Source organism: Lentzea albidocapillata (assembly GCF_000719115.1).
Classification (GTDB): domain Bacteria; phylum Actinomycetota; class Actinomycetes; order Mycobacteriales; family Pseudonocardiaceae; genus Lentzea; species Lentzea albidocapillata.
In genome coordinates, this window is the sequence record NZ_JOEA01000017.1 from 227435 (window position 1) to 342537 (window position 115103).

General features: G+C 68.4%; 108 protein-coding genes, 2 tRNA genes, 2 pseudogenes and 1 riboswitch (2 of these 113 running past the window's edge). Of the genes and pseudogenes, 37 read left to right on the top strand and 75 right to left on the bottom strand.

What is annotated here, in order from left to right:
- From IG04_RS0127745 to IG04_RS0127765, 5 genes are all read right to left on the bottom strand, one after another.
- Positions 1–101 carry the 5' end (the start) of an HAD family hydrolase gene (locus tag IG04_RS0127745; protein WP_051770802.1) on the bottom strand. It extends 514 nt beyond the left edge of the window, so the window shows 101 of its 615 coding nt (coding positions 1–101); its start codon is at positions 99–101; its stop codon lies off the left edge, out of view.
- Positions 98–658, bottom strand: a complete 561-nt coding sequence (locus IG04_RS0127750; protein WP_030479673.1) for an AAA family ATPase — start codon at positions 656–658, stop codon at positions 98–100. Before IG04_RS0127750 ends, IG04_RS0127745 begins: the two co-directional genes overlap by 4 nt.
- Positions 659–910: 252 nt before the next feature.
- On the bottom strand, positions 911–3235 hold the full coding sequence (locus IG04_RS0127755; protein WP_051770804.1) for a [protein-PII] uridylyltransferase: 2325 nt from the start codon (positions 3233–3235) through the stop codon (positions 911–913).
- An 18-nt stretch (positions 3236–3253) separates the two neighbouring features.
- On the bottom strand, positions 3254–3592 hold the full coding sequence (locus IG04_RS0127760; protein ID WP_030479675.1) for a P-II family nitrogen regulator: 339 nt from the start codon (positions 3590–3592) through the stop codon (positions 3254–3256).
- On the bottom strand, positions 3589–4932 hold the full coding sequence (locus IG04_RS0127765; RefSeq protein ID WP_030479676.1) for an ammonium transporter: 1344 nt from the start codon (positions 4930–4932) through the stop codon (positions 3589–3591). The genes IG04_RS0127760 and IG04_RS0127765 overlap by 4 nt, the downstream gene beginning before the upstream one ends.
- Positions 4933–5170: 238 nt before the next feature.
- Between IG04_RS0127765 and IG04_RS0127770 the strand changes: the two genes are divergently transcribed.
- Positions 5171–5878 carry a hypothetical protein gene (locus IG04_RS0127770; protein ID WP_030479677.1) on the top strand — a complete coding sequence of 236 codons (708 nt, stop codon included), beginning with the start codon at positions 5171–5173 and terminating at the stop codon, positions 5876–5878.
- 57 nt (positions 5879–5935) lie between these two features.
- Here IG04_RS0127770 and IG04_RS0127775 read toward each other — a convergent pair whose 3' ends face one another.
- The 7 genes from IG04_RS0127775 to IG04_RS0127805 form a co-directional block, all read right to left on the bottom strand.
- On the bottom strand, positions 5936–7453 hold the full coding sequence (locus IG04_RS0127775) for an alpha/beta fold hydrolase (RefSeq protein WP_030479678.1): 1518 nt from the start codon (positions 7451–7453) through the stop codon (positions 5936–5938).
- 113 nt (positions 7454–7566) lie between these two features.
- Positions 7567–8559, bottom strand: coding sequence for an allantoicase (gene alc, locus IG04_RS0127780; protein WP_030479679.1), 993 nt, complete (start codon positions 8557–8559; stop codon positions 7567–7569).
- On the bottom strand, positions 8556–9845 hold the full coding sequence (gene allB, locus IG04_RS0127785; protein ID WP_030479680.1) for an allantoinase AllB: 1290 nt from the start codon (positions 9843–9845) through the stop codon (positions 8556–8558). Before allB ends, alc begins: the two co-directional genes overlap by 4 nt.
- 5 nt (positions 9846–9850) lie before the next feature.
- Positions 9851–10855 carry a glycerate kinase family protein gene (locus IG04_RS0127790; RefSeq protein ID WP_211257827.1) on the bottom strand — a complete coding sequence of 335 codons (1005 nt, stop codon included), beginning with the start codon at positions 10853–10855 and terminating at the stop codon, positions 9851–9853.
- Entirely contained in the window at positions 10852–12552 is a 1701-nt protein-coding gene (gene gcl / locus IG04_RS0127795) for a glyoxylate carboligase (RefSeq protein ID WP_084401374.1), read from the bottom strand. The genes IG04_RS0127790 and gcl overlap by 4 nt, the downstream gene beginning before the upstream one ends.
- Before the next feature lie 3 nt (positions 12553–12555).
- Positions 12556–13413, bottom strand: coding sequence for an NAD(P)-dependent oxidoreductase (locus IG04_RS0127800; protein WP_030479683.1), 858 nt, complete (start codon positions 13411–13413; stop codon positions 12556–12558).
- Complete coding sequence (locus tag IG04_RS0127805; RefSeq protein ID WP_051770806.1) at positions 13410–14156, bottom strand: hydroxypyruvate isomerase family protein; 747 nt, start codon at positions 14154–14156, stop codon at positions 13410–13412. The genes IG04_RS0127800 and IG04_RS0127805 overlap by 4 nt, the downstream gene beginning before the upstream one ends.
- Positions 14157–14255: 99 nt before the next feature.
- Between IG04_RS0127805 and uraD the strand changes: the two genes are divergently transcribed.
- Both uraD and pucL read left to right on the top strand, forming a co-directional pair.
- Positions 14256–14777 carry a 2-oxo-4-hydroxy-4-carboxy-5-ureidoimidazoline decarboxylase gene (gene uraD, locus IG04_RS0127810; RefSeq protein WP_276326710.1) on the top strand — a complete coding sequence of 174 codons (522 nt, stop codon included), beginning with the start codon at positions 14256–14258 and terminating at the stop codon, positions 14775–14777.
- Positions 14778–14779: 2 nt separating this feature from the next.
- Positions 14780–15658, top strand: coding sequence for a factor-independent urate hydroxylase (gene pucL / locus IG04_RS0127815; protein WP_030479686.1), 879 nt, complete (start codon positions 14780–14782; stop codon positions 15656–15658).
- Here the strand turns inward: pucL and IG04_RS0127820 are convergent.
- From IG04_RS0127820 to aceB, 4 genes are all read right to left on the bottom strand, one after another.
- Positions 15585–16868 (bottom strand): NAD(P)/FAD-dependent oxidoreductase, encoded by a 1284-nt coding sequence (locus IG04_RS0127820; RefSeq protein WP_051770808.1) that lies wholly within the window; start codon positions 16866–16868, stop codon positions 15585–15587. The two genes, pucL and IG04_RS0127820, sit on opposite strands and share 74 nt — an antisense overlap.
- A 30-nt stretch (positions 16869–16898) precedes the next feature.
- Complete coding sequence (locus IG04_RS0127825) at positions 16899–17366, bottom strand: Imm1 family immunity protein (RefSeq protein ID WP_030479688.1); 468 nt, start codon at positions 17364–17366, stop codon at positions 16899–16901.
- 75 nt (positions 17367–17441) lie between these two features.
- Positions 17442–18611 carry a DUF6986 family protein gene (locus IG04_RS0127830; RefSeq protein WP_030479689.1) on the bottom strand — a complete coding sequence of 390 codons (1170 nt, stop codon included), beginning with the start codon at positions 18609–18611 and terminating at the stop codon, positions 17442–17444.
- Positions 18611–20095, bottom strand: coding sequence for a malate synthase A (gene aceB, locus IG04_RS0127835; RefSeq protein ID WP_245816247.1), 1485 nt, complete (start codon positions 20093–20095; stop codon positions 18611–18613). The genes IG04_RS0127830 and aceB overlap by 1 nt, the downstream gene beginning before the upstream one ends.
- A 77-nt stretch (positions 20096–20172) precedes the next feature.
- On the opposite strand from aceB, the gene IG04_RS0127840 reads away from it, so the two are divergent.
- Positions 20173–20919 (top strand): IclR family transcriptional regulator, encoded by a 747-nt coding sequence (locus IG04_RS0127840; RefSeq protein ID WP_036016023.1) that lies wholly within the window; start codon positions 20173–20175, stop codon positions 20917–20919.
- A gap of 49 nt (positions 20920–20968) precedes the next feature.
- Here IG04_RS0127840 and ftsY read toward each other — a convergent pair whose 3' ends face one another.
- Entirely contained in the window at positions 20969–22240 is a 1272-nt protein-coding gene (gene ftsY / locus IG04_RS0127845) for a signal recognition particle-docking protein FtsY (protein WP_030479692.1), read from the bottom strand.
- Positions 22241–22360: 120 nt separating this feature from the next.
- Here ftsY and IG04_RS0127850 point away from each other — a divergent pair, with 120 nt between their 5' ends.
- Positions 22361–23485, top strand: a complete 1125-nt coding sequence (locus IG04_RS0127850) for an anhydro-N-acetylmuramic acid kinase (RefSeq protein ID WP_030479693.1) — start codon at positions 22361–22363, stop codon at positions 23483–23485.
- Positions 23473–25032, top strand: coding sequence for a sodium:solute symporter (locus tag IG04_RS0127855; protein ID WP_030479694.1), 1560 nt, complete (start codon positions 23473–23475; stop codon positions 25030–25032). Before IG04_RS0127850 ends, IG04_RS0127855 begins: the two co-directional genes overlap by 13 nt.
- Here the strand turns inward: IG04_RS0127855 and IG04_RS47270 are convergent.
- Entirely contained in the window at positions 24970–25905 is a 936-nt protein-coding gene (locus IG04_RS47270; protein ID WP_030479695.1) for a GNAT family N-acetyltransferase, read from the bottom strand. The two genes, IG04_RS0127855 and IG04_RS47270, sit on opposite strands and share 63 nt — an antisense overlap.
- Positions 25906–25995: 90 nt before the next feature.
- On the opposite strand from IG04_RS47270, the gene IG04_RS47275 reads away from it, so the two are divergent.
- From IG04_RS47275 to IG04_RS0127875, 3 genes are all read left to right on the top strand, one after another.
- Positions 25996–26445 carry a tetratricopeptide repeat protein gene (locus IG04_RS47275; protein WP_030479696.1) on the top strand — a complete coding sequence of 150 codons (450 nt, stop codon included), beginning with the start codon at positions 25996–25998 and terminating at the stop codon, positions 26443–26445.
- Positions 26446–26573: 128 nt separating this feature from the next.
- Positions 26574–26912, top strand: a complete 339-nt coding sequence (locus IG04_RS0127870; RefSeq protein ID WP_030479697.1) for a hypothetical protein — start codon at positions 26574–26576, stop codon at positions 26910–26912.
- Between the two features lie 24 nt (positions 26913–26936).
- Positions 26937–27650, top strand: coding sequence for a lysophospholipid acyltransferase family protein (locus IG04_RS0127875; protein ID WP_030479698.1), 714 nt, complete (start codon positions 26937–26939; stop codon positions 27648–27650).
- A 156-nt stretch (positions 27651–27806) separates the two neighbouring features.
- Here the strand turns inward: IG04_RS0127875 and smc are convergent, their stop codons facing one another.
- From smc to IG04_RS45580, 4 genes are read right to left on the bottom strand one after another with little or no spacing between them, the layout of a single operon-like run.
- Complete coding sequence (gene smc, locus IG04_RS0127880; protein ID WP_030479699.1) at positions 27807–31451, bottom strand: chromosome segregation protein SMC; 3645 nt, start codon at positions 31449–31451, stop codon at positions 27807–27809.
- Positions 31452–31511: 60 nt separating this feature from the next.
- Positions 31512–32102, bottom strand: a complete 591-nt coding sequence (locus IG04_RS0127885) for an anti-sigma factor family protein (RefSeq protein ID WP_030479700.1) — start codon at positions 32100–32102, stop codon at positions 31512–31514.
- Entirely contained in the window at positions 32099–32605 is a 507-nt protein-coding gene (locus tag IG04_RS0127890; protein WP_084401370.1) for a sigma-70 family RNA polymerase sigma factor, read from the bottom strand. Before IG04_RS0127890 ends, IG04_RS0127885 begins: the two co-directional genes overlap by 4 nt.
- Before the next feature lie 33 nt (positions 32606–32638).
- A complete protein-coding gene (locus IG04_RS45580; protein ID WP_084401368.1) occupies positions 32639–32911 on the bottom strand; it encodes an acylphosphatase in 273 nt (90 codons plus the stop codon).
- A gap of 81 nt (positions 32912–32992) precedes the next feature.
- On the opposite strand from IG04_RS45580, the gene IG04_RS0127895 reads away from it, so the two are divergent.
- From IG04_RS0127895 to IG04_RS0127905, 3 genes are all read left to right on the top strand, one after another.
- Positions 32993–33721 (top strand): CAP domain-containing protein, encoded by a 729-nt coding sequence (locus tag IG04_RS0127895; RefSeq protein WP_051770811.1) that lies wholly within the window; start codon positions 32993–32995, stop codon positions 33719–33721.
- 104 nt (positions 33722–33825) lie between these two features.
- Entirely contained in the window at positions 33826–34215 is a 390-nt protein-coding gene (locus tag IG04_RS47745) for a hypothetical protein (RefSeq protein ID WP_030479703.1), read from the top strand.
- A gap of 128 nt (positions 34216–34343) precedes the next feature.
- Positions 34344–34826, top strand: coding sequence for a hypothetical protein (locus IG04_RS0127905; protein ID WP_144065387.1), 483 nt, complete (start codon positions 34344–34346; stop codon positions 34824–34826).
- Positions 34827–34830: 4 nt separating this feature from the next.
- On the opposite strand, the gene IG04_RS0127910 is transcribed toward IG04_RS0127905, so the two are convergent.
- Positions 34831–35511 carry a response regulator gene (locus IG04_RS0127910; RefSeq protein ID WP_030479705.1) on the bottom strand — a complete coding sequence of 227 codons (681 nt, stop codon included), beginning with the start codon at positions 35509–35511 and terminating at the stop codon, positions 34831–34833.
- On the bottom strand, positions 35508–37997 hold the full coding sequence (locus IG04_RS0127915; RefSeq protein ID WP_051770813.1) for a DUF4118 domain-containing protein: 2490 nt from the start codon (positions 37995–37997) through the stop codon (positions 35508–35510). The genes IG04_RS0127910 and IG04_RS0127915 overlap by 4 nt, the downstream gene beginning before the upstream one ends.
- Positions 37998–38327: 330 nt before the next feature.
- Here IG04_RS0127915 and IG04_RS0127920 point away from each other — a divergent pair, with 330 nt between their 5' ends.
- Positions 38328–38768: a MarR family winged helix-turn-helix transcriptional regulator gene (locus IG04_RS0127920; protein WP_030479707.1), complete on the top strand. Its 441-nt coding sequence runs from the start codon at positions 38328–38330 to the stop codon at positions 38766–38768.
- Positions 38769–38801: 33 nt separating this feature from the next.
- On the opposite strand, the gene IG04_RS0127925 is transcribed toward IG04_RS0127920, so the two are convergent.
- The 8 genes from IG04_RS0127925 to IG04_RS0127960 form a co-directional block, all read right to left on the bottom strand.
- A complete protein-coding gene (locus tag IG04_RS0127925; protein ID WP_030479708.1) occupies positions 38802–39914 on the bottom strand; it encodes a DUF1700 domain-containing protein in 1113 nt (370 codons plus the stop codon).
- On the bottom strand, positions 39911–40237 hold the full coding sequence (locus IG04_RS0127930; protein ID WP_030479709.1) for a PadR family transcriptional regulator: 327 nt from the start codon (positions 40235–40237) through the stop codon (positions 39911–39913). The genes IG04_RS0127925 and IG04_RS0127930 overlap by 4 nt, the downstream gene beginning before the upstream one ends.
- A gap of 170 nt (positions 40238–40407) precedes the next feature.
- Complete coding sequence (mutM, locus tag IG04_RS0127935; protein WP_030479710.1) at positions 40408–41265, bottom strand: bifunctional DNA-formamidopyrimidine glycosylase/DNA-(apurinic or apyrimidinic site) lyase; 858 nt, start codon at positions 41263–41265, stop codon at positions 40408–40410.
- A gap of 1 nt (position 41266) precedes the next feature.
- Entirely contained in the window at positions 41267–41467 is a 201-nt protein-coding gene (locus tag IG04_RS0127940; protein WP_030479711.1) for a hypothetical protein, read from the bottom strand.
- Positions 41468–41475: 8 nt separating this feature from the next.
- On the bottom strand, positions 41476–42279 hold the full coding sequence (gene rnc, locus IG04_RS0127945) for a ribonuclease III (RefSeq protein ID WP_030479712.1): 804 nt from the start codon (positions 42277–42279) through the stop codon (positions 41476–41478).
- Positions 42280–42295: 16 nt separating this feature from the next.
- The gene (gene rpmF / locus IG04_RS0127950) at positions 42296–42478 is read right to left on the bottom strand and encodes a 50S ribosomal protein L32 (RefSeq protein ID WP_030479713.1); all 183 of its coding nucleotides are present in this window, start codon (positions 42476–42478) and stop codon (positions 42296–42298) included.
- A 2-nt stretch (positions 42479–42480) separates the two neighbouring features.
- Complete coding sequence (locus tag IG04_RS0127955; protein WP_030479714.1) at positions 42481–43062, bottom strand: YceD family protein; 582 nt, start codon at positions 43060–43062, stop codon at positions 42481–42483.
- A 149-nt stretch (positions 43063–43211) separates the two neighbouring features.
- A complete protein-coding gene (locus tag IG04_RS0127960; RefSeq protein WP_030479715.1) occupies positions 43212–43928 on the bottom strand; it encodes a DivIVA domain-containing protein in 717 nt (238 codons plus the stop codon).
- Positions 43929–44049: 121 nt separating this feature from the next.
- Here IG04_RS0127960 and IG04_RS0127965 point away from each other — a divergent pair, with 121 nt between their 5' ends.
- Complete coding sequence (locus IG04_RS0127965) at positions 44050–44490, top strand: GNAT family N-acetyltransferase (RefSeq protein ID WP_030479716.1); 441 nt, start codon at positions 44050–44052, stop codon at positions 44488–44490.
- A 98-nt stretch (positions 44491–44588) separates the two neighbouring features.
- Here the strand turns inward: IG04_RS0127965 and coaD are convergent, their stop codons facing one another.
- From coaD to IG04_RS0127985, 4 genes are all read right to left on the bottom strand, one after another.
- Positions 44589–45071 (bottom strand): pantetheine-phosphate adenylyltransferase, encoded by a 483-nt coding sequence (gene coaD, locus IG04_RS0127970; RefSeq protein WP_030479717.1) that lies wholly within the window; start codon positions 45069–45071, stop codon positions 44589–44591.
- 53 nt (positions 45072–45124) lie between these two features.
- Entirely contained in the window at positions 45125–45679 is a 555-nt protein-coding gene (rsmD, locus tag IG04_RS0127975; RefSeq protein ID WP_030479718.1) for a 16S rRNA (guanine(966)-N(2))-methyltransferase RsmD, read from the bottom strand.
- A 30-nt stretch (positions 45680–45709) separates the two neighbouring features.
- A complete protein-coding gene (locus tag IG04_RS0127980; protein ID WP_030479719.1) occupies positions 45710–46783 on the bottom strand; it encodes an MBL fold metallo-hydrolase in 1074 nt (357 codons plus the stop codon).
- A gap of 127 nt (positions 46784–46910) precedes the next feature.
- Positions 46911–50288 (bottom strand): pyruvate carboxylase, encoded by a 3378-nt coding sequence (locus IG04_RS0127985; RefSeq protein ID WP_030479720.1) that lies wholly within the window; start codon positions 50286–50288, stop codon positions 46911–46913.
- A 319-nt stretch (positions 50289–50607) separates the two neighbouring features.
- Here IG04_RS0127985 and IG04_RS0127990 point away from each other — a divergent pair, with 319 nt between their 5' ends.
- Both IG04_RS0127990 and IG04_RS0127995 read left to right on the top strand, forming a co-directional pair.
- On the top strand, positions 50608–51852 hold the full coding sequence (locus tag IG04_RS0127990) for a coiled-coil domain-containing protein (RefSeq protein WP_144065386.1): 1245 nt from the start codon (positions 50608–50610) through the stop codon (positions 51850–51852).
- Between the two features lie 322 nt (positions 51853–52174).
- Complete coding sequence (locus tag IG04_RS0127995; protein ID WP_245816245.1) at positions 52175–53701, top strand: alpha/beta hydrolase; 1527 nt, start codon at positions 52175–52177, stop codon at positions 53699–53701.
- Positions 53702–53787: 86 nt separating this feature from the next.
- Here IG04_RS0127995 and IG04_RS47750 read toward each other — a convergent pair.
- The 3 genes and pseudogenes from IG04_RS47750 to IG04_RS0128005 all read right to left on the bottom strand — a co-directional run.
- Positions 53788–55452 (bottom strand): annotated as a pseudogene (locus IG04_RS47750) (helicase-related protein); the annotation flags it as partial.
- Between the two features lie 1020 nt (positions 55453–56472).
- A pseudogene (locus tag IG04_RS48285) lies at positions 56473–56970 on the bottom strand (OB-fold nucleic acid binding domain-containing protein); the annotation flags it as partial.
- Between the two features lie 14 nt (positions 56971–56984).
- On the bottom strand, positions 56985–58595 hold the full coding sequence (locus tag IG04_RS0128005; RefSeq protein WP_030479724.1) for a DAK2 domain-containing protein: 1611 nt from the start codon (positions 58593–58595) through the stop codon (positions 56985–56987).
- Between the two features lie 148 nt (positions 58596–58743).
- On the opposite strand from IG04_RS0128005, the gene rpmB reads away from it, so the two are divergent.
- Positions 58744–58935, top strand: coding sequence for a 50S ribosomal protein L28 (rpmB, locus tag IG04_RS0128010; RefSeq protein WP_030467945.1), 192 nt, complete (start codon positions 58744–58746; stop codon positions 58933–58935).
- Positions 58936–58954: 19 nt separating this feature from the next.
- On the opposite strand, the gene IG04_RS0128015 is transcribed toward rpmB, so the two are convergent.
- From IG04_RS0128015 to IG04_RS0128030, 4 genes are read right to left on the bottom strand one after another with little or no spacing between them, the layout of a single operon-like run.
- Positions 58955–60172 carry an MFS transporter gene (locus IG04_RS0128015; RefSeq protein WP_338043592.1) on the bottom strand — a complete coding sequence of 406 codons (1218 nt, stop codon included), beginning with the start codon at positions 60170–60172 and terminating at the stop codon, positions 58955–58957.
- Positions 60157–60831, bottom strand: a complete 675-nt coding sequence (locus tag IG04_RS0128020; RefSeq protein ID WP_030479726.1) for a uracil-DNA glycosylase — start codon at positions 60829–60831, stop codon at positions 60157–60159. Before IG04_RS0128020 ends, IG04_RS0128015 begins: the two co-directional genes overlap by 16 nt.
- A 20-nt stretch (positions 60832–60851) precedes the next feature.
- On the bottom strand, positions 60852–61373 hold the full coding sequence (locus IG04_RS0128025) for a gamma carbonic anhydrase family protein (protein ID WP_030479727.1): 522 nt from the start codon (positions 61371–61373) through the stop codon (positions 60852–60854).
- Between the two features lie 10 nt (positions 61374–61383).
- On the bottom strand, positions 61384–61794 hold the full coding sequence (locus IG04_RS0128030) for a GNAT family N-acetyltransferase (protein WP_051770815.1): 411 nt from the start codon (positions 61792–61794) through the stop codon (positions 61384–61386).
- 153 nt (positions 61795–61947) lie between these two features.
- Between IG04_RS0128030 and IG04_RS45585 the strand changes: the two genes are divergently transcribed.
- Positions 61948–63360 (top strand): RNA-guided endonuclease InsQ/TnpB family protein, encoded by a 1413-nt coding sequence (locus tag IG04_RS45585; RefSeq protein ID WP_211257828.1) that lies wholly within the window; start codon positions 61948–61950, stop codon positions 63358–63360.
- Here IG04_RS45585 and IG04_RS0128040 read toward each other — a convergent pair.
- Entirely contained in the window at positions 63302–64270 is a 969-nt protein-coding gene (locus IG04_RS0128040) for a thiamine-phosphate kinase (protein WP_030479730.1), read from the bottom strand. The genes IG04_RS45585 and IG04_RS0128040 overlap by 59 nt on opposite strands.
- Before the next feature lie 97 nt (positions 64271–64367).
- Between IG04_RS0128040 and IG04_RS0128045 the strand changes: the two genes are divergently transcribed.
- On the top strand, positions 64368–64601 hold the full coding sequence (locus tag IG04_RS0128045) for an Lrp/AsnC ligand binding domain-containing protein (protein WP_030467939.1): 234 nt from the start codon (positions 64368–64370) through the stop codon (positions 64599–64601).
- 19 nt (positions 64602–64620) lie between these two features.
- Complete coding sequence (locus IG04_RS0128050) at positions 64621–65184, top strand: DUF3515 domain-containing protein (protein WP_030479731.1); 564 nt, start codon at positions 64621–64623, stop codon at positions 65182–65184.
- Here the strand turns inward: IG04_RS0128050 and IG04_RS0128055 are convergent.
- Positions 65181–66230, bottom strand: a complete 1050-nt coding sequence (locus tag IG04_RS0128055) for a D-alanine--D-alanine ligase family protein (protein WP_030479732.1) — start codon at positions 66228–66230, stop codon at positions 65181–65183. The two genes, IG04_RS0128050 and IG04_RS0128055, sit on opposite strands and share 4 nt — an antisense overlap.
- A gap of 56 nt (positions 66231–66286) precedes the next feature.
- Here IG04_RS0128055 and IG04_RS45590 point away from each other — a divergent pair, with 56 nt between their 5' ends.
- On the top strand, positions 66287–67363 hold the full coding sequence (locus IG04_RS45590) for a GNAT family N-acetyltransferase (protein WP_030479733.1): 1077 nt from the start codon (positions 66287–66289) through the stop codon (positions 67361–67363).
- Here IG04_RS45590 and pdxR read toward each other — a convergent pair.
- The gene (gene pdxR, locus IG04_RS0128065) at positions 67249–68619 is read right to left on the bottom strand and encodes a MocR-like pyridoxine biosynthesis transcription factor PdxR (protein ID WP_030479734.1); all 1371 of its coding nucleotides are present in this window, start codon (positions 68617–68619) and stop codon (positions 67249–67251) included. The genes IG04_RS45590 and pdxR overlap by 115 nt on opposite strands.
- Positions 68620–68687: 68 nt before the next feature.
- Here pdxR and IG04_RS0128070 point away from each other — a divergent pair, with 68 nt between their 5' ends.
- On the top strand, positions 68688–69332 hold the full coding sequence (locus IG04_RS0128070) for a pyridoxamine 5'-phosphate oxidase family protein (protein WP_030479735.1): 645 nt from the start codon (positions 68688–68690) through the stop codon (positions 69330–69332).
- Here IG04_RS0128070 and IG04_RS0128075 read toward each other — a convergent pair.
- From IG04_RS0128075 to IG04_RS0128090, 4 genes are all read right to left on the bottom strand, one after another.
- The gene (locus tag IG04_RS0128075) at positions 69313–69771 is read right to left on the bottom strand and encodes a cysteine dioxygenase (RefSeq protein ID WP_030479736.1); all 459 of its coding nucleotides are present in this window, start codon (positions 69769–69771) and stop codon (positions 69313–69315) included. The two genes, IG04_RS0128070 and IG04_RS0128075, sit on opposite strands and share 20 nt — an antisense overlap.
- A gap of 119 nt (positions 69772–69890) precedes the next feature.
- On the bottom strand, positions 69891–70958 hold the full coding sequence (locus tag IG04_RS0128080) for a cystathionine gamma-lyase (protein WP_030479737.1): 1068 nt from the start codon (positions 70956–70958) through the stop codon (positions 69891–69893).
- On the bottom strand, positions 70955–71965 hold the full coding sequence (locus tag IG04_RS0128085; RefSeq protein WP_030479738.1) for an NAD(P)H-dependent glycerol-3-phosphate dehydrogenase: 1011 nt from the start codon (positions 71963–71965) through the stop codon (positions 70955–70957). Before IG04_RS0128085 ends, IG04_RS0128080 begins: the two co-directional genes overlap by 4 nt.
- Positions 71966–71970: 5 nt before the next feature.
- Positions 71971–72678, bottom strand: a complete 708-nt coding sequence (locus IG04_RS0128090; RefSeq protein WP_030479739.1) for a lysophospholipid acyltransferase family protein — start codon at positions 72676–72678, stop codon at positions 71971–71973.
- A gap of 236 nt (positions 72679–72914) precedes the next feature.
- On the opposite strand from IG04_RS0128090, the gene cofC reads away from it, so the two are divergent.
- From cofC to IG04_RS0128105, 3 genes are all read left to right on the top strand, one after another.
- Positions 72915–73538 carry a 2-phospho-L-lactate guanylyltransferase gene (cofC, locus tag IG04_RS0128095; protein ID WP_030479740.1) on the top strand — a complete coding sequence of 208 codons (624 nt, stop codon included), beginning with the start codon at positions 72915–72917 and terminating at the stop codon, positions 73536–73538.
- Positions 73539–73591: 53 nt separating this feature from the next.
- Positions 73592–74566: a hypothetical protein gene (locus tag IG04_RS0128100; RefSeq protein ID WP_030479741.1), complete on the top strand. Its 975-nt coding sequence runs from the start codon at positions 73592–73594 to the stop codon at positions 74564–74566.
- 157 nt (positions 74567–74723) lie between these two features.
- Positions 74724–75893, top strand: coding sequence for an acyltransferase family protein (locus IG04_RS0128105; RefSeq protein ID WP_063758327.1), 1170 nt, complete (start codon positions 74724–74726; stop codon positions 75891–75893).
- Here the strand turns inward: IG04_RS0128105 and IG04_RS0128110 are convergent.
- On the bottom strand, positions 75812–77347 hold the full coding sequence (locus IG04_RS0128110) for an LVIVD repeat-containing protein (protein WP_051770819.1): 1536 nt from the start codon (positions 77345–77347) through the stop codon (positions 75812–75814). The two genes, IG04_RS0128105 and IG04_RS0128110, sit on opposite strands and share 82 nt — an antisense overlap.
- A gap of 419 nt (positions 77348–77766) precedes the next feature.
- On the opposite strand from IG04_RS0128110, the gene IG04_RS0128120 reads away from it, so the two are divergent.
- Together IG04_RS0128120 and IG04_RS0128125 are read left to right on the top strand one after the other, a co-directional pair.
- Positions 77767–80046, top strand: coding sequence for an RNA degradosome polyphosphate kinase (locus IG04_RS0128120; RefSeq protein ID WP_030479745.1), 2280 nt, complete (start codon positions 77767–77769; stop codon positions 80044–80046).
- Positions 80046–80963 carry an NUDIX hydrolase gene (locus tag IG04_RS0128125; RefSeq protein WP_030479746.1) on the top strand — a complete coding sequence of 306 codons (918 nt, stop codon included), beginning with the start codon at positions 80046–80048 and terminating at the stop codon, positions 80961–80963. The genes IG04_RS0128120 and IG04_RS0128125 overlap by 1 nt, the downstream gene beginning before the upstream one ends.
- Positions 80964–81239: 276 nt before the next feature.
- On the opposite strand, the gene IG04_RS0128130 is transcribed toward IG04_RS0128125, so the two are convergent.
- The 3 genes from IG04_RS0128130 to leuC all read right to left on the bottom strand — a co-directional run bounded on the left by IG04_RS0128130 (position 81240) and on the right by leuC (position 84103).
- A complete protein-coding gene (locus IG04_RS0128130) occupies positions 81240–81905 on the bottom strand; it encodes an HU family DNA-binding protein (protein ID WP_030479747.1) in 666 nt (221 codons plus the stop codon).
- Between the two features lie 186 nt (positions 81906–82091).
- The gene (gene leuD / locus IG04_RS0128135; RefSeq protein ID WP_030479748.1) at positions 82092–82694 is read right to left on the bottom strand and encodes a 3-isopropylmalate dehydratase small subunit; all 603 of its coding nucleotides are present in this window, start codon (positions 82692–82694) and stop codon (positions 82092–82094) included.
- A 2-nt stretch (positions 82695–82696) separates the two neighbouring features.
- Positions 82697–84103 (bottom strand): 3-isopropylmalate dehydratase large subunit, encoded by a 1407-nt coding sequence (gene leuC, locus IG04_RS0128140; RefSeq protein WP_030479749.1) that lies wholly within the window; start codon positions 84101–84103, stop codon positions 82697–82699.
- Between the two features lie 73 nt (positions 84104–84176).
- On the opposite strand from leuC, the gene IG04_RS45595 reads away from it, so the two are divergent.
- Positions 84177–84878: an IclR family transcriptional regulator gene (locus tag IG04_RS45595; protein ID WP_084401353.1), complete on the top strand. Its 702-nt coding sequence runs from the start codon at positions 84177–84179 to the stop codon at positions 84876–84878.
- Between the two features lie 388 nt (positions 84879–85266).
- On the opposite strand, the gene IG04_RS0128145 is transcribed toward IG04_RS45595, so the two are convergent.
- The 3 genes from IG04_RS0128145 to IG04_RS0128155 form a co-directional block, all read right to left on the bottom strand.
- A tRNA-Glu gene (locus IG04_RS0128145) sits at positions 85267–85339 on the bottom strand.
- A gap of 137 nt (positions 85340–85476) precedes the next feature.
- Positions 85477–85548 (bottom strand) — tRNA-Gln (locus IG04_RS0128150).
- Between the two features lie 150 nt (positions 85549–85698).
- Positions 85699–86436 (bottom strand): HAD family hydrolase, encoded by a 738-nt coding sequence (locus IG04_RS0128155; RefSeq protein WP_245816243.1) that lies wholly within the window; start codon positions 86434–86436, stop codon positions 85699–85701.
- 378 nt (positions 86437–86814) lie between these two features.
- On the opposite strand from IG04_RS0128155, the gene IG04_RS0128160 reads away from it, so the two are divergent.
- Complete coding sequence (locus IG04_RS0128160; RefSeq protein ID WP_030479751.1) at positions 86815–88071, top strand: FAD-dependent oxidoreductase; 1257 nt, start codon at positions 86815–86817, stop codon at positions 88069–88071.
- On the opposite strand, the gene IG04_RS0128165 is transcribed toward IG04_RS0128160, so the two are convergent.
- The 6 genes from IG04_RS0128165 to IG04_RS0128190 all read right to left on the bottom strand — a co-directional run bounded on the left by IG04_RS0128165 (position 88061) and on the right by IG04_RS0128190 (position 94433).
- On the bottom strand, positions 88061–88720 hold the full coding sequence (locus IG04_RS0128165) for a response regulator transcription factor (RefSeq protein ID WP_051770822.1): 660 nt from the start codon (positions 88718–88720) through the stop codon (positions 88061–88063). The genes IG04_RS0128160 and IG04_RS0128165 overlap by 11 nt on opposite strands.
- Before the next feature lie 67 nt (positions 88721–88787).
- A complete protein-coding gene (locus tag IG04_RS0128170; protein WP_030479753.1) occupies positions 88788–89546 on the bottom strand; it encodes a fumarylacetoacetate hydrolase family protein in 759 nt (252 codons plus the stop codon).
- A gap of 99 nt (positions 89547–89645) precedes the next feature.
- A complete protein-coding gene (cimA, locus tag IG04_RS0128175) occupies positions 89646–91256 on the bottom strand; it encodes a citramalate synthase (protein WP_245816241.1) in 1611 nt (536 codons plus the stop codon).
- 440 nt (positions 91257–91696) lie between these two features.
- Positions 91697–92674, bottom strand: a complete 978-nt coding sequence (locus tag IG04_RS0128180; protein ID WP_030479755.1) for an ABC transporter substrate-binding protein — start codon at positions 92672–92674, stop codon at positions 91697–91699.
- Complete coding sequence (locus IG04_RS0128185; protein ID WP_030479756.1) at positions 92671–93411, bottom strand: ABC transporter ATP-binding protein; 741 nt, start codon at positions 93409–93411, stop codon at positions 92671–92673. Before IG04_RS0128185 ends, IG04_RS0128180 begins: the two co-directional genes overlap by 4 nt.
- A complete protein-coding gene (locus tag IG04_RS0128190) occupies positions 93411–94433 on the bottom strand; it encodes a FecCD family ABC transporter permease (protein WP_245816239.1) in 1023 nt (340 codons plus the stop codon). The genes IG04_RS0128185 and IG04_RS0128190 overlap by 1 nt, the downstream gene beginning before the upstream one ends.
- Positions 94434–94468: 35 nt before the next feature.
- Positions 94469–94597, bottom strand: a riboswitch (cobalamin riboswitch).
- 93 nt (positions 94598–94690) lie between these two features.
- Between IG04_RS0128190 and IG04_RS0128195 the strand changes: the two genes are divergently transcribed.
- The gene (locus IG04_RS0128195) at positions 94691–95110 is read left to right on the top strand and encodes a YciI family protein (protein WP_030479758.1); all 420 of its coding nucleotides are present in this window, start codon (positions 94691–94693) and stop codon (positions 95108–95110) included.
- Positions 95111–95182: 72 nt separating this feature from the next.
- Here the strand turns inward: IG04_RS0128195 and IG04_RS0128200 are convergent, their stop codons facing one another.
- From IG04_RS0128200 to IG04_RS0128215, 4 genes are all read right to left on the bottom strand, one after another.
- A complete protein-coding gene (locus IG04_RS0128200) occupies positions 95183–96220 on the bottom strand; it encodes a 3-isopropylmalate dehydrogenase (protein WP_030479759.1) in 1038 nt (345 codons plus the stop codon).
- Positions 96221–96511: 291 nt separating this feature from the next.
- Positions 96512–99784 (bottom strand): S8 family serine peptidase, encoded by a 3273-nt coding sequence (locus IG04_RS0128205; protein WP_084401436.1) that lies wholly within the window; start codon positions 99782–99784, stop codon positions 96512–96514.
- Between the two features lie 241 nt (positions 99785–100025).
- On the bottom strand, positions 100026–101615 hold the full coding sequence (serA, locus tag IG04_RS0128210) for a phosphoglycerate dehydrogenase (RefSeq protein WP_030479761.1): 1590 nt from the start codon (positions 101613–101615) through the stop codon (positions 100026–100028).
- Between the two features lie 235 nt (positions 101616–101850).
- Entirely contained in the window at positions 101851–102456 is a 606-nt protein-coding gene (locus IG04_RS0128215; protein ID WP_030479762.1) for a TetR/AcrR family transcriptional regulator, read from the bottom strand.
- A gap of 64 nt (positions 102457–102520) precedes the next feature.
- On the opposite strand from IG04_RS0128215, the gene IG04_RS0128220 reads away from it, so the two are divergent.
- Positions 102521–103222, top strand: a complete 702-nt coding sequence (locus IG04_RS0128220) for a molybdopterin-dependent oxidoreductase (RefSeq protein ID WP_030479763.1) — start codon at positions 102521–102523, stop codon at positions 103220–103222.
- Positions 103219–103827, top strand: coding sequence for a DUF2867 domain-containing protein (locus tag IG04_RS0128225; protein WP_030479764.1), 609 nt, complete (start codon positions 103219–103221; stop codon positions 103825–103827). The genes IG04_RS0128220 and IG04_RS0128225 overlap by 4 nt, the downstream gene beginning before the upstream one ends.
- A gap of 8 nt (positions 103828–103835) precedes the next feature.
- Here the strand turns inward: IG04_RS0128225 and IG04_RS0128230 are convergent, their stop codons facing one another.
- The 4 genes from IG04_RS0128230 to IG04_RS0128245 form a co-directional block, all read right to left on the bottom strand.
- Entirely contained in the window at positions 103836–104099 is a 264-nt protein-coding gene (locus tag IG04_RS0128230; RefSeq protein ID WP_030479765.1) for a DUF397 domain-containing protein, read from the bottom strand.
- 69 nt (positions 104100–104168) lie between these two features.
- Complete coding sequence (ilvC, locus tag IG04_RS0128235; protein WP_030479766.1) at positions 104169–105182, bottom strand: ketol-acid reductoisomerase; 1014 nt, start codon at positions 105180–105182, stop codon at positions 104169–104171.
- A gap of 23 nt (positions 105183–105205) precedes the next feature.
- Positions 105206–105712, bottom strand: coding sequence for an acetolactate synthase small subunit (gene ilvN / locus IG04_RS0128240; protein ID WP_030479767.1), 507 nt, complete (start codon positions 105710–105712; stop codon positions 105206–105208).
- 55 nt (positions 105713–105767) lie between these two features.
- Positions 105768–107597 (bottom strand): acetolactate synthase large subunit, encoded by a 1830-nt coding sequence (locus IG04_RS0128245; protein ID WP_030479768.1) that lies wholly within the window; start codon positions 107595–107597, stop codon positions 105768–105770.
- 232 nt (positions 107598–107829) lie between these two features.
- Between IG04_RS0128245 and IG04_RS42955 the strand changes: the two genes are divergently transcribed.
- The 3 genes from IG04_RS42955 to ilvD all read left to right on the top strand — a co-directional run bounded on the left by IG04_RS42955 (position 107830) and on the right by ilvD (position 110611).
- Positions 107830–108267 carry a PH domain-containing protein gene (locus IG04_RS42955; RefSeq protein WP_051770825.1) on the top strand — a complete coding sequence of 146 codons (438 nt, stop codon included), beginning with the start codon at positions 107830–107832 and terminating at the stop codon, positions 108265–108267.
- Positions 108264–108689, top strand: coding sequence for a vitamin K epoxide reductase family protein (locus IG04_RS0128255; RefSeq protein WP_030479770.1), 426 nt, complete (start codon positions 108264–108266; stop codon positions 108687–108689). Before IG04_RS42955 ends, IG04_RS0128255 begins: the two co-directional genes overlap by 4 nt.
- A gap of 77 nt (positions 108690–108766) precedes the next feature.
- On the top strand, positions 108767–110611 hold the full coding sequence (gene ilvD, locus IG04_RS0128260) for a dihydroxy-acid dehydratase (RefSeq protein WP_030479771.1): 1845 nt from the start codon (positions 108767–108769) through the stop codon (positions 110609–110611).
- Here the strand turns inward: ilvD and IG04_RS0128265 are convergent.
- The 3 genes from IG04_RS0128265 to IG04_RS0128275 all read right to left on the bottom strand — a co-directional run bounded on the left by IG04_RS0128265 (position 110608) and on the right by IG04_RS0128275 (position 112573).
- Positions 110608–110850, bottom strand: coding sequence for a hypothetical protein (locus IG04_RS0128265; protein ID WP_030479772.1), 243 nt, complete (start codon positions 110848–110850; stop codon positions 110608–110610). The two genes, ilvD and IG04_RS0128265, sit on opposite strands and share 4 nt — an antisense overlap.
- Positions 110851–110860: 10 nt before the next feature.
- On the bottom strand, positions 110861–111589 hold the full coding sequence (locus tag IG04_RS0128270) for a DoxX family protein (RefSeq protein ID WP_051770826.1): 729 nt from the start codon (positions 111587–111589) through the stop codon (positions 110861–110863).
- A gap of 69 nt (positions 111590–111658) precedes the next feature.
- Positions 111659–112573 (bottom strand): 2-hydroxyacid dehydrogenase, encoded by a 915-nt coding sequence (locus IG04_RS0128275; RefSeq protein WP_030479774.1) that lies wholly within the window; start codon positions 112571–112573, stop codon positions 111659–111661.
- 191 nt (positions 112574–112764) lie between these two features.
- Between IG04_RS0128275 and IG04_RS0128285 the strand changes: the two genes are divergently transcribed.
- Positions 112765–113667 carry an alpha/beta fold hydrolase gene (locus IG04_RS0128285; RefSeq protein ID WP_030479775.1) on the top strand — a complete coding sequence of 301 codons (903 nt, stop codon included), beginning with the start codon at positions 112765–112767 and terminating at the stop codon, positions 113665–113667.
- A gap of 10 nt (positions 113668–113677) precedes the next feature.
- A complete protein-coding gene (locus IG04_RS0128290; RefSeq protein WP_245816237.1) occupies positions 113678–114838 on the top strand; it encodes a PQQ-dependent sugar dehydrogenase in 1161 nt (386 codons plus the stop codon).
- A gap of 4 nt (positions 114839–114842) precedes the next feature.
- Here IG04_RS0128290 and IG04_RS0128295 read toward each other — a convergent pair whose 3' ends face one another.
- Positions 114843–115103, bottom strand: the 3' end of a protein-coding gene (locus tag IG04_RS0128295; protein WP_051770828.1) for a LysR family transcriptional regulator. 687 nt of this gene lie beyond the right edge of the window; 261 of the gene's 948 nt are visible here — the last part of the coding sequence; the start codon falls outside the window, past its right edge; its stop codon occupies positions 114843–114845.

Below are 115103 nucleotides of genomic sequence, written 5' to 3' on the forward strand. Positions count from 1 at the left end.
GCCGGCGCCCGCAGCACCGAGAGGTGCCGCGGCGAGAGCCATTGGTAGGTCGGGCGCCCGAAGAGGGTGCCCGCGAAGTCGAAGAGGACAGCCTTGATCACGACACCATGATGCGCAGACCACCCGAGGTCTTCGCACGGGTGAGGAGCGTCACGCTACGGAAACCGAACGGCACCCAGCCGGCCTCGAACTGCGAGCGCATCGACGAGCCGCGGCGCACGTGGCGTTCGAACGCGTGGGTGCGGACGAGGCGCTTGCGGGCGATCTGGCCGTCGAGGGCCTGAGCGGCCGAGGCGTCCAGCCAGAGGAAGTGACGGGATCGTCCCGACAGCAGGCCGGCGAGCACCAGCATGAACCGCGTGCCGGGCCTGGTGGACGGCTCGTGCACCACCAGCAGGCCCGCGCAGAACAGTGCCGCCCAGAAGACGCGCATCCGGTGTGTGAGGTGCACGAACACGCGCCAGTACTTGTACGGCAGCGGTACCCGCGGCTCCAGCCACGAGCGCACCTGGTCGGAGTCGAGCACGGTGACCGGCTCGTCCGCGTCGAGGCGGGTGAGCAGGGTCGTCTTGCCCGCGCCGGGAATTCCGGCGAGGACTACGAGCGAGCGCGGCTGCACTCGGACGACTGCGGTCTGCGTGTTCAACACGGCGGTCATGTCCTAGAAGACGTTCCGGCCATCCCTCTCGTTCAGTTTGGTCCGATTTCCGGCCAAATGCACGGGGAATCGGCGGCGGTGCGAGTGCTCGGTACCTCCCCCGGCTCCGTCACTGCGCACCACCGCCTCTGCCTGTCCGGGAAGCGGTCCACCCCTCGAGGATGCTTTCCGGACACCGCGAAGACTGCCGTGTTTAGGAACCGCGCAGGAGCGTGAGCACCCGGAGAGGTTGTGCGTAGAGCTACTCAACCGCTACCTGGCCGCATCGAGCACCGCCCGTTCGATCCGGCGCCGGTCGAGATCCGCGCCCGCGATGCTGAACGAGTCGACGACCGTCGCTCCCAACGTGGACACGCGCGCCCACTGCACGTCCACGCCGCACTGCTCCAGCGCACCCGCCACGCGGTGCAGCAGCCCGATCCGGTCGGCGGCGCGCAGTTCCAGCACCACCGCGCCGGTCGCCTCGTCGTCGAACCACAGCACCTTCGCGGGCGGCGGGTCGAGCGGCGGGCCGCCGTAGTCGCGTTCCTTCGCGGTGAGCTTGTCGGCCAGCGGCAACGAACCCTCGATCGCCCGGGAGAGCTGTTCGCGCAGCAGGGTGGCGTCGGGCAGCGAGCCGAACCGCGGCGACACCGTGAACGCGTCCACCGTCGCACCGCCGTGCGCGCGCAACGTCGCCGCGTGGACCTCCAGCGAGTTCAACGCGAGCACACCCGCGGCCTTGGACAGCAGGCCTGGGCGGTCCGGCGCGATCACCGTCACGACCGCCGCGTGGTCCTGCTTCTCCAGCAGCACGTCCGGTTTCCCCGAGGCGGCAACGCGTTCCGCCATCGCCACGTGCACGGGGTCGAGCGGTTCCGGCTTGGGCAGCGCCTCCCCGGCCATCGCCTTGCGGCAGCGGGAGACCAGGTCGGCCATCAGCGCGGCCTTCCAGTCCGTCCACACGCCCGGCCCGGTCGCGATGGAGTCCGACTCCGCCAGCGCGTGCAGCAGTTCCAGCAGAATCGCGTCGCCACCGAGCGTTTCCACCACCCGGTGCACGGTCGCCTCGTCCTCGACGTCACGCCGGGTCGCGGTGTGCGGCAGCAACAGGTGGTGCCGGACCATCGCGGACAACGTCTCGACGTCCTGCGGCCACAGCCCGATGCGCTCCCCGATCTGGGTCGCCAGCGCGGCGCCGACCTCGGAGTGGTCCTGCTGCCGGCCCTTGCCGATGTCGTGGATCAGCGCGCCCAGCAGCAACAGGTCGGGCCGCGCCACCGTGGTCGCCAGCCGGGCCGCGTGCGCGACGGTCTGCACGAGATGCCGGTCGACCGTCCACATGTGCGCGGCGTCGCGCGGCGGCAGGTCCCGCACCGCACCCCACTCGGGGAACAGCCGGCCCCACAGATCCGTGCGGTCCAACGCTTCCACGACGTCCACGAGTCCGCTTCCGCTGCCCAGCAACGCCAGCAGCTCCTCGCGGGCCTCGCGTGGCCACGGCTGGCGCAACTCCGGCGCCGAGTCCGCGAGCCGGGACAACGTGCCTGTCGCGATCGGGTGCTTGCTGCGAGCCGCTGCCGTCGCGACGCGCAACAACAACGCCGGATCACGGCTGGGAATCGCGTCACGGGCGAGCGAGACCTCAGAACCGTGCAGCACAACGCCTTCGTCCAACGGCCTGCGCGGCGGTTGCCCGCGGAGGAACGCCCCGAGCCCGCGTTTCGGCGCGGCGGCACGAGCGGCCCGCATGGCCACGTCGAACGCGTAGACGACCGTGCGTGCGGCGGAAGAAAGGGAACGGGCCAAAGCGAACCGGTCCGCCAGCCCCAGTGCCGAGGCCACCTCGTCGCCGTCCTGCGCCCGCAGCACGTCACGAGGTTTCCGCGCCACGCGGCGAAGTTCGGTGCGCACGTCCAGCAGCAGCCGGCGCGCCTCGTCGACTTCGGCGGACGGCCGGTCGACCAGCTGCGCGAGCGACAGCGCGTCCAGGAGCGTGAGGTCCCGCAGTCCCCCGCGGCCGTGCTTCAGGTCGGGTTCGACGCGGTGCGCGATCTCGCCGCCGCGCGCCCAGCGCTTCTGCGACGACTCGGCCATCTCGTCCAGCCGGTTGCGGACGTTGCCGCGCCACGCCTGCTTCGCGCCCTCAGCGAGCTTCTGGGTGACCTCGGGATCACCCGCGATGTGCCGGATGTCCAGCAGTCCCAACGCTGTTCGCAGGTCACCGGCGGCGACCCTCAGTGCTTCCCCCACGGTGCGCACCGAGTGGTCGAGCCCGATGCCGGAGTTCCACAGTGGATACCAGAGCTTCTCGGCGATCTCGTCGACGTTCTTGACGCCGTTGTGCACCAGGACCAGATCCAGGTCGGAGTAGGGCACGAGCTCACGCCGCCCCAGCCCGCCGACCGCCACGAGCGCGATACCCGGTCCGGATACCCCCGCTCCCCCCGCATGTTTGGTCAGCCAGAACTCGTGCAGGTCCACGAGCGCCTCGCGCAGCGGTTCGGCGGCCAAGCGACGACGACCTGGCACGAGCAGCCTTTCGCGTGCTCGAACCAGGTCGTCAGCCGTGACGACGGCCGTTTCGTTGTTCTCCACGGGCCGTCTCCTATGTTGTTAGAGCGCGTCCGATCCACGTTCGCCCGTGCGCACACGAACGACGGTTTCGACCGGAGTCACCCACACCTTGCCGTCGCCGATCTTGCCGGTGCGGGCGGCCTCGACCACCGCTTCCAGCACCTTCTCGACGGCCGTGTCGTCGATGACGACCTCAATCTTGATCTTGGGCACGAAGTCCACCGAGTACTCCGCACCGCGGTAGACCTCGGTGTGGCCCTTCTGACGCCCGTAGCCCTGCACTTCACTGACCGTCATGCCCAGCACCCCGAGCTGTTCCAGGGCGCCCTTCACGTCGTCCAGCGTGAACGGCTTGATGATCGCGGTGACCAGCTTCATTTCTTGTTGCTCCCCTCGAGGACCGCGGTCGCGCCGGCGGCCACGCTCGGCTTGCCGGTACCACGCGCACTGGTGAGGCTGCCGTACTCGTAGGCGCGCTCAGCGTGCTCAGCCTCGTCGATGCTGGCGACCTCGGCCTCCTCCGACGCACGGAACCCGACGGTGAACTTCACCAGGTAGCCGAGCGCGAGGCTCAGCACGAACGAGTAGCCGAGCACCGCGAACGCACCGACGGCCTGGCGCCAGAGCTGGTCGACGCCGCCGCCGTAGAACAGACCGTTGATCTTGGCCGGGGCCGCTTCGCTGGCGAACAGGCCGATCAGGATCGTGCCGGACAGACCACCGACGAGGTGCACGCCGACGACGTCGAGCGAGTCGTCGAGCCGGAAGCGGTACTTGAGCGACACGGCCAGGGCGCAGAGGACACCGGTGATCGCGCCGATCGCGATGGCGCCGACCGGGGTGACCGCGGAACAGGCCGGGGTGATGGCGACCAGACCGGCGATGACGCCCGACGCGGCACCGAGCGTGGTGGCCTTGCCGTCACGGATGCGCTCGGTCAGCAGCCAGCCGAGCATCGCGGCGCAGGTGGCGACGAGGGTGTTGATGAAGGTGACACCGGCGGTGCCGTTCGCGCCCAGGGCGGAACCGGCGTTGAACCCGAACCAGCCGAACCAGAGCAGACCGGCGCCGAGCACGACCAGCGGCAGGCTGTGCGGCTTCATGGGCTCCTTGGGCCAGCCGACGCGCTTGCCGAGCACGATCGCGAGCGCGAGACCCGCCGCACCGGCGTTGATGTGCACCGCCGTACCACCGGCGAAGTCGATCGCGAGGAGCTTGTTGGCGATCCAGCCACCGGGGTCGATGACGTTGCCGGCCTCGTCCTTGCCGTCGAAGTCGAACACCCAGTGCGCGACCGGGAAGTAGACGATCGTCGCCCACAGGCCGGCGAACAGCAGCCACGGGCCGAAGCGGGCGCGGTCGGCGATCGCACCGGAGATCAGCGCGACCGTGATGATCGCGAACATCGCCTGGAACGCGACGAACACGGTGCTCGGGATCTTGCCGAACAGCGAGTCGGCGGCCAGCAGCCCGTCGAGGCCGAAGAACTCGAACGGCTTGCCCAGCAGGCCTCCGCCGACGTCCGCGCCGAATGCCATCGAGTACCCGAACAGCACCCAGAGGACACCGACCACGGCCATGGCGCCCAGGCTCATCATCATCATGTTGAGCACGCTCTTCGAACGGACCATGCCTCCGTAGAAGAAGGCAAGGCCCGGCGTCATCAGCAGCACCAATGCGGCGCTGGTGAGCACCCAGGCGGTGTCCCCTGTATCCACTTCGACCTCCACTGCACGTCGGTTGCAGGGAGCATCGAGATGTCCTGTTTCACGCACTTACGTGGAACGTTTCGCGGAGGTGAACTGTGGGGCCCACGTTGTTACGTCCGCGTTTCACGCCGTTCACGGCCTCGATTCGGCCACCTCACGGCGGCGAAGTGGTCACGAGAAGTAGCGTGGAGCTCTCCTTCCGGGGCATTCGGCCACATCGGAAGCGGTCGCTGGATACCGTCGGCTGATGCGCGTTTTCGCGATCACGGTGCTGGTCGTCGCACTTGGAGCCTTCGGCGCGGTCGTGTGGGTCGCGTCGAGCTTCCGGCTCTCCCCGGACTCTCGGGCAGAGCCGGTCATGCCCACACCGTCGGGTCCCCAACTCCGACGTCTGACCGTCGCGGTCGCGAGCACGCACGGATGGGACGTCATCTCGAACGGCGAGCAGGTGGTGGGCGACGTCCGCAACGAGACGGGAACCTGCGCCGATCCCTTCCACTCCCTGAAGGTGCCGCTCCCGCACTCCGGCCGCACCAGGGTGACTTTGGACGTCCAGCCCGAGCCGCAGCAACAACTCGTCATCACCGCGATCCGACTGGAGGTCAACGCACTCTCTCCCCCGTACAGGAAGGCGAAGTACCTCTACCACTGCGCGGGGCCCGCCGCCCCTCCCGCGACCAGGGTGCGGGTCGACACGAGCAGGTCAGCGGTCTACCCGGTCGAGGGGTCGTTCCCGTTGCAGGTGCCGGCGGACGGCCATCGGCAGGACATCGAGGTCGAGGTGCACGGCGAGAAGGCGGCCGGCTGGCAGATCGAGGTCGACTACATACTCGACGGAGTCGCCCGGACCCAGCGCGCGCCGACGCCGCGGCCACTGGTCACCGAGCCGCTGTCCGGTGCCGCGGGGCACACGGTGTGGTGCGACCGGCGGTGGCGTCCGGGCGAACGCTGCTAGGGCTTCGCAGGACAACGCCCCCGGTGCACGCACCGGGGGCATCGCGACCGATCGACGTCAGCGAACCGAGAACGGGCCCGCCGGGATCCGCGGCTTCGCGGACATGATCGACGCCTCGGCCGGCTCGACAGCGGCACACGACGTGCCGTTGCGCGGCAGCTTCAGCGATACGAGGTACTCGTTGTTGATCTTCAGCGTGCACTCGCTGCGGTCGTAGACGCCGTGGCCCCAGCCTTCGTAGGTGACGAAGACGGTGGTGTCACGGGACTGCTTGTGCGCGTTGACCGCCCACTCGTAGACCGTCGCCGTGTCGTACCTGGCGTTGGTCAGCAGGATCTTCGGCGCGTTCTTGATCTTCAGCGGGTGCTGCGGGTTCGTGGCCTTCGGGAACCCGACGCAGCCCATCATGGCGCCGTGGCCGATGGACGAGCCGCGGGTGTTCGGCGCGACCCGCTTCTCCATGGCGTTGAGCGCCTGGTACTCGCCCCACGAGCTGACGCGCAGGTTGTAGTCGTTGCAGAAGATGCCCGCGAACGGGTTCTCGAACGTCTCACCCTCCGCGAACGCCTTGCGGTCCGCCGGTGCCCCCTGGACGAGCGAGGCGATGTAGTCGGCGAACTGCTTGAAGGCAGGGCCGTAACCCATGCCCACGACGTTGGCACCCAGGTTCTCCGCCGTGATCACGCGGCCCGTCTGGTCCTTCAGCTCACCGCGGTCGGCCTTGGCGAGCAGGTCCTTCCAGATCGCCCGCAGGTCCTTGCCGTGGAACGGCGACGAAGGCGTCCGGTCGCTCCACTTGACCCACTCGTTGAACATGTCGTTCGCGCCACGCGCCTCGGTCTCGAGGAACTTCCACGTGCCGAGACTGTGGTCCATGTTCGAGTCGATGATCATGGCGCGGATGTTGCGGCCGTACTGCTCCGCGTAGTGCTGACCCATGATCGTGCCGTACGAGATGCCGTAATAGTTGATCTTCTTCTCGCCCAGCGCCCGGCGGATGGAGTCGATGTCGTGCGCGACGTCCTTCGTCGAGGCGTGGTCGAAGATCGGCCCGGACACCTCGCGGCAGTCCGCGCGCAGCTCCTTGTTGAACGCGACCAGGTTGTCGAACTCGGCCTTGGTCTTCGGGTACTCGGACGGCTGCCTCTGCAGCACCTCCGCCGAGCACTTGATCGGCTGGCTGCGCGCGACGCCACGCGGGTCGAACCCGATGACGTCGAACTTGTCGATGATCTCCTTGCTGAAGTACCCGTCGGCGCCGAACGTGAAGCTCACGCCCGACCCGCCCGGTCCGCCGGGGTTGATCACCATCGCGCCGATGCGCTTGGACGGGTCGGCCGCCTTGAGGCGCGACACGGCCAGCTTGAACTTCTCGCCGTTCGGCTTGCTGTAGTCGATCGGCAGTTCGAGGAAGCCGCAGTCGACCGTCGGCTTCTCCTCACAAGGCTTCCAGTCGATCGCGCCGACCTTGTACTCCGGCTGCCCTTCCGGAGCCGCGATCGCGACCTGACTCGCACCTAGAACCAATGCAGAACTGGCGATCGCGGCGCCAAAGGCGCGCACCATCGGTTGCATGGATGTCCTCCCTAGATCCCCGATCTTGCGGGAGGAACGCTTCCACCAATCGTGTGACGCAGACAACCAACCTAGGTAGGGATCAGAATCAGCCCGTGGTCGTACAACCACCGTCAGTTAGTCGTTTTGGCCCAGTTCGCCTGAAGGTGTGATACGCCGTCGCCCGTAAGCGCGCCGAGGATTCGGAGGCGTGCCATTCCGCCGTCCGGATAGATGTCGAGGCGGACGGCCGTCGCCTCGGTCGCGGCCACGACGAACCGGTGCCGCGTGTCGGGCTGCAGCCGGGTGCGCGGGAGCAGGTCGAACCACGCGTCAGGGTCGTTGCGCTCGTCGCAACCGCGGACGGACGCCCAGCCCGGCGCGTTGCCCTTGAAGTGGGTGGTGTCGAGCTCGACGAGTTGCACGACGCCGGGGGCGGCGAGCCGGAGCGACACCCAGTCGTTGCCGTCGTCACGGCGGCGCGCGGTCTCCCAGCCCTCGCCCATGACCGTGGCCTGACCAGGGGCGATGAGGTTGTTGGGCGAGCCGAAGAACATGTTGCTGCAGCCGGTGACGACAGCGCCGTTCTCCAGCGCGGCGAGGTCGATGCCGCCCACGAGCAGACGCGGGTCGGCGAGCGGTTCGCCGTGCACGCGCAACCGAGCGACACCGCCGTCCGGATCGATGGTCAGCCGTACGTGCGTGACCCGGCGTCCTTCGGTGACGTCGAAGAAGTGCTTCTCGTCGCCCTTCAGCGCGGTGCGTTCGACGAGCGGGAACCACTCGGTGATCTCGTCGACGGACGGGTAGCCGTCGACCTGCGCACCCTCGACCCAGCAGAACGGCGCGTAGTTGCCCTTGAAGAACGCCGTGTCGACGACGATCCCGCGCACGACGCCGGGCATGCCGAGCCTGACCACCGCCTGGTCGACGCCCGCCTCACGACGGCGGCGCGTCTCCCAGCCGTCGTACACCTGGCCTTTGTGGCCGAAGGTGTAGGTCTGGTAGACCGGCTCGGCGGGCTTGATCAGGTTCTCGCGCTCGGCGAACAGCTCGTCGTTCGCCCACACCACACCACCACCGACCGCGCGCGAGGCGAGATCGGGCAGCCGGGTCCACTCGGTCATGCTTCTCCTCGTCTGAGCAACTTGCCGTGCGTTGTGCTGATCTCCTTGCCACGCAACCACGTCTGCCGCACGACACCGTTCAGCGTGCGACCGTGGTACGGCGTGACGGGGTTGCGGTGGTGGAGCTTGTCCTTGTCCACCACGAAGGTCTCGTCCGGCGCGAAGACCACGAGGTCCGCGTCCTTGCCTGCCTCGATGGCGCCCTTGGTTTCCAGCCCGACCTGTCGTGCCGGATGCGTCGACATCCAGCGGACGACGTCGGTGAGGTGGAAGCCGCGCTCCCGTGCGCCCGTCCACACCGCCGGCAGACCGAGCTGCAGCGACGCGATGCCACCCCACGCCGTCGCGAAGTCGCCTTGCTTCAGCTCCACCGTGCTCGGCGAGTGGTCACTGACGACCAGGTCGATCACGCCGTCGCGCAGGCCCTGCCACAAGGCCTCGCGGTTCTCCGCCTCCCGGATCGGCGGGCAGCACTTGAACTCCGTCTGCCCGTCGTGGATCTCCTCGGCGGCGAACGTCAGGTAGTGCGGGCACGTTTCGGCGGTGATCCGCAGGCTCTCGCGTTTGGCCGCTCCCAGGATCGAGAGCGCGTCCGACGACGAGAGGTGCAGGATGTGCGTGCGAGCGCCGGTCCTGCGGGTCAGCGCCACGACGTCGCTGATCGCCTTGTTCTCGGCCTCGCGCGGCCGTGAGGCCAGGAAGCCCGCATAGTCCGGCTCCGAGTCGCGAACCGTGTGCGCGTCTTCGGCGTGCACGATCGTCAACGCGTCGAGCGTGGCCAGCTGCCTGAGTGCCACTTCGAGTTCGTCGGTCGTGACGGCCGGAAACTCGTCCACGCCCGAGTGCAGCAGGAAGCACTTGAAGCCGAAGACACCGGCCTCGTGCAACGGCTTCAGGTCGGCGAGGTTGCCGGGGATGATGCCGCCCCAGAACCCGACGTCCACCGAGATGTTCGCCGCGGCCTTGCGCTTGATCTCCAGCGCCGCCACCTCGACCGTCGGCGGGATGCTGTTGAGCGGCATGTCGATGATCGTCGTGACGCCACCGGCGGCGGCGGCTCTCGTGGCGGTCTCGAAGCCCTCCCACTCGCTGCGCCCGGGGTCGTTGACGTGCACGTGGGTGTCGACCAGGCCAGGCAACAGCACCTCGTCGTCCGCGAGGTGCACGACGTTGGGCGAGTCGATCCGGGGCTCGACCGCGGCGATCCGGCCGTCGACGACACCGACGTCGCACGCGATCTCGCCCTGCGGGGTCACGACCCTGCGGGCTCGGAAGACCAGGTCCATGGCACTCACTCTGACACCCAGTCGCGGGCGATGCGACCGCCGAGAACTTCCAGCAGTGAATCGGCCTGGGCCATGCACCGCGTGACGTCCGGTTCGACGTCCAGCAGCGCGTAGGCGGCCTTCAGCCCCAGGTCGCCCGGCTCGACCGAGCACTGGCCGGCCACCGCGACCACCGGCACGTCGCCCGAGGCCCTGACCACCCCGTACGGCACCTTGCCGTGCCTGGTCTGCTCGTCCAGGGAACCCTCGCCCGTGATCACCAGCGACGCACCGGCGACGGCTTCGGCGAACCCGGCCAGTTCCAGCACGACCTCGATGCCCGGCCGGAACCGCGCACCCAGCACCGCGAGAGCGGCGAACCCGATGCCGCCGGCCGCACCCGCGCCGGGCAGTGAGGCGTACTCCGGTCCGACGCGCTGGGCGAACTCGGCGAGGCGCGCTTCGAGGACCTTCACCTGCTCGGGTGAAGCTCCCTTCTGCGGCCCGTAGACCGCCGCCGCGCCGGAAGGCCCGAGCAGCGGGTTGTCCACGTCCGAGGCCAGCACCAGGTCGACGCCGCCGAACGACGCCTTGCCCAACGCCTCCAGCATCCCCGCGCCGCCGTCCGTGCACGCGCTGCCGCCCAGCCCGAGCACGATCGTGGTGCAGCCGACGTCGAGCGCGGCCTTCAGCAGCTCACCGACGCCGTAGCTGGTGGCGTCGAGCGGCGCGGGCTGCTCCAGCAACGTCAGCCCGGCCGCCGAGGCCACCTCGACCACGGCGGTCGTGCCCTTGACCGCGAACGACGCGGGCACCGGCTTGCCGACCGGCCCGGTGACCCAGCGTCCGACCTTCAAGAACCCGGCGGCGACGGCGGCGTCGACGGTGCCGTCGCCGCCGTCGGCCACCGGGAGGAGGCGCACGTCCACGTCCGGGACCGCCTCCCGCAGGCCGCGCGCGACGGCGGCAGCGACCTGCGGGGCGGTGAGCGATCCCTTGAACTTGTCCGGCGCGACGATCACTCGTGTCACGGCAGCGGCTCGAATTCCTTCATCGCGGCGATCGACGTGCCGTTCGCGGTGTTGCCCTCGCGCTCGATCATGATCTCCACGAGCACCGGCCGCGACGTCCTGTCGGCCTCCTTGCGCGCCCACTCCAGGGAGGTGCGGATCTCCGAAGGATCGGCGACCCGGATGCCGGAGCAGCCGTAGGCCTCCATGATCTTCACGTTGTCCGAGCCGCTCGTGTCGTAGTGGATGTCGACCTCGTACTTCATGTCGTAGCCACCGTGGTCCTCGGCCATCCGGATCAGGCCGAGGTACTCGTTGTTCAGCATGATCAGCACGAACGGCACGTCGTACTGGGCGCCGACCGCGAGCTCCTCGACCAGGAACTGGAACGAGTAGTCGCCGACGATGCCGACGACCTCGGCGTCGGGCCTGGCCTTCTTCACACCGATCGCCGCCGGGATCTCCCAGCCGAGCGGGCCTGCCTGACCGCAGACCTGGTAGTGCCGCGGCTTGTGCGCCTTCTGGTGCTGGCCGGACCAGATCTGGTAGAGCCCGATGGCCGTGACGAAGTAGGTGTCCGGGCCGTAGAACTCGTTGATCTCCTTGAAGACCCGCGGCGCCTTGACCGGCACGGTGTCGAAGTCCTCGCGGCGCAACAGGGTCCGCTTGAGTTCCTGGCACCGCTCCACCCAGGCGCCGGCTTCGCGAGCACCGCGCGCACGTGCTTTTTCGAGGAGTGCCTGCAGGAACAGCTTGGTGTCCGCCACGATGCCGAGGTCCGGCCCGAACACCTTGCCGATCTGCGTCGGCTCGACGTCGACGTGGATGAACTTCCGGTCGCCGCGGTACGTCGCGAGGTCACCGGTGTGCCGGTCGCCGAACCGCGCGCCCAGCGCCAGCACCAGGTCCGACTCCAGGAACGACGCGTTGCCGTAGCGCTGCGAGGTCTGGATGCCGGTCATGCCCGCGTAGAGCGGGTGGTCCTCGTCGATCGCGCCCTTGCCCATCAGCGTGGCCTGGATCGGGATCTGCAGGAACTCAGCCAGGTCCAGCAACTCGGCGGACGCCTCGCCGAGGATGACACCGCCACCGGCGAGCAGCAGTGGGCGTTCGGCGGCCAGCAGCATCTCCAGCGCGCGGTCGACCCGTGCGTCGGACGGCACGCTTTTCGGCACCGGCAACGGTTCGTCGATCGTGGAGTCCCACTCGATCTCCTGCTTCTGCACGTCGATCGGCAGGTCGATCAGGACCGGGCCGGGACGGCCGGAGCGGGCGATCCGGAACGCCTCGCGGAAGATCCACGGCATCTGCGCGGCTTCCTTGACCTGCACCGCCCACTTCGTGACGGGAGCGGCGATCGAGACGATGTCGACGGCCTGGAACGCCTCCTGGTGCAGTTTGGAGACCGCGGCCTGGCCGGTGATGCACAGGATCGGCACGGAGTCGGCCTGCGCGGTGTAGAGACCGGTGATCATGTTCGTGCCGGCCGGGCCCGAGGTGCCGATCGCGACACCGACGTTGCCGGTCGTGCGCGACCAGCCGTCGGCCATGTGCGTGGCGCCCTCCTCGTGCCGCACGATGAGGTGCTCGATCGAGCCGTCCTGCTCCATCGCCTTGTACAGCGGGAGGATCGCGGCGCCGGGGCAGCCGAACACGGTGTCGATGCCCTCGGACTTCAGGACCTCGACGACCGCCTGCATGACTGGGATCTTCGGCATGTTCTACGACCTTCCCGCGAAGTTCTCGATGACCTTGAGCAGCGCGGAGTGGTCGAGCGACCCGTAACCCTGCGCGCGTGCCGCCGCGACGAGAGCGGCGATCTGGTTGGTGACCGGCAGCGCGACGTCGGCGGCACGTGCCGCGTCCAGTGCGATGCCCATGTCCTTGTGGTGCAGATCGATCCGGAAGCCGGGCTGGAACTCGCGCGCGATCATGGACTCGCGCTTGAGGTCGAGGATCCGGTTCGCGGCGAGACCACCGGCGAGCACGTCCAGGCCCGCCTTCGGGTCGACGCCGGACGCCTCCAGCAGCACGATCGACTCCGCCACGAGGGCGTAGATGCCGCCGACCATCAACTGGTTCGCGGCCTTCACGACCTGGCCCGCGCCGTGCGGTCCGACGTGGACGATCGTCTTGCCGACGACCTCCAGGAACGGGCGCGCTGCCGCGAAGTCGGCCTCGTCGCCACCCACCATGATGCTGAGTGACGCCTGGACCGCACCGGTCTGGCCGCCGCTGACCGGCGCGTCGAGCACGCGGACGTTCGACAGCTTCTTCGCGATCCCGATCGACGTGGACGGGCGGATCGTGCTCATGTCGATCAGCAGCGTGCCGTCGTCGAACGTGACCTCGTCGATCACGGCCTCGACCTGCGGGTGGTTCGGCAGCATCGTGATGACGACCTCGGCGCCGCTCACTGCTTCCTGCGCGGATGCCGCCGCCTTGCCACCGTCGGCAACCAACTTTTCGAGCGACGCAGAGCTGAGGTCGAAGCCCGTCACGTCGTGTCCGGCGGCTACGAGGTGGGCCGCCATCGGGCTGCCCATGATGCCGAGTCCGATGAATCCGATGCGGGTCATGCGTTGTCCCTCCAAGCGAAGGAGTGGGTGACGGGCTTGTACTCGGCGCCGACGAAGCCCGTGTAGCCGTTGGCGCGGAGCTTCGCGAGATGCCCGAAGAGGTCGAGCTCGCCGGTGCCTGGCTCACCGCGTCCGGGAGCGTCGGCGATCTGCACGTGACCGATGCGGTCGACGTGGTCGGCGAGGAGGTCGAGGTCGTCGCCGTTCGTGGCGAGGTGGTAGAGGTCCGCGAGCAGCTTCACGTTGCCGCGGTCGATCTCGTCGATGAGCTCGAACGCCTGGTGGGCGGTCTTGATCGGGTACTTCGGCGCGCCGCTGAGCGGTTCGATCACGAGCTGGGCGCCTGCCTGCGCCGCGACGTCGGCGGCGAAGCGGTAGTTGGAGACGGTCTGCGCGGTGGTCTCGAAGTTGCCGTGCAGCGCGTTGAGCGTGCGGCAACCGAGGCGGGCCGCGATGGCCGCGGTGATCTCGACGTTCGTCCGGAACTCCGTCTCGCGGCCGGGCCAGCTCGCGAGGCCGCGGTCTCCCGCCGGCATGTCGCCCGCGTAGAGGTTGAGACCCACGAGGCGCACCTGCGCGTCGACGATGGCGCCTTCGAACGCCTCGATCTCCCGCGTCTCGGGTACGGCGTCCGCGAACGGCCACCAGATCTCGACCGCGTCGAACCCGGCGGCCCGTGCGGCTTGAGGACGCTCCAGTAGCGGTAGCTCGGTGAAGAGCATCGAGAGGTTGGCATCGAACATCGGTTCAGGTCCTTCCCACCCGCAGGAAATTCCACATTGCGGAAGTTGGATTTCGCTCTATGGAGACACTAGACATCTCGCTCGGCTCGGGTCAAGAATGTGGAAGTTAGATTCCGCGATACAGAAACTTGGAGAGCCGTGGACAGCTTCAACAGCGCCCCGGAGGCCGAACTGCGACCTCTGCTCACCGAGTGCCTCGCGGTACCCCGCTGGATCGACGCGATGGTGGCGGGCAGGCCCTACGCGTCGATGGATGCACTCCTCGCGGCTTCTTCGGTTGCCGCACAAGGACTTTCCGACGAGGAGGTGCTCGGCGCCATCGCCGGGCACCCGCGCATCGGCGAACGACAGAAGACAGGCGGGGTGTCGGCGAGGTGGTCGCGGTCCGAACAGTCCGGTGTGGACGCCTCCCAGGCTGATCGCCTGGCGGCCGCCAACGCCGCGTACGAGGATCGGTTCGGGCACATCTACCTGGTGTGCGCGACCGGCCTGAGCGGTGCGGAGATGCTCGGCAACCTGTCCTCGCGGATGGACAACCCGCCGGATGTCGAGCTCCGCGTCGTCAACGACGAACTCGCGAAGATCGCCGCCTTGCGGCTGCAGAAGCTGATCGGGAGCTGAACATGGCCATCGTCCTGGGCCCCAACCAGTACGGAAAGGCGGAGAACCGCCTCGTCACGGTGTCGCGCAACGGTTCCGTGCACACCATCAAAGACCTCACCGTCAGCACCTCGCTGCGCGGAGACCTCGCCGACACGCACCTGACCGGCGACAACGCCAAGGTGCTCGCGACCGACACGCAGAAGAACACCGTCTACGCCTTCGCCAAGGAGTCGCCGGTCGGTGAGATCGAGGACTTCGCGCTGCGCCTGGGCCGCCACTTCGTCGGCTCGCAGGAGCCGATCACGGGCGCCCGCATCCTGATCGACGAGCACGCCTGGGACCGCATCGACGGCCACGACCACTCGTTCGTCCAGGGGTCGAACGAGAAGCGCACCACCGCCGTGACGATCGACGGCTCGCAGGCGTGGGTCGTGTCGGGCGTACGCGACATGGTGGTGCTGAAGTCGACCGGTTCGGAGTTCCACGGCTACCCGAAGGACCCGTACACGACCCTGAAGGAGACCAACGACCGCATCCTGGCGACGTCCGTGACGGCCCGCTGGCGTTACATCGGCACCGAGGTCGACTGGGCGAAGTCGTTCGCGGAGATCCGGTCCGTGATGCTGAAGACGTTCGCGGACAAGCATTCCCTGTCGTTGCAGCAGACGCTGTACGCGATGGGCGAGGCAGTGCTGAACGCACGTCCGGAGGTCGCCGAGGTGCGGCTCTCCATGCCGAACAAGCACCACTTCCTGGTGGACCTCAGCGCGTTCGGCCTGGAGAACGACAACGAGGTCTTCTACGCCGCGGACCGCCCGTACGGGCTCATCGAGGGCTCGATCCTGCGGGACGACGCTCCGGACGCGGGCCAGGCCTGGAGTACTTTGCCAGCCTTCTGAACACCACCGGGTTGAGCAGGCTCGCAGGCGTCGCGACCATGTGCACGACCCGGACGAAGCGCCGGAACAGGTCGGGGTCGTGCACGATCCCGGCCTGCCACTTCTTGAGGTACCAGCCGAGCAGGCCGCCACGCCGGGTCTCCACCCAGCTGCGGTCGGCGTTGCTCGACATCGCCCACGTCCCCTGCGCGGCCTTCGCGACCTTGCGCTGGAACGCCCGGCAGCCCTTGGCGCTGAAGTCCTCGTGCTGCCGGAACAACAACGCCTCCATCGCCGCGACCGTGATCCCCTGCCCGTACACGGGGTTGAACGCGCACACCGCGTCGCCCACCGCTACCAGCCCGCCGGGCCAGTTCGAGGTGTCCTCGAAAGCGTTGCGGCGACTGGCCGTGCGGGCGAAGAGGTAGACGGGTGTGAGCGGTTCGGCGTCGGCGAGCATCTCCGAGATCGGTACCCGCAACGAGTCCAGGAACTCCTGGTAGCCGTCGAGGTCGCGCGGCGGGTGATCACCGGCGGCGCCCTGTGCGGTGACCATGAGCCGGTCGCCCTCGACGCGCATCGCCGCGACGCCGCGCGGGAGGTCCGGTGCGGACAGGCTTTCCGCGTACGCCACGGGAAAGCCCTGCGGCGCGGTGTAGATCCGGGTCGCGTACCCGGTGCCGGAGTCGACCACCTCCGGTTCCGGCGTCGTGATCCCCGCGGTGGCGAGCCAGACCGGCAGCTTCGACGACCTGCCGGTCGCGTCGACGACCAGGTCCGCGTCGACCCTGCCGTCACGCGTGAGCACGCCGTCCACGGCGCCGTCGCGGAACGACAGCCCGGTGATGTGCACGCCGTCCACGATCTCGGCCGTGACCCGCCGCCGGATGCAGGTCTCCAGCAGCGGGCGGCTCAACGACAGCAGCGGCATGCCCGTGTGCGCCGTGGCGAGCCAGCCGAGCGGGTTGAGGATCCGCATGTCCCCCGCGTCGGCGAGTGCCGCCCCCTGCGTCACGAGTTCCTCGCGCAGGCCGGGGAACAGCCCCTCCAGCAGCTCACCACCGCGCACCAGCAACCCGTGCACGTGCCGGCCCTGCGGCACGCCCGCCCGGTACTCGGGCTCCTCCGGCAGTTCGTCCCGCTCCAGGACCACCACCTCGTCGCACGTCTCGGTCAGCACCCGAGCAGCCAGCAAGCCGGCGATTCCCCCACCCATCACCACGGCCTTCATACAGCCATTCAACCAGCGATCAGCCGAGCGTCAGCGGTTCTCGCTCGTGCGCAACGACATCTGCTGATCACGCCACGAGTGGAACAGGTCCGCCTCGCCGTACCAGTCGACGCCGGTCGGCCGTTCGCCGGAGATCATGAACTCGATCAGCAGCTGCCGGAACAGGTCGAGCGGAACGCCGACGCCGGGCGGGAAGTCCGTGTACTTCTCGTTGACGTACGGCGCTTCCGCGGACCCCTTCGGCCAGCCCATGAAGGTGTTATCGACGTAGAACATGTAGCCCCACGCACCGCGCACGGCGAGCACGACGTTGTGGTCCGCGTCGCCCTCGGCGGTGAGGTCGCGGCCGAAGTGGTCGAGCGACCCGTCGTTGCACTCGGGCCGGTCGAGCAGCCTGATCAGCGTGTCCACATCCGCCTCGCACGCGACGACCTGGTACTTGTGCTCGGCCGCCTCGAGGTCGGGTAGGCCGGTCCAGAGGCCCGCACGCATGCTCATGCGAGCCACCCTGCACCCAATACCCGCACTATTCGACACCCATTGACGGAACCACACGAACGGGTGATGACCCGATCAGCTCGAACGGGTGGCGAGCCCTCGCAGTGCTGACTCGTCCAGACCTGTCGCGACCTGCACCTCCACCGGATCGAGCGCACCGCAGTCCACCGCTCGGAGGAAGAACGACGACAGCGCCTGAGCGGTCGCCGGCTCGTCCAGGACGCCTCCCGAAACGTTCTCCACGTAGGCCTTCAGCCGTGCCGCGTCCGCCTCCAGACCCTCCCGGTAGAAGGCGTAGACGGCCGCGTACCGCGTCACCAGCTGGGCCGGGTGCAGGTCCCAGCCCTGGTGGAAACCGTGCTCCAGCGAACGTCGCGTGAGCCGGTAGTGGGTGTCCCAGCCGTGCTTCTTCTGATCACCGACGGGAAGCACGTTGGTGGAGCCGTCCGACAGCCGAACACCCGTGCCGGCGGCGGAAACCTGCATCACGTGCCGGGCGAAGTCGCACGCGCCGTGCGCCAGGTGCTGCTGCGCCGCGGACAGCCCGCAGCCCGCCGTGTAGTCGTAGGTGCCGAAGTGCAGACCTGTCACGCGGCCCCGCCCGGCCTCGATGAACCGCGGGATCGCGAGCCGTCCCTCACCGTCCACGATGGACTGGGTGGTCTCCACCTGGATCTCGAACCTCAGATCCCCGCCGAAGAGGTCGAGCACCTCACCGAAGACCTCGACCTGGTCGACCGACGTCACCTTGGGAAAGGTGATCACGAAACCCGGCGGGATCTCTCCCAGTGCCGTCAGGAAGATGTCCAGCGTGCGCAGGCCGCGCTCGCGCAGTTCGGCCGTGTCGAACGACTTGATCCGCAGCCCGGACGACGGCGGCGCGGTGCCGTCGGCGACCCAGCGCGCCAGGAGGATCGCCGTGCTCTCGGCGTCCATGTCCTCGACGTCGTCCTCGGGCGCGCCGTAGCCGTCCTCGAAGTCGATCCGCAGGTCCTCGATCGGCTCGCGGCGGAGCTTGGCCTCGACGCGTTCCAGCGCGCCCTCGGGCAGTTCCGGAAGCAGTTCCGGTTCGATCGACTCCAGCGCCTCACGGCCCCAGTCGGCGACCGTGGTCCCGATGATGCGACCGGCGGGCACGTAGCAGGTGTGGACGGGCTGACGCCCCACCGGCCAGCTGCGTTCCACAGTGGACAGCCGGGCGGTCACCCGCGCGACGTCCTCGGGAGACAGCGATGTCTCGTACATCAGATGCGCTCGTACGCCGGCAGCGTCAGGAAGTCCACGAAGTCCTCGGACAACGCGACCTGCTCGAACAGCTCGACGGCCGCCGCGACGTGCGGCCCTTCCAGCTCATTGCCCACCCGCGTCAGCACCTGCCGCACGGCGTCGGCGGTGACCTGCGTGCCGTCGTCGAGCACGACCTTGTTGTTGATCCACTGCCAGATCTGCGACCTGCTGATCTCCGCGGTGGCCGCGTCCTCCATCAGGTTGTGGATCGCCGCCGCGCCGTTGCCGCCCAGCCAGGACGCGATGTACCGCACGCCGACGTCGACGGCGGCCTCGAGTCCCGCACGCGTCGCCGCACCACCCGCCGACTTGAAGTCGAGCAACTGCTCCGCGGTGACGCTGACCTCCGGACGCTGCTTGTCGATCTGGTTCGGCCGATCATCCAGCACCCCGTCGAAGATCTCGCGGCAGATCGGCACGAGGTCAGGATGCGCCACCCACGACCCGTCGAAACCGTCGTTCGCCTCGCGCGTCTTGTCCTCACGAACCTTGCGCAGCGCGTTCTCGGTGACCTCGGGGTCACGCCGGTTCGGGATGAACGCGGCCATGCCACCCATGGCGAACGCCCCGCGCTTGTGGCACGTCTTCACCAGAAGCTCGGTGTACGCGCGCATGAACGGCGCCGTCATCGTGACGCTGTTGCGGTCCGGCAACACGTAGTCCGCACCCGCGTCACGGAAGTACTTGATGACGCTGAAGAGGTAGTCCCACCGACCGGCGTTGAGGCCCGACGCGTGGTCGCGCAGTTCGTAGAGGATCTCCTCCATCTGGAACGCGGCGGGAATCGTCTCGATGAGCACCGTCGCCCTGATGGTGCCGTGCGGCACGCCCTTGAGCTTTTGCGCCGTCGTGAAAACGTCGTTCCACAGCCGTGCTTCGAGGTGCGATTCCATCTTCGGCAGGTAGTAGTACGGCTTGCCAAGCTCGGCGTTGTGGAAGAAGTGCAGCCCGAAGTCCACGAGCGCACCAACGGCGTTCTTCCCACCGAACTGCAGGTTCCGCTCGTCGAGGTGCCACCCGCGCGGCCGCACGACGATCGTCGGGTACGGCCCGCCCTTGAGCGTGTACTCCTTGCCCTCCGGCGAGGTGAACGCGATCGTCTCCCGCGCCGCCTCGTACAGGTTCACCTGCCCCTGCACGACGTTGTCCCAATGCGGCGTGTTCGCGTCCTCCAGGTCCGCGAGCCACACCCTGGCACCGGAGTTGAGCGCGTTGATCGTCATCTTGCGCTCGGTGGGCCCGGTGATCTCGACGCGCCGGTCGCGCAGCGGTTCGGGCGCTTCGGCAACCCGCCACTCACCGTCCCGCACGTCCTGCGTCTCGGGGAGGAACCCGAGGGGCCGGCGCTCCTTGCGAAGGGCGAGCAACTCGTCCCTGCGGGCGGCGTGCGCCTCATGCAGCTTCGCGACGAACTCAAGAGCCTCTTCGGTCAGGACCTGCACCTGGATCCACCTCTCTCGGTTTTGCTGTGTGGACTATAGTTTTTGCATTGCGGAACTGCAACGAGAGGAGCCGCACCGTGTCCACAGGTGGCGTGCAGTCCCTGCAAAGAGCCTTCGACCTGCTAGAACGCCTAGCAGACGCAGGCGGTGAAGCGTCACTCTCAGAGCTGGCGGCAACGTCGGGCCTGCCACTCCCCACGATCCACCGCCTCATCCGCACCCTTGTCACGCTGGGCTATGTAAGGCAGAACAGCAACCGGCGCTACACCCTCGGCTCCCGCCTGATCCGCCTCGGCGAAACAGCTTCCCGCCAGTACGGCACGTGGGCCAGGCCGCTGCTGTCCCAGCTGGTCGACTCGGTGGAGGAAACGGCGAACCTGGCCGTCCTGGACGGCGACGAGGTCGTCTACGTGGCGCAGGTGCCGTCGAAGCACTCGATGCGCATGTTCACGGAGGTGGGCCGGCGGTTGCTGCCGCACGGCACAGGCGTCGGCAAGGCGATGCTCTCGCAGCTCCCCCGCGCGGACGTTCGCGCACTACTGGAACGCACCGGCCTGCCCGCGTACACGTCGAACACGATCACCGACGCCACCGAACTGCTCGACTCGCTCGACGAGATCGCAGAACGCGGCTTCGCGCTGGACGAGTCCGAACAGGAACTCGGCGTGCGGTGCATCGCGGTGCCGGTGGTGGGCGGCCCGACGCTGGCCGCCGTATCGGTGTCAGGCCCGGAGGGCAGGCTCACCAAGGACGCTGTGAACCGCATCCTGCCCGAGGTTCTGGCGGTCGCGAAGCGACTGGCGGACCAAGCCGCAACTGCCTGATCGCACGCGAAGCCGAAGGCAAGCCGTCCTTACCAAACGGACCAGGCAATCAGCCCAGCAATGCATCCACAAACGCCCCAGGCTCAAACGGAGCCAGGTGGTCAGCCCCTTCACCCAGCCCAACCAGCTTCACCGGCACCCCAAGCTCACGCTGCACCTGAAAAACAATCCCACCCTTGGCGGTACCGTCCAGCTTGGTCAGCACGATCCCGGTGATGGCAACCTGCTCAGCGAACACCCGAGCCTGCGTGAGCCCGTTCTGCCCGGTCGTGGCATCCAGAACCAGCAGAACCTCGTCCACCACGGCCTGCTTCTCGATGACGCGCTTCACCTTGCCGAGCTCGTCCATCAAGCCCTTCTTGGTGTGCAACCGCCCGGCAGTGTCGATCAGCACCGTGTCGACCCCGGTGTCCATGCCCCGCTTCACCGACTCGAAAGCCACGGACGCCGGGTCGCCGCCCTCAGGCCCGCGCACGGTCTCCGCACCGACCCGCTTGCCCCAGGTCTCCAACTGGTCGGCAGCTGCAGCACGGAACGTGTCAGCGGCACCGAGCAACACCGTCCGCCCGTCAGCGACCAGAACGCGTGCCAACTTGCCGGTGGTGGTCGTCTTGCCGACCCCGTTGACCCCGACCACCAGCAACACAGCGGGCTTGCCGGCGTGCGGCAGAGCCTTCAAAGAGCGATCCATCGTCGGCCCGAGAGCGTCGACGAGCACGGACCGCACCAACGCCTGAGCTTCAGCCTCGGTCCGCACCCCGGAACCGGCGATCTTCGAGCGGAGCGTCGACACGATCTCGGTCGTCGTGGCCGCGCCCAGATCGGCGATCAGCAGCGTGTCCTCGACGTCCTGCCACGAGTCCTCGTCCAGGTCGCCCGCGCCGAGCAGACCCAGCAGCGAGGTGCCGAACGCGTTGCGCGACTTCGAGAGCTTGCCGCGCAGACGTTCCAGGCGACCGGCCGTCGGCTCGATCTCCTCGACCTCGGACGCCTCTTCCGGCAGGTCGACCTCGACGAAGCCGCGCTTCGCCGAGTCGCGTGGCACGGAGGCGTCGTCGCCGACTCCCGGCTGGCCGTCGACCTCGGTCCGCTCGGCCACCGGGTGCTCGACGGGCACCGGGGCCTCGGCGGTGGTGGCTTCGGGGGCGGCCGGGGTCAGCGAGATCCCGGACGACGCCTGGTATCCGCCAGGCCTCGGCGTCTCCTCCTTCTGGGTCAGGCTGATGCGACGGCGACGCGTCAGCACCACACCGGTCACCAGCGCGGCGATCAGGACGACCGCCACGACGACGAGGATCAGGACAAGGGAGGACGTCGACACGGGCTCATGGTTTCACAGACCCTCATGTGACCTGCCAACCATCTATTGCTCATTTAGGCGAAGATTTCACCAAAGCCCTTGCGTCCCGCCACACTGTGGAATAGACCACACGTCGTGAGGGTGATCGGACTGATTTCCGGCACGTCGATGGACGGTATCGACGTCGCCGTCGCCGACCTGTCGATCCACGGCGACGTCGTCGAGCTCGTGCCGGTGCAGTGCGCCGAGCACCCGTTCCCGAAGGACCTTCTCGAGAAACCACGGGACCTCGCTGAAGTGTGCGCCTTCGACACGTCGCTCGGACAGGCTTTCGGCGAAGTCGCCGCCGGGTACCTGCCGGCGGACCTGATCTCCTCGCTCGGGCAGACCGTGCACCACGAGGTGCAGGACGGCGACTGCCTCGGCACGTTGCAGCTCGGCCAGCCCGCCTGGATCGCCGAACGCACCGGTGTCCCCGTCGTCGCTGACCTCAGGGTCCGCGACGTGGCCGCGGGAGGCCATGGAGCGCCTCTCGCGAGCACCCTCGACGCGCTGTGGCTCGCCGGCATGGCGGAGAACGCGATCGCGCTGAACATCGGGGGCATCGCGAACATCACCGTCGTGAGACCCGGAAGCCAGCCCATCGCGTACGACACAGGGCCCGGCAACGCGCTGATGGACGCCGTCATGGAGGTGCTGTCCAACGGCGAACGGCGCCAGGACACCAACGGCGAGTTCGCGAGCAGGGGCAACGTCCGCGAGGACGTCCTCAAGAAGCTCCTCGCCGACCCGTACTACGCCAAGCCGTGGCCGAAGTCGACCGGCAAGGAGCACTTCAACGCCGAGTACCTCCAGGGCCTCCCGACGGTCCAGGCCGAGGACATGCTCCGCACGCTCGCCGAACTCACCGCCCGCACCATCGCCGACGCCTGCCGCGCGCACGACGCGAGCACCGTCGTCGCGTCCGGCGGCGGGATGCGCAACCCGGTGCTGGTCGAGGCGCTGACCAAGGCGCTCGACCCCATCCCGTTGAAGATCAGCGACTCGCTGGGCCTGCCGCGCGACGGCAAGGAGGCCTACCTCGCCGCGCTGCTCGGATTCCTGACGTGGCACGGGGTCGCGGGCAACACGCCGTCCGCGACCGGCGCGTCCGGGCCGCGGCTGCTCGGCAGCATCACGCCCGGCGACGGGCCGCTGCGACTGCCAGAACCCGTCACCGGTCCAGTGACCAAGCTGAATGTGGGGGACCCGAAGTGCGTGCACTAGACCTCGCGATCATCGTCCTGTTCCTCGTCGGAATGCCGTTGCTCGGCATGTGGATCGGCGGCAGGCAGAAGTCGTCCACCGACTACTTCGTCAGCGAGAAACGCATCTCGTGGTGGGTCGTCTGTCTCTCGGTCGTGTCCGCGGAGACGTCGACGCTCACGGTGCTGAGCGTGCCGGTGATCGCGTACATGGCGACGCCCGCGCAAGGCGGCATGACGTACCTGACGCTCGCGCTGGGCTACATCGTCGGCCGCATCATCGTCAGCTTCGTGCTGCTGCCGCGCTACATCGCCGGTGACCTCGTGACGGCGTACGCGTTCCTGGGCAAGCGCTACGGCAACGGCATGCGCGCCACGGCGTCCGTGACGTTCCTCTTCACCCGCCTGCTCGCGGACGGCATCCGGCTCTTCGCGACGGCCATCCCGATCAAGCTGGTGCTCGCCCAGTACGGCATCGACGCGAACTACTGGACGATCATCCTGGCGCTCGGCATCGCGATGGTGTTCTACAGCTTCTTCGGCGGCGTGCGCGCGGTCGTGTGGGTCGACGCGATCCAGATGCTCTGGTACGTCCTCGGCGGCGCCGTGGTGATCTGGTGGCTGTCGGGCCAACTGTCGGACGGCTGGTTCTCCAAGGCCCTCGACGTCAACAAGTTCCAGATGTTCGACTTCACCTCGTCACCGCTGACGGGCGCGTACCCGTTCATCGCGGCGTTCTTCGGCGGTGCGCTGCTGTCGATGGCCTCGCACGGCGCGGACCAGCTGATCGTGCAGCGGCTCATGTCCACCAAGGACGTGAAGTCCGCGCAGAAGGCGTTGATCGCCTCCGGTTTCGTGGTGTTCCTGCAGTTCGCGTTCTTCTTGTTCATCGGCGTGATGCTGTGGGCGTTCTACAACGGCGTGGACCCGGTGAAGGACCTGAAGCTCGGCAACAAGGACGAGCTCTTCGGGTACTTCATCGTCAACTCGCTGCCGTCGGGCCTGTCCGGCTTCGTGATCGCCGGCATCCTCGCCGCCGCGCTGTCGTCGTCGCTGGGCGCCCTGGCCTCCAGCACGGTCACCGACGTCTACGAACGCATCCGCAAAACCCCGATGACCGACCAGGAACGCCTGCGCCACGGCCGGCTCTGGACCCTCGCGTGGGCGGGTCTGCTGATCGTCTGCGCGGGCCTGTTCGCTTCCTCGAACAAGACCACGGCGGATCCGATCGTGGTGCAGGCGCTCGGCATCGCCGGCTACACCTACGGCGCGCTGCTCGGGGCCTTCCTTCTCGGCCTGATCTTCAAGCGCGTCACGCAGGTGGACGCGATCATCGCGTTCGTGTCGACGGTGCTGGTCGTCGGTTTCGTGATTCTCGGCGTCAAGTTCGCCGGCAGCACGCCGACGATCAACTTCGGGAAGGCGACGGCCGACCTGAAGTCCTTGACCGGCTGGTGGAACACGCCCCTGGGGGTGGCGGTCACCTTGCTCGTGGGTGGGTTGCTGTCATTGCGGCACGCACGCGGTGTGCCGGTACGAGACGAGCTCGATGTGAAGGCGGAATCCTAGGCGGGCGAACATGTTCTGCGACGACTCGTTGCCCGCGTAGATGGACGCGGCGGCCTGCGGTCGAGCACCGTGGTCCGCCGCGAGCTTCCACAGCAGTTCGGTGACGAGGGCAGCGCCGACGCCCTGACCGCGGACGTCGGGCTCGACGGCCACGAAGTCGACGTAGTACTCCTCGGGCTGGGCTTTGCCCGCGGCGTAGCCGAGCACGCGTTCGCCGTCCATGGCGACGACGACCGTACGTTTGGCCGGATCGGATTCGACGAGTTGTTTGCCGGACAGGTACGTGTGCGGGAAACATCGTTCGTGCAGGACCGCGACGGCCTCGTGCACGAACCGGTCGGTCGGGAGGACGCGCATCTCACGGTCGCTGGGACATTTGGCGTCCCTGAGCAGCAACGTGCGCAGGTCCCCGTTGTCGAGTAGGTGGATGGCGCTCGCCTTGCCGGCGCTGAAGGCGTGCCGTTCGGCGAACGCCGCCAGTCGCCGGTGGGCTGTGTGCCCGTAGAGCTCGTGGTCGGTGATGCCGGCGAGGAGCTCGGTGACGCGCCGGAACATGGCGTCGGCGGTCTGGTCCCAGATGCGGCTGCCCGCGGGGTGGTTGACCGGTACGTCGACGAACGGTCCGTGCAGCCACGCACGGCCGAGCTCGGCATCGATCTCCACGCTGAGCATGCCGGTGATGTTGTCGTCGGCGTCGACGGCCACCACCGTGCAGTCCGCCCAGGAGGGCTCGAACTCGCCGAGCTCCGCGCGGAGCTCTTCGACTGTCTCACCGAGGTACCCGATGTGGTGCGCCTTGTCGGCCTGGAGCCGGACCAGCAGCGCCATCGTGGCGCCGAGGTCGCCAGGTTCGGCGAAACGGATGTCGTACATAAGAGGAATGGTCACTCGCACGGCCGTTCGAAGCGAGGGAGTTTTCGCCTGTCCCAGGTCACGAACGCGTTGCTCTGTAAAATCGCGCGGATGTCGTCCGTCGGAGAACTCGAAGAGCTGACCGCCAGGAACGCTCAGGCGCAGGCCAGGGCCCACGCGGGCGACTTCAGGGGCGCGGCCGCCGAGTTCAGGGCGCTCGCGAGGGATTTCACGCGAGTGGCGGGTGCGGACGACCCCGCGACCCTCGCCGTCCGCCTGAACCTGGCGCGGGTGCTGGGCACGGCGAAGCAGTTCGGCAAGGCCGTCGAGGTCTGCGAGCCGCTGCTGCGCGACCAGGTCCGGGTGCTGGGGCCCGAGCACGACGACGTCCTGGAGACCAGGCAACTGCTGGCCGGCCTGCGCTATTCGGCCGGTGACACGGCAGGAGCGGCCGCGGACCTGGAGCAGCTGCTGACGGCGCTGTCGCGGCTGCTCATGCCCACGCACGACCGGATCACGAAGGTGAAGCGCGACATCGCGTTCTTGAAGCGCACTACATGACGCACGAGACATCACTCACACCGGTGGGCTCCGCGGCGCTGGTATGCCGTGTCACGAACACCCACGTCGCAGGCGCAACCCCCAGATTCGGGCTTGCAGGGCAGGTGAGGGTGGGGGACGCTTCTACAGTGAGTGAGGAAACGATCCAACTCGATCTCAACGAATCCGGGGTGGCCGTCGACCTGCCCTTGCCACCGAACAACCGGGACGGTGTCCAGGGTGTTCCGTATCGGCCGGTCGAATTCCGAGACGATGATCTTCCGTCAGCTCTGGAACGCGCTGCCGCCTGGTTGCGGCAGACCCAGGACTGGCTGGGCGAGCCCGTGGACGTGATCGCAGTCCATCTCGACTACGACGACACCCACGGCAACCCGTACTACGACCTCAAGCTGCTGTGCAACGACGAGGATCTGGCGGGCGTGCCAAAGATCATGCGAGAACACGAAGGGGCCGCTACCGGTCAGTAGTCCTTACGGCTACCGTTCGGAAGCATGTCGGATCGCGTATATCCCCCGGTGATCGCCGCAGCCAAGCTCATGTTCAAGGTGCTCGACCTGCGGATCACCGTCGAGGGGGCGCACCACGTTCCCCGCACGGGTGGGGCGGTACTGGCGTCGAACCACGTCAGCTACCTCGACTTCATCTTCGCGGGCTTCGGCGCGGATTCCTCGGGGCGCCTCACGCGGTTCATGGCGAAGCACGAGATCTTCGCCAACAAGATCGCAGGCCCGCTCATGCGCGGCATGCACCACATCCCCGTCGACCGGAGCGCGGGTCAGGGCTCCTACCAGCAGGCCCTGTCCGCGCTCCGCACCGGCGAGGTCGTCGGGATCTTCCCCGAGGCCACGATCAGCCGTTCATTCACGGTCAAGGACATCAAGTCCGGCGCGAACCGCCTGGCGCACGAGGCCGGCGTGCCGATCATCCCCGTCGCGCTGTGGGGAACCCAGCGCCTGTGGACCAAGGGCCGTCCCAAGAACCTGACCCAGCGGCACGTGCCGGTCACCATCCTCATCGGCGAGCCGTTCGAGCCCTCCCCCGGCGACTCCGGCGACGGCGTGCTGCGCAAGCGGATGCAGGACCTGCTGGACACCGCGCAGGCCTCCTACCCGACCGAACCCGGTGCCTGGTGGGCGCCGGCGCACCTCGGCGGCACCGCGCCCACCCCGGAACAAGCGGCACGGCTGGACGGCCGCGGCGCCTGACCTGGCGATACAAGGTTTTCACAAGGTCCGTCGGGCAGACTTGCGGTGCGCACCTGGAGTGGTGAGGTGGAACCGGGGGATCTCACCCCTTCAGGCGCGTAGAGGCCGCGGTCGGGGCTGGTTGAAGCCCCCCAGGCGCCCGCTCCGACCGCCCTCTCAGACCTCTGCGTCCGCCGGTTCAGGCGAAGACTCCACGGGCGCCGCTACCGCAGCGGGTTTCGCACGCGCGGGCTCGTCACCCGTCGTGCGCAGCCGCTGCGAGATCACCTGCGAGATGCCGTCACCGCGCATCGAGACGCCGTACAGCGCGTCCGCGATCTCCATGGTCGGCTTCTGGTGCGTGATGATCAGCAGCTGCGACCGTTCCCGCAACTGCTCGAACAGGCCGATCAGCCGGTGCAGGTTCGTGTCGTCCAGCGCCGCCTCGACCTCGTCCATCACGTAGAACGGTGAGGGACGGGCGCGGAAGATCGCGACCAGCATCGCGACCGCTGCCAGCGACTTCTCGCCACCGGAGAGCAGCGACAGGCGCTTGACCTTCTTGCCGGGCGGGCGGGCCTCCAGTTCGATGCCGGTGGTCAGCATGTCGCCGGGCTCGGTCAGCACCAGGCGGCCGTCACCGCCGGGGAACAGGACCTTGAAGACGATCTCGAACTCGCGCGCCACGTCCTCGTAGGCCAGCGTGAAGACCTCGAGGATCTTGTCGTCGACCTCCTTCACGACCGTGAGCAGGTCGCGGCGGGTGTCCTTGATGTCCTCGAGCTGCGTGGAGAGGAACTTGTAGCGCTCCTCCAGCGCGGCGAACTCCTCCAGCGCGAGCGGGTTCACCTTGCCCAGCAACGACATGTCGCGCTCGGCGCGCTTGGCGCGGCGGAGCTGGGTGTCACGGTCGTACGGCATCGGCTGCGGCTCGGAGACCTGCTCGCCGCGTTCCTTGGCGGCCTGGTACTCGGCCATCTCGGCGGCCGACGCGGGCACCATGACGTCGGGGCCGTATTCGTTGGCGAGGTCTTCCAGGCCGATGCCGAAGTCCTCGGCGATCTTGGTTTCCAGCTGCTCGATGCGCATGCGCTGCTCAGCGCGCAGGACCTCGTCGCGGTGCACGGCGTCGACGAGCTTCTCCAGCTCGCCGGACATCTCCCGCACCAGCCCACGCACCTGGGTCAGCAGGAGTTCGTGCTGCGAACGGCGTTCCTGGGCCTGGTCGCGCTCGCGGGCGGCACGGGACAGCGAGATCTCGATGCGTTCCAGCGCCTGCTCGCCGCCGCGGACGACGGCCTTCGCGACCACGGCACCACGGGCGCGGTGCTGGGTGGCGCGGGCGTGGCGTTCGCGGGCCTCACGCTCGGCGCGGGCGGCACGGCGCAGGCCCTCTGCCTTGCCCTGCAACGCCCGTGCGCGCTCTTCCGCGGTGCGCTGCACCAGACGTGCGTCCATCTCGGCCTGGCGGGCCTGAGCGAGCTCCGCGGCCAGCGCGTCACGCTGGTCGGTGTCCGGCTCGTCGTCGAGGGTCTGCTCCTCCTCGGCCATCAGCAGCCGCTCTTCGAGCTCGCCCAGCTTCATCAGGGCTTCCTCGCGCGACCGCTCGACCCTGGCACGCTGCTCGGAGATGCGGTTGACCTCGGCCTGCGCGGACCGCACGGCCGTGGCCATCCGGTTCAGCCGCTCGCCGGAGCGGGCCTGGCGGACCTTGGCCTCCTGCATGGCCTCCTTGACCGCGTCGAGCACCTTGCGGCGGGCCTGCTGCTCGGCACGAGCGCCTTCGAGCGCGGCCGAAGCGTGCTCCAGCGCCCGTTCCGCGGTCGCGAGCTGCTCCTGCGCCTCGTCGACCGCGGCCTGCACCTCGATGACGCTCTGCCCCTGGGCACCCGAGCCACCGACGGCCCAGTCCGTGCCGAAGAGGTCGCCCTCCCGGGTCACCGCGCGACCGTTGAACCCAGCCGCGGTGTCCAGATCTCCCACCACAGCAAGGCGATCGAGCGCGCGAGCCAACGCCGGACGCAACGCCTCGGGCGCGTGCACGACGTCGATCGCCCACCTCGCGCCGTGCGGCAGGTAGCCCCACTGCGAGGTGTCCACAGTGGATCCGGGTGAGCCGATCAGCACACCGGCGCGGCCGCCGTCCTTCTCCTTCAACAGCTTCAGTGCCGCGAGCGCGCCGTCACCGGACGACACCGCGACGGCGTCGGCGATCGGGCCGAGCGCGGCGGCCAGCGCGACCTCGTAGCCGGGTTCGACGGTCAGCAGCGCGGCGACGGAACCCAGCAGGCCCGGCACGTCCGACGCGAGCAGCGCGCCCGCGCCGTCCTTGCGCGTGAGGCCCAGCGAGAGAGCGTCGACGCGAGCGCGCCACGACGCGATGTCCCGTTCCGCAGTGCGTTCGGCCTTCACCAGTTCCTCGACGCGCTGCCGTGCCGCGTCGTTGGACTGCACGGCCTGGTGGTGGCGTTCGTCGAGGCCGTGGTCGTCCTCGTCCTCGGTGCCGGTGATCTCGCGGGCCTCGGCCAGCTCCATCGACGCGTACTCGGCGCGTTCGGACGCCTCGGACAGCGTGACGGAGAGGCGTTCGATCTCCTCGGCGGTCGCGTTCGTCTTGCTGCGCAACGCTTCCACCTGACCGGACAGGCGCGCGAGGCCCTCCCGGCGGTCGGCGATCGCGCGGACGGCGGCGATGTGCGCCTTCTCCGCCTGCGAGACCATGCGCTCCAGTTCGGCGCGCGTCTCGACGGCCTCGGCCAGCGCGATGCGGGCCTCGGTCACGCCTTCCTGGAGCTCCAGCTCCATCTCGGCGGTCTCCTCGGCCTCGCGGTCGAGGTCGTCGGGATCGCGGCCTCTGCTGGGCGCGTCGACGTCCGCAGACAGGTGGCGGGCTCGTTCGGCGGCAAGGCGCACGGTGCCGCGGAGGCGTTCCTCCAAAGCGGACAGCCGGTACCAGGTGTCCTGTGCGGCCTGCAGCTTCGGCGAGTCGGCGGCGACCCGCTCCTCCAGCTCGTTCTGCTGGTACTGCGCCGCCTGCAACGACTTCTCGACCTCGGCGCGGCGCGCGCGGGCCTTCGCCTCGTCGTGCTCCTCCTGCGCGATGGCCTCGCGCTGCGTCACCAGGTCGTCGGCGAGCAGGCGGAGTTTGCTGTCGCGCAGCTCGGACTGGACGACCTGCGCGCGGCGGGCGATCTCGGCCTGCTTGCCCAGTGGCTTGAGCTGGCGGCGCAGTTCCGCGGTGAGGTCGGTGAGGCGCGTCAGGTTCGCCTGCATCGCCTCCAGCTTGCGCAGCGCCTTTTCCTTGCGCTTGCGGTGCTTCAGGACGCCGGCGGCCTCTTCGATGAACGCGCGCCGTTCCTCCGGTTTGGACTCGAGGATCGCGGCGAGCTGGCCCTGACCGACGATCACGTGCATCTCACGGCCGATGCCGGAGTCCGACAGCAGTTCCTGGATGTCCATGAGGCGGCACGAGTTGCCGTTGATCTCGTATTCGGTGCCGCCCTCGCGGAACATCCGGCGGGTGATCGACACCTCGGTGTACTCGATCGGGAGGATGCCGTCGGCGTTGTCGATCGTCAGCGTCACCTCGGCGCGGCCCAGCGGCGCGCGGCCGGACGTGCCGGCGAAGATGACGTCCTCCATCTTGCCGCCGCGCAGGTCCTTGGCACCCTGCGTGCCCATCACCCAGCGCAGCGCGTCGAGCACGTTGGACTTGCCGGACCCGTTGGGGCCGACCACACAGGTGATGCCGGGCTCGAAGCGCAGCGTGGTAGCCGAGGCGAAGGACTTGAAGCCCTTCAGCGTCAGGCTCTTGAGATGCACGCGGGGCAGAGTACCCAAACGCTTGCGGGTGATGCGGGACGCGGGCCTTGACCTGCGCGCCTAGGGACGGAGAGTAACCAGGAGCCCGCTTTCGTCCGACACCTCCAACCGGTCGATCTGGTCGACCCGGAACGACGTGGAACCGGGAATCCGCTCGTCAGGCGCGTGATCGGAACCCCACCAGCCCCCGACCTCGCGCTGCCCCTGCCGGTCGAACACGATGACCTTGCAGCGCGCGCCCGGCTTGACCTCCTCGAGCTTGAACCACATCTCGGTGCCCCAGGACTTCTGGATCATCGAGACCTCGCCGTTCACCCCGGTGCCGGGGTTCTCGGCGGCCCAGGTCGGTGGCGGTGGGGCCTGGAGGAACAGGATCCCGCCGGCCAGCGCGAGCGTCACGAGGACGGCCGCGCAGACCAGGACCACCCGGCGGCGGTGGTCCGGCCTGGGTGGGCACGAGGGGATCTCGTCGAGGTTCTCGACGTCCTCCAGCGTCAGGCGGCCGAGCAGCCCCGGCAGCGGGGCCAGCCGCAGCATCTCGGCCTGACAGCAGTCGCAGCCGCCGAGATGACGTTCGAACGCGGCACGTTCGGAGAGGTCGAGCGAGCCGAAGAGGTAGGCGCCGACGTCGACGGTGTGCTGGCAGCTCACGCCTCGGTCACCCCTCTTTCCTCCAGTGCGTCGCGCAGCGCCCGCAGTGCGTAGAAGCAGCGCGACTTGACGGTGCCCGGCGGGATGCCGAGCGTCCTGGCGGCCTCCGCGACGGTGCGGCGGCGGTAGTACAGCTCGATGACGACCGTCCGGTGCTCGGGCGTGAGCGCGCGCAGCGCCGACGCGATCTGCCACGTCTGCAGCACGTGTTCGACCTGGTCGCTGACCGGCGGAAGGTCCACCGGTTCGAGCGGAACCTCGGTCGCGCGTGCGTTGCGGCGGCGGTAACCGGAGATCACCAGGTTCTTGGCGACCGTGTAGAGCCACGGTGCCGCGTCGTCCGGCTTCAGATCCTCGTGGTTGCGCCACGCGCGGAGCAGCGTCTCCTGCACGACGTCCTCTGCCTGCTGGTAGTCGCCGTCGACCAGCCGCAGCACGTAGTGCAGCAGCGGGCCCCTCCAGCGGTCGTACAGCTGGATGAGGACGTCTTCTGAGGAGTCCACGATTCCCTACTACGCCGGCTCTCGGAAAACGGTTCAGCGCTCGACGAACCCGGTCAGGTCACCCCTGGCATCAGACCACTGCTCACCGACAGAGTCGACGCGTCCGGGGGTTTCACCCGAACGGAGAGCTTTCAGTAGTTGTTCACACTTCTCCCGCGGACCCTCGGCAACGACCTCGACCCGGCCGTCCGGCCTGTTCGAAGCGCTCCCGACCAGGCCCAGTTCTAGCGCCCTGGCTCGCGTCCACCAGCGAAAACCAACGCCCTGAACCCGTCCTCGCACCCACGCGTTTAGTCGCACGTCCACCTCCGAATGGTTGCGTAGTCACACCAGGTGACTGAAGACGCACTCTGGGGTTGTCACCCATTAGTGGTACGGTCCCGACCCGTGAGTGCCCGCAGCCTCTTACTCGGCCTGCTGATCGGTGCAACCGGTATCGGCGGTCTCGCCATCACCGGTACCTCCCCTCTCGGCATCGGTTTCACCAATGCCGCGCAGCAGGAGAGCACCGACCCAGCGAACCAGTTCGGAACGGGCAACGCCGCCGCACCCAACGGCGGCAGACAGCCGTCCGGCGGCGAGACCAATGCCGGCACGTCCGCGCCTCAGACGTCCTCCTCGGTGCCCGCCACCTCGACGACGACCGAGACGCCTCCTTCCACGCCTTCGACGCCGGCGGCCCCGTCCACCACGACGCCACCCCCCGAGGCGCCGAAGCCGCCCGCCCAGACGCAGCCGCCCACTGGCCAGACGCCGGAGCAGGCCGTGCTCGCGCTCGTGAACGACGCCCGTGCCGCAGCAGGTTGCAAGGCCCTCGTGATCGACGACCGCGTCACGACCGCCGCCCAGGCCCACAGCACGGACATGGCGACCAAGAAGTACTTCTCGCACACCTCGCAGGACGGCAGGACGTTCGACGTCCGCATGCGCGAGGCCGGTTACCCGAAGCCGGGCGGCGAGAACATCGCGATGGGCTACCCCACCGCCGCCGCCGTCGTGGACGGCTGGATGAAGTCCACCGGCCACCGCGAGAACATCGAGAACTGCAGCTTCATCACGATGGGCGTGGGTCTGGACACCCGCGGTAACTACTGGACCCAGAACTTCGGCCGCTGACCGTTCGAGCAGGGGAAACTTTCGTGTACGAGAGCCCGGAACCGGACTCGCGCTCGCGCTTCTTCCGAGGTGCACCGCAAATCGTCCTAGCCGCCTCAGGCGTCGTGCTGGCGACCGTCTTCGCCGCCGTCGCCTCCCTCGCCGCGGGTTCGAACACCGCGAACGAGTCCCCGGCGACCCAGCCGCCGCGCAAGGAGGCCGTGCGCGACGCCCTGAGCATCGTGCCGACGACCGCGCCGTCCTCGACCGTCGAGCAGACGTCGTCGGCCGCGGAGACCACCACCACCTCGGCGACCACGACGACGAAGAAGCAGACGCGCGTCACGACCATCACGCGCGCTGACGGCACGACGACCACGGTCACGACCGACGACCCGCCGCCGGTCACCACCACGACGCCTCCCGTGGTGACGACAACTACGACGACGGTCCCACCCGCGACGACGACCACCACGGCGCCGACGAGCACGACCACAACGACGCCACCGGCCTAGAGTTACGCCAGTCACCGCCCAGTGACGCAGTGCTACACGAAGGTGTGGCGTAACTGAGGCGTTGGTTCGTTTCCGCCGATAACTCGAACACAAGTCCATCCGACCGGGTTTCCCCCGAGGAGCGAGTGGTGTTCGAGGAAGATCATCCGCAGTCACCGGCCGAGGCCCCGAAGAAGCGCGTGGGCACGGCCGTGTTGCTGGCCGCGGGCGGCGTGGTCGTAGCGACCCTGTTCGCCACGGTGGCGTCCATGCTCGCGGCGTCCGGCCGCGAGGCGAGCCCTGAGCGCACGGCGGCCGACGTCGTGCAGACCGTCACGAGCGTGGCACCGGACGGCAGCACCAGCACCGTCCTGGTCACGGTGTCCTCCGACGCGCCGTCGTCGGCCAAGCCCGACCGCAGGCAGGCCGCGCGGCCGCAGGAGCAGCCGAAGCCGGGCACGCCGGAGCAGCCGCAACTGACGACGGACCCTGCGCAGCCGACGCAGCCGCAGAGCAACCCGCCCACTTCGGTCACCGAGCCGCCGACGTCGACTCCCTCGTCGGGCTCGTCGACCACCGCGCCGCCGTCGTCGGGGTCTTCGAGCTCAGCCGCGCCCGACCCGAAGCCCTAGAGGTCTACAGCTCGAACCGGTAGCCCATGCCCGGCTCGGTCAGCAGGTGCCGCGGCCGGGCGGGCTCCGGTTCCAGCTTCCGCCGCAGCTGAGCCAGGTAGACCCGCAGGTAGTGCGTCTCCTTCTCGTACGCGGGCCCCCACACGTCCCGCAGCAGTTGCTTCTGCGCGACGAGCTTGCCCGCGTTGCGCGCCAGCACCTCCAGCAAGCCCCACTCGGTGGGCGTGAGGTGCACCTCGGCGCCGTCCTTGAGCACTCGCTTCGCCGCCAGGTCGACGGTGAACGAGGCGGTCTGCACGATCGGCTCGTCCTCGGGGCCGGTCGCGGCCGAGCGGCGGACGGCGGCGCGCAGCCGTGCGAGGAGTTCGTCCATGCCGAACGGTTTCGTCACGTAGTCGTCGGCGCCGGCGTCCAGGGCGTCGACCTTGTCGGCCGAGTCGGTGCGGGCGGACAGGACGATGATCGGCAGGCTGGTCCAGCCGCGCAGGCCCGCGATGACGTCGGTGCCGTCCATGTCGGGCAGGCCGAGGTCCAGCACGACGACGTCCGGTTTGCCCTCCGCCGCCACCCGGAGGGCAGTGGCGCCGTCGGGGGCCGTGAGGACCTCGTAGCCCCGGGCCGAGAGGTTGATCCGCAGGGCGCGCACGATCTGCGGCTCGTCGTCGACCACCAGTACTTTTGTCACGCGATCCTCTCCTCGGCGGGGAGTGAGATCACCACGGTGAGGCCGCCACCAGGTGTGTCCTCCATGGTGATCGTGCCTCCCATGGCCTCGGTGAAGCCCTTCGCCACGCTCAGACCGAGACCAACGCCACCCGGCGTGCGGTCGCCGAGGCGCTGGAACGGGGCGAAGACCTGGTCCGCGGTGCCGCTGGGCAGGCCGCGTCCGTGGTCGACGACGCGCAGTTCCACCTCCGAGCCGTGGGCGGAGGCGCGCAACGCCACGGCTCCGGCGTAACGCACGGCGTTGCCGACGACGTTCGCGATCACTCGTTCGAGCAGGCCCACGTCGGCGCGTACGGGGGGCAGTGACTCCGGGACGTCGACCTCGACGTCGCCGGCCTGGCCGACCAGTGCTCGTGCGACGGCCTCGTAGTAGTCGACGGCGCGGAACTGCGGCTCCACGGCGCCGGCGGCGAGGCGGGAGGAGTCGAGCAGGTTGTCGACGAGGCCGGTGAGGCGGTCCGCCGACTCCTCGACCGCCTCCAGCAGCTCGGCGGTGTCGGTGTCCGACAGCGTCAGCTCCGGGTCGCGCAACGAGCCGACGGACGCCTTGATCGAGGTCAGCGGCGTGCGGAGGTCGTGGCCGACGGCCGAGAGCAGCGCGGTGCGCAGTTCGGTGCGGGAGGCTTGGCGCTGGGCTTCGAGGGTCTGCTCGGCCATGCGCTGCTGCCTGAGCGCGAGCAACGCCTGGCCCGCGGCTGCTTCCAGGACCCGGCGGTCGGACGCGGGCAGCGAACGGCCGCGCAGCGCGAGATGCACGTCCGGCGTCACGGCGATGTCGACGTCCGCCTCGTCGGGCTCGTCGCACGGGCCGATGCCGGCGCACGCGACGCGCTCCCATGAGCCGTCGACACGTTCCAACAGCGCGACGGACGTGAGGCCGAAGTTCTCCTTCACCTTCTCCAACAGCCGTGCGAGCGGCTGCGGGTTCGTCAGCACGGTGCGCGCGTACGACGCGAGGAGCGTGGCCTCGGTGCGAGCGCGCGCCGCTTGGGTCGCACGGCGCGCGGCGTGGTCCACCACCAACGCCGTAGAGACGCCCACGATGATCATCGCGAAGAAGGTGAGCACGTTCTGCTGCGCGTCGATGGTGAACGTGTAGAAGGGCTCGGTGAAGAAGAAGTTCAGCAGCAACGCGTTGATCAGCGCGGCTGCGATCGCGGGGCCGAGCCCGCCGACGATCGCCACGACGAGCGTGACCAGCAGATAGCCGATGACGTTCGTGGAGAAGTTCAGGCCGCCGCGCAACGACGCCCCGGCCGCCGTGACCAGCGCGGGACCGGCCACCGCGAGGAACCAGCCCAATGCGAGCCGGCTCGGCTTCAACGGACTTCCGGCGAACCGGGCGCGCCAGCCGGTGGGCGTCGCCGGATGCGTGACCATGTGGACGTCGATCGGACCGGACTCCTGCACGACAGTGGAGCCGATGCCAGCCGAGAACACGCGCGCGAACCGCGAACGGCGCGAGGTGCCGACCACGAGCTGTGTGGCGTTGACGCCGCGTGAGAACTCCAGCAACGCCGTCGGCACGTCGTCGCCGACAACGGTGTGGAACGTGGCACCGACATCCTCGGCGAGCTTGCGGTACTTCTGCAGTGAGTGCGGATCAGCGCCTGCGAGGCCATCGCCGCGAAGCACGTGCACGACGAGAAGGTCGCCACCCGCGCGCGTGGCGATGCGACGCGCGCGACGGATGAGCGTCTCGCTTTCCGTGCCACCGGTGATGGCGACGACGACACGTTCGCGCGTCTCCCACGTGTCGGTGATCTGCTGTTCGGTCCGGTAGCGCAGCAACGCGACGTCGACCTGATCGGCGACCCAGAGCAACGCGAGTTCGCGCAACGCGGTGAGGTTTCCGACGCGGAAGTAGTTGCCGAGCGCGGCGTCGATCTTGTTCGCCGCGTAGACGTCGCCGTGGGCGAGCCTGCGGCGCAGAGCTTCCGGCGTGAGGTCGACGAGCTGGATCTGGTTCGCTTTGCGCACGACCTCGTCCGGCACGGTTTCCGTCTGCGGTACGCCCGTTATGCGGTGCACGACGTCGTTCAGGGATTCCAGGTGCTGAATGTTGACCGTGGACAGCACATCAATCCCGGCTTCGAGGAGTTCCTCGACGTCCTGCCACCGTTTTGCATTACGGGACCCAGGTGCGTTCGTATGCGCCAGTTCGTCGACGACAGCGACCTGTGGAGCACGGGCCAGCACGGCGTCGACGTCCATCTCGGTGAGTTCGACGCCACGGTGCCCGGAGCGCCTGCGCGTAACGTTTTCCAGGCCTTCGGCCAGTTCAGCGGTCTTCGCACGGCCGTAGGTCTCGACGAATCCGACGACCACATCCGTGCCGCGTTCCCGCCGGCGGTGCGCCTCACCGAGCATGGCGAACGTCTTGCCGACACCGGGAGCGGCGCCGAGATGGATGCGGAGCTCGCCACGTCTGGGTTTCGGACTCACCGGACCAGTCTGCCCCGGACCGGAGGTGGACCGTTCGGGGGTACGCGCTGCGCCACACGGGTAAACGAGTGCGCCTTCCCACAGTTCTGACAGCAGATCTGTCTCGTTGAATCATGCTTCAACCCGGCGCCCGTTCGAGTGAGCTTCGCTGCGCTTTTTACGCCGTTTACCAGCACATTTAAGTGTGCCGGACGCGCGCCGTGACACCTCGCGTCACCACAACGGCCGAATGGGTTATCGGCAGTTGGCGGATAGCGCGCGGAGCGTGAATGAGGGAAAGTGCCAGGGTTCGTGTCCGAATTCGGACAATCACATGCGCGCGGAGAAACGATGCCCACCACCGTCACCAACCACGAGGCACTTCAACTCGTGGTGGCCGTGCACCGGCTGGTGCGAAGTCTTCGACAGGCCGCTCCGGCCCGTCGTTTGCAACCCACCCAGTTATTGGTGCTGTCAGAACTGAGCGCCCACGGCCCGATGCGGATCGGCGAGATCGCCGTGCGCGCGCTGTGTTCTCAGCCGACCGCTACAACCGTCGTGACCAGCTTGGAGTCCACCGGCCTCGTCCGAAGAGAGCCTGACGCCGCCGACGGCAGAGCGACGATAGTCGTGCTCACCGAAGTCGGCCGCGAGACGATCCTGTCGCTCGCTCACGGCGAAGCCGAACTATTGAGTGAAAGAATGTCCGAACTTTCGCCAGAAGACAGAGAACACCTGCGCTCGGCCATGCCGATTTTGCGCCACCTGGCTGATCCGCAGCAGAACAAGTAGGAGCGGGACCCCCGACGGGTCCCGCTCCTACGATTAGTTGCTGGGTGACACAGAAGTAGGTGGCACCGAGCTCGGAGTCGCGCTTCCAGAACTCGGCGGTGCCGTACTCGACGTTGATGACGGAGCGGTCACGGTCGGTTCCACTGTGTAACAGCGGCCGTTTTGGTAGTCGACCTGCGGCCGCGGATAGCGGTTAGCGGGAATGACCGGTTCAGGGCCGTTGTCGGGCGTGTGGCAGGTACTGTACCGAGCGTCCCTCGGCGCGTTGATGGGCCTGCCGTCCTGGTCGTACAGCAGCACGTTCGTGAGCAACTTGCCGTTCTCGTCGTACGCGTAGATGTTCTCGTACGTCTCGAGGACGGGCCCTTGGTACGACGACCGCGACGACGTGTTGTATGCGAGCTGATCAGCCGTCGTGTCGATCACCTGCAGGAGCAGTCCGACCGCCAGCGCGGAGGCCGGCAGGCTGAACCACAGCCAGCGCCGGTCGACCTTGGCGCGTGGCCCGGCGAACACCGACACCACGGCGACGGCGGCGATCGCGAGGAACCCGAGGATGTCGCGACCGGCCAGCAGCACGGCACCGAGACCGAGCAACCCGGCCCGCGCCAACCACCAGGCGGGCTGCAACGACCTGAGATAGGTGATCGCCCGCTCGGCCGGCGTACCCGGCTCCGGCGTCAGCCACTTCTTGAGCCTGATCGTCTCCGGCAGGTTCATGATCTCCTGCTGCGCGGGCCCCCGGTCGTTCACCAGAGCCAGGCTCAGTACAAGGATCACCGCGGGCAGCAGCAGAATCGCCGGCTCCCGCAACGCCGCCGCCCCCGCGAGCAGCGTGATGCCGGTGGCCGCCGCCAACCCCCAGGCCGCGACCCGGGGCCGGGTCAGCAGCTGCTTCTTGGTCGTGACCGGCAGCCGTTCGGTCCGCGCCGGGTACCCGGCGGCCTGCCGGAGCTCCTGCGCGTACTGCTCGGGCGGCCCGAGCCGCTGCTCCAGGGTCTCGTTCTCACCGAGCTCGGACGACAGTTCGGCGATGTGCGCCTCGACGTCCTCCATGATCTCGGCGACCTCGTTGGGCGGCAGGTCGTCGAGGGCGGCACGCATCCCGGTCAGGTAGTACTCGACACCGAGCGCTTGCGTGTTCATGCTGCGACCTCCTCGAGCAGGCCGTCCAGCGTGCTGGCGAACGACCTCCACGTCTCCCTCGACTCAGCCAGGCGCGCCCGCCCGGTCTCGTTGATGCTGTAGTACTTGCGGTGCGGTCCCTCTTCGGAGGGCACCACGTACGAGGTCAGCATCCCCGCGCTGTAGAGCCGCCGCAGCGTGCCGTACACCGACGCGTCGCCCACTTCGTCCAATCCCCCGGCGCGCAGTCTGCGCAGCACGTCGTACCCGTACCCGTCGTCCTTGCGCAGAACCGCAAGGACGGCCAGGTCCAGCACCCCTTTGAGCAGTTGACTGGTGTCCATGGCCCCCTCCGACGCACTCTTACGCTGTGAACAGTACTACGCAGTGCGCAGTACTGTCTAACGCGCGTTACGGCTTCGAGATTTGAGACGCGAAACAAGGGTTTGACTACAGGACGCTCAGGCACGTGTGCGGGTTGTCAGCACGTGGTGGAGCAAGGGAAAGAAAAGCCTCAAGCCCTGGGGCGAGGCTGGCACCGCGGGCACGAGTACGAGGAGCGGTTCATGAACGGCTCTCGGATCATCGCGGCACCGCACCGCTTGCAGGGCCGGTTCTCCTGCCCATAAGCGTTCAAGGAGCGGTCGAAGTACCCGGACTGCCCGTTGATGTTGACGTACAAGGCGTCGAACGACGTCCCGCCCTGTCCAAGCGCCTCACGCATCACGTCGGTGGCGTGGTCCAGCAGCTCGGCGGCCTTGGGTTTCGTGAGCTTGTCCGTCATCCGGGTGCCGTGCAGCTTCGCGCGCCACAGGGCCTCGTCGGCGTAGATGTTGCCGATGCCGGACACGAGGGTCTGGTCCAGCAGGGCACGTTTGATCTCCGTGTGACGCAGGCGCAACGCGCGCACGGCAGCATCACGGGAGAACAAAGGGTCCATGGGGTCGCGAGCGATGTGCGCGACCGAGTCGGGCACCAGGGTGCCGTCGACCTCGACCAACTCGGCCAGCGCAAGGCCGCCGAAGGTGCGTTGGTCGACGAAACGAAGCTCAGGTCCGCCGTCGTCGAACCGGAAACGGACACGCAGATGCTTCTCGTCGGGGGCCGACGAGGGCTGGATGAGCATTTGGCCGCTCATACCCAGATGCGCGAGCATGGCGGCCTTGTCGGCCAGTTCGACCCAGAGGTACTTGCCGCGGCGCCTGGCAGCGGCCATTGGCTGGCCTGCCAGGCGCGCGCAGAAGTCCGAGGAACCCATGTCGTGCCGGCGGATGGCGCGTGGGTGCAACACCTCTACCGAGGAGATGACCCGGCCAGCGACGTGGGCTTCAAGGCCGAGGCGTACTACCTCGACCTCTGGGAGTTCGGGCACGTCAGGCTTCGGACTTGCCCTCGTCGACGGGCTGTGCGTCGATCACTGCGGCCTGCGGCTTGGTGGGCTTGAGCACCCATACCCCCGCGCGGCTCGTGTCCCTGACCAGCACAAGGCCCTGGATTCCTCCGCTGCGGGAGGTGTTCACCGGGCCGCGAGCGGTGCGCGTGCGGCGGTTCGTGCGGTTCCTGGTCGCATACATTTGCGGTCTCAGTCTTCCTCGGTTGGGGAGATCCCTGGCGTCACCGAGGCGCCATTCTGTCCGTTCTTGACCCCGACCGACTCCTGCTCGGCCTTGGCCCGTTCCGACAGAACATGATAAGCCGCTTCAGCGGCTTTCTGCTCGGCTTCCTTCTTGGTGCGCCCATCACCCTTGCCGTAGGGCTGGCCACCGACGAGCACCGTTGCGGTGAACTCCTTGCGGTGGTCCGGCCCCTGGTCGTCCACGCGGTACTCCGGGACGCCGAGACTGGCTTGAGCGGTGAGCTCCTGCAGGCTTGTCTTCCAGTCCAGTCCAGCACCCAAAAGCGGAGCTTTGGCCAAGAGCGGATCGAACAGCCGGTGAACGAACGTTCGTGCGGTATCGATACCGAACTGCAGGTACACCGCACCGATGACGGCCTCGAGGCCGTCAGCGAGAATGCTTGCCTTGTCCCTGCCGCCGGTCAGCTCTTCGCCACGACCGAGCAACAGGTGTGCACCAAGCCCACCGTCACCGAGATCACGCGCCACGCCGGCCAGTGCGTGCATGTTGACCACGCTGGCACGGAGCTTCGCGAGCTGACCTTCGGGAAGGTCGGGATGGGTGCGGTAGAGGTGGTCGGTGACGACCAGCCCCAACACCGCGTCTCCCAAGAACTCGAGACGCTCGTTCGGCGGCAAGCCGCCGTTCTCGTATGCGTAAGACCGGTGGGTGAGTGACAGCACAAGCAGCTCGGCGTCCAGGTGGACGCCGAGCGCTTCGAGCAGGTCCGCGCGGTCCGCTTGCGGTGCGCGCGGCGGCTTTCCCCCCACTACGTCGCCGAGGAGATCAGGCCGGCTGAGCGACCTGGCGGCCAGCGTACTGACCACAGGCCGGGCAGGTGATGTGCTGCGGCTTCGGCTGGCGGCAAGCCTTGTTGGAGCACGCCACCAGGTGCACGGCAGACGTCTTCCACTGGGAACGGCGCGCACGGGTGTTCGAACGCGACATCTTCCGCTTCGGGACGGCCACGACTACTTCTCCTCCGAGTTGTCATCGCTGAACCGCTCTTGCAACGCGGCCCAACGAGGGTCAATCGTCTCATGCCCGTGGTCGGGCCCGAGCTCCGCCCACCTGCCACCACACTCGGGGCAAAGCCCCTTGCAGTCCGGCTCGCAGAGCGGCGCCTGCGGCAGCGCGAGAACGATGGCGTCCCGCACCACAGGCTCGAGGTCGATCAGATCGTTGACGATCCGCATGACCTCGTGTTCATCAGTGGTCTCGTCCGTGGTGCTGTCCGGCCACGCGTAGAGCTCCGTGATCCGGACTTCAACCTCATCGGTGAGCGGCTCGAGACACCTCGAGCACTCCCCTTCGACCTTCGTGGACGCTGTCCCCGACACGAGCAGGCCCTCCACGACCGATTCGATCAGGAGGTCGAGCTCAACTTCCCCGCTCTCGGGCACCGCGATCACCCCGAGCAGCCCCACACCTTCGCCGGGGACCGACCTCGCGAAGGGTCGGCTCAGACCGGCACGACGGCCGATGTCCCTGGTGTCGATGACCCAGGGACTGGATGCTGTGGGACGCGTGGACGCGTGACGATGCTCAGTCATGATTTTCGGGTTTTGCCGGCGGGGACCTACCACGTCCAGCCGGTCCAGGGTACGGGACGACGCCCCCGCGCGTGAAATCGCCAGGTGATCGCACCTGTCCGACGTAGCGCGAATCACACGTTCAGTCGACCCGGGACCGGGCTGGTTCGTCAGGAACCGTAGTCGAACGGCGCCGCGGCACCCGCGACGGCCGGTCCGCGCAGGTGCGAACGGCCCTTGCCGACCGACCTGAGCGTGTGTGCGAGGAGGTCCTCGAAGTCCGCGAGCTTGCCGTCCACGTACGCGTCGCACTCCGACCGGAGCCGGATGGACTCGTTCTGGGCGGCGTCGAGCAGGCGTGCCGCCTCGGCGTGCGCCGTCCGGACGACCTCCTGCTCGTTGACGAGCCTGGCCTGCTCGGCGCGACCGTCCTCGGTGGCGCGCTCGTAGTTGGCGCGGCCCGCCTGGATCATGCGCTCGGCCTCGGAGTGCGAGCGACCAACCAGGTCGTCGTACTCCTGGCGGCCCGCGGCCACGGTCCGTTCGGCCTGATCTTCCGCCTCGGCGATCATCCGCTCGGCACGGGCCCGCGCGTCGGACAGCATCGCCTCGGCCTCGGCCTGCGCCTCGGCGAGCATGCGATCCGCGTCGGCGCGTGCCTTCGACACGCCGGACTCCGCCTCGTGCTTGGCCTTGCCGACGACCTCGTCACGGTGGTCCAGCACGTCCTGCGCGTCGTCGAGCTCCGCGGGGATCGCGTCGCGTACGTCGTCGAGCAGTTCGAGCACATCGCCGCGCGGCACGACGCAACCCGAGGTCATCGGAACTCCGCGCGCTTCCTCGACGATCGTGACGAGCTCGTCGAGTGCCTCGAACACCCGGTACACGTCTCACTCCCTAACCCCTGTGACTCCCACCCACAAGTGTGCCCTGCCGATCTCTTCGGGAGAGGGAGATCGGCAGGGCGTGTCAGGATTTGCCCACATCCAGCCGGGGAGAAACGTGAAGATCACAATCAGGCGGGCGGTGGCCGCCGATGTCCACCCGATCGTGGCAATGCTGGCCGACGACCCGCTCGGCGCGCAGCGGGAGAAACCCGGCGATCCGGCCTACCTGAAGGCGTTCGAGGTGATCGACGCCGACCCGCACCAGCACCTGGCCGTGGCCGATGCCGGCGGCGAGGTCGTGGGCACGCTGCAACTGACGTTCACGGCGGGCCTGTCACGCCTGGGCATGACCCGCGCGACCGTGGAGGCCGTGCGGGTCCGCTCCGACCAGCGCGGCAACGGCCTCGGCGAACACCTCGTCAGGTGGGCGATCGACGAGGCGCGCGCACGCGGTTGCGGCATGGTGCAGCTGACGACGGACGCGGCACGAGCGGACGCGCACCGGTTCTACGAACGGCTCGGGTTCACCGCATCGCACGTGGGGATGAAGCTCGCGCTCTAGTGGCGCGACCCGGAACGTCGGCGAGGTAATCCACGCTCAGCAGGGCGCCTCGCGGCGTCTGACCGCGAATTCCCCCGGCAACGTTCCGGGCCACGCCACTAGCGGGTCTCGGCGAGGCGCTGCTGCAGACGCTGCTCGATGGACGCGGGCAGCAGCGTCGAGACGTCGCCACCGTACGTAGCGACCTCCTTGACCAGCGAGGACGCCAGGTAGGAGTACTGCGGGCTGGCCTGCATGAACAGCGTGTCGACGCCGGTGAGCTGGTGGTTCATCTGCGCCATCTGCAGCTCGTAGTCATAGTCGCTGACCGCGCGCAGGCCCTTCACGATGGCCTTGATGTTGTTCTCGCGGCAGTAGTCGACCAACAGGCCGTGCCAGGAGTCCACGCGCACGTTGTCCCACTGCGCCGTGACCTCGCGCAGCATCTCCTGCCGCTCCTCAACGTCGAACAAGGTGCGCTTGTTCTTGTTGATGAGCACAGCGACGACAACCTCTTCGAAGAGGTGCGCGGCTCTCCCGATGATGTCCAGGTGACCGTTGGTTACCGGGTCGTAGGAGCCGGGGTACACGGCACGCGTCATGAGCCGGACGTTAGCACCCGATCGGACGCCTCCAGGCGTGTCCGTGGTTCTCGTCACCCATCAGCACGCACCTGAGCCCAATACACGGCCGTGTCCCCATAACGCTTGGCACGCAAGGATTCCACCTCTTCAGGCCACGCTGGTTCGCCACTTCGCGAAGCACGTTCCACGATCAAGATGGCGTCCGCAGTGAGCCTGGGCACGATCCCTTTGAGCACCTTGGCGAGCTCGTCGTCACCCACGGCGTACGGCGGATCGGCGAACACGACGTCGAACTTCTCCCCCTCGGCCATGACGTAAGCCTCAGCCGTGCGGTTGGCGATGGTCGTGTTCGCGAACCCAAGCTCCTTGGCGTTGCCTTTGAGCACGTCAGCGGCCCGCTTGTCCGACTCGACGAACGTCGCGTGCTCAGCGCCCCTGCTCAGCGCCTCCAGCCCCAGCGCCCCCGACCCGGCGTACAGGTCGAGCACCCGCACGCCGTCGAGGTCGATCAACGCCTCGAGTGAGCTGAACAACGCCTCCCGCACCCGGTCGGACGTGGGCCGCGTGCCCTGGGGCGGAACCTTGAGCCTGCGGCCTCCCGCCGTCCCGGCAACGATTCGTGTCACCCGGCCATCGTCCCAGGTGCGTCCGGTGCGTCAGGCGAGCGCCTGCCACCAGCCGTCGACCTCGGTCGGCTTGTCGACGTCCACCCGCTCGCCGGGCCTCGGCACCGCGAGCTCCACCCCGCGCGCCTTGGCCTCCCGCCAGATGCGGTCGATCGGCTCACCCCACGGGTGGAATCCGAGGTTGAACGTCGCCCAGTGCACCGGGATCAACAGCCCGCCGCCGACGTCGTCGAACGCCTGGACGCCGTCCTCGGGCGTCATGTGGATGTCCGGCCAGGCGTCGTCGTACGCACCGACCTGCATCAGCACCGCGTCGAACGGGCCGTGCGCCGCACCGATCGCCTTGTACCCCTCGAAATACCCGGTGTCCCCGCTGTAGAACACCGAACGCGAACCGCGCTTGATCACCCAAGAGGCCCACAACGTGACGTTGCGCTGCACCGAACGCCCGGAGAAGTGCTGAGCCGCGGTGCAGGTGAGGGTGAAGCCGTCCACGGAGTGCGACTCGTCCCAGTCCAGCTCGACGATCCGCGACGCGGGCACGTCCCACCGGGCCAGGTGCGCACCGAGTCCCAACGGCACGACGAACACCGCGGACGTGCTCGACGTCAACGCCTGGACGGTCTGCATGTCGAGGTGGTCGTAGTGGTCGTGTGAGATCACCACGGCGCTCACAGCGGGCAGATCCGACAACTGGTGCGGAACCGGGTGCAGCCGCTTGGGGCCGACGCGCACGGAGGGCGAGACGCGGTCGCTCCACACAGGATCGACGAGCACCGCGGCGCCGTCGATCTCGATCAGTGCGGAAGCGTGGCCGTACCAGGTGATGTGCAGGCCCTCGGACACCGGTGCGGCGGGTCCCACGAGCGGGACCGCGACGGACGGCTTGCGGTCCTCGCTGCCGAAGACGAAGTCGCGGATGGAGAAGGAGTCGCGGTCAGGGACCGTGCGGACTTCCTTGTCGTTGTGGAACTTCCCGTCGCGGTAGCGCGGTGATCGCGCCATCCGGATCGGGTCGGGCTTGCCGCCCAGTTGCTTCGGCACGTCCTTGAGCGCCCATGCCACCCCTGCCAGGCCGAGCAGGCCGGCCAACGCCTTCTTCATGATGCGAATCCCTCTTCCCTGTCCCCGTGACCGGTGCAACGCAGGGAATCGTCGTGGAGTTCCGCACTCCTCGCACCACGAAGGGCCCGGTCTCGACGACGAGACCGGGCCCTTCGGGATCAACGACTTACTCCAGGACGATCAGGAGGTCGCCGCCTTCGACCTGCTGGGCGCCACGCAACGCAAGGCGCCCGACGACACCGGCCTTCGGGGCGGTGATCGCGGCCTCCATCTTCATGGCCTCGATCGTCGCGACGGTCTGACCGGCGTCGACCTGGTCGCCCTCGGCCACCGTCGCCGTCACCACGCCGGCGAACGGGGCCGCCACGTGGTTCGGGTTCGAGCGGTCGGCCTTCTCGGCGGCCGGGATGTCGGCGGCCACCGAAAGGTCGCGGACCTGGATCGGGCGCATCTGGCCGTTCAGGGTCGCCATGACCGTGCGGATACCCCGCGCGTCGGCCTCGGAGATCGCTTCCAGGCCGATCAGCAGCCGCACACCCGGCTCCAGGTCGACGGAGTACTCCTCGCCCGGACGCAGGCCGTAGAAGAAGTCCTTGGAGCGCAACACCGACGTGTCGCCGTAGGCGTCACGGTGCGTGCGGAACTCCTTGGTGGGACCGGGGAACAGCAGCCTGTTCAACGTCGCCCGCCGGTCGTCGACGAGACCCGCCTCGTCCTCGGCGGAGAGCTCCTCGACCGGCTTCGGCGCGGGACGACCGGCCAGCGCCTTGCTGCGGAACGGCTCCGGCCAGCCACCGGGCGGGTCGCCCAGTTCGCCGTGCAGGAAGCCGATCACCGACGCCGGGATGTCGAACTTGCCGGGGTCCGCCTCGAAGTCCTTGGGCGAGACGCCCGCGCCCACGAGGTGCAGCGCGAGGTCGCCGACGACCTTGGACGACGGCGTCACCTTCACGAGGTGGCCGAGCATGCGGTCGGCGGCCGCGTACATCGACTCGATCTCCTCGAACTTCTCACCGAGGCCGAGCGCGACGGCCTGGGTGCGCAGGTTCGAGAGCTGACCACCGGGGATCTCGTGGTGGTAGACGCGGCCGGTCGGGCCGGGGATGCCGGACTCGAACGGCGCGTAGATCTTGCGCACCGACTCCCAGTACGGCTCCAGGTCGCAGACGTTCTGCAGGTCGAGGCCGGTGGAGTGCCCGGTGTGGTCGGTCAGCGCCACGATCGACGACAGCGGCGGCTGCGACGTCGTGCCCGCCATCGACGCGGTCGCGCCGTCGATCGCGTCCACGCCCGCCTGGATCGCCGCGAGGTACGTCGCCAGCTGGCCACCCGCCGTGTCGTGCGTGTGGAGGTGGACCGGGACGTCGAACTCCTTGCGCAGCGCGGTGATCAGGCGCGACGCGGCCGGAGCACGCAGGAGCCCGGCCATGTCCTTGACGCACAGGACGTGCGCGCCGGCGCCGACGATCTGTTCCGCCAGCTTCAGGTAGTAGTCCAGTGTGTACAGACGTTCGTCCGGGTTGGACAGATCGCTCGTGTAGCAGAGCGCGACCTCGGCGACCGCCGTCCCGGTCTCGCGCACGGCCTCGATCGCCGGGCGCATCTGCTCGACGTCGTTCAGCGCGTCGAAGATCCGGAAGATGTCGATGCCGGTGTTCGTCGCCTCCTGCACGAACGCCTTGGTGACCGCCTCCGGGTACGGCGTGTAGCCGACCGTGTTGCGGCCGCGCAGCAGCATCTGCAGGTTGATGTTCGGCACGGCCTCGCGCAACGACGCGAGCCGCTCCCACGGGTCCTCCGCGAGGAACCGCAGCGCCACGTCGTAGGTCGCGCCGCCCCAGCACTCCAGGGACAGCAGCTCCGGCGTCATGCGCGCGACGTGCGGCGCGACGGCGAGCAGGTCCTTGGTGCGTACTCGGGTGGCGAGCAGCGACTGGTGGGCGTCGCGGAACGTCGTGTCGGTGACGCCGACGGCCTTGCTCTCCCGCATCCACCGCGCGAAGCCCTCGGGACCGAGCTCGACCAGCTTCTGCTTGGACCCGGCGGGCGGTTCGGCGTTGAGGTCGATGACCGGCAGCTTCTCGCGCGGGTCGACCGCGGTCGGGCGGGTGCCGTTCGGGTGGTTGACCGTGACGTCGGCGAGGTAGGTCAGCAGGCGCGTGCCGCGGTCGGCCGAGTGGCGCGCCGTCAGCAGGTGCGGGCGCTTCTCGATGAATGACGTGGTGACCCGGCCCTCGTAGAAGTCCGGGTCGTCCAGAACCGCCTGCAGGAACGGGATGTTCGTGGAGACACCGCGAATGCGGAACTCCGCGATCGCCCGGCGCGCACGGGCGACGGCGAGCTCGAAGTTGCGGCCGCGGCACGTCAGCTTCACGAGCATCGAGTCGAAGTGCGCGCTGATGGCCATGCCCGCGCCCGCCGTGCCGCCGTCGAGGCGGATGCCGGAACCACCCGGCGAGCGGTAGGCGCTGATCGTGCCGGTGTCCGGGCGGAAGCCGTTGGCCGGGTCCTCCGTGGTGATACGGCACTGCAGCGCCGCGCCGCGCAGCTGGACGGTCTCCTGGGACAGGCCCAGGTCCTCCAGCGTCTCGCCGGACGCGATGCGCATCTGCGACTGCACCAGGTCGACGTCGGTCACCTCTTCCGTGACCGTGTGCTCGACCTGGATGCGCGGGTTCATCTCGATGAAGACGTAGTGGCCCTGCGGGTCGAGCAGGAACTCCACGGTGCCGGCGTTGCGGTAGCCGATGTGCCGCGCGAACTTCACCGCGTCGGCGCAGATGCGGTCGCGCAGCTCGGGCGCGAGGTTCGGCGCGGGCGCGATCTCGATGACCTTCTGGTGGCGCCGCTGCACGGAGCAGTCGCGCTCGAAGAGGTGGATCACGTTGCCCTGGCCGTCGGCGAGGATCTGCACCTCGATGTGGCGCGGTTCGACCACGGCCTGCTCGAGGAACACGGTCGGGTCGCCGAACGCCGACTCCGCCTCGCGCGACGCCGCCTCCAGCGCCTCACGCAGCGCGGCCGGTTCGTCGACCTTGCGCATGCCCCGGCCACCACCACCGGCGACGGCCTTCACGAAGACCGGGAAGCGCATGGTCTTCGACGCTTCGAGCAGCTCGTCGACGTTCGACGACGGCTCGCTCGACTCCAGCACCGGCAGCCCGGCCTCGCGGGCGGCGGCGATGGCGCGCGCCTTGTTGCCCGTCAGCTCCAGCACCTCGGCGACGGGGCCGACGAACGTAAGACCAGCCTCACGGCACGCCATCGCGAGTTCCGGGTTCTCCGACAGGAAGCCGTAACCGGGGTAGATCGCGTCGGCGCCGGCCTTGCGCGCGGCCTTGATGATCTCTTCGACGGAGAGGTAGGCGCGGACGGGATGTCCGGGCTCGCCGATCTCGTAGGACTCGTCCGCCTTCAACCGGTGCAGCGAGTTCCGGTCCTCGTGAGGAAAGACGGCGACCGTTCCCGCGCCTAGTTCGTAGGCGGCGCGGAACGCGCGAATCGCGATCTCGCCGCGGTTGGCGACAAGAACCTTGCGGAACATCCGTGCCCTCCCGGTGTTACTCGGCAGCCATCAGTCGTGGCACGTTACCGTGCGACTCTTGCCTGTTGGGAGGACCGTCCCACGTGATGGGTGTCATCCTGATCGGTCTTGTTCACCCGGATTCTCGCGTGGTGAGAGCAAAGTGGATACCCACCACCCGGTCAGACTGCGGCCGGTAGTGGGTTTAACCAGATCGAGTGACGATCTTCGCGACTATCTCGGTAGGGTGAGCCATATGGCCGGGGCTGATGGAGCCGGGCAGCCTACTGCCCGCACACCGCATTTCGACGTTGTCCTTCGTGGTTACAACCAGCGACAGGTGAACGAACGAGTCACCCGCTTGGAGTTCGACCTCAAGAACTCGAACCGCGCCCGCGACGCGGCCGCCGCGCAGGTGGGAGAGCTCACCAAGCTCCTGAACTCGATGCGCGCGGACCTCGACAAGAGCAAGATCCAGCTCCAGAACCTCGCCACCAGTCCAGTGAGCGCATCGAACGTCACCGAGCGTGTCCGCGTGATGATGAGCCTGGCCGAGGAAGAGATCGCGGACATCCGCAAGGACGCCCTCGACAAGGCCGCCGCGACGCGGGGTGAGGCCGAGAAGTGGGCGGCCGGCCAGCGCGAGGCACACCAGCGCCTGCTCGCCGAGACCGAGGCGCGCCGCAAGCAGCTCGAGGTGAACTACCAGCAGCGCCACGCCGAGCTCGACCAGCAGACCGCCGGCCGCAGGTCGGAGCTGGAGGCGGAGCACGCGTCGTTGCAGGCGAAGCTCGGCGCCGAGCACGAGGCCCTGGTCGCGGAGGTGCGCGCGAACGGTGAGCACCTCGCCGCCGAGTTCGAGAAGAAGTCGGCCGACCTGGACGCCCACCGCGTCGAGCTGGACGCCAAGTACAAGGCGTACCACGACGAGCTGGACAAGGAGTACGACAGCCTCAAGGCGACGCTGACCGCGGAGCACCAGAAGCTGATGGCGGACGCGCGGGCCGAGGCCGAGCGGATCGCCGCCGACGCGGAGGCCAAGCGGACCGCGGCGCTGCAGAAGCTCGACAGCGAACTCCAGGCCAAGCAGGAGGAGGCCGCGAAGGTCCTCTCCGACCTCGAAGCCGAGACGATCGCGCGCGCCGAGAAGACCACCACCGAGGCGTCCACGAAGGCCGTCGCCCTGGTCAGTGCCGCGGAGGAGAAGGCGGCGACGACCCTGCGCGAGTCCGAGGACATGGCCGAGACCACCGTGCGCGAGGCCGGCGAGAAGGCCGTCACGCTCGTCCGCGACGCCGAGACCCGGACGTCGGCGCTGGTGCGCGAAGCCGAGGAGAAGTCGGCCGCGGCCGTCGCCGAGGCGGACCAGCGCGCGGCCGCCGCAGCCGAGAAGGAGTCGTCGCTTCGTTCGGCGCACGACAACCTCGCGACGCAGTTCCACGCCGCACAGGCGGCGGTGGAGGCGGCGATGTCGGTGCTCAAGCCGCTGGAGGACGTGAACGGCGACGACGAGCCCGTCGTGCCTGCCGTGCCTTCCGGTGAGCAGAAGACCGAGCAGCTGCCGAAGCCGCGCCAGAAGGACTGAGTTCTGTCCGGGGAACGGCGGCAGGCTGCTCGTGGCCCAGCTCGTGTGGCAGCCGCCGTTCGCCGCGAAGCCTCGGCGCTGAAGGCGTGCCAGTCACACATCGGGCGACGGTCAGTCGGCCGCAAGCCGCTCTGTCCCCCATGAGGACTACAGGACAGTGTCCACGCCAAGGGGATTCGTTGCATCGCGGTCTTCCATAGGTTTTTGGCGGCGGCGTCAGTGCGTCGCGGTACGCCGAGAACCGAGGTCAAGGACGTTGAAGACGATGCAACGGTCAGCAGGAACCGGTATCCCCCGAAGGTTCACCAGGGTGGCGTGCGCGGTGTCGCTCACCATCGCCGCGGTGGCGGCCTGTGGGACCGACCCGGAAGACGCGGAGAACGGCGGCGCGTCACCGGTCGCTGCCGAGGCGGCCGCTACGCCGATCACCTGGGGCACGTGCCCGGTGCTGGCCGAGGGCGTCAGTCGCGACCCTCGCCTCACATGCGCAACGGTGAAGGTTCCGCTGGACTACCGCGATCCCGGTGGCAAGAAGATCGAGGTGGCCGTCTCGAAGCTGCCGGCGGCGAAGTCCCGCGACCGCCGCGGTGTCCTGATGCTGAACCCGGGCGGCCCGGCGTTGCCCGGCCTGGATACACCGGGTGTCGTGGCACCGACGCTGCCGCCGTCGGTGCTGGCGGCCTACGACCTGATCGGCTTCGACCCCCGTGGGGTCGGGCACAGCACCCCGCAGAGCTGTGGCCTCGACGACCCGTCTCTGGCCGGCCTGTTCCCGTACCCGGCCGCGGACGGCTCGATCGCCGCGAACGTCGAGCGCGCCCGCGCCGACGCCGGCCGGTGCGCGAAGAACGCAGGCGAGAAGCTCCGGTACTTCACCACCGCCAACACGGCCCGCGACATGGACCGCATCCGCACGGCGCTCGGTGAGGAGAAGATCTCCTACTGGGGTCAGTCCTACGGCACGTACCTCGGCACCGTCTACGGGTCACTGTTCCCGGAGCGCGCCGACCGGGTGGTCCTCGAGGGCAACGTCGACCCCACGAAGGTCTGGGCCAACGCGAAGGACAACTGGGGCAAGGCCATGTCGGAACGCTTCCCCGACGCGGCAAGGGTTGCCGCGGCGCAGCACGCCACGCTCGGACTGGGCGGCACCGTCGACGAGGTGACCCGGAAGTACCTCGCACTCGCCGACCGCCTCGACCGCACTCCCGCGCCCGTCCCCGGCACCCCACAGGCCCTGACGGGTTCGATGCTGCGCACCGTCACCTACAGCCTCCTGTTGCACAACGACACTCTCCCGATGCTTGCGCAGTTCTGGAAGGCCGCCGCAGGCCTGACCGACGGCACGCTCACCGAGGCGGACGGCCAGGTGCTACAGCAGGTGTTCACAGCACCGCCGCCGACCCCCGGCGTGCCGGCCGACAACCAGGCCACCATGTTCCTGGCACTGACCTGCGGTGACGCAACGTGGTCCGACGACATCGACGAGTACGCCCGCCGCACCGCCAAGGACCGCGCGACCTGGCCACTCACCGGGGGTATGCCCGCCAACATCTGGGCGTGCGCGTTCTGGCCGAAGCCGATCGAAGAGCCCGTCCGCGTGACGGGCAAGGGTCCGCGCAACACGCTGATCCTGCAGAACCGCAGGGACAACGCCACACCGTGGGAGGACGGCCTCGGGCTGTACGAGGTCCTCGGCGAGCGAGCGGCGTTCGTGGGCGCGGACCACGGCGGGCACTACGTTTACAACCAGGGCTCCACGTGCGCGGACGAGGCGACGGTGACGTTCCTGACCACCGGCCGGCTTCCGGACAAGAAGATCGACTGCACCGACTTCGCCCCGCGGTGACCGCGGTTGGCGACGTAAGTGCCACAGACGAGGGAACTCCTGGTGTCCTTAGCAGCGTGCCGTTGCTTAGTTGTGATGAGTTGCGGCTAGGTCTTCTCCAGGAATTCGGCTCGCTCCTCCGTCAGCAACGTCGCCACCATCCCCGCGAGGCCGGGGTGCTGCTCCAGGTCCGGATCCGCGTCCACGACCTGCTGGGCGGCCGTGCGGGCGTCCGCGATGATGTCCTCGTCCCGCAGCAGGGACAGCATCTTCAGGCCCGAGCGGCGGCCTGACTGGGCGGCGCCGAGGATGTCGCCCTCGCGGCGCAGCTCCAGGTCCAGCTGAGCGAGTTCGAAGCCGTCCAGAGTGGACTCGACGGCGCGGAGGCGTTCCATTGTCGCGGTCATCTCCGGCATTTCGGTGACCAGCAGGCAGAGGCCCGGCGCGCTGCCGCGGCCCACCCGGCCGCGGAGCTGGTGGAGCTGGGAGACGCCGAAGCGGTCCGCGTCCATGATGGCCATGACGGTGGCGTTCGGGACGTTGACGCCCACCTCGATGACGGTGGTGGCCACCAGGACGTGGACCTCGTTGGCCGAGAAGGCGCGCATCACGGCGTCCTTCTCGTCCGGGGGCATGCGGCCGTGCAGGATCTCGATTCGCAGGCCGCGCAACGGGCCCGCCGCGAGCATGGTCGCCACGTCGATCACGGACAGGGCCGGGCGCTTGTCCTCGTCGTCGGACTTCGCCGGCTCCTCGTCGCCGATGCGCGGGCAGACGAAGTACGCCTGGTGGCCCTTCGCCACCTCCTCGCGCACGCGGGCGAACGCGCGGTCGAGCCAGGTGGGCTTCTCGCGGACGGGCACGACCGAGGTCTTGATCGGCGAGCGGCCTCCCGGCAGTTCGCGCAGGGCCGAGACCTCCAGGTCGCCGTAGACCGTCATGGCCACCGTGCGCGGGATCGGCGTCGCCGTCATGACCAGCACGTGCGGGTTCTCGCGTTCGCCGCGCGCGCTCAGGGCCGCTCGTTGTTCCACGCCGAAGCGGTGTTGCTCGTCGACCACGACGAGGCCCAGGGAGTGGAACTCCACCTTCTCCTGGATGATCGCGTGCGTGCCGACGACGATGCCCGCCTCGCCGGTCACGATGTCGAGCAACGCCTGACGGCGCTGGGCCGTGTTCATCGAACCCGTCAGCAGCGTCACGCGCGTCGCGTCCTCCGCGCCGCCCAGCTGGCCTGCCTGGGCGAGGTCGCCGAGCATCTCGGTCAACGAGCGAGCGTGTTGTGCCGCAAGGACTTCCGTGGGCGCGAGCATCGCGGACTGACGGCCCGCGTCGACGGCCTGGAGCATCGCTCGCAACGCGACCATGGTGTTGTGGGTGACCACAAAGTGGTCGGTGACGTAGAGCTGGTCAGGGTGTGCGACGGAGATGCACTGCACTGGCTTGCGGCCGACGAACTCGACCGCACGGATCGCCCGCACAGGCTTCTCGTACTTGGTGCGTTCCTTGACAAGCTCCGCTTTCCGAGAGAGACGGAACGGCGGGAACTCGTTGGGCAGACGAAGGCTGACCAGGTGGTACGTGTTTCCCATCTTCTCGACAGGGCGGACTCTGCCCGTGCCACCCAGTGACTCCGCCAGCCAGGACACCTGATCAGCGAGCCGTGGTGACGCCGACAGGAAGGTCACGTTCGAACCATAGTCGTGATCGAGCGTGCCATCGGTGTCCAGCAGCCCCTGTAGCAGCGCATGCCGAACCTTCACCGGGGCGATCAGATAGTTCTCGGGCAGGAACTTGTCCCTGGCACGGTGACCGTAGACCCCGAGCGTCCGCAACGCGTTGAGAACCGGGTTCGTGCCCTTGCGACATCCGTTCACAAACCAGTCGTACTTGTTCGCCCACTCAGGCTTGACGAGGTGTGCACCCTTCGGGAGAGCCGCCATCATTTCTACGAGCAACTCCGGATCAGCGCTGGTGAACATGACTCTTCCGTTGAGCAGAGAGCCGTCTCCGATCAAGAGCCCCAGCACGTACGGGTCCAGCGGCCGGTCGGTCACACAGTCCAACTCCGGTGCTTCCACCACGGGCAGGTGCCACTTCGACGACCTGTTCGCTGTTGTCAGGTCGTCGCGGATCTCCCGCAACGTCAGCACTTTGAGCGGATTTCCTCGGTGCCGGCGCACAGTCGTGTTCACGGCCCACAAGTGCTCGAGATCAGACTCCACACTGCGCCCATCAGAGAGCACTACTCGGTAGACATCTCGCTCGCCTTGGGGAAAAACCCCGGTCACGACGGTGATCTCGCCGTTGGGCGCGATCACCTCGTCCCCGACTCGAACCTCGCCCATCTTGATGAAACCGGTCGGCGTGAGAACGAGCGAGTCAAGCGGTTGAGCCTTGCCCGAGCCGACCTCCCCCTGCAGGAGGCGGTTCATCGGCACGGTGGACTCCAGGTCCGACGCGACCTGCTCGCCGACCTCCACCTGGCCCGCCGTCAGCGTGAACGGCAGCCGCGCGTCGAACGCGTCCAGGATCCCGCCGGATCTACGCGCACAAGCGGGCGCAGGGCGGGCCGTCGAGGCCTTGCGACGCTGGGCGAGGGCGAGCTGCACGGCCAGCGCCTCGTCCCACTTCAACCGCAGCTGCGCGACGGAGATCTGCGCCCAGCTCTCCGGCCGGTGGATCGCCCGCAGCGCGTCCTCCAGGCCGATCAGGCCCTGCTCCTCGCGGAAGTCGGCGGGCAGCGGGTCCTCCGGCACGCCGTCCCAGACCTCCAGGAGCTGCTTCACGCAGTTCGCGATGTTCCACGTGTTGATGTGCTGCGACGCCGGGTAGACGGGCAGGAACGCCTGCAGGAACGACGACCCGTCCTGCTCCGCGGTGAGCACCTCGAACGCCGGGTGCACCAGCTGCAGGTTCTGCCGGTAGCGGCCCACCTTGCCGGCGAACAGCGCGCGCGTGCCCGGCAGGAGCTCCTGCTCGGCGACGAACGCCGGCTTGCCGAAGAACACCAGGTGCAGCTCGGAGGTGCCGTCGGTGATCACGGCCTCCGTCATCTGGCCGCGGCGCGCCTTCATCTGGCGCTTCTGGCACTTGCGGACCTCGGCCTGCACCGTGACGTGCTCGTCGATTTCCAGCGACCTGATGTCGGTCAGCTTCCCACGCTCGTCGTACCGGCGCGGGTAGTGGCGCAGCAGGTCACCGACCGTCGTGAGGCCGAGACCGGTCTCCAGTGCGTCGGCGGACTTCTTGCCGAGCAACGGCTGCAGCTTGTCGTCGAAGGAGATCATCGCGCCCTATTGAACTACTCGACACCGACAAAAATCACCGTGTCCGGCTGTCCGCCCGGATACGCCGTCACCTCGACCTCCGGATGGGTGACCCGCACGTGGTCCTCCAACACGTCGGCCAGGCCTTCGGGAGCGTCCGCGCCCAGGATCACGGTCACCAGCTCGCCGCCGCCCGCCAGCATGCGGTCGACCAGCCGGCAGGACAGGTCCATCAACGACTCCGGCGCCACGGGGCCCGGTTCGATCAGCACGACCTCGCCGTCCAGCATGCCCAGCAGGTCACCCGGCTGGCAGCGGCCCACCCACGTGAGTGCCTCGTCGGCGGCGATCGAGAGTTCGCCACGGCGCGTGGCGGCGGCGGCCTCGGCCATCGCGACAACGTCGTCACCTGCACGCCTGGAAGAGTCGTGCACCGCCAACGCCGCGAGGGCCTGCACGGGCGAGAACGTCGGCACCACCACTACGTCCTGGCCAGCGGCCTGCGCGTACGCCACGGCCTCGTCCAAAGCCTCGCGGAGGTCCGGATCACCCGGCAGCACCGCCACGTGACGCGCGCGCGTCGACACGATGGCCGACACCAGGTCCGTGGGCGTCGCCGAAGAAGAAGCGAGGTCGAACACCGTGGCACCCTCCGCGCGGAACAAGTCCACGGCACCGCTCACCACCACCACGATGGCCCGGTCACGCACGAACCGTGAAGCCTGCGCGGCGATCTGATCAGCGAACCGCGCCACGGTGATGCGATGCGGACGCCCCGCGCGCACACCCGACTCGACGGCCGCACCGATGTCGTTGCAGTGCACGTGCACGGTCCACAGCGAGACGCCGTCGCCCACCACCGACACGCAGTCGCCCAGCCCGTTCAACGTGGCACGCAGCTCGGCGACCGCCTCCTCCGAGGTGCCGTCGAGCAGGTACATGACCTCGTATTCGAACTCAGACGACCCGCTCTCGCGCTCGGTCGTCAGCGACTCCGGCGTGCGCGGCAGCAACGGCGCGTCTATCGGTGTTTCCACATTTTGGCCGGTGATGACCGCGGCCAATGTGTCCAACAACACAACGAGCCCTCGCCCGCCCGCGTCGACCACCCCGGCCCTGGCCAGCACGGCGAGCTGACGGGGCGTATCGGCCAGTGCGACGGCACCCGCGCGCGAAGCAGCCATCACCACGTCGTCCAGTTCGTCCGACTCGCAGTCACGAGCGGCCTCGGACGCCGCGTGCAGCACCGACAGGACCGTGCCGGCAACCGGCTTGGACACAGCGGCGGTGGCCAGCTCATCAGCCCGATGCAGGCCTTTGCGCAGAGACGTGCCGGTGACCAGGGAGACCTCCTGCACGGTCTCCGCCAGACCTCTGAGCACCTGGGACAGGATCACGCCCGAGTTCCCGCGCGCCCCGGCCAGCGCGCCGCGGGCGAGCGCCGACAGCGCGTCCCCCACCGTCGACATGGGCGAGCGCAGCAGCGCGTCGAGCGCCGACTGCATGGTGTGCAGCAGGTTCGTGCCTGTGTCACCATCCGGGACGGGGAAGACGTTGATCTGGTCGATCGACTCCCGATTGGCGTCCAACGACCGCACGCAGGCGTCTGCCCATCTGCGCACCGCGACCGCATCCATGACCTGCATGGCGGCGAGAGTATCCACCCGGTTTGGTCGCGGGTGAGGCCACCGGCTACCCTCATTGAGTTGCCGTGCCCGGTTGAGGCTTGTGCACGCTTGCGCGCCCACCGGGACGCGAGACTTACCGCTTGAGGAACCTGAAGGAGTGGCTGACGTGGCTGCCGTGTGCGACGTCTGTGGCAAGGGGCCGGGCTTCGGCCATTCGGTTTCGCACTCCCAGCGGAAGACGAACCGCCGCTGGAACCCGAACATCCAGTCTGTGCGCGCGAAGGTCTCGGCCTCGCAGCGCCAGCGGATCAACGTGTGCACGTCTTGCCTGAAGGCCGGCAAGGTCGTGCGCGGCTGATCACCGCCACAGATCGTTTTCAGTTCGAAGAGAGCTCGGCCACGGCCGGGCTCTTTTCGCGTTTCAGGGCACGGCGCACGAACACCAGGCAGGCGACACCGCTGAGCAACGCCCCGGTGCCGCCGAGCGCGAACACCGCCCGAGGCCCGATCACCAGCAGCAACCCGCCTGCGGCAGCCGTCCCGAGCAGGTTCGCGCCGGTCACCATCGAACCCACCGCGGCGAACGCCCGTCCGCGCATCTCCTCAGGAGTGCGCAACCGCACGATGGCGTTCATGGTCACGTTGCCGACGCCGTTCGACACGCCACCGATCAACCAGCCGACTCCCGCCGCTACGACCAGCGGGAACGTCGCCGGGATCAACACCGCGACGCCCGTGGCGACGCCGGAGATCGCGAGCCAGTAGGCGACCTCCGGCACGGTCTTCAACCGCGCCACCAGCCGGTTGCCGAGCAGGATCCCGACCATCCAGCACGCCTGCATCGCGCCCAGCACGAACTCGTCGCCGTGCAGGACGTACCGCACGAACGCGGGGTCAGCGACGTTGATCACGACGACCGCGCCGACGACCAACGCCAGCCCGATGATCGCCGCGAACAGCACGGGATCCCGCCGCACGTGCCGGATGCCCGCCAGAGCGCTGGGACGCGTCGCGTGTTCGCCTGACGGCCTGCGTTCCGACCGCACGAACACGAGCAACACGGCGTAGGCGATGAAGGTGCAGCCGTCGATGAGCAACGCGGCGGGGTGGCCGTAGATCCCGGCGAGCACCGCGCCACCGGTCAGACCCGCGATGTTGCCGACGCTGCGCGCGGTGCCGAGCCACGCATAACCCCGCGTCGCTTCTTCCTCACCCGCGATGTGCGGCACGAGAGCGGAGGTGGCGGGCACGGCGACCGCGCGGCCGCAGCCCGACACGAACACCAGCGCCACCACGAAGGCCGGCTGCCCCATCAACGGCGCGATGGCCGCGATCGCGACACCCTGAAACAGCAAGGCGGTGATCAGCAGACGGCGGTTGGGCAGCCGGTCGACGAGCGCGCCGGCCAGCGGCGCCCCCAGCACGAGCGGAAGCAGTTCGGCGACGAGGATCGCGGCGACCAGCAACGGGCTGATCGGCGTCGCCCAGAACAGCAACACGAGCAACGACAACGAGTTGCCGAATTCGGAGACGGCCGCTCCCGCGGCCGTCAGCCTCAGATCACGTCTTGCCTGGGGAACTACGGAAGCTTCCAGTCGATCGGGTCGGCGCCCTGCTTCTCCAGCAGTTCGTTGGCACGGCTGAAGGGCTTCGAACCGAAGAACCCGGCGTGCGCGGAAAGCGGCGACGGGTGCGCGGACTCGATGGCCGGCAACGGTTCCAACAACGGACGCAGGTTGCGCGCGTTGCGACCCCACAGGATCGAGACAAGAGGTGCGTCACGAGCGGCGAGCGCCTTGATCGCCTGCTCCGTCACCTTCTCCCAGCCCTTGCCCTGGTGGGAGTTCGCCTTGCCGGGCTGCACGGTCAGCGCCCTGTTGAGCAGCAGGACACCGCGCTCGGACCACGGCGTCAGGTCGCCGTTGGACGGCAACGGGTGCCCGAGGTCCTCGGCGTATTCCTTGTAGATGTTGATGAGCGACTTGGGAATGGGCCGCACGTCGGGGGCCACCGAGAACGACAGGCCGACCGCGTGGCCGGGCGTCGGGTACGGGTCCTGGCCGACGATCAGCACCTTCACCTGGTGGAACGGCTGCTGGAAAGCACGCAGCACGTTCTCGCCCGCGGGGAGGTAGGTGCGACCGGCGGCGACCTCCTCGCGCAGGAACTCACCCATGGCGGCGATCTGGTCAGCAACGGGGGCGAGAGCTTCAGCCCAACCGGCTTCGACAACTTCGTTGAGGGGACGAGCCACGGCTGTGAACCCTATCTCACTCAATCCAGCCGACGGAGCTTCTCCCGGTACAAAGCGATGTTCTGAACATATTTCTCGACGATGAAAGCCCAGGCTTGTTCCGGCACAACGTGTCCGGCACGTTCACGAGCAGGAACCCCCAGCACCATCGTGCGTTCGCGGACGTGGCCGTCGAACGAGACCACCGCGCCGGCGCCGACGATCGCGCCCTTTTCCACGATGGAACCGTTGAGCACCACCGAACCCGAGGCGATCAGGCATTCGTCGGCGACGGTCGCGCCCTCGATGTGCACGTTGTGGCCGATGACGCACGACGATCCGATGTGCACCGGGTGCACCTCGGTGCAGTGGATGACCGTGCCGTCCTGGATCGACGTGCGCTCGTCCACGACGATGCGCCCGTAGTCGCCGCGCAGCACGGCTTGCGGCCACACCGACGAGAACGCGCCGATGCGCACGTCACCGATCACCGTCGCGTCCGGGTGCACGTACGCCTCCGGGTGGATCTGCGGCGTGTAGTCCCCCAGCGCATAGATGGCCATGCGGCCGAACCTACAACGACTTCCCGAAGCAACGACTCTCCGGGTGGTCGCGGTACACGCCGAAGTTGTCGATCTGCTCGTATCCGCTGGACGTGTACAGGGCGATCGCCTCGGGCTGGCGCAACCCTGTCTCCAGCACCATCCGCCGCAGGCCAGCCTCGCTCGCGGTGAGTTCCAGGTGTGCGAGCACGAGCCGTGAAAGGCCCTTGCCGCGTGCGGAGTCGATGACGTACATCCGCTTGATCTCGGCGGCGCCGTCCAGCTCGTCGTTCACGCGCCAGCCGCCACAGGCGACGGGTGCGTCGTCCAGGTAGCCGATGACGAAGTAGCCGAGCGGCGCGGCGAACTGCGCCGGATCGACCGGCGTGACGTCGACGTCGCCGTAGCGCTCGACGTAGACCTGCTGGAGGTCGGCGATCATCTTGACCGAATCTGGATGGTCATACGCGCGCGTGCATAGTTCCACGGGAATGAATTCTACCGAATTGCGGGCCGGTGCTCCGTCCTTCGGGGGCGGGCGAGGGCCCATTCGGGAGCCCCTTTGCGGCCGACCAGTTGTCGTACTGTTGCGCATGTGAGCGATGTGGTCATGGTCCACCGGCAGTTCGGGCATCGCGCCCGGCTGGCGCTTGACACCGCCCGCAGAACGATGCTCGACGAGCAGGCTCACGCCGCGCGGGCGCTGTGGAATCTGCTGCATGACTGGTGGACGATGCAGGCCCGCGATCGCCGCACACTTGCCGCCGCCGATGCCGCGATCAGGCAGGCCCGTAAGGACATCGACTGGCTCACCGTCTTGCCCGCACAGGCAGCCCAGGCTGTGCTGAAGACTTACTTTCAGTCGTGGATGAACTGTTGGGAAGGCCGGGCAGCAGCACCGACGTTCAAGTCCCGGCTCCGCTCGTCTCTGGTCGTTGATGTTCCACAAGGCCGTGACTTGAAGGTCATCCGAGTGCATCGCCGATGGGGCATGGTCAACATTCCCAAGGCAGGCCGCGTCCGTTTCCGCTGGACACGAGAGCTGCCCGTCGGCAAGCACACAGACGACAACAACAGAGTCACCGGGGCGCGGCTGGTCAAAGACGCGCTGGGCTGGCACATCGCGTTCCGCGTCACCGCCACCACGCCCGAACCCGTAGCGCATACCGGCCCAGAGGTCGGGATCGACGTGGGTGTAACCGTGCCACTGGCGTTGTCCGACGGCAACCACCAGGACCACGGACGGCCCGCGCGGGCAGAGCACAACCGGTCCGACCGGGACAAGTGGCTCACCACGCCGGAGAAACGACGCCTCCTTCGGCTGGAACAACGGGCCGCTCACCGCAAAACCCACCGCATGCCAGGCGAACGCACCTCGAAGCGGCTACGCGTCACCTACGACCAGATCCGACGGCTTCGCGCAACAGCCACGCGCCGAGTCGTCGACTGGCAACACCACACGACCACCACCCTCGCCACCCATTACGGCACGATCGTGGTCGAACAACTCCAGATACCGAACATGGTCAAATCCGCGCGCGGCACCATCGAGCAACCCGGCACTCACGTCGCCCAGAAAAGCGGCCTGAACCGCGCCATCAGCCAGGAAGCCTGGGGGCGCACGATCACGATGCTGGCATACAAAACCGCCCGCAATGGCGGCCAGCTCATCAAAGTCCCCGCGCCCGGAACCTCACAGCGCTGCTCAGTCTGCGCGATCATCACGCCCGCAGCCGCGAAGACCAAGCCACGTTCATCTGCAAAAACCCGGACTGCGGATGGACGGGCAACGCCGACCACAACGCCGCCCGCAACATCCTGCACCTATACCGGACCGGCCATGCGCTGGTCCCGGCTGCCGGAAGGGCAGTCGTCAGGCGCGCACACCGCGTCAAGCCGCCCACCGCAAGGTAGGGCGGAATCTCCCACGTTCACGTATGGAGAGAGCTTCAAGCCCGCCAGTGCTCCCAGCCAGGAGGTTTTTCGTAGCTCCTGCCGTCGACCGTGACACCTTCGCCGGCGCGGACCGTGCCGATGGTCGTCCAGCCCGGCGGAACCGCCTTGGGGCCGGGGAACGTCGCCGCGAGGGCGTGGTCCTCGCCTCCGGTCAGCGCCCAGTGCCGCGCGTCCCCGCCGAGCGCCGACGCGACGTCGAGCAGGCGCGGGTGCAACGGCAGCAGTTCGGTGCGGATGTCGATCGCCACACCGGACGAGTCCGCGATGTGACTCAGGTCCTGCAGCAGTCCGTCCGAGACGTCGATCATCGACGTGGCGCCGGCCTCGGCGGCCCTGGGCCCCTCCTCGTACGGCGGCTCCGGGGTGCGCTGGGCGTTCACGATGCCGACCGGGGAACGGAATCCGCGGCCGAGCACGGCGAGTCCCGCGGCTGCCCAGCCGAGCCTTCCGGTGACCGCCACGACATCTCCCACGAGGGCTCCGGACCTCGTGATCGGCTCGAGTCCGTTCATGTCGCCCATGGCGGTGATCGAGATCACGAGTGTGGCGGAGCTGACCATGTCGCCTCCGACGATGCCCGCGCCCGCCTTCGCCGCCTCGTCCCACAGCCCCGCCATGATCCCCTCGACGACCGACGCGGGGGTGTCCGCAGGGCAGGCGAAACCGACGAGCAGCGCGGACGGCAGCGCTCCCATCGCGACGACGTCGGCGAGGTTCACGGCAGCCGCTTTTCGGCCCACCTGCTCGGGACTGGACCAGTCGAGTCTGAAGTGGACACCCTCGACGAGCAGGTCCATCGAGGCCACCACCCGTCCGTCCGGGACGGCGACGACGGCCGCGTCGTCACCCGGACCGAGGATGGTCGTCTCCGGCTGCGCCCGACCGGTCGTCACCCGGTGGATGAGATTGAACTCACCCACATCGGCGACCGTCTCCGCGTCGCGCGGCGGCTCCGGACGCAAAGTTGCCTCCCAATCTGAGCATTCGGAACCCCAACTGGGGTACGTTGCGTGACACGTTCCTACCTCGACCCAACCTGTCGCGACGAAGGGGCACGCCGTGGTGCATGCATACATCCTCATCCAGACCGAGGTCGGCAAGGCCGCCGCAGTCGCCTCCGAGATCTCCGGGATCGCCGGGGTAGCCACCGCAGAGGACGTCACCGGTCCTTACGACGTCATCGTGCGCGCCGAAGCGGAGACCGTCGACCAGCTCGGCCAGCTCGTGGTCGCGCGCATCCAGAACGTCGAAGGCATCACGCGGACACTGACCTGCCCGGTGGTTCATCTCTGACCCGTGTTGTCATAACCGGGTGACTCAGCAGGAATCCACGTCGGCGCTGTCCCGGCCGCTGCTCGCGGCGGTCGGGCTCGCTGTGTTGCTCGCCATCGGTGTCGCCGGCCTCGGTCTAGTGCTGGGCACGGGAAACCAGACGCCTGACGTGCCCGGTCGCACGGGTCCCCTCGCACTGGTCTCGATCGACGCTCCATCCGCCGGCAGTCCGGAGTGCGCTTCGCTGGTCGAGAAGCTGCCGGTGGGGCTGCCGTCTGGCAAGGACATGCTGTCGCGCCGGGAGATCGCCACGCCCGCTCCACCCGCCACGGTGGCGTGGGGTGACGCCAAACACGATCCGGTGGTCCTGCGCTGCGGTCTGCCGAGGCCCAACGAGCTGTCGGCGACCTCGCAGCTGCGGGTGATCTCCGACGTGCAGTGGCTCGAGCTGCCCGGCTCGGACAGCTCGACCTGGGTGATCGTGGACCGCGGCGTGTACGTGGCGCTGACGGTGCCCGCCGGCGCGGGCACCGGACCGTTGCAGGACATCTCCACGACCGTGCGTGACCTCCTGCCCAAGCAACCGGTCAAGACCGCGCCCTAACGCAGGCCTGAGCCGCGTGCGATCGCCGTCTCGATCAGCGTGGTCAGCAGCGTCGTGAAGTCGATGCCCGTCGCGTCCCACGCCTTGGGGTACATGGAGATCGGCGTGAAGCCGGGCATGGTGTTGAGCTCGTTGACGATCAGCTCGTTCTGCTCGGTGAGGAAGAAGTCCACCCTGGACAGACCCTGGCAGTCGAGCGCCCTGAACGCGGTCACGGCCAGCTCGCGCAGCTGCGCGGTGGTGTCGTCGTCGAGCTTCGCGGGGATGTCGGCCTCGTAGGAGTCGTTGACGTACTTGGCCTCGAAGTCGTACCAGTCGGCGCCGTCGCCGACCGGGCGCAGTTCGGCGGGCAGCGAGGCCTCGACGCGGCCGTCCGGGAACTCCAGCACCGCGAGCTCGATCTCGCGGGGGTTCACCACGGCGGCCTCGATGATGACCTTGGGGTCGTGCTGGCGCGCCTCGAAGATCGCGGCGTCGAGGTCGTCCCAGTCGCTCACCTTGGAGATGCCGACGGACGACCCCGCGCGTGACGGCTTCACGAACACCGGCAGGCCGAGGTACTCGCGCTCGTCCAGCGTCAGCGTCGTGGCGGCGCGGTCGAGGGCGACGAACTTGCCGACGTTGATGCCCTCGGCCTGGAGGATCTTCTTGGCGAAGACCTTGTCCATGACGGCGGCGCTCGCGAACACACCGGGCCCGACGTAAGGAAGGCCACCGAGTTCGAGCAGGCCCTGGATCGTGCCGTCCTCACCCCACGCGCCGTGCAGCAACGGGAAGACGACGTCGACGTCCTTCAGCGCGTGGCCGGGCTCGATCGCGACGACGGTCTGGTTGCGCAGCGTCGGGAGGTTGCCGGCGCCCGGCTCCAGCGCGCTCGGGTCCGTGCCGAGTGCCCACTGACCCTGCGGCGTGATGCCGATCGGCACCACCTCGAACCGGTCCGCGTCCAGGTGCGGCAGGACGCTCTTGGCGGACTGGCAGGAGACCTCGTGCTCGGAGCTGCGGCCACCGAAGACCACGGCCACCCTTGTCTTGCGCTGCGTCATGCGGGCGACCCTACCCGTTTGGGCGATTGTGCCTACCCGCCAGTTAGCCTCGCCGCGTGCTGCAGATCAAACCGCTCGACCTCGACGACGACGCCGAACTCCACGCCTACGCCGACGTGCGGATCGCGGCCGATCCGGGGTCGAGCAGGGAGCGGATCATCGCGTCACTGAGGGAGACGAACCCTGACTTCGGTGAGGTGGTCCGCCTGATCGCCCGCCGCGACGGCGAAGGCGTCGGCATCACCTCCGTGGGTCTGCTCGGTGGTGTGAACGCACGGCTGGCGATCGGCCCGATCACGGTGCACCCGGATCACCGCAGGCAGAGCATCGGCACCGCACTGCTGGAGCGGTTGCTGCCGGAGTTGCGCGATCGTGGCCGGGACACGTTCGAGAGCTGGGGCGTGATCAGGGGCAGCGCGGGCCAGCACTGGGCGGTGGCGAGCGGATTCGGCGTGGCGGCGTCCAGGGTGATCCAGCTGCTGACGGTCGACGACGCCGATCCGGTTTCCTGGGAGCTGGACGCACCGCGCGGATATCGGCTGGAGCAGTGGATCGGTGCGACGCCGGAGCATCTGCTGACGTCGGTGGCCGCGACCCGGCAGTCGATCCGCGACGCGCCGGCCACGGGATCCGCGGTGCGGGCACCGGAGTGGACGCCGGAGGTGGTGCGAGCCGGGGAGGCCGAGGCTCGCGCCGACGGTGTCGAGCAACGCGTCGTCGTCGCGGTCGAGGAAGCCACCGGTCTCGTGGTCGCCCTGACCGACGTTCCGCTGCACCCAGGCGACTCGACGAACACACGCTGGGGAAGCACGATGGTTACCCCCACCCATCGCGGCCATGGGCCCATCGCCGCGCGACCGGATGTTGAGCCGAGCCATCAAGGCCCACATGCTGCGGTGGCTGGTCGCGGACCGGCCCGCGCTCGAACGCATCGACACCGGGACGGACGCGTCGAACTCCCACATGATCAGGGTGAACGAGCAGCTGGGCTTCGTCACGGACCGCGAAGTGGTCGTGGTCAGCCGGTCCTTCTGAGCAACTCCGTCAGCACCGGCAGAGCGCTCACCAACTGCTCCCGCGAGCACGCGCTGTACCCGATGACGAGCCCCTGCAGCTTGGGCCGGTTCACGTAGTGCCGGGCCAGGCCGTCCACCCGCAGCCCGCGTTCGAGCGCCTGCCTCATCAGTTCGCGCTCCTGCTCGGCGCTGGGCAGCAGCACCACCACGTGCGCGCCCGCGTCGTCGCCGAGCACCTCGATGCCGGCGTCGGCGAACGTGTCGATGATGAGTGCGCGCCGTTCGGACAGCTCTCGCCGGAGCTTGCGCAGGTGCCGGCCGAGGTCGCCCATGCGTGCCAGTTCCACGACGACCCGCTGGCCCGCCGCCGCCGGGCTGGTGCCGGTCAGGTCGCGGTGTTCGAGGACGGTCGTGGCGATGTGCTCGGGGGCGACCATCCAGCCGGCGCCCAGGGTCGGCGTGAGGATCTTGCTCGTGGTGCCGAGGTGGACCACGACGTCGGGGGCCAGCGCGGCCAGTGACGGCAGCGGCGCCACGTCGTACCTGAGTTCGCCGTCGTAGTCGTCCTCGATGACGAGCCAGCCGTCGCGCCGGGCCCGTTCCACCAGCGCGACCCGCCGTGCCGCCGACATGCGGCCGCCCAGCGGGTACTGGTGGGCGGGCGAGCAGTAGACGGCCTTCACGCCCGCCGGTACGGCCTCCGGGAGCAGGCCCTCGGCGTCGACCGCGGCCTGGACGACCTTCAGGCCGTTGGCGCGGAAGACGCCCACCGCCCGTTGGTAGCCGGGTTCCTCGACGGCCACCGCGTCGCCGCGCTTCAGCACCGCGACGGCGATCTCGGTCAGCACGGCGGTGGTGCCGCCGGTGGCCAGGACGGGGTCGGCGTTGACTGCGAGGCCGCGGTGGCGCAGCAGGTGTTCGGCGATGGCCTCGCGGTATTCGGGCAGGCCTGCGCGTTCGGGACGGGACAGCGGGGGCGCGTCCGCCGCGGCACGCCAGGCCCGGCGCCAGGCCGCGCGGTCGAGGCCACCGGCCCAGGGCGCGCCGGTGCCGAGGTCCACGAAATCGGTGATGACGGGCGCGACGGGTTTGCGCGAACGTTTGCGCAGCGGGCCGGGCGGCGTCGTGGTGACGTAGGTGCCGGAGCCGTGCCGACCGGCGATCCAGCCCTCCGCGTGCAACTGTTCGTAGGCGGCGGCGGTGACCGTGCGGGACACTCCGAGGGAGTCGGCCAACGCGCGCGTGGACGGCAACCGGTCACCCGCGCGCAGACGCCCCTCCGACGCGGCGGAACGCAGTGCGTCGGCGAGCTGGACGGCGAGCGGTTCGGCGGACTCGCGGTCCAGCGCGACGGGAAGCGCGGTCTCTGCCAAAGTGGCCTTCTCAAATCGATGGAAAATGGCGCTTCAAATAATGCCACTTCCGCCAGCACAGTGGAACCATGACCACTGACGTGCAGCTCTCCCCCACCCCGCGCAGCACCGTCGTCCGCGGCAAGAAGCGAGCCGTCGAAGACCGTCAGGTGCTCTACGACATCCTCGACGCGGGCCTCGTGTGCCACCTCGCCGTGGAGGTCGACGGAGCGCCGTTCCTCATCCCCACCGCGTACGGACGGGACGGCAACCGCATCTTCCTGCACGGCTCGACGGGCTCACGGTCCATCAGGAGCATGCTGGAAGGCAAGCAGGTTTGCGTCGCGGTCACGCTCGTCGACGGCGTCGTCTACTCGCGGTCGGTGTTCCACCACTCGATGAACTACCGGTCCGCGATCATCCACGGCACCGCGAAGATCGCCGAGGACACCGCGCACGCCCTGCGCACGATCGTCGAGCACGTCACGCCGGGTAGCTGGGACTACGCGCGCGAACCGTCCAAGAAGGAGCTCGCGCAGACGGCCGCGCTGGAGATCGACCTGACCGAGGCGAGCGTGAAGGTGCGCGAGGGCGGGCCGGGCGAAGAGCCGTCGGACCTCGAAGCGAACCTCGTGTGGGCCGGGCACATGCCGATCATCACGACGTGGGGCGCGCCCGTGCCGCACGAGACGGACAAGGCCATCCCGCCGCACGTCAGCGCACGGGGCCGTTGACCGGGTCGTAGCGGTACGAGTTCATGGCGCGTGTGCCGTGGCGGTAGACGTGGATCGACACGGCCGGATCCACGCCGTCGTTGCGCACCCGGTGCACGTAACCGGGCCCCCACACACGCGACTGACCAGCGTGAAGTGAGTGCACGACCTGGATCTTCGTGGTGACGACCTCGGTCAGCAGGCCGCTGACGACGGTGAACGCACCCGAGGTGTGGTCGTGGTCGTGCAGCGACGCGGTTTGACCGGGGAGCCAGCTCATCAGCCAGATCTCCTGGTCGTCGGTCTTGTCGACCAACGCCGAGAAGCGCTCCTCCGGGTCGTACCGGAGCAGGTGCTTCCAGCGGTCGCGGTCGGCAGCCCACGACAGAGCCACTCGAACGGGGTGCAGCAACGAGGAGTTCTCAGACAGCACGACGCTGTTCTCAGGAACGGCGAACATCGGAGAAAAGGTCCTAACCAGGCGAATGCGCGAAAAGAGGACGCGGGACTATCGCCGGGTACAACAGCAACATGTGTTGAAGGACATGGAGCAGAGGGTCCCGGAACCGGGATCCTCCGTCAATCCAGTCCCAAAGCGTGGGACACGTCCGCGACCAGGTCGCGAGTGTCCTCACAGCCGGCCGAGAAGCGCACCAGGCCTTCCGGCACCGGGTCGCCGAACTGCGCACGCCGGTCGGCCGTCGAGTGCAGGCCGCCGAACGACGTCGCCGCCGACACCAGCTTCGAGCGTTCCAGGAACCGGTTCACCGCTTCGACCGACTCGAGCTCGAACGTCAGCACGCCGTTGAAGCGCCGCATCTGCTGTGCCGCCACGAGGAACGCGGGGTCGTCCGACGCTCCCGGCCACCGCAGGTTCGCCACGCGGCCCTTCAGCAACGCGTGGATCGCGGCGGCGTTCTCCGCCTGCCGCGCGAGCCGCAGGTCCAGGGTTCCGAGGCCACGCAACGCGAGCCACGTCTCGAACGGCCCGGGAATCGCGCCGTTCAACGTCCGCGCGTCGCGGATGCGAGCCGCCAACTCGGCGCTCGCCAGCGTCACGTGTCCGAAAAGGACATCGCTGTGGCCCGCGACCGCCTTGGTGTCCGAGGCGACCACGATGTCCGCGCCCAGCTCCAGCGGCCGCTGCCCGAGCGGCGTCGCGGTCGTGTTGTCCACGGCCAGCAACGCGCCCGCGGCGTGCGCCTGATCCGCCAGCGCCGCGATGTCGCAGACGTCCAGACCGGGGTTCGACGGCGTCTCCAGCAGCACCAGCCGCACGCCCTCGAACGACGGATATGGCCCGGCCGTGGGCACCTCGACCACGTTCACGTCCATTTCGGACACGAACTTCCTGGTCAGGAAGTAGCCGTCCGACGGGACCACCAGGGTGTCCCCGGTGGACAGAACCGTCCGCAGCAACGTCGAGACCGCCGCCATCCCGGACGGGAAGACGACGCACTCGCCACCTTCGAGCGAGCCCAGCGCCGTTTCGAGAGCACGCCACGTCGGGTTGCCCGCGCGGCCGTAGTAGTCCTGGCCGCCCAGGTGGTACGCCGACGCGAACACCGGCTGCGCGCCGAACGGTTCGCCCGGCTCACCTGAAACCGCGTGCACGACCCGCGTGCCGTCACCGAGTTCGGGGGTCACTGGCGCTCGTGCTTCCTGTTGCGGCCCAGCAGCGCGGCACCGAGGTCGCGCACGCTCAGCCCGTCGTGGCAGACCTGGTGGATGCCTTCGGTGATCGGCATGTCGACGCCGTGCGCGTTGGCGAGCTCGCGGATCGACGAGCAGGACTTCACGCCCTCGGCGACCTGCCCGTGCGCGGCTTCCTGCGCCTGCGCGAGGGTCTCGCCACGCCCGAGCCGTTCGCCGAAGGACCGGTTGCGCGACAACGGCGACGCGCACGTCGCCACCAGGTCGCCCAGTCCGGCGAGGCCCGCGAACGTCAGCGGGTCGGCGCCCAGCGCCGCGCCCAGCCGTGCCGTCTCGGCCAGGCCTCGGGTGATGATCGACGCCATCGTGTTGTCGCCGTAGCCCATGCCCGCCGCCATGCCGCACGCCAGCGCGATGACGTTCTTGCACGCCCCGCCCAGCTCGCAGCCGACCACGTCGGTGTTGGTGTACGGGCGGAAGTACGAGTTCGAGCACGCGTGCTGCAGGTCGACCGCCCGGTCGTGGTCCGTGCACGCGATGACGGTCGCGGTCGGCTGCTCGACGGCGATCTCCTTGGCCAGGTTCGGCCCGGACACCACGGCCACCTGCGACTCGTCGACGCAGGCGACCTCGCGGATCACCTCGCTCATCCGCTTCAGCGTGCCGAGCTCGACGCCCTTGGACAGCGACACCAGCGTCGCATCCGGCGGCAGCAGGTCCTTCCACCCCGACAGGTTCACCCGCAACGTCTGCGACGGCACGGCCAGCACCACCGCGTCCGCCCCGTCCAGCGCCTTCGCCGGGTCGGAGGTGGCCGTGAGGTTGGCCGGCAGCGAGATGCCGGGCAGGTAGCCGGAGTTCACGCGGGTCTCGGTGATCTCGGAAGCGACCTCCTGACGCCGCGCCCACAGCACGACCTCGGGACCGGAGTCCGCGATGACCTTCGCGAAGGCCGTGCCCCACGAACCGGAGCCGAGCACCGCAACTCGTTCGATCGCCATGGTGTTCAGGCCTTCCTCGGTCCGTAGAAGCCTTCGGGCGCCTGTTCCCGGCGCACCTCGGCCAGGTGTTCCTTGACGGCGCCCATCAGCAGGTCCGTGACCTCGCGCAGCAACGGCAGCGTCTCCTCCTTGCCGCGGTACGCGGAGAGGTCGACCGGTTCACCGACGAAATGCGTGATCGTCTTGCGCGGGAACGGCCGGAACTTCTTCTGGTAGTGGTTGTAGAGGTCGAGCGTGCCCCAGCGGGCGACGGGGATGACCGGGCCGTCGTGCTGCAGCGCCAGCCGGGCCACGCCGGTGCGCGAGTTCGCGGGCCAGCCGTCGGGGTCCCTGGTGATCGTGCCCTCCGGGTAGATCACCACGATCTGACCGGCTTCCAACGCCTCGTGCGCCGCGCGCAGGCTCTGCTGCGCGTCCGAGGTGCCCCGGTAGACCGGGATCTGCTTCGCGCCTTTCAGGATCGCGCCCATGATCGGCACGTTCCACAGGCTGTGCTTCCCGAGGAAGCGCGGCACCCGGTAGTTCTTGTGCACGAACATGGCGTCGTAGCACGGGTCGAGGTGCGAGATGTGGTTCATGACGAGCAGTGCGGCGCCTTCGCGCGGGATGCGCTCCCCGTGCACCATCCGGTGCCGGCCCAGCACGAACGACATCGGGTAGACGATCGCCGCGGCGACCCCGACCCAGAAGCCGCCCTTCTCCCTTTTGGCCACGAGGCCTCTCCTAACCTGCTAGATCTGCGCCCGAGAGCACACTAGCCCGTCGACCACAATCCTCATCGCTCGCTTTCGGCGCCCAGCAGGGCGCCTCGCGGCACCGACCCCCGCCCCCCATATGTCCGATATGAGGGGCGGGGGTCGGCACCACGATGCACCCGTCTGAACGGCGAAATCGAACGACGAGGGTTAGTGGTCGACGGGCAGGCCCGCGAATCGTGGACTATGGCGAGGTGCGGGATGAAGTTGACCTCGTGGTTCCGGTGAAGACGCTGGACCGGGCCAAGACCAGGCTGACCAGCGCGACCGGCGGAGATCCGGTGTCACACGCGGCGCTGGCGCTCGCGCTCGCCCTCGACACGGTGAGCGCGGCCGTGGCCACGCCAGGTGTCCGGCGCGTGGTCACCATCACATCGGATCCGGCGGTCGCAGCCGAAATGGCCGCACTCGGTGTCGAGTCACTGCCGGAGCCGCCACAGCCTGGCCTCAACCAGGCGTTGGAGCACGGCGCGCGCACGCTCCGGTCGTCCCGCATCGGCGCGCTCCAGGCCGACCTGCCGGCACTCAGGCCCGACGAACTCCAGGCCGCGCTCGAAGCGGCTCGCGGCCGCCGCGCGTTCGTCCCCGACCGCCAGGGCACCGGCACGACGCTGCTCCTCGCCGCGCCCGGCGGGGAACTCGACCCGCGGTTCGGCGTCGGGTCGGCCGGACTCCACCGGCTTTCCGGTGCGGTCGCGCTGATCGGGGCGTGGCCGTCGCTGCGCTGTGACGTGGACACGGAAGAAGACCTGCGGCTCGCGCTCGCGCTGGGTCTCGGCACGCGCACCGCGAACGCCTTGCCCGCCAGGACAACCTGAACACTCGCCACACGTCTTCCGGGTCACTGGGGTGATCACGATTTGGGAGACTGATGCGAGCGCTCATCGCGCTGGCGGGTGTCACGGCCGTCGCGGGCTGTGTGGCCGCCTATCCGATCGACCGGCCGTCCGACTACACGGCGGAGAGCAAGCTCAGCACCTGCCGGGTGGACCTGCCCCAGAGCTGGAAGGACCTCCTGTCGCGCGACAGGACGGAGGCGGGCCCGCACGAGAAGGTCATCGTCGTCGCGGCGAACGAGGACGCCGGCACGACACTCGTGAAGACCACGCGCAACAGGACGACCGAGCTCGTGTTGCACGACCACGGCAAGCGCCAGCAGGTGATGGCGGTGCAGGACGACGGGCAGCTCTTCGGCGTCGAGTTCGACGGCCGCTGGGTGACGTTCTCCACGACACCGAACCCGGCCGACCACACCACGACGACCTACGCGTGGGACTCGCGTAACGACGGCGCGCCCGCGCGGATCGGCGACGACGGTGCCGTGGTGCACAACGGCAAAGCCGCCTGGTCCGACAGTTCGGGCGTGCACATCTACGACCTGGCGAAGAAGAAGGACAGGGTCGTCGGCCCCGGCAAGGAGCCGGCTTTCCTCGGTGACGCGGTCATCTGGCTGCAGGACGGGAAGTTCCGTGCCGAGGGAGCGTTGCCCGAGCAGCTGAAGAACGCGGAACCCGGTGACAGCGTGGCATCCGACGGCCGCACGGTGGTGTGGACGCGGGACGAGAAGCTGATCGGCTGGCGCGAGGGCTGGGCGCAACCGCGGGAGCTGGCCGGGATCAGGCCGGTGCCGAGAACGGAAGGCATCGTGTTCCCGCGGGTGAGCGGCGACTTCGTGTCGTGGCAGTCGGAGTCGTCGTACGTCACGGACATCCGCAGCGGCGCGACCCTGCACACGACCGAAGGCGGCTACTGGCTCGAAGTCCACGGCGGAGCGCTCACGCAACAAGGATGGCGCGTCGCGGCCGCCGCTCCGTTGGCGAAGCTCTCACCGCTCTCCCGCTGCTGACCGGGGATCCTCTTGAGTCCGTGACGAACAACACGAAAATGTTAGTTCGAGCAACTCAACGGGGAACCCCGGCACCTTTACATCCGTATCCCCCTGTGCCGACGACGCTTCCCCCGGTGTCGTCATCCCCGACGCGTTGCCCTGAGGTGTTTCCTGCATGAGTTCACTGACGCACGCCGACTACCTGGCGTTGCGCCGCTTTCCCGCTCTGGACGGCCTGCGTGCCATTGCCGCGGTTCTGGTCGTCTTCTTCCACTACGGCGGACCGGATCGGCTCCAGGGCTGGGCCGGGGTCCAGATGTTCTTCGTCCTCAGCGGATTCCTGATCACCACGCTGATGCTGCGCGAGGAGCAGCGGACCGGCCGGATCTCGCTCGGTGAGTTCTACCTGCGGCGGGGTTTCCGGATTCTCCCCGTCTACCTCGTGATCCTGCTCGTGACGGTCGTGGCGTCCGCGCTGGCGGGCACGTTCCTGAGCAACGGCATCGGCTCCGCGCTGCCGTACTTCCTTTCGTTCACCAACGAGTTCGCCGGCGCCAGCCCGTACGGGCAGTCGTGGTCGCTGGGCATCGAGCAGAAGTTCTACCTGGTCTGGCCGCTGGTGGCGATCGCGCTGGGCACCGTCGTGCTGCGCCGCCGCGCCGGTGCCGCCGCCCTCGGCATGCTGCTCGCACTCGTGGTCGTGAACTTCACCGCGTCGCACAGCAATCCCGGCTGGCCGTTGCACTACTTCTCGATCCTGACGGGCGTGCTGCTCGCGATCGCCTTGCACAGCCCGCGCGGATTCGCCGTGTTGCGCCCGCTCACGAGCCGCGTCGCGCAGGTCATCGTCGCGATCGGATTCGTCGCGGTGCACCTGAGCGTGAAGCCGATCGCCGGATTCCTCGACGGCATCAACGGAATCCCTGGTCACGTGCTGGTCATTCCGGTGTACGCGCTCGCGACGGCCGTGCTGCTGACCGCGATGATCGCGCCCGGACCGGCCACGACGTTCCTGTCCGTGAAGCCGATGCAGTTCGTCGGCGAGCGGTCGTACTCGCTCTACCTGGTGCAGACGATCGCCGCGACCGTCATCGCGTTCTTCTGGCCCGCTCTGTCCGGTCTCGGGCAGGCCGTCGTGGTCACGGCACTGGGTCTGGCGCTGGCGAGTGTTCTCTACGTGACCGTGGAGATCCCGATGATCAACCTCGGCCGGCGTGTGATCACCCGCCAGCGCGCGAAGGCCGCTGTCAGGGCCGGGGTGTCTCAGCAGGGTGCGCCGCAGGCTCCCGCACCGCAGTCCGCCGAGTCGTCGCGGTTGGCGACCATCGGGCAGGCCCAGCCGTAGAACGGGTTCGGGGCGAGCGGCACGGGTTCCCTGTCGCTCTCCCTGGCCAGTTCCCTGGCATGGTGTGCGGTCAGCGTCACGGGAGTGCCGCTCGCCTGCGCCTCGTAAGCGCCCTTCTCCAGTTGCAGGATCTCGACGCCGCGCGAGATGTCCGCCACGAACACGGTGCCGCGGTGCCAGTACGGCGCCCAGGACGTCGCGGTGTCCGGTCGCCAGTACCCGATCTGGATCGGCCTGGCCGGGTTGGAGATGTCCAGGAACCGGGTGCCCTGGTTGTACCAGGAGTAGGCCACGATCCTCTTCTGCACGTCGAAGTAGTGCGCGGAGCACGTGACGTTGCCGGGGATCGTGCCCTCCTGGTCGTCCGGGCTCCAGATGCCGACGGTCTTCATCTCCTTGGGCGTCTCGCCCCAGCCCTCACCGTTGTGCGTGCCCTGCAGCGAGGAGATGACGAACCGGCCCTCGGTCTTGCAGGTGGGCGAACCGAACGCCTCCTCGGTGTGCAGCAGCAGTGAGCCCGGCGGGTTCTCACGCGTGGGCAACGGGCCGTCGAGGAGCGTGCGGCCGATCGGGCGGAACGAGTTGTGCGTGAACGAGGTCGGCATGTCCGCCTTCGGCACGGCGCCGCCCGCGTACGGAACGGGATCCCACGCCTTCGCCTCGCGGTACTTGCCGGTCAACGGGTCGCGGTGCCGGCCCTGCGTGTAGTAGCCGCGGGTGCCGTCGTCGCCCGCCACCCACGCGATGCCCTGGGCGTCGACCTGGACATCGTGCGTGATCTTCCCTTCGCCGGCCTTGCCGCGGACGTCGACGGAGACCGGAAGTTCTTTCGGAGTCTTCGGATCGCGGATGTCCGTGACGAAGATCCGGCCGGTCCTGGCGTCCGACCGGTCGAGTCCTGCCGTCCAGAGGAACTGGCAGTCGTTGATGCAGGTGCTGGTGTGACCGGTGTTCTGCCGGTGAAAGCTGAGGATTTTGAGGTCGGCGGGGTCCACAGCGGACACGATGTAGTTGCCGGTCGGGCGGTCGCCGGGCAGCGCGCGGCCGAACGAGTTGACCTCACGCGCCAGGAACGCGAGCTTGCGCTTGGGGTCGACGTTGATGTCCTCGTTCTCCCAGAAGCGCTTCGTCGGGTCGTCGCCCGGTAGCGCCATCTCCTCCTTCGTGAGGTGGTCGAGGAGCTTGGGCTTGTCGAGGTCGGTGACGTCGAACGTCTTGAGCCCGGTCTCCATGCTCACGAACGCCACGTCGCGCTTGCCGTACTGGGCGAACGCGATCGAGATGGCCCGTTCGGTACCGGGAAGTGAGGCTTTCAGGCGGACGTTCTTGGCCGCCGCCTGCAGTCGTGGTTTGTCCACCTTCGGCGTCCTGGGTTCGGCGGAAGCCGCCGAAGCCAGGCCTGCCGTGGTGAAGGCCAACAGGGTCGCCGCGGTGATCTTGGCAATAACCTTCATGGATCGACCCTGGCAGCGCGCCGAACGAGACGTGTAGGTACGAACGTCTGGTGCTGTGCCCGCCAACCCTCGCCGTCCGCATTCGACGTCCAGACGGGTGCATCGCGCCCTGCTGGGCGCCGGGTGCGGCCGGTGAGGATTGCGGGCACAGCACTAGGGTTCTGGTCCGTGCAGGCGACCGTGTCTACGTTTAACAGTGACGGCTCTGCCGTCGTCCTGCGAGATGACGGCGTTCTCGTCGACGTGAGTGCCGAAGCCGTCACGGCGGGTGGCTGGCGGATGCTGCGTCCGGGGCAACGGGTGACCCTCGAACGTAGCCCCGACGGGACCGTCACCGCTCTTCGCATGCCTGTTCTGTGACGAGGAGTTCACCAGACGGACGTTCTGGTTAGGGGCGCTCACGGCGATAGTGCGCCACAATGCGTGACGTGAGCAAGGACGACAACGACGGTAAGGCGACACCCTCCCGACGCCGCACGGCCCGTGCGAAAGAGGAAGCGGCGACCCCGCGCAAGCAGCCTCGTGCGGCGACCCGGCGAGTTTCGACGACCCGGGCGAAGGTCGAACGCGGTCCCACCGCCGCCGCCCCGTTGCGCGGCGTGCCTTCCGCACCGCCCGCGGTGACGTCCAGCGCGGTACCGACCGATCTCCCGGACGACCGGTACTTCAACCGTGAACTGTCCTGGTTGGACTTCAACGCCCGCGTGCTCGCACTGGCCGAGGACTCCTCGCAGCCGTTGCTGGAGCGCGCGAAGTTCCTCGCGATCTTCGCCTCGAACCTGGACGAGTTCTACATGGTCCGGGTCGCGGGCCTGAAGCGGCGCGCGGAGACCGGTCTTTCGGTGCGCAGCGCGGACGGGCTCACGCCGCAAGAGCAGCTCGTGTCGATCTCCAAGCGCACCCAGGAACTCGTGGAGCAGCACGCCCGCACGTTCCTCGACCACATCCGGCCGGGCCTGGAAGAGCACCGGATCAGCATCGTGACGTGGGGCGACCTCACGGACTACGACCGGTTGAGGCTCTCCAACTACTTCAGCGCCCAGGTGTTCCCGGTCCTGACGCCGCTCGCGGTCGACCCGGCGCACCCGTTCCCCTACATCTCGGGGCTGTCGCTGAACCTCGCCGTGACCGTGCGGGATCCCGAGGGCGGCGGCGAGCGGTTCGCCCGCGTGAAGGTGCCGGACAACGTGCCGCGCCTCGTCCGGGTGGAAGGGGACCGGTCGTCCTCTTCCGCGACCTTCCTGCCGCTGGAGGAACTCATCGCCGCGCACCTGGGCGAGCTGTTCACCGGCATGGAGGTCATCGAGTGCCACGCGTTCCGGGTGACGCGCAACGCGGACCTCGAGGTCGAGGAGGACCGCGACGAGGACCTGTTGCAGGCGCTGGAACGCGAGCTCGCGCGGCGCCGGTTCGGTCCGCCGGTGCGCCTGGAGGTGGCCGACGACATGACCGAGCACATGCTCGAACTGTTGTTGCGGGAGATGGAGGTCGACCCGCACGACGTCGTGACCGTGCCCGGCCTGCTCGACCTGTCGTGCCTGTGGCTGCTCTACGGCATCGACCGCAAGACGTTGAAGGACCCGGCGTTCGTGCCGGCGACGCACCCGGCGTTCGGTGAGCGCGAGACGCCGAAGAGCGTTTTCGCGACGCTGCGCGAGGGTGACGTCCTCGTGCACCACCCGTACGACTCGTTCTCCACGTCCGTGCAGCGCTTCATCGAGCAGGCGGCGGCCGACCCGCACGTGCTCGCCATCAAGCAGACGCTGTACCGCACCTCCGGCGACTCGCCCATCGTGGACGCGCTGATCGACGCGGCCGAGGCGGGCAAGCAGGTCGTGGCGCTGGTGGAGCTGAAGGCTCGTTTCGACGAGCAGGCGAACATCAAGTGGGCGCGGGCGCTGGAAAAGGCGGGCGTGCACGTCGTCTACGGCCTGGTGGGCCTGAAGACGCACTGCAAGACGTCGCTCGTGGTGCGCCAGGAAGGCTCGACGATCCGCCGCTACTGCCACATCGGCACCGGCAACTACAACCCGAAGACCGCGCGGCTGTACGAGGACGTCGGCATCCTGACCGCCGAGCCGACGATCGGCGCGGACCTCACCGACCTCTTCAACGTGCTGACCGGCTACGCGCGCCAGGACGAGTACCGCTCGCTGCTCGTCGCGCCCTACGGCGTCCGCAAGGGCATCGTCGACCGGATCAACCTGGAGATCGAAGGCGCGCAGGCCGGTGAGCCCTCGGGTGTGCGCATCAAGGTGAACTCGCTCGTGGACGAGCAGGTCATCGACGCGCTGTACCGGGCGTCGCAGGCCGGCGTGCCCGTCGACGTGGTGGTGCGCGGCATCTGCGGCCTGAAGCCGGGCATCAAGGGACTGTCGGAGAACATCCGGGTGCGGTCGATCCTGGGCCGGTTCCTGGAGCACTCGCGGGTCTTCCACTTCGTCGCCTGCGACGAGTACTGGATCGGCAGCGCGGACATGATGCACCGCAACCTGGACCGCCGCGTCGAGGTGGCCCTGCGCGTCGCCGACCCGCGCCTGACCAAGCAGCTGGGCGACATGTTCGAGTCCGCGCTCGACCCGCACACGCGCTGCTGGGTTCTGTGCCCTGACGGAGAATGGGAGGCCTCGCCTTCGGACGGCTCGTCCGTGCGGGACCACCAGATGGAACTGCTGCACAGGCACGGAGCTCTTGGGTGATCAAAGCTGCTGGGGCGGTGCTCTGGCGCGAGGCCGACGGCGACGTCGAAGTCGCGGTGGTGCACCGCCAGCGTTATGACGACTGGTCCCTGCCGAAAGGCAAACTCGACCACGGAGAGACGATTCCGGCCTGCGCGGTGCGCGAGGTGGAAGAGGAGACGGGCTTCTCCTGTGTCCTCGGCCGGCATCTCCGGCAGGTGTCGTATTCGGTGAAAAGCGTGCCTAAAACGGTCGACTACTACGCCGCTCAGGCCGTTTCCGGTTCGTTCGTCCCCAACGAAGAGGTCGATCTGCTGCGGTGGCTGCCGATCGCCGAGGCGTCGGAACTGCTGACCTACGAACCGGACCGGGAGGTGCTGGCCGAGTTCTCCCGCCTGCCCGCGGACCTGCTGGTCGTTCTGCTGGTGCGGCACGCGAAGGCCGGGAAGCGGTCCGAGTGGAATGACGACGACGACCTCCGCCCGCTCTCAGGCGCGGGCTGGCGCCAGGCCGCGGCGCTGCGAGCCTTGTTGCCCCTGTGGTCACCGGTGCGCGTCCACACGGCGCCCAGAACGCGTTGCGTGGACACCGTACGAGGCGTGGCCGAGGACCTGGACGTGGAGATGGTCGAGGAGCCGCGCCTGGCGGAGGAGGGCTACTGGCCCGACCCGGACGCCGGTCTCGTGCGGCTGCTGGAGGTCGCCGCGCTGGAGGGCCGTGCCGTCCTCTCCTCGCAGGGCGGCGTGATCCCGTCCGTCGTACAGTCGCTGGCCGAAATGGGCGGGCTGCGGCTCGACGAGATCCCGTGCAAGAAGGGCAGCACGTGGGTGCTCACCTTCACCAGGCCGTTCGGCACGTGGTCCACTTCGGACTCGCCTTCGCACTGGCCAACCCTGGTGTCGGCGCACTACCTGGCCTCTGCGCTGGCACGACCCTAGGTTTCTGCCGCTGCTCCGCAGACGGCGGCGAGTTCGCCGGGAAGTCGGTCGCGAACTCGCGGATTCGATGCGAGGCCAGGAACTCCAGTTCCCCCAATACAAATAACGCTTTCACGCCTGTGAGCGCTCCTGGCACGAGCGAATCCCGCAAAACACGATAGCCCTGGTGTGCGCACACCAGGGCCATGCCGCAACAACACGAAGGCCCCGGTGTGCGCACACCAGGGCCTTCCGCGTTGTTGCTGAAGTGACGCAGCCTCCCTCAGGAGGCCCGTCTCACTTCTTCTTGGCAGCCGTCTTGCGAGCAGCCGGCTTCGCAGCCGCGGTCTTCGCGGCGGGCTTGGCAGCGGCGGTCGTCTTGGCAGCAGCCGGCTTGGCAGCGGCCGTGGCGCGCTTGGCCGGAGCCTTGGCAGCGGCCGTCTTGGTCGCGGCCTTGGTGGCGGTCGCCTTCGCAGGCGCCTTGGCAGCAGCGGGCTTCGCCGCGGCCGTGGTGGTGCGACGGGTCGCGGGCGCCTTGGTGGCGGCCGCGGCCGTGCGGGTGCGCGTCGTGGTCGTCGCGCGGGTCGTCGCGGCCTTGGTCGCCGGAGCCTTGGTAGCCGCGGGCTTCGCGGCAGCAGCGGCGGCGGGCTTGGCGGCGGCCTTGGCAGCAACGGCCTTCGGCAGCTTCTTCGCACCGCTGATGACGTCCTTGAACGTCGAGCCGGGGCGGAACGCGGGCACGTTGGTCTTCTTGACCTTCACGGTCTCGCCCGTACGCGGGTTGCGCGCGGTGCGAGCCGCACGGGCGCGCTTCTCGAAGACGCCGAAGCCCGTGATGTTGACCTTCTCGCCCTTGTTGACGCTACGGACGATCACGTCCACGAGGCCGTCAACAGCAGCACCGGCGGTCTTCTTGTCTCCAAGGCGCTCGGCGAGCGCCTCGATGAGCTGGGCCTTATTCACCGTCAGTCCCTCCCAGGACGCTCACGGCCCTAAGAGACGGGCCGACTAGAACGCAACGGTAGGCCCAAATCGCGAGAAATACCAATCGCCACGCCAGATTTTTCGTTGTGGCGTGGCTAATTGCGCCCCTTCGAGGGACAGGAGGCGCCGGATTCGCCCCTCTGAAGGGGAGAATCCGGCCCCCTCTCAGACCGCCGGAAGCGGATCCGTTGTGGGCAGCCAAGTCTGGCGATTGCCCTCGAATGCGCTGATCTCGGGCTCGTGGCGCAGCGTCAAAGCGATGTCGTCGAGGCCTTCGAGAAGGCGCCAGCGGGTGTAGTCGTCGATCTCGAACGGGGCTACCAAGTCCTTGGCGCGAACGGTCTTGTCGGTGAGGTCCACCGTGACCGGCGTGCCGGGTTCGGACTCCAGCACCTTCCACAGCAGCTCGACATCGGACTGGCTGCACTGCGCCGCCACGAGGCCCTGCTTGCCGGAGTTGCCCCGGAAGATGTCCGCGAACCGGGACGAGACGACGACGCGGAAGCCGTAGTCCATCAACGCCCAGACGGCGTGTTCCCGAGAGGACCCGGTGCCGAAGTCAGGGCCCGCAACGAGGACGCTGCCCGCCTTGAAGGGCTCCTGGTTGAGGATGAAGTGCTCGTCACCGCGCCAGGCGGCGAAGAGCCCGTCCTCGAACCCGGTGCGGGTCACGCGCTTGAGGTAGACGGCCGGGATGATCTGGTCGGTGTCCACGTTGGACCTGCGCAGCGGCACACCGACGCCCGTGTGGGTGGTGAAGGCATCCATGGTCAGTTCTCCAGGTCTGCGGGGGCCGACAGGGTGCCGCGCACGGCCGTGGCGGCGGCGACGAGCGGTGACACGAGGTGCGTCCGGCCGCCCTTGCCCTGCCTGCCCTCGAAGTTGCGGTTCGAGGTCGACGCGCTGCGCTCGCCGGGCGCGAGCTGATCCGGGTTCATGCCAAGGCACATCGAGCACCCGGCCTGCCGCCACTCGGCGCCCGCGTCGAGGAACACCTTGTCCAGGCCCTCGTCCTCCGCCTGCTTGCGCACCCGCATCGAACCGGGGACGACCAGCATCCGTACTCCTGAAGCGACGTGCTTCCCCTTGATGACGTCCGCCGCGGCGCGCAGGTCCTCGATGCGCCCGTTGGTGCAGGAGCCGAGGAACACCGTGTCCACGCGGATGTCGCGCAGTGGCGTGCCGGCCTCGAGGCCCATGTACGTCAGCGCCTTCTCGGCGGCCACGCGCTCGTTCTCGTCCGCGATCTTCTCGGGGTCGGGGATGTTCGCGCTCAGAGGCAGGCCCTGACCGGGGTTCGTGCCCCACGTGACGAAGGGGGTGAGCTCCGTCGCGTCGATGCTCACTTCCGCGTCGAAAGTCGCGTCGTCGTCGGTGCGCAGCGTCTTCCAGTATTCGACGGCCGCGTCCCAGTCCGCGCCGGACGGTGCGTGCGGACGACCCTTGATGTAGTCGAAAGTCGTGTCGTCCGGTGCGATCATGCCGGCGCGCGCGCCCGCCTCGATCGACATGTTGCAGACCGTCATGCGCGCTTCCATCGACAGCGCCTCGATGGCGTCGCCGCGATACTCGAGCACGTAGCCCTGCCCGCCACCGGTTCCGATCTTCGCGATGACGGCGAGGATGATGTCCTTCGCCGTGACGCCCTCGCCGAGCGCGCCGTTGACGTTGATGGCCATCGTCTTGAACGGACGCAGCGGCAACGTCTGCGTCGCCATCACGTGCTCGACCTCGGACGTGCCGATGCCGAACGCGAGCGCGCCGAACGCACCGTGGGTGCTCGTGTGACTGTCGCCGCACACCACCGTCATGCCGGGCTGCGTGAGGCCGAGCTGCGGGCCGACCACGTGGACGATGCCCTGCTCGAAGTCCCCCATCGGGTGCAGCCGCACCCCGAACTCCGCGCAGTTGCGACGGAGGGTCTCAACCTGCGTACGCGACACGAGATCCGCGATCGGCTTGTCGATGTCGACGGTCGGAACGTTGTGATCCTCGGTGGCGATCGTGAGATCGGCCCTGCGCAGCCCGCGGCCCGCAAGGCGGAGGCCGTCGAACGCCTGGGGGCTGGTGACTTCGTGCAGCAGGTGGAGGTCGATGTAAAGCAGGTCCGGCTCCGCGCCACTTCCGTGGCGCACAACGTGTGCCTCCCACACCTTCTCCGCGAGCGTGCGGCTCATCGCGACATCTCCCACATCATGGACGCGCCGACAGATCTGGACTTCTCACTGTCTGGGAAGTTAGTATCGGCTTGTGGGACAGCATAGCGGGATCGGCGTGCTGGACAAGGCAGTGGCCGTGTTGAACGCCGTAGCAAAAGATCCTTGTGGCCTGGCCGAGTTGTGCAACCGCACCGGCCTCCCGCGAGCGACCGCGCACCGCCTGGCCGTAGGCCTCGAGGTGCACCGGTTGCTGCGCCGAGGCTCCGACGGCCGCTGGCGCCCAGGCGCGGCTCTGGCCGAACTGGCAGGCGGCGCAACGGACCCGTTGCTGGACGCCGCTTCCTCCGTCCTGCCACGCCTGCGCGACATCACAGGCGAAAGCGTGCAGCTCTACCGCCGCGACGGCATGCAACGAGTCTGCGTCTCCTCAGCAGAACCCCCCTCGGGCCTGCGAGACACAGTCCCGATCGGAGCCAGGCTCCCGATGACCGCAGGCTCAGGCGCCAAGGTCCTGGCCGCATGGTCAGACCCAGGCACCCAACGAGCCGTCCTGGCCGACGCCGTCTACGGCGAACGCACCCTCCTGGAAGTTCGCCGCCGAGGCTGGGCCCAAAGCGTGGCAGAACGAGAACCAGGCGTGGCCTCAGTCTCAGCCCCAGTAAGAGACTCCGCAGGCGCCGTAGTGGCAGCAATCTCAGTCTCAGGCCCAATCGACCGCATGGGCCGCCGCCCAGGAGCCCGCTGGGCAGCAGACCTACTAGCAGCAGCCGAAGCCCTACAAAGCCGCCTCTAAAGCACCAACGAACACCCAGGCCGCCCTCCCCCAGGAGGGCGGCCTCTTCACTTCACCGCCCCGACACGCCGCCCATCCCACCCAACACGCGGCACCTAAGCCTCAACAGAGAATTGCGACTCAGGCCTCAGCACAAGACAAAGAGAAGTAGCCCAGTAACCAAATGACAAGCCCAAACAATGCACCCGCCCGCCCGCCCTCTCACCCGATGCGAAGCGAGGGCCCCATTCGCAAGCGAAGCGACGCGCACACCGCAAGGCACGGGCCACACCCACGCCGGGGGTCCGGGGGCGGAGCCCGCCGGCTGGGGTCTGGGGGCTGGGCCCCCAGAAGACAAAGCGAAAGAGGCCTGTCTGCGCACTCCGCAGACAAGCCTCTGACACCTCTGTAGCCCCGAAGGGATTCGAACCCTCGCTACCGCCTTGAGAGGGCGGCGTCCTAGGCCGCTAGACGACGGGGCCCTAGAACTTCTTGCTGGCTTGAACCTTATCAGATCATTCTGTCCGGTTCAAATCCGGCTATTCAGTTCTTTTTACTGCTGGGTCTTGCATTCTCAGCAGCTCCGAAAGCTTACCCGAGGGCAGTTCTTCCTTCGCAGCTGGGGTACCAGGACTCGAACCTAGACTAACTGAACCAGAATCAGTCGTGCTGCCAATTACACCATACCCCATTGGCCTTCACGAACGACTTCGTTGTCCCGCGGGAGTTCCGAGGTCCTCGTTGCTGCCGAGAGAAATACTAGACCACGCCCCCGGCAGAAGTGAAATCGGCCCCCACCTGAACGCATCCGCGCAGGTGGGGGCCGGTCTCGAAGGTGAACTCAGGCGCTGGCGGTGGAGAGCTCGCACACGAGGAGCTCCGGCAGTTCCGCGAGCGTCGTGATGGACGACAGGCCCGCGGGCAGTGTGCCGCCGGTCGGGCCGATGCGGTTGATCCAGACGCCGTGCATTCCGGCGTCCCGTGCGCCGATGGCGTCGGCGTGCAGGCGGTCTCCCACGTGGACGGTGTCGCCGGGCGGGACGCCCAGGGCCAGGCACGCGGTGTGGAAGATCACGCGGTCAGGCTTGGCGCAGCCGACCTCGCCGGCGATCAGGACGGCGTCGAAGTACTCGGCGAGGCCGAGCTGGGCGATCTTCACGCGCTGGTGGCGGCCCGACGCGTTGCTGATCGCGGCGATCGGGAGGCCTGTCGCGCGCAGCCAGTCGAGCATCGGGATCGCGTCCGGGAACAGGCACCAACCGGCGGAGAGGACCTCCTGGCGGCCGAGTTCGCGGCGGGTCGCTTCCTCCAGCGACAGCTCCTCGCCGAGTGCGGCGAAGAAGGCCTGTGTGCGGATGTTGCGCATCTGCACGTACTGGAGTTCGCCGGCGAGCTGGCGGGAGACGTGGTCGTCGGTGATCCTCTGCCACAACGACCAAGCGTCGGCGTTACCGACCATCGAGGCCAACGCGGCTCGCGAAGAAGCGCTGTAGTCGACAAGTGTGTCGTCGACGTCCAGGCACACAGCGCGGATCTCGCCGGTTCTCTTACGCGTGAAAGTCGGGGACGCAGTTGTCACTCCGGAAGGTTAGGTGCGAGGAGGCCTCGTCCGATTCGGCTAACGAGGTGATTCCTACAGGTCCTTGCACGATCAAGCGGACCTTGAGGGCCCGAACGAACCAGTCGGACTCCTCCGTGCGCCGAAAGCAATAGGCCGGTCGAGTGTTGTTCGGCGACGCAACGATCTCCGCCTGAGTGAGTGGCCCCGCGAGCGCGGCACTTTAGCCCGCAAAACGACATTTCGCACCAACCGCAACCTTTTCGAGGCCTGGCCCACCAGACCGTCCACACTGGACGGATCCGAACGAGAGCCACGCCACTCGGAACCGGCTTGACGCACATCGTGATCACGAGCATGCTGGATTTATTCAACACCGGTTGAAAAGAGAGGATCGACATGGAGAGGACAACCTGTCTCGTCGTCGGCGGCGGACCTGCCGGAATGGTGCTGGGACTGCTCCTGGCCCGCGGTGGCGTCGAGGTCACGGTGCTCGAGAAGCACGGCGACTTCCTGCGGGACTTCCGCGGCGACACGGTGCACGCGTCGACGCTCACGCTGCTGGACGAGTTGGGGCTCGGTCCCGCGTTCGCGCAGGTGCCGCACCAGGACGTCGACAAGATCGAGGCGCTGCTCGACGGCGGCGCCAAGGCCACGGTCGCCGACCTGTCCCGGCTGCCCGGACCGAACAAGCGCATCGCGATGGTGCCGCAGTGGGACTTCCTGGACTTGCTGGCGGACGCGGGCAGGCTCGAACCGGCGTTCACGCTGCGGATGAACACCGAGGTCACCGAGATCACCAAGAGCGGCAACAGGGTCACGGGCGTGAAGTACCGCGATCGCGTCGACGGGCACGAGGGCGAGTACGCCGCCGACCTCGTCGTCGCGGCGGACGGCCGGAGCTCGATCCTGCGCGCCGCCGTGGGACTCCCGGTCTACAGCTTCGGCGCGCCGATGGACGTGTGGTGGTTCCGCCTGCCGCGCAACGAAAGCGACGCCGTCAAGGGCGGCGCCGGCAGGTTCAGCGCCGGCAGTGCGCTCGTGCTCATTCCACGCGGCGAGTACTTCCAGTGCGCCTTCCTGATCCGCAAGGGAACGGACCAGGCGGTGCGCGCCGAGGGCATCGAGAAGTTCCGCGAACGCGTCGTCACGCTCATCCCGTGGCTCGCTGACCGGGTGGGCCACATCACCGACCTCGACGAGGTGAAGCTGCTGGACGTGAAGCTGGACCGGTTGCGGCAGTGGCACGTCGACGGACTGCTGTGCATCGGTGACGCGGCGCACGCGATGTCACCGGTCGGTGGCGTGGGCATCAACCTGGCCGTGCAGGACGCGGTGGCGGCGGCGACCCTGCTCGCCAGGCCGTTGCGGGAGGGCCGGGTCACGAGCGCGACGCTCGCGAAGGTGCGCGGGCGCAGGCTCTTCCCGACCGTGGTGATCCAGACCATGCAGCGGGTGATCCACCGGCTGTTCCTCGGCCGCAGGCTCAACAGCACCGAGACGGTCTCCAGCACGGGCATGCCGTTGCCGCTCAAGATCGCGCAGAAGCTGCCGTTCCTCCAGGCGGTTCCGGCCTACGTGATCGCGATCGGCCCTCGCCCCGAGCACGCGCCTGATTTCGCCAGGAGGGATCCGCAGACCATCGTCAGGTCGTGACGAACGCCTCGGAACTCTCGCCGAGCACCATCGCCACGGCATGGGCGCGGTCACGGGCACCCAGCTTGCGCAGGATCGCCTTCACGTGGGTCTTCACGGTGTCGTTGCTGATGAAGAGCCGCTGGGCGATGCGGGCGTTGTCCATGCCCTTCGCCATCTCGGCCAGCACGTCGAACTCCCGCGCCGACAGCCGGCCGAGCGACGCGGGAGGCGGCATCCGCGCGGGTAGGCGCACGAGCGACCCCACCCGCGCGTCGATCGTGGCGGGAGCACCCCGCACCGCGGCCGCGATCAGCGGTAACAGCTCGGCCACGGGCGAGGTCTTCAGCAGGTAGGCCACCGCGCCGGCGTCGAGCGCCGCGCGGGCCCAGCTCGGACTGTCCGCATTGGACAGCACGACGACACGGGCGCCCGGCCGGTACTGCGCCGTGTCCCGCACGGTGCGCAGCGGTCCGGCGCCCGGCACGTCGAAGTCCGTGACGACCAGGTCCACCAGAGTGCCGCGCAGGCTGCGCGCAGCCTCGGCCACGGTGTGGGCGATGCCCACAACGCGGAAGCAGTGCGTGCGATGCAGCGAAAGCCGCAGCCCTTCGGTGATGAGCTGCGATCCGTCGACCAGCAACACACGGGTGGACGCCAGGTCCGTCATGACACCGGGAAGTTACTCGCGGGTACCCGGATGCGTAACCTGCCGGACGCCGGATTGCTCCGTACGGCTACCTATTTGCGACCGGATTGGTGAGCGTGCCAAGGCCGTCCACAGTCACGGAGACCGTCTGTCCGGCCCTGATCGGCCCGACACCGGCCGGCGTGCCGGTCAGGATCAGGTCGCCCGGCAGCAGCGTCATGATGCCGGACACGTACTCCACGAGTGACGGAATGTCGTGCACCATCAACGAAGTACGGCCGTCTTGTTTGACTTCCCCGTCAACTTCGGTGACGACGCGGACGTCGGACGGGTCGAAGTCGGTCTCGATGAACGGACCCAACGGGCAGAACGTGTCAAAGCCCTTGGCACGCGTGAACTGCACGTCCTTCTTCTGCAGGTCGCGCGCCGTGACGTCGTTGGCGATCGTGTAACCCATGATCACACTGGCGGCCTTGGCCTTCGGCACGTCGCGGCACGGCTGGCCGATGATGACGGCCAACTCGCCCTCGAAGTCGACGCGCTCGGACACGGCCGGGAGCTTGATCTCGACGTTCGGGCCGACCACCGAGGTGTTGGGCTTGAAGAACAGCAACGGCTCCGCGGGGACCTCGTTGCCGAGTTCCTTCGCGTGGTCGGCGTAGTTCCGGCCCACACCAATGATCTTGGTGGGCAGGATGGGGGCGAGCAGCCTCACGTCCGCCAACGGCCACTTCCGGCCGGTGAACGTGGGCGTGCCGAAGGGGTGTTCGGCGATTTCCGCGGCCTCGTCGCCGTTCACAGCGACGAAGGCCACGCCTGCGGGATGAGCAATTCGGGCGATGCGCACCATCGCAGTTTACGGGGCGCCCAGACGCTAGCTAAGGCGACAACGGGGGCGCCGCGAAGACGCCCCGGCGGTCGCTTGGACACACCAAGCCTGTACTGCCTACTCGTTCAAAACACTGTTCAAAGCACCGCTACTCCTCATGGATTTGTGCACCAGCGCGTCACAGAGCGCCAGCCAACTCGCCTCCACGATGTTCCCGTGCACTCCGACGGTCGTCCACTCGCGTTCGCCGTCCGTCGACTCCACCAGGACGCGCGTCACCGCGTCCGTACCGGGGTGCTCGGTGAGGATGCGCACCTTGTAGTCGGCCAGCTCCACAGTGTCCAACCAGGACAGATGCGGCAACAACGCCTTGCGCAGAGCCGCGTCCAGGGCGTGCACGGGCCCGATGCCCTCGGCGGTCGCGATGACCCGCTCCCCCGCCACGTGCACCTTGACCGTGGCCTCGGACACGATCTCGCCGTCCGACCGGTGGTCGAGCACGACTCGATAGGACTCCAGCGTGAACGGAGGAGTGTCCAGTTCGGACAGCTCGGAGCGCAGCAGGAGCTCCATCGAGGCGTCGGCGGCCTCGAACGACCAGCCCTTCGCCTCCAGTTCCTTGACGCGCTTCAACGCGCTGCCGACCTCGGTCCCCCGGCCGGCCAGGTCGAGCCCGAACTCACGTCCCTTGAGTTCGATGCTCGCCCGACCGGCCATCTCGGTGACCAGCACCCGCATGTCGTTGCCGACGGTGTCCGGATCGATGTGGTTGTACAGCTCCGGATCCACCTTGATCGCGCTCGCGTGCAGACCCGCCTTGTGAGCGAATGCTGACGCCCCGACATAAGCCTGGTGGGTGTCGGGTGCGATGTTCGCGATCTCGGCCAACGCATGGGAGACACGGGTGAGCTCGGCCAGTGCTCCGATCGGGAGCACCTCCATGCCGAGCTTGGTCACGAGGTTTCCCACGACGGCGAACAGGTCCGCATTGCCTGCTCGCTCGCCATAACCATTGGCGGTGCACTGAACATGCGTCGCGCCCGCCTGAACGGCCGCAAGTGTGTTCGCCACCGCGCAGGACGTGTCGTCCTGGCAGTGGATTCCTACGCGGAAGCCCGTCTTCTCGACGACCTCCGCGACCGTCTCGGCGAGACCCAACGGCAGCTGCCCGCCGTTCGTGTCGCACAGCACGACGACGTCCGCTCCACCCTCCACAGCGGACTCCAGCACGCGCATACTCGTGTCCGGCGAGAACGCGTACCCGTCGAAGAAGTGCTCGGCGTCGAGGAAGACGCGCCTCCCGTGGTCCTTCAGGAACCGGACGGTGTCACGCACCATCTTCAGGTTCTCGTCGGAGTCCGTGCGCAACGCGCGCTCGATGTGCCTGAGGTCCGACTTGGCCACCAGCGTCACCACCGGCGCCTGCGAGTCGAGCAGCGCCTTGACCTGCGGGTCTTCCTCGACCTTGACCCCGGCCTTGCGCGTCGCCCCGAACGCGACCAGCTTGGCGTGCTTCAACTCCAGATCACCGGCCGCCGCACGAGCGAAGAACTCCGTGTCCTTGGGCATGGCGCCGGGCCAGCCGCCCTCGATGAACCCGACGCCGAGCCCGTCCAGCAGCCGCGCGACCGCGAGCTTGTCCGTGACGGAGTACGAAATGCCCTCACGTTGTGCGCCATCGCGCAACGTCGTGTCGTAGACGTGGAATGCGTCGGTCGGGCCGGCCATCGGGGTCATCTCCTCATCCGGGCAAACAAAAAGACCCCCCGCGGGATGCGAGAGGTCTGCGCGTCGGGTGCCAGGGGCGGCAACTACCCGACGCGCTCGTCAATAATGATGGCGACGTACTGAACCATGTCCGGGATGCTGCCACAGCTCAGCACGGTGTACCAAGCGACGGGAGGAAACCTCCCACTATCTGGTCACGTGTTCACCCCTGTGACACCGCCATCGCAAGGTGACGGCCCGCACGGCAGGTGCCCCCCTCCGCTGGAACGTGACCAGCCACCACACAACGACGCGCGCGGTGCCAACTGCGCCCGCCAACGCAAGGCGACCACGTACGAGGCCTGGTGTGGCGATGCGAAGCGAGCCGTCTGAACCTCACGGGCTGGGTAGCGGTGCACCGCGCTGCAACGCGACCAGCCACCCGCAACCCGATCCCCGAATCAGACCCCGGCCAGGAACTTCGCGAACGCCTCGATCGAAGCCGCGTTACGAGGCGACTCCACCAACGCCGCATAAGGCAACGAGAAGAACCGCTTCCCCTTGACCGCGGGCGAGTTGGACAACGGCGCGAACCCCTCCAGGAACGCCTGCTTCTGCGCGGGAGTGTTCGCCTCCCCGTCCGCGTAGTCCACGATCAGCACGACCTCGGGATCACGCTGCACCACGGTCTCCCAGTTGACCGTGGTCCAGCTGTCGTTCAGATCCCCGAAGATGTTGTCGCCGCCGGCCTTCGAGATCACGTCCTGCGGCGCCGCGTTCTTGCCGGACGTGAACGGCTGGTCCTGCCCGCTGTCGTAGAGGAACACCTTCGGCCGGGGCTTCCCCTCCATCAACCGCCCGGCACGGGCGATCTGCTCCTGGTAGGTCTTCACCAGTTCCTCGGCCTTGGCCTCGACCCGGAAGATCTTCCCGAGGTTGCGCAGGTCCGTGTACAACGCGTCCAGCGCGGGCATGATCCCCCGCTGCTTCCCGACACCGTTGCGGCAGGCCTCGGTCAGCTGGTAGGTCCCGATCCCGAGGGCCTTCAACGCGTCCGGGGTGAAGCCCGTGCTCTCGCTGAACCCGTAGTTCCAGCCGGCGAAGACGAGGTCCGCGTTCACGCCCTGCACGACCTCCTTGGAGACCTTGTCGGACAGGTGCTTCACGCTCTCGAAGTCGGCCTTCCAGGGTGAGGTGCGCACGTCGACGGTGTCGACGCCGGAGACGACGTAGCCCGCCATCCGGTCCTTCAGCCCCAGCGCGAACATCAGCTCGGTGATGCCGGTGTCGTTCGTGACCACTTTGGACGGGATCTTGTCGAACGTGACCTGCCGGCCGCAGTTCGTGACCGTCACGGGGTCGGACGCGGAGGTGTCCGGGGCCACCGTGGCGCCGCAGCCGGAGACCAGCAGCAGCACAGCGCAGACAACGGTTCTCAAGGGGTGACCTCCTGGTCGAACAGAAGCTGGGGAACTCCCGTTGTGGGGTGAGCGACCACGTGCGCGGTGACGTGGAAGACCTTGGCGATCAGTTCGGGGACCAGCACCTCGGCCGGTGTGCCGGAGGCGACGACGCGGCCCTCGTCGAGGACGTACAGGCGGTCGCAGTAGGACGCGGCGAGGTTCAGGTCGTGCAGGACGGTGAGCACGGTGATGCCCAACCCGCGGGCGAGCCCGAGGACGTCGAGCTGGTGACGGATGTCGAGGTGGTTCGTCGGCTCGTCCAGCACGAGCACGCGCGGCTCCTGGGCGATCGCGCGTGCGATGAGCACGCGCTGGCGTTCGCCGCCGGAGAGACTGAGGAAGCTGCGTGAGGCGAGGTGCGAAACATCCACTGTGGCCAGCGCGTCGGACACCACCCGCGCGTCACGGGCGGGATCGCGGTCGTGCGGCAGGCGGCCCATCTCCACGACCTCGGTGACCGTGAAGTCGAACTCGACCTGCGACTCCTGGGTCAAAGCGGCGAGGTGACGGGCTACGTCGTGTCGCTTGTGGACGTTCTCGCCGTCGAACAGGACGGTGCCCGCGTCCGGCTTCAACGCCCGGTACACGCAGCGCAACGTCGTGGACTTGCCGCTGCCGTTCGGGCCGACGATGCCGACGACCTCAGCGGAGGCGTGCAGTGTGATGTCGGAGACGATGTTCCGGACGGTGACGCCGGTGAGCTCGACCCGCATCAGCTGCCTCCGAAGACGTAGGACCTGCGGCGCATCAGGAAGATGAAGCACGGCACGCCGAGTGCGGCCGTGATGACGCCGAGCGGCAGTTCCTCCGGCGCCGCGAGCATCCGCGCGGCCACGTCGACCCAGACCAGGAACGAGGCTCCGGCCAGCGGTGCGAGGGCGAGCACCTTGCGGTGATCGGCGCCCACGACCATGCGCGTCAGGTGCGGCAGCATCAACCCGACGAACCCGACGGCCCCGCTGACCGCCACCAGCACGCCGGTCATGGCGGCGGTGACGATGAACAGGTGCGTGCGGAACCGGTTCACCGCCACGCCGAGCGTGGTCGCGGTCTCGTCGCCCATCGCCAGCGCGTTGAGCGGCCGCGCCTTGGTCGCCAGGTAGACGATGCCGGCCGCGGTCACCACGGCGGCGACGGGCAGCGACTGCCAGTTCGCCCCGCCGAGGCTGCCGAGCAACCAGAACATCGCTGCCCGCGCCGCCTCGCCGCGCGGTGCCTGGAACACCAGCAGCATCGCCACGGCGGAGAACCCGTATGCCAGCGCCGTTCCGGTCAGCACCAGCCGCAACGGTGTGAGCCCTCGGCTCGTGCGTGCGGTGATGTAGACCAGTGCGGTGGCGCCGAGGCCGGTCAGGAACGCACCCACAGACAGCGCGTAGACGCCGAGACCGGAGAGCACACCGAGCGTCGCCACGGCCGTCGCGCCCACGCTCGCGCCCGACGAGATGCCGAGCACGTACGGGTCGGCCAGGGCGTTGCGGACCATCGCCTGGATCGCCACGCCGACGGTGCTCAGGCCCGCGCCCACGACGGCGGCCAGCAGGACACGAGGAAGCCGGATGTCCCAGACGATGTGGTACTGCCCGGCGAGGCCGGCGGGGATCGTGCCGCCGGTGATCGCCTCCCAGAGCAGGTCGACGGTGACGCCGAACGGAACGGAGACGGGGCCGAGCGCGACGCCCGCGACGATGCTGACGACGAGCACGCCGACGAGCGCGCTGATCTTGGAGATCACTTGGTCCTTCCCGCAGTCCACGGCGGAATCGGAAAACAGAGGCCGGCCGTGTGCGGGTATTCGGGCTCGTCCTCACGAGGAGGCCTACCGTTGCGGGTCAGCGCCGGACTTCGACCGGACTTCCCCCACGCACGACTGATGCGACCCTACCTGCGGAAACAGAAAGTTCGAAAATTCTCCGGGTGTGATGTCGATCCAGTGCGGGGCCCGTTCGACCTCGGGATGTCAGAACCGGAACACCAGCAGGGAGACACACCGTGAAGTACATGCTGATCATGCGCGCCACCGACGAGGCCTTCGCGAACATGGGCGAGTTCGACTTCGACAAGATGCTGGAGACGGTCGGCGCGTTCAACGAGGAGCTGATCCGCGCCGGTGTCCTGCTGGCCGCCGAAGGTCTCGCCGAGCCGTCCGAAGGTGTCGTCGTCGACTACTCCACCGAACCCCCGGTCGTCACGGACGGCCCGTACGGCGAGACCAAGGAGCTGTTCAACGGCTTCTACCTGCTCAACGTCTCCTCGAAGGAGGAGGCGGTCGAGTGGGCCAAGCGCATGCCGATGACGGGCGCCGGGTTCAAAACCGAGATCCGCCGGGTGCCGTCCATCGACGAGTTTCCGCAGGACAACGAGTGGGTCCAGCGGGAGCGGGCGTGGCGTGAGGCCAATGGCCAGCTCTGACCCTGGAAGTCAGACGACCCGGCCCCGGCACCACATGAGGTGCCGGGGCCGGAGAAGCCTTGCGGAGAAACGTCAGCCCGTGCGCACGTTCGACGACACGAGAGCCGCCAGCCTGTCACCGATCGCGTAGGTCTGGCCAGGCGACTGGTGATCACGCGTAGCCAGATCGAACGCCACGGAGGCCTCGATCCGGCGGGCCGACTCGCGCTCGCCGAGGTGGTCGAGCAGCAGCGCGACCGACAGCACGGCGGCCGTCGGGTCGGCGATGCCCTGGCCCGCGATGTCCGGCGCCGAACCGTGGACCGGCTCGAACATCGACGGGTTGCGCCTCGTCGCGTCCATGTTTCCCGACGCGGCCAGGCCGATGCCACCGGTGACGGCGGCGGCGAGGTCGGTCAGGATGTCACCGAACAGGTTGTCCGTCACGATCACGTCGTAGCGGGCCGGGTTGGTGACCATGTGAATGGTCGCCGCGTCCACGTGCTGATAAGCCACGGTGACGTCCGGGTGCTGCAACGACACCTCCTCGACGACGCGCGACCACAACGAGCCGGCGTGCGTGAGGACGTTCGTCTTGTGCACCAGCGTCAGGTGGCGACGCGGGCGGTTCGACGCACGGGCGAACGCGTCACGGACGACGCGCTCCACGCCGAACGACGTGTTGATCGAAACCTCGGTGGCGATCTCGTGCGGCGTGTCCTTGCGGAGCAGGCCGCCGTTGCCCGCGTACGGGCCCTCGGTGCCCTCGCGCACCACCACCATGTCGATCTCCTGCGGGTCCGCGAGCGGGCTGCGGACACCGGGGTAGAGACGAGCCGGGCGGAGGTTCACGTGGTGGTCGAGTTCGAAGCGCAGCCTCAGCAGCAGGCCCCGCTCCAGAATTCCGCTCGGCACCGACGGGTCGCCCACCGCGCCGAGCAGGATCGCGTCGTGCTGGCGAAGCTCCCCCAGCACCGACTCGGGCAACAACTCTCCCGTGGCGTGCCAGCGCGCCGCGCCGAGGTCGTAGCGAGTGATCTCGGCCGCCGGAACGACCTCGTTGAGGACCTTCAGGGCCTCAGCGATGACCTCGGGCCCGATCCCGTCTCCTGGGATCACTGCGAGCCGCATCCACACACCTCCCAGGTGTCAGTCCCCAATTGGTGGGACTACTTTCCTTCGCGAAAGGCTACCGGCATCCCGGGCGCTCACCGCATGCCGGACACCCCTTCGGGGTGTTATCTCCCGTACTGCGGGACACCCACACGGCCCATACCCCGCTTTCGAGTGTCACTCGACCGCAGGAACGGGGTCGCGTCAAGGGGTGACGGCAGGCAGTTCCGGGCCGTGACATGCCGGGAGGCCCGGTTCCAAACGAAGAACCGGGCCTCCCGCAAAACATCCGATCTGGTGCTAGTGGCGCTAGTAGGCGCCGCGTCCGCCCGACCTCACCAGGACGACCGACGCGCGGTCACCGTTGGCGTTGTGGTGGTTGAGCACCAGCAGGCCGTCGGACTTGTCGGCCTTCAGCGAGGCCTCGTCCTTGTTGACGACGAGCGCGGTGCCCGGCTTCGCGAGGTACGAGAGCGCCGTGTCGCCGCCGCCCTGCGCCCACAGGCCCGGCTTGAGCGGGTCGTAGGACAGGTTGCGGTCGATCACGTCGATCAGCTTGTTCGCGTTGCCCGGCGCCGGGTAGTAACCGGCGGTGCCCACGACGTACGAGATGCGGGCCGTGTCCTTCGACGCGTCGATGCCCAGGGCGCTCAGCAGCACCGGCAGGACGACGACGTTGGTGTCCTGGACGTTCGCGTCGACGTCGCCGAACAGACCGTTCACGCCCTGGATGTCGACGGTCTGGCCCGTCTTCAGGTCCACGGTGGACGCGACCAGCAGGTCGGTGTCGGTCAGGCGGGTCGCGAACACCTCGAAGTCCGCGGTGCCGTCACCGTTGGTGTCGATGTCGACGAACGGAATGGTGTTCTTGCCCAGGTTGTACCAGTTGCCCCAGGTCGCGACACCGAACGCGAGCAGCGCCTCCTCGGGCTTGCCCTGCGCCTTGGCCAGCGGGGCCGTGGAGGCCGCGCCGACGTAGCGGAGGTCGCCGCCCTTGGCGGTCTCGTTGAGGACGCAGTTCTCGGTGACGTTGCGCTTGCAGTCACGCATCTTCGGCGACTGGGCCTGCAGCTCGAGGACGCTGATCAGCGAGCGGTAGGCCTGCGAGCCGGTGCCCTGGTCGATGCCCTTGCCGGACACGTTCAGCACGGCCTGCTTGTCGTTGCCGCGGAACTTGAGGCTGGACGCGGTCCTGATGTCCGCGACCGGCTTCGGCGCCGAGTAGACCGACAGGCGCAGCGGCACCGTGGCGCCGGAGGTCGGCGTGAAGGTCACGCGACCGGAGGCGTCCGCGAGGAACTGCCGCGGCACGTCGAGCTGGTTGGGCTCGACCGTCGAGTCGACCGTCTTGCGCAGCGCCTTCGGGTCGTCGATCTTCAGGGTGACCTTGACCTTCGCGACGCCGCGCGGGCTCAGCTTCACCTTGTCCTGCGAGAGCACGTAGCTCACGCCGGGGATCGTCGTGGCCGCGGTGTAGCCGACCGTGTACTCGACAGGCTTCGTGGACTTGTTGACGAGCTTGATGGTCTTGGACTTCGAGACCGGCTTGGCGACCTCGACGACGCCGAAGTTCGCGCTGACGTAACCGTTGTCCTCCTCGACGTAGGCGAGGACCTGGTTGTCGATCGCGGACTTGCCGTCCACGCGGCCGGTGCCGACCCGGTTGGGGGCGAAGGTCCTGCCGTTCTCCCGCACGTCCGCACCGGCGGTGTTCATGATCGAGGCTTTGACCTCCTCGAGCGTCCAGTCCGGGTGCGCCTGGCGGACCAGGGCGGCGATGCCGGCGACGTGCGGGGACGCCATCGACGTGCCGGAGATGACCATGCGGTCGTCGCCGGAACCGACGGCGGTCGACGAGATCGTGTCACCGGGGGCCGCGACGTCCGGCTTGATGGACTGGCCGCGAGTGCCACGGCTGGTGAACGCGCTCGGAGTGTCCGAAATGGACTGGTCGTACGTCGGCGTCGAGGTGCGCAGCTCACCCGCGAGGCGGACGACCAGCGTGCCGGCGTTCAGCGCCGGGCGCACCGCGTTGGTGGCCGAGCCGGTGAACTGGAACATCGGGATGGCCGCGTTGCCGGCGATGCCGGCCGCGAAGTTCTCCAAAGTGGACGAGAGCAGCACACCCAGGCCGCCCGCTGCCTGCACGTTGTTGGCACGGGCAACGGAACCACAGCGGCGCGTCGCGTCGTTGTCGTCCCACTCCAGCCAGACGAACTTGCCGGCGACCGCGTCCGTGAGGGGCTGGCAGCCGTCGAGGTTGCCGGCCTGCGTCAGCTTCACGACCGGCAGTTCCTTGTCGTAGCCCAGGTAGCCGGTGAAGTTCTGGCTGTACTGACCGGGCTTGAGGCCCTGGTCCTTCACCTCGGCGCCGTCACGCAGCACGTACGAGTCGCGCGTGGAGGCCACGGTCAGCGCCTCGGGCGTGTTGCCCGGCGAGCCGCCGATGTCGTAGAGGTCGCCGCCGTTGCCCGCGGAGAAGACCGGCATGACGCCGACCTTGTACAGCTTCTTCACGAAGAGGCTGTCGGGGTCGTCCGGGGCGCCGTAGTCCGAGCCGAGCGACAGGTTGACCACGTCGAGGTGGTCGGAGAAGTCGCCGTCGCCGTCGGGGTCGAGCGACCAGTCGAGCGCCTGCGAGGTGACGTTGGTCGAGCCCTCGCAACCGAAGACCTTCAGCGCGAAGATCTGGGCCTTCGGCGCGGTGCCGGGGCCGATCTTCATGTCGTTGAGCTTGGCGGCGTCGAGTTTGGTGTAGTCGCCCTTGAACGTGCTGCCGTCGGCGTTCTCACCGAAGCCGGCCGTCGTGCCCGCGACGTGCGAGCCGTGACCGTTGCAGTCGAGGGGGTTCGGGTCCGGCTTCGGCGTGTTGATCGCCGGGTCGGTGCTCTCCCCGTCGTAGTCCTCACCGACGAAGTCGTAGCCGCCGACGACCTTCGCGGTCGGGAAGTTCGGGTCCTTCGCGCGCGGGTCGACGGCCTTGAACGCCTCGACCGTGCCGGGGCCACCGAAGTTCGCGTGGGTGTAGTCCACGCCCGTGTCGATGATGCCGACGCGGATGTCGTCGCCGAGCTTGCCGTACTGCTGCCAGACGTTGAGCGTCCTGGTGAGCTGGACGGCGTTCGAGTTCTGGCGCTTCTTCGGCACGATGGGGTAGACCGCGAGGACGTCCGCGCGCTGCGCGAGTTCGCGGACCTTCTGCGCGTCGGCCTTCACGACGACGCCGGGGACGCCGTTGGAGGTGCGGTAGATCTCCTTGGTCTGCGTGTCAGCGCTCTTGAGCTGGCCGACGACCTGGTCCGCGGTGGCGGACACGTCGTTGCGGGCCTGCTTGGCGGCCTGCTTCGCGACTTCCTTGCCCTGGCTCTTCTTCTCGTCGAACGCGTCGACGGCCGGCTTGCGGTCGAGCGCGACGAACGCGGTGACCGCGCCGGTGGCGTTCAGCCTGGGAGAAACCTTGAGGTGCAACGCTTTCGCGTCCAACCCGTGCGCACTCTTCACCGGCTGCGCGAGCGGTTCGCCCTGCGCCTGTGCCGTGGCGGGTGCGATCAGCAAACTGGTGATGGCAGAGAACACCACCAGACTCGATCGTCTCTTCACAACGTTGCCCCAACCGAGGTGTGTGCCTTCGACCCGAAGAAACAGTGCCGTGCCCTCTACGGCACCGGGTCAACCTCGTGGGGACGCTAATCGCTGATCGTGTCTCTGCGACTGCCCCGAAAGTATGAATGTGGTCTACGGATAGTTGCCTGTTACGACTTCGTTGTGAACAGCGATAACCACGGGAAGGGGACTTTGCTGTCCCCTTCCCGGTTTGTCGTGACTATCCGAAGTCGACAGAGCGAACGGTGCGCGCGCCGACGGAGGCACCGATCGGGTCGAGCACCTGGGTGTCGACCGGGCGGTCCACGCGCAGCAGCATGACGGCGTCGTTGCCGGTCTGGCTGATCTGTGCGGCCTCGATGTTCACGCCGGCCTCGCCGAGCAGCGTGCCGACCGTGCCCATGACACCCGGACGATCCGGGTACTCCAGAAGCAGCACGGTGCCTTCGGCCCTCAGGTCGAAGTTGCGGCCGTTGATGTTCACCAGCTTCTCGACCTGCGCGATGCCGCTGACGGTGCCGGAGACGCTGAACGTGCTGCCGTCCGCGTGCACGGACTTCACCGTGACGAGGCTGCGGTGGTTCGGGCTCTCGGTCTCCTTGACGAGCTCGACGCTCACGCCCAGGTCGGCCGCGAGGCTCGGCGCGTTCACGAACGTCACCTGCGACTCGACGACCTTGGAGAACACCCCGCGCAGCGCGGCGAGCGGCAGGATCGCGACGTCCTCATTGGACAGTTCGCCGCGGACCTCGACGGTGACGCTGGTCGGGGCCTTGGGCGACAGTGCACTGAGGACGGTGCCCAGCTTCTGGACCAGCGGCAGGTACGGGCGGACCTCCTCGCCGACCGCACCGCCCTGGACGTTGACGGCGTCCGGCACGAACTCGCCGGCGAGCGCGAGGATGGTGCTCTTCGCGACGTCGGTGCCCGCGCGGTCCTGCGCCTCGGCCGTGGACGCGCCGAGGTGCGGCGTGACGACGATGCCCGGGACGTTGAACAGCGGGCTCTCGGTCGTGGGCTCGGTCGAGAAGACGTCGATGCCGGCGCCGCCGACCTGGCCTTCCTTCACGGCGTCGGCGAGGGCCTGCTCGTCGATGAGGCCACCGCGGGCCGCGTTGACGATGATGACGCCGCGCTTGGCCTTGGCCAGCTGCTCCGCGCCGATGAGACCCTTGGTCTCCGGCGTCTTCGGCAGGTGGATGGAGATCGCGTCGGCGCGCTCGAGCAGCTCTTCGAGGCTGACGAGCTCGATGCCGAGCTGGGCGGCGCGCGCGGCGGACACGTACGGGTCGTAGGCGATGAGCTCGACACCGAACGCGGCGATGCGCTGCGCGAACAGCTGGCCGATCTTGCCGAGGCCGACCACGCCGACCGTCTTGCCGTTGAGCTCGACGCCGTTGAACTTGGAGCGCTTCCACTCGTGGTTCTGCAGCGTCTCGTGCGCGGCCGGGATCTGGCGCGCGACGCTCAGCAGCAGCGCGACGGCGTGCTCGGCGGCACTGACGATGTTGGACGTCGGCGCGTTGACGACCATCACGCCGTTCTGCGTGGCGGCCGGAACCTCGACGTTGTCCAGGCCCACACCCGCGCGAGCCACGACCTTGAGCTTGCGCGTGGCCGCGAAGACCTCGGCGTTCACCTGGGTGGCGGAGCGGACGAGCAGGGCGTCCGCGTCGGCGACCGCGCTCAGGAGGGCTTCTCGGTCGGTGCCGTCTACGTGGCGCACTTCGACGCCGTCGCCGAGAGCGTCCAGAACGGACGGCGCGAGCTTCTCGGCGATGAGGACAACAGGTCGGCTCGTGTTGCTCACGGACATCGCTCCCAGGAAGGGTCGGATCGTGGGGCGCGGGCGTGGTCGGGGGCGGCTGGCCCGCGCCGACCGGAGCACCGCAATGTGTCCGGACTGTTAACGAGCATAGACACCGGCCTTGCGCGCGCATTCCGCCGGGTGGCTCAGGTCACCGTTCGCGTCTTGCAGTATGGGACGGGTGGGGCTGGACGTGCCGTTCACTCGCCAGTGTGACGCCCAGGGCTTGGGACAGGGCCTAACCGGTGGCGACGGCTCGAACGCCGCGAAGGACGACGTCGATGACCACCTCTGCCTCGGCACGAGCAGCCTGCGGATCGGCGGCTTTGGCGATGTACAGGGCTGAGCCGTAGAGGCCTCCCAGCGCGACGTGTGCCAACGGGTCGACCGAGACACCCGGCAGGGCGCCGCTGGCCACCAGCGGGGTCAGCACGACACGCAACATCGGAAGCTCGATGCCCTCCATGCCGCCCTCCCACGAGTTGGCGGCCATCACCGCCACGCTGTCGATGATCACGATCCGCCGGAAGGCCGGCTGCAGGCAGGCGTCGAGGAACGCGGACAGACCCGCCCGCACGGCGTCCCACGGATCGTCTTCCGCTGCCGCCGCGGACAGCACGGCCTCGGCGGTCTCGTCCAGCACGACCTCGAAGACCGCCTTGAACAGCGCGTCCTTTCCACCGAAGTGGTGATAGAGCGCGCCCTTCGCAAGGCCGGCCCTCTGCACGATCTCGTCGATCGCGGTCGCCGCGAAGCCCTGCTCGACGAACAACTCCCGCGCGATCGTGACCAGCAGCTCGCGCGTGGCCTCCGCCTGCCGTTCCCGTAGCCGCTTGACAGTCACCGGACCATCTTAAAGACTGACCGTCAGTCGGTGACCGACCGTCGGTCGGTGAAGGGGGTAAACGGTGAGGACTCATCCACCCGGACAGAAGACGCTGCCGCCCGGACAACGGCGCGTCGACGGATTCCCGCGTTTCGGAACGCATCTGCACCAGCCGGCGCCTCCCGTGCCCGACGACCCCGTGATCGCCATCAGCGGCGCGATGCTCGGCCCCTCCGAGGTGCGGCTGGCGGACCTGTCGGCACTGCCCCGCAGCGAGATCGTGGCCGACTTCCACTGCGTCGCCGGGTGGACCGCGACCGGCCTGCGCTGGGAAGGCGTGCGGTTCGCCGACTTCTATCGCCGGTTCGTCGAACCCGCGCTGGAGCCAGGAATCACCGTCACCCACCTGGTGTTCGAGGGCCTGGACGGAGCCGCCTCCGTGGTCGAGTTGCAGGACGCACTCGCCGACGACGTGCTGCTGGCTCACCGGCTGAACGGTCATCCTCTCGACAGCGACCACGGCGCTCCGATACGGCTGGTCAGCCCGGCGCAGTACGGCTACATGAGCATCAAGCACCTCTGCGCCGTCGAGGTGTGTTCGGCGCTGCCGACGCACCGGCTCGACAGGAGCATTTTCGCCCGGCTGCTCGAGGGGCACCCACGGGCACGCGTAGAGCACGAGGAACGCCACGGCCGTATAGCCGGGCGGCTGGTGCGGCCGTTCTACCGCGCCCTCATCCGCCCGATCCGCTTTCTCAGCTCGAAAGGAGCGCAAGGCACATGAGAGTTCCCAACGACGTGCTCAAGAGCCAGCGATGGATCATCGCCGACGTCGTCCACGACTTCGAGGTCGAGGACGTCTGGGCTCTTCCCATCGATGGCGGGCCCGACGACTTCGACAACGTCATCGGCCTCATGGCGGCCATGGACTTTCCCGGTTCAGCGCCCCTGCCGGTACGCGTGCTGTGGGGAATCCGCGATCTGCTCGGCCGCCTGTTCGGACTCGGGCGCGTCTCGACGTCGGCGGATGACGCCGGCACCTGGCCACCCGTCCCCGGCACCGGCGAGCCGTCACTGTCCGTCCGCGTACCAGCGGAACTCCGTGGCACGTCGACGGATTCCCGCCTCACGGACAAGCCGTTCCGACCGCTGTACCGCACCGGCACCGAGTTCGCCGAGGAGATCTCGAACCGGACGATGTACGGCGTGATGCACCTGGCCTGGGTGGACCAGGGCGGCGGCCGGTACCGGGGACAGATGACCGTCTACGTCAAGCCGCGCGGTGCCGTCGGCAGGGCGTACATGGCTCTCATCAAGCCGTTTCGCTATGCGATCGTCTATCCGGCGCTCATGCGGTACATCGAACGATCCTGGGCCCGGCGCGCATAGGCCCCTGCCTACCAGGGCTCGTCGAACTCCCCGTCCTTCGCACCCAGCACGAAAGCGTCCCACTCGGCCATCGTGAAGGTCAGGACGGGATCGAGCTGCTTGGAGTTGCGCATGGCGACGTACGTGGCGCCGTCGGTGTGCTCGATGAAGGCGATCTCGACGTGGCCGTCTTCCGGCTCCGGCTCCGGCGGCCGCTTCCACTGCGCGTCGCGGAGGTCCAGCTTGCCGCGCACGTGGGCCTTGTCGTCGTAGATCGGCGCACTTTCGGTCATGCGGAAAACGCTAGCGGAAAGGCCCGCGGAGCGTCACACGCGCTCCACGGGCCTCCCTTGACGAAAGACTCAGGCGGTCTCGGTGATCGGCCGGTCCACCCACGACATCATGTCGCGGAGCTTCTTGCCGGTGACCTCGATCGGGTGGTTCTCACCCTCCTGCTGGAGCTTCTTGTAGTTGGCGCGGCCGTTGTCGTCCTCGGCCACCCACTCGTTCGCGAAGGTGCCGTCCTGGATCTCGCCCAGGATCTTCTTCATCTCTTCCTTCACGGAGGCGGTGACGACGCGCGGGCCGCGGGTCAGGTCACCGAACTCGGCGGTGTCGGAGATCGAGTAGCGCATGCGGGCGATGCCGCCCTCGTACATGAGGTCGACGATCAGCTTGAGCTCGTGCAGGCACTCGAAGTACGCGACCTCGGGGGCGTAGCCCGCCTCGGTGAGAACCTCGAAACCGGCCTGCACCAGAGCGGAAGCGCCACCGCAGAGGACGGCCTGCTCGCCGAAGAGGTCGGTCTCGGTCTCTTCCTTGAACGTCGTCTTGATGACGCCGGCGCGCGTGCCGCCGATGCCCTTCGCGTAGGACAGGGCGAGGGCCTGGGCGTTGCCCGAGGCGTCCTGCTCGACCGCGATGAGCGCCGGGACGCCCTTGCCGTCGACGAACTGGCGGCGCACGAGGTGGCCGGGGCCCTTCGGCGCGACCATGGCGACGTCCACACCGGACGGGACCGTGATGAGGCCGTAGCGGATGTTGAAGCCGTGGCCGAAGAAGATCGCGTCGCCCTCGTTGAGGTTCGCGGCGATCTCGTCGGCGTAGATGTGGCGCTGCGCGGTGTCCGGCGCCAGGATCATGATCACGTCGGCCCACGCGGAGACCTCAGCCGGCGTGCCGACCTCCAGGCCCTCTTCCTCGGCCTTGGCGCGGGACTTGGAGCCCTCCTGCAGGCCGATGCGGACCTCGACGCCCGAGTCGCGCAGGGACAGCGCGTGGGCGTGGCCCTGGCTGCCGTAGCCGATCACGGCCACCTTGCGGCCCTGGATGATGCTCAGGTCGGCATCGTCGTCGTAGAAGATCTCGACGCTCACAGTATTTCCTTCTTTCTGGATTTCTAACGAACCGCGGTGGCGGTGATGGAACGAGCGCCACGGCCGATGGCGACCATGCCGGACTGGACGATCTCGCGAAGCCCGTAGGGCTCCAGCATGCGCAGCAGGGCGTCGAGCTTCTCCGACGTGCCCGTTGCCTCGATCGTGACGGCCTCGGGCGAGACGTCGACGACCTTCGCGCGGAAGAGCTGGACGGTTTCGAGGACCTGCGACCGCACCGTCGCGTCCGCACGAACCTTAATCAACACCAGTTGCCGCTGAACGGAAGCACTCGGCTCCAGCTCGACGATCTTGATGACGTTGATGAGTTTGTTGAGCTGCTTGGTCACCTGCTCCAGCGGCAGCTCGTCGACCGACACCACGATGGTCATGCGCGAGATGTCGGGGTACTCGGTGCGGCCGACCGCGAGCGACTCGATGTTGAAGCCGCGGCGGGAGAACAGACCGGCGACGCGTGCGAGCACACCGGGCTTGTCCTCGACCAAAACGCTCAGTGTGTGCCTGGTCATCACAGGTCCTCATCCTTGCGATCCTCGGCTGCCGTCTGCGGGCAGGCGCTGGCCATCACAGGTCCTCGTCGAACAGGGGGCGGATGCCGCGGGCGGCCATGATCTCGGAGTTGCCGGTGCCCGCCGCGACCATGGGCCACACCTGGGCGTCCTTGCCGACGACGAAGTCGACGACGACCGGGCGGTCGTTGATCTCCAGCGCCTTCCCGATCACCTCGTCCACCTCCTCGCGCGTCTCGGCCCGCAGGCCCGCGCATCCGAGGGCTTCCGCCAGGAGCTTGAAGTCTGGGATGCGGTGCTTGTGCGTCCCCAGATCCGTGTTGGAGTACCGCTCGCCGTAGAACAGCGTCTGCCACTGGCGGACCATGCCCAGGTTGCCGTTGTTGATCACGGCGATCTTCACCGGCAGGCCCTCGATGGCGCAGGTGGCGAGCTCCTGGTTGGTCATCTGGAAGCAGCCGTCGCCGTCGATGGCCCACACCGTGCGGTCCGGCTGACCTGCCTTGATGCCCATCGCGGCGGGAACGGCGAAGCCCATCGTGCCGAGCCCGCCGGAGTTGATCCACGTGCGCGGGTGCTCGTACTTCACGAACTGCGCCGCCCACATCTGGTGCTGGCCGACGCCGGCGGTGTAGATCGTGTCCGCCGGGGACAGCTGACCGATGCGCTCGATGGCGTACTGCGGCGACAACGTGCCGTCGTCCGGCCAGTCGTAGCCGAGCGGGAACGTCTCACGGATCGAGTTCAGCGTCGCCCACCACGGCGCGAGGTCGACCTTCGTCGCTGTCTCGCGCTCGGTGCGCAGCGCGTCGATCAGCTCGGTGATGATCTCCTTGCAGTCACCGACGATCGGCACGTCGGCGCGGCGGTTCTTGGAGATCTCGGCCGGGTCGATGTCCGCGTGGATGATCTGCGCGTCCGGCGCGAACGAGTTCAGCTGGCCGGTGACGCGGTCGTCGAAGCGGGCGCCCAGTGCGATCAGCAGGTCCGACTTCTGCATCGCCGCGACGGCCCCGACGGTGCCGTGCATGCCGGGCATGCCCATGTGCTGCTCGTGCGAGTCCGGGAACGCGCCACGCGCCATCAGCGTCGTGACGACCGGAATGCCGCTCTCCTCGGCGAGGCGCAGCAACTCGGCGTGCGCGTCGGCCTTGATGACGCCGCCGCCGACGTAGAGAACGGGCTTGCGGGCGGCCACGATCAGCTTGGCCGCTTCGCGCACCTGCTTGCCGTGCGGCCGGGTCGTCGGCCGGTAACCGGGCAGGCGCATCTCGGGTGGCCACGAGAAGCTGGTCTGCTCCTGCAGCACGTCCTTCGGGATGTCGACGAGGACCGGGCCGGGTCGGCCGGTCGACGCGATGTGGAACGCCTCCGCGATCGCCCGCGGGATGTCCGCCGGGTCGGTCACGAGCACGTTGTGCTTGGTGATCGGCATCGTGATGCCGCAGATGTCCGCCTCCTGGAAGGCGTCCGTGCCGATCAGCGGCCGCGACTGCTGGCCGGTGATCGCGACGATGGGCACGGAGTCCATGTTCGCGTCCGCGATCGGGGTGACGAGGTTGGTCGCACCCGGACCCGAGGTCGCCATGCAGACCCCGACCTTGCCGGTGGCCTGCGCGTAACCGGTCGCCGCGTGTCCCGCGCCCTGCTCGTGGCGGACGAGGATGTGCCGGACCTTCGTGGAGTCCAGCAGCGGGTCGTACGCGGGAAGGATCGTCCCGCCCGGAATGCCGAACACCACTTCACACCCGACCGCCTCAAGCGAGCGGACGAGGGACTGCGCCCCGGTCACTCGAATCGGCGCGCCAGTGGGCGGAGCCGGTTTGGGCCGCGGACCTGGACGTGGCGACGGCTCGGAAGCCGGTCGCGATGGTGCGCTGGTCATTGGTTTGCCTCGTGGGTATCGGGGTCCGGACACGAAAAAACCCTCGACAACCCGAAGTTGGGTCGTGCGAGGGTCGCGCGTCGACGCAGGCTGTTCGGCTCAGGCGTCGACGCGCCTGAGAAGTACGAGAACGAGCGTGCGCTGCATGAAGCGGACGTTATCGCCTCGCGCAAGAGTGCGTCAACTCTGCGGGATGGAATTCCCGGATCGTGGACGTGGAACAATCCTTCGAGTGAAGAAGCTGGTCTTTCGCATCCCGGCAACGGCGCTGCTCGCAGCGGGTCTGATCGCCATCTGCGTCACCCCTGTGGCGTGGCTCGCTCCGGGGATGCAAGCGCTCTACGTCCTCCCGCTCGGCTACGCGTACTGGGTGCTGCGCAACCGCACGACGGTCACCGAGGAACAGATCGTGGCGCGCGGCGCGTTCGGCACGACGACGCTCAAGTGGTCCGAGGTGAAGTCGATCCGGCTGGTCCAGAAGGGCTGGCTGCGGGCGGTCAAGGAGGACGCGTCCGAGGTGACGCTGCCCGCCGTGCGGTTCATGCACCTGCCGGCGTTGTCGTTGGTCAGTGGCGGACGTGTGCCCGACCCGACCGTCCAGGAAGAGGAAGCCGTCGCGGAGGAGCCCGCTGAAGACGCCGCGGAAGAGGTCGTAGAGTCGGAGAAGTGATCAAACGAGTTCCGCTGCTGAGCCTGCTGCTGTCCATCGCAGGCCTGCTGACCTCGGCTTACCTGACGTACACGCACTTCGACGCGAACGCGCTGCTGTGCTCGGCCGACTCGGTCATCGACTGTGAGACCGTGACCACGAGCGAGCAGTCGGAGCTCCTGGGCATCCCCGTCGCGTTCCTCGGACTGGCCTTCTTCGCCTTTCTCACAGTGATCTGCCTCCCGTTCGCGTGGCGGATCGACGCCCTGAAGTGGGTGCGTCTCGCGGCGGTCGGCGTCGGCGTGCTGATGGTCGTCTACCTGGTGGCCGCCGAGTTCCTCATCATCGGCAAGATCTGCCTGTGGTGCACCGTCGTGCACGTGATCACGCTCGCACTGGCCTGTCTGCTGGTCGCCGCGAGTCTGCGCCCAAGTAACCTTTGAGGCACCGCTCCCAGACTGATGGACGCCTCACCCCCGCGTCCCGCGCGCTTCTTTCTTGAACTGAATCTGGAGGAGCAGTGCCTCAGCTCCGCTCTCGCACCACCACTCACGGCCGCAACGCAGCGGGTGCCCGCGCCCTCTGGCGCGCGACCGGCATGACCGACAGCGACTTCGGCAAACCGATCATCGCGATCGCCAACTCCTACACGCAGTTCGTGCCGGGCCATGTGCACCTGCGCGATCTCGGGGACATCGTGGCCGAGGCGGTGCGCGAGGCGGGCGGTGTCGCACGCGAGTTCCACACCATCGCCGTCGACGACGGCATCGCCATGGGCCACAGCGGGATGCTCTACTCGCTGCCCAGCCGCGAGATCATCGCCGACTCCGTCGAGTACATGGTCAACGCGCACCAGGCCGACGCGATCGTGTGCATCTCGAACTGCGACAAGATCACCCCCGGCATGCTGAACGCGGCGATGCGGCTCAACATCCCCGTCGTGTTCGTGTCCGGCGGGCCGATGGAGGCCGGCAAGGCCGTCGTCGTCGAGGGTGTCGCCGTCGCGCCGACCGACCTGATCACCGCCATCTCCGCCTCGGCCTCCCCCGCCGTGAGCGAGGACGGGCTGTCCGAGGTCGAGCGCTCCGCGTGCCCGACGTGCGGTTCCTGCTCCGGCATGTTCACCGCGAACTCCATGAACTGCCTCACCGAGGCCCTCGGCCTGTCGCTGCCGGGCAACGGTTCGACGCTGGCCACCCACGCCGCGCGCCGCGAGCTGTTCTCCGAGGCCGGTCGCGTGGTCGTGGAACTGTGCAAGCGCTGGTACGGCGAGGACGACGAGTCGGCGCTGCCGCGGTCGATCGCGAACCGCAAGGCGTTCGAGAACGCGATGGCGCTCGACATGGCCATGGGCGGCTCGACGAACACCGTGCTGCACATCCTCGCCGCCGCGCAGGAGGGCGAGATCGACTTCACGCTGCAGGACATCGACGATCTGTCCCGCCGCGTGCCCTGCCTGTCCAAGGTGTCGCCGAACTCCGACTACCACATGGAGGACGTGCACCGGGCCGGCGGAATCCCCGCGCTGCTGGGCGAGCTCTACCGCGGCGGCCTGCTGCACGACGACGTCACGTCGGTGCACACGCCGACGATGGCGGAGTGGCTCGGCAAGTGGGACATCCGCGCTTCGGAGCCGTCGCCCGAGGCCATTGAGCTGTTCCACGCCGCTCCCGGTGGTGTGCGCACGACCGAGGCGTTCTCGACGTCGAACCGCTGGTCCTCTTTGGACACCGACGCGGCCGGCGGCTGCATCCGCGACATCGAGCACGCCTACACCAAGGACGGCGGCCTGGCCGTGCTGCGCGGCAACCTGGCCGAACGCGGCGCGATCATCAAGGCCGCGGGCATCGACGAGGAGCTGTGGCACTTCGAGGGCCCGGCGCGCGTCGTCGAGTCCCAGGAGCAGGCCGTCTCGGCGATCCTGAACAAGGAGATCCAGGCGGGCGAGGTGCTGGTCGTGCGTTACGAGGGCCCGTCCGGCGGCCCCGGCATGCAGGAGATGCTGCACCCGACGGCGTTCCTCAAGGGCTCCGGCCTGGGCAAGAAGTGCGCGCTGATCACGGACGGCCGGTTCTCCGGCGGTTCGTCGGGCCTGTCGATCGGCCACATCTCGCCGGAGGCGGCGGGCGGCGGCACGATCGGTCTCGTCGAGAACGGCGACCGGATCCTGATCGACGTCCACGAGCGGCGCCTCGAGCTGCTGGTCGACGCCGACGTGCTGGCCGAGCGCCGCGCGAAGATGGAGGCGTCGGAACGGCCGTGGCAGCCGGTGGACCGGGTTCGTCCGGTCACGGCCGCCCTGCGGGCGTACGCGCGGATGGCGACGGACGCGTCGACCGGTGCCGTGCGCAACCCGGACCTCTAAAGAGAGATCGCCAGCGTCAGGCAAACAGCGAAAACGAGCCAGCCCGTCAGCGGTCCGCTGACGGGCTGGTCCGTTCTCTTGACCATGACACCGCTGACGATGAGGCCTGCGAGCAAGCCGAGCGGCGGTAGCAGGGATTTCGCGGTGAGGCCGAACGGGAACGCCAGCAGGTAGACGACCGGTATCCCGATCACGAGCAGGGCGAGCTGGAGCAACGCTCCCGTCAGGTTCTTCCGCACAGGGTTGTTCTTACCGGAAAACGAAGAACGTCACCGCCGCACCACCGGCTGCGATGACCAGCGCGATGAACCCGGCAGCCAGCGGGTGACGGAACCAGCTGCGGTTGTAGTCCAGCGCGGCGCGGCCGGGTCCGGCGAAGAGCGCCGCGAACGCCATGCCCGCGAGCGCCAGCTCCAGCTCGACGCCGTTCGGGCCGAAGAAGCCGCCCTTGTACTGCAGCGCGATGACGTTGGCCATCACGGCGAGCAGTCCCGCCGCGGCGAGAGGTGTGAAGAGGCCGAGCACGAGCAGCGCGCCGCCGGCCAGTTCGGTGATGCCGGTGACCCAGGCGAGGACGACCGACTCACGGTAGCCCATCTTCTCCAGCGACTGCGCGAAGCCGTTGATGCCGGGGCCGCCGAACAGGCCGAAGACCTTCTGCAGTCCGTGCAGCACGAAGATGCCGCCCAGCACCGCGCGCAGCCCGAGCAGACCGATGTCGGGACCGGCGGTCCAGCCGAACTTCTTGCGGTCGTCCTCGAAGGGGTCGTCGCGGGTGTCGTCCACAGTGGACTTGTCCAGCGGCGTGTAGCCGGTGTTGTCGAACGCCTTCGCCGTCGAGTCGTACGACTGGGTCACGTCTTCGCCGACTCTGGTGGTGCTGTCGTCGAAGTGGTGCGCTCCACCTCCGCTGCTCGAGTAGAACGAGTCGTCGGAGAAAGCACTCGATGTGGTCGAGCCTTTGTCGTGAGTAGCCACGCCCGCACGCTAGGGGGCCTCGTGCGGACGCGCGAGAGCCGAACGGCAGCTCGGCTTCACCCGTATGGACTAGTAGGTGCCGTGCACGAGGTTGCGTGGCTGCTCCCCCGCGGCGAACCGGGCGATCTCCGCGGCGGCGATCGCGTAGGCGCGATGTGCGTGTCCCGTGCAGGACCCGGCCACGTGCGGGGTGAGGAACAGGCCCGGCGCGGTCCACAGTGGATGATCGGCCGGCAGCGGTTCGGGATCGGTCACGTCGAGAGCCGCGCGCAGTCGCCCGGAATTCAGTTCGGCGAGCAATGCGTCCGTGTCCACGACGGGGCCGCGGGCGCCGTTGACCAGGATCGCGTTGTCCTTCATCGCGGCCAGGAACTTGGCGTCGACGAGGTGCCGGGTCTCCTCCGTCATCGGTGTGAAGATGACCACCGCGTCGAACTCCGGAAGCAGCTGCGGCAGCTCGTCCTGGCCGTGCACGCCTTCCCGGGCGGTGCGGCCGACCAGGGTCGCCGTCGCGTCGAACGGTTCGAGGCGGCGCTTCAGCTGCTCGCCCAGGTCACCGGCGCCGACGATCAGGACCTTCTTGTCCTGCAAGGTGTCCGTGAGGTGGTAGTCCCAGCGGCCCTCGGCCCTGGCCCGCTCGAAAACGAGGAAGTCTCGGTATATCGCGATCAACGCGCCGATGGCCCACTCCGCGGTGCTGCCGCCGTGCGCGCCCCGGCAGGTGGAGAGCATCACGTCGGCCGGCACCTTGCCGACGAAGTTCTCCGCACCGGCGCTGAGCAACTGCACGAGTTTGAGGTTCGGCAACTGCGCGAACACCTCGCGCGGGTCGGTGCCCGCGAGGAACCGCGGGATCAGCACCTCGGCGTTCTGGGCGTCAGACGGCAGCGGTTCCCCCGGCACGTAACGAACCGGCCGGACACCGTCCACCTGAGACAGCGCTTGGACTCCGAAATCATCTGGCACGAGCACGGTGAGCGTCACCAGGCCAACATACTGCCGTGACCGCCGGCCTTCACCGCGTCTTCGGCGTTCAGCAGGGTGCCTCGCGGCACCGGCCCCACGTCCACAGCCGACCAGGATGAGGACGCGGGGCCGGCACCACGATGCACCCGTCTGAACACCGAATACGGGGTAAAGGCCGGCGGCCACGGCAGTACGTCAGAATGTTCGTCATGCGGGAGCACGACATCATCGCGTGGGACGGCACGAAGATCCGTACGTGGCAGGTGCCAGGTGAGGGAACACCTGTGCTCCTGTGTCCCGGCGTGGGTTCGGGCCCCGAGTCGTGGCCGTCGCTCGCCGATCGCGGCGGCCTGCTCAGCTGGTACATGCGCGGCACGATGGGCTCGGACCGCCCGGTCGACGAGCGCAATATCTCACTGGACGACCACGTGGCGGACGCCATCGCCGTACTGGACGAAGCGGGCATCGAGCGGTGCGTCGTCATGGGCTGGTCGATGGGAGTGACGATCGCGGCAGAGCTGGCGTTGCGTCACCCGGAACGAGTGGCGGGCCTGCTGCTCGTCGCGGGCGCGCCGGGCGACTCGTTCGACGCCATGCTGCCGCTGGTGCCGAAGAGCGTGCGCCGGTTCGTCGGGCTGACGGGCACAAGGCTGTTGCAGCAGGCCGGTCCGGTGCTGGACAAGGTGCTGCACCGCATCCCGGTGACGGACGCGACGACGTTCCTGTTGCGGCACAGCGGCGTGATCAAGCCTTCGAGCGACCCGGCGGCCGTCGGGCAGGCGGTGAGCCGGTTCCTGCAGCACGACTGGCGCTGGTACTTCACGCTGGCGCTCGCACTGGGCGAGACGCCGCGCCAGGACCTCACCCCGATCGTGTGCCCGGTCACACTGCTGGCCGGTCGTGACGACGTGCTGGCGACGACGGAGAGCATGTCCGGGCCCGTCGGGGCGCTGCCCCAGGCACGGCTGCGCGTGCTGCCGTGCAGCCACTACCTGCCGTTGGAGGCGCCCGAGGTGGTGAGTGCCGAACTCGACCTGCTGCTCGACCGCGTCCGGTCGGTCGACTTCGCCACTTCCGAGAAGTTGACTTCGGATTCACGGCCCCGCACCTAACCTGGGAGTCGTGGTTCGTTCCGTAGCGTTGCTGACCGCCGTCTGCCTGCTGGCAGGGGGCTGCGCGAGCTTTCCCGACGAGCCGGCGCCCACGCAGTGGAGCGCGCAACCACAGCTGACCCCGCAGGCAGGCCCGAAGCCGGAGCTGCCGGGCGAGTACCGCCCGGCGCCCGGCGATCCCGGCCGCAACCCGGCGCCGCAGAGCGTGCCGCCGCCGCAGGGCTGCAAGGACTACCACCCGGCCGTCGTGGCCACCTGCCTCAACACCGTCACGGGCGTCGCCCCGATCGGCGCGGACGCCAAGGGCGGCGTCGCGGCGTACGCGACCGAACGCGGCGGGCGTCTGCTCAAGGTCGCCAAGGACGTCGACCCGGTCGTGGTCGCCCAGCTGCAGGTCGACGCGTCGACCGACGGCGGGCTGACCGGGCTCGCGCTGTCCGCGACGTTCGCCGAGGACCAGCTCGCGTACGTCTACGTGACGACGGCGACGGACAACCGGGTGCTGCGCATCGCGCCCGGCGACACGCCCAAGCCGATCCTCACCGGCATCCCGAAGGGCCCGTCGGGCAACCGGGGTGTGCTGGCGAGCGACCGCAAGGGCGCGATCCTCGTCGCGACCGGTGACGCCGGAAACCCCGCGCTGGCCGCCGACCCGAACTCCCTGGCGGGCAAGGTGCTGCGGATCGACGGTTCCGGCCAGCCCGCCCAGGGCAACCCGACGGCCGGCAGCACGGTCGTCTCCTCCGGACTGCGGCTGCCCGGCGGCCTGTGCGTCTCGGCGGACACCTCGAAGACCTGGGTGACGGACTGGGCCGCGAGCGGCGACGTCGTCTACCGCGTGACGCCGGGCAAGCTCGGCGAGGTCGCGTGGGCGTGGCCGGACCGGCCCGGCGTGATGGGCTGCTCGTCGTACTCGGACCAGCTGTCCGTGGCGACGTCCAAGACGCCCGGCTACCAGTCGCTGTCGATGAACGCCGCCGGCGCCTTCACGGGCAAGCCCGAGATCGCGATGGCGGAGGACGGCTTCGGCCTGCTCGGGCCGATGGAGATGCTGAACGAGTCGGCGTCGCTGGTCGGCACGGTCAACAAGGCGGGTGGCACGCCGGTGTCGTCGGACGACCGGGTCGCCATCATCGTGCGCCCGAACAACGGCGGCGGCACGAAGGACTGAGGTTTCAGGGGCTGAGCGCGAACTGCTCTCCTCCGTCGCGCCACCACCGCGCGTAGACCTCGCTCTCCTCGACCAGCTTCAGATAGCCCGTGGCGACCTGGTCGCACAGGTCGTCGATCTCCTCCGCGACCGGCGCGTCCGTGCGCCAGGCCAGCACGACCTCGCGCACCAGCGGGTTGCCGGTGATCGGCAGGCGCGCGACGCCGGGCGGGGTACTGCCGACCGGGTAGAGCGGGCAGACCGCGCCGGACTCCCTGATCAACGT

What these genes read in the sequence shown, in the direction of transcription:
- IG04_RS0127985 (WP_030479720.1), bottom strand. Translation starts at nt 50,288, where the DNA reads ATGTTCCGCAAGGTTCTTGTCGCCAACCGCGGCGAGATCGCGATTCGC.
- IG04_RS0128055 (WP_030479732.1), bottom strand. Translation starts at nt 66,230, where the DNA reads ATGACGCAGCGCAAGACAAGGGTGGCCGTGGTCTTCGGTGGCCGCAGC.
- IG04_RS0127955 (WP_030479714.1), bottom strand. Translation starts at nt 43,062, where the DNA reads ATGACTGAGCATCGTCACGCGTCCACGCGTCCCACAGCATCCAGTCCC.
- IG04_RS0128075 (WP_030479736.1), bottom strand. Translation starts at nt 69,771, where the DNA reads ATGTTCGCCGTTCCTGAGAACAGCGTCGTGCTGTCTGAGAACTCCTCG.
- IG04_RS0128120 (WP_030479745.1), top strand. Translation starts at nt 77,767, where the DNA reads ATGCGTGACGTGAGCAAGGACGACAACGACGGTAAGGCGACACCCTCC.
- IG04_RS0127875 (WP_030479698.1), top strand. Translation starts at nt 26,937, where the DNA reads ATGTCGGATCGCGTATATCCCCCGGTGATCGCCGCAGCCAAGCTCATG.
- pucL (WP_030479686.1), top strand. Translation starts at nt 14,780, where the DNA reads ATGGCCATCGTCCTGGGCCCCAACCAGTACGGAAAGGCGGAGAACCGC.
- IG04_RS0127800 (WP_030479683.1), bottom strand. Translation starts at nt 13,413, where the DNA reads ATGACCCGCATCGGATTCATCGGACTCGGCATCATGGGCAGCCCGATG.
- IG04_RS0128005 (WP_030479724.1), bottom strand. Translation starts at nt 58,595, where the DNA reads ATGCAGGTCATGGATGCGGTCGCGGTGCGCAGATGGGCAGACGCCTGC.
- IG04_RS0128185 (WP_030479756.1), bottom strand. Translation starts at nt 93,411, where the DNA reads ATGCGGGTCGAGCTCACCGGCGTCACCGTCCGGAACATCGTCTCCGAC.
- IG04_RS0127760 (WP_030479675.1), bottom strand. Translation starts at nt 3,592, where the DNA reads ATGAAGCTGGTCACCGCGATCATCAAGCCGTTCACGCTGGACGACGTG.
- IG04_RS0128160 (WP_030479751.1), top strand. Translation starts at nt 86,815, where the DNA reads ATGGAGAGGACAACCTGTCTCGTCGTCGGCGGCGGACCTGCCGGAATG.
- IG04_RS0127775 (WP_030479678.1), bottom strand. Translation starts at nt 7,453, where the DNA reads ATGCAACCGATGGTGCGCGCCTTTGGCGCCGCGATCGCCAGTTCTGCA.
- IG04_RS0128285 (WP_030479775.1), top strand. Translation starts at nt 112,765, where the DNA reads ATGCGGGAGCACGACATCATCGCGTGGGACGGCACGAAGATCCGTACG.
- IG04_RS0128025 (WP_030479727.1), bottom strand. Translation starts at nt 61,373, where the DNA reads ATGGCCATCTATGCGCTGGGGGACTACACGCCGCAGATCCACCCGGAG.
- coaD (WP_030479717.1), bottom strand. Translation starts at nt 45,071, where the DNA reads ATGACGCGTGCCGTGTACCCCGGCTCCTACGACCCGGTAACCAACGGT.
- IG04_RS0128100 (WP_030479741.1), top strand. Translation starts at nt 73,592, where the DNA reads ATGCGAGCGCTCATCGCGCTGGCGGGTGTCACGGCCGTCGCGGGCTGT.
- IG04_RS0127980 (WP_030479719.1), bottom strand. Translation starts at nt 46,783, where the DNA reads ATGAAGAAGGCGTTGGCCGGCCTGCTCGGCCTGGCAGGGGTGGCATGG.
- ilvN (WP_030479767.1), bottom strand. Translation starts at nt 105,712, where the DNA reads ATGACCAGGCACACACTGAGCGTTTTGGTCGAGGACAAGCCCGGTGTG.
- IG04_RS0128200 (WP_030479759.1), bottom strand. Translation starts at nt 96,220, where the DNA reads ATGCGGCTCGCAGTGATCCCAGGAGACGGGATCGGGCCCGAGGTCATC.
- leuD (WP_030479748.1), bottom strand. Translation starts at nt 82,694, where the DNA reads ATGGATGCCTTCACCACCCACACGGGCGTCGGTGTGCCGCTGCGCAGG.
- IG04_RS0127805 (WP_051770806.1), bottom strand. Translation starts at nt 14,156, where the DNA reads ATGTTCGATGCCAACCTCTCGATGCTCTTCACCGAGCTACCGCTACTG.
- IG04_RS0128165 (WP_051770822.1), bottom strand. Translation starts at nt 88,720, where the DNA reads ATGACGGACCTGGCGTCCACCCGTGTGTTGCTGGTCGACGGATCGCAG.
- IG04_RS0128225 (WP_030479764.1), top strand. Translation starts at nt 103,219, where the DNA reads ATGAGAGTTCCCAACGACGTGCTCAAGAGCCAGCGATGGATCATCGCC.
- IG04_RS0128085 (WP_030479738.1), bottom strand. Translation starts at nt 71,965, where the DNA reads ATGGCGATCGAACGAGTTGCGGTGCTCGGCTCCGGTTCGTGGGGCACG.
- IG04_RS0128030 (WP_051770815.1), bottom strand. Translation starts at nt 61,794, where the DNA reads ATGATCGCCGACCTCCAGCAGGTCTACGTCGAGCGCTACGGCGACGTC.
- IG04_RS0127920 (WP_030479707.1), top strand. Translation starts at nt 38,328, where the DNA reads ATGCCCACCACCGTCACCAACCACGAGGCACTTCAACTCGTGGTGGCC.
- IG04_RS0128105 (WP_063758327.1), top strand. Translation starts at nt 74,724, where the DNA reads ATGAGTTCACTGACGCACGCCGACTACCTGGCGTTGCGCCGCTTTCCC.
- IG04_RS0127930 (WP_030479709.1), bottom strand. Translation starts at nt 40,237, where the DNA reads ATGGACACCAGTCAACTGCTCAAAGGGGTGCTGGACCTGGCCGTCCTT.
- allB (WP_030479680.1), bottom strand. Translation starts at nt 9,845, where the DNA reads ATGGACCTGGTCTTCCGAGCCCGCAGGGTCGTGACCCCGCAGGGCGAG.
- cimA (WP_245816241.1), bottom strand. Translation starts at nt 91,256, where the DNA reads ATGGCCGGCCCGACCGACGCATTCCACGTCTACGACACGACGTTGCGC.
- IG04_RS0127925 (WP_030479708.1), bottom strand. Translation starts at nt 39,914, where the DNA reads ATGAACACGCAAGCGCTCGGTGTCGAGTACTACCTGACCGGGATGCGT.
- IG04_RS47275 (WP_030479696.1), top strand. Translation starts at nt 25,996, where the DNA reads ATGTCGTCCGTCGGAGAACTCGAAGAGCTGACCGCCAGGAACGCTCAG.
- IG04_RS0128110 (WP_051770819.1), bottom strand. Translation starts at nt 77,347, where the DNA reads ATGAAGGTTATTGCCAAGATCACCGCGGCGACCCTGTTGGCCTTCACC.
- IG04_RS0128230 (WP_030479765.1), bottom strand. Translation starts at nt 104,099, where the DNA reads ATGACCGAAAGTGCGCCGATCTACGACGACAAGGCCCACGTGCGCGGC.
- gcl (WP_084401374.1), bottom strand. Translation starts at nt 12,552, where the DNA reads ATGCCGAAGATCCCAGTCATGCAGGCGGTCGTCGAGGTCCTGAAGTCC.
- IG04_RS0128070 (WP_030479735.1), top strand. Translation starts at nt 68,688, where the DNA reads ATGACCACTGACGTGCAGCTCTCCCCCACCCCGCGCAGCACCGTCGTC.
- IG04_RS47270 (WP_030479695.1), bottom strand. Translation starts at nt 25,905, where the DNA reads ATGTACGACATCCGTTTCGCCGAACCTGGCGACCTCGGCGCCACGATG.
- IG04_RS0127750 (WP_030479673.1), bottom strand. Translation starts at nt 658, where the DNA reads ATGACCGCCGTGTTGAACACGCAGACCGCAGTCGTCCGAGTGCAGCCG.
- IG04_RS0127770 (WP_030479677.1), top strand. Translation starts at nt 5,171, where the DNA reads ATGCGCGTTTTCGCGATCACGGTGCTGGTCGTCGCACTTGGAGCCTTC.
- IG04_RS0127820 (WP_051770808.1), bottom strand. Translation starts at nt 16,868, where the DNA reads ATGAAGGCCGTGGTGATGGGTGGGGGAATCGCCGGCTTGCTGGCTGCT.
- alc (WP_030479679.1), bottom strand. Translation starts at nt 8,559, where the DNA reads ATGACCGAGTGGACCCGGCTGCCCGATCTCGCCTCGCGCGCGGTCGGT.
- IG04_RS0127940 (WP_030479711.1), bottom strand. Translation starts at nt 41,467, where the DNA reads ATGTATGCGACCAGGAACCGCACGAACCGCCGCACGCGCACCGCTCGC.
- IG04_RS0127830 (WP_030479689.1), bottom strand. Translation starts at nt 18,611, where the DNA reads ATGTACGAGACATCGCTGTCTCCCGAGGACGTCGCGCGGGTGACCGCC.
- leuC (WP_030479749.1), bottom strand. Translation starts at nt 84,103, where the DNA reads ATGAGCCGCACGCTCGCGGAGAAGGTGTGGGAGGCACACGTTGTGCGC.
- IG04_RS0128245 (WP_030479768.1), bottom strand. Translation starts at nt 107,597, where the DNA reads ATGACCAGCGCACCATCGCGACCGGCTTCCGAGCCGTCGCCACGTCCA.
- IG04_RS0127825 (WP_030479688.1), bottom strand. Translation starts at nt 17,366, where the DNA reads ATGAGCATGCGTGCGGGCCTCTGGACCGGCCTACCCGACCTCGAGGCG.